At 64.2% G+C, this 109,943-nt stretch carries 116 protein-coding genes and 1 tRNA gene (2 of these 117 cut by a window edge); 63 read left to right on the forward strand and 54 right to left on the reverse strand.

What is annotated here, in order from left to right; all coding sequences use genetic code 11:
* Positions 1-2,048 carry the 5' portion of a PAS domain-containing sensor histidine kinase gene (locus tag IVB50_RS16850; protein WP_085384619.1) on the reverse strand. The gene continues 388 nt to the left of window position 1, outside the view, so the window shows 2,048 of its 2,436 coding nt (coding positions 1-2,048); the start codon lies at positions 2,046-2,048; its stop codon lies off the left edge, out of view.
* A 744-nt stretch (positions 2,049-2,792) separates the two neighbouring features.
* Here IVB50_RS16850 and IVB50_RS16855 point away from each other — a divergent pair.
* The 3 genes from IVB50_RS16855 to IVB50_RS16865 are packed head-to-tail and all read left to right on the forward strand — an operon-like array spanning position 2,793 to position 3,703.
* Entirely contained in the window at positions 2,793-3,161 is a 369-nt protein-coding gene (locus IVB50_RS16855) for a hypothetical protein (protein ID WP_231188449.1), read from the forward strand.
* Positions 3,158-3,346 carry a hypothetical protein gene (locus tag IVB50_RS16860; protein ID WP_039800268.1) on the forward strand — a complete coding sequence of 63 codons (189 nt, stop codon included), beginning with the start codon at positions 3,158-3,160 and terminating at the stop codon, positions 3,344-3,346. The genes IVB50_RS16855 and IVB50_RS16860 overlap by 4 nt, the downstream gene beginning before the upstream one ends.
* Positions 3,347-3,403: 57 nt before the next feature.
* Complete coding sequence (locus IVB50_RS16865; protein WP_018458047.1) at positions 3,404-3,703, forward strand: hypothetical protein; 300 nt, start codon at positions 3,404-3,406, stop codon at positions 3,701-3,703.
* A gap of 91 nt (positions 3,704-3,794) precedes the next feature.
* Here IVB50_RS16865 and IVB50_RS16870 read toward each other — a convergent pair whose 3' ends face one another.
* Positions 3,795-5,984 carry a lytic transglycosylase domain-containing protein gene (locus IVB50_RS16870; RefSeq protein WP_247296607.1) on the reverse strand — a complete coding sequence of 730 codons (2,190 nt, stop codon included), beginning with the start codon at positions 5,982-5,984 and terminating at the stop codon, positions 3,795-3,797.
* Between the two features lie 324 nt (positions 5,985-6,308).
* Here IVB50_RS16870 and IVB50_RS16875 point away from each other — a divergent pair, with 324 nt between their 5' ends.
* From IVB50_RS16875 to IVB50_RS16895, 5 genes are all read left to right on the forward strand, one after another.
* Complete coding sequence (locus IVB50_RS16875) at positions 6,309-8,045, forward strand: adenylate/guanylate cyclase domain-containing protein (RefSeq protein WP_018458045.1); 1,737 nt, start codon at positions 6,309-6,311, stop codon at positions 8,043-8,045.
* A 105-nt stretch (positions 8,046-8,150) separates the two neighbouring features.
* Entirely contained in the window at positions 8,151-8,327 is a 177-nt protein-coding gene (locus tag IVB50_RS16880) for a hypothetical protein (RefSeq protein ID WP_018458044.1), read from the forward strand.
* 149 nt (positions 8,328-8,476) lie between these two features.
* Positions 8,477-8,689, forward strand: a complete 213-nt coding sequence (locus IVB50_RS16885) for a hypothetical protein (RefSeq protein WP_018458043.1) — start codon at positions 8,477-8,479, stop codon at positions 8,687-8,689.
* A 66-nt stretch (positions 8,690-8,755) separates the two neighbouring features.
* Positions 8,756-9,058, forward strand: a complete 303-nt coding sequence (locus IVB50_RS16890) for a hypothetical protein (protein WP_247296609.1) — start codon at positions 8,756-8,758, stop codon at positions 9,056-9,058.
* Between the two features lie 157 nt (positions 9,059-9,215).
* Positions 9,216-9,794, forward strand: coding sequence for a hypothetical protein (locus tag IVB50_RS16895; protein WP_018458041.1), 579 nt, complete (start codon positions 9,216-9,218; stop codon positions 9,792-9,794).
* 26 nt (positions 9,795-9,820) lie between these two features.
* On the opposite strand, the gene IVB50_RS16900 is transcribed toward IVB50_RS16895, so the two are convergent.
* Both IVB50_RS16900 and IVB50_RS16905 read right to left on the reverse strand, forming a co-directional pair.
* Entirely contained in the window at positions 9,821-10,042 is a 222-nt protein-coding gene (locus tag IVB50_RS16900; protein ID WP_018458040.1) for a hypothetical protein, read from the reverse strand.
* A complete protein-coding gene (locus IVB50_RS16905) occupies positions 10,042-10,308 on the reverse strand; it encodes a hypothetical protein (protein WP_204511292.1) in 267 nt (88 codons plus the stop codon). The genes IVB50_RS16900 and IVB50_RS16905 overlap by 1 nt, the downstream gene beginning before the upstream one ends.
* A gap of 693 nt (positions 10,309-11,001) precedes the next feature.
* Here IVB50_RS16905 and ilvD point away from each other — a divergent pair.
* Positions 11,002-12,726, forward strand: a complete 1,725-nt coding sequence (gene ilvD, locus IVB50_RS16910) for a dihydroxy-acid dehydratase (RefSeq protein ID WP_247296611.1) — start codon at positions 11,002-11,004, stop codon at positions 12,724-12,726.
* Positions 12,713-13,534, forward strand: a complete 822-nt coding sequence (locus IVB50_RS16915) for a tetratricopeptide repeat protein (protein WP_026233489.1) — start codon at positions 12,713-12,715, stop codon at positions 13,532-13,534. Before ilvD ends, IVB50_RS16915 begins: the two co-directional genes overlap by 14 nt.
* A gap of 15 nt (positions 13,535-13,549) precedes the next feature.
* On the opposite strand, the gene xth is transcribed toward IVB50_RS16915, so the two are convergent.
* Positions 13,550-14,347 (reverse strand): exodeoxyribonuclease III, encoded by a 798-nt coding sequence (xth, locus tag IVB50_RS16920; RefSeq protein WP_039800265.1) that lies wholly within the window; start codon positions 14,345-14,347, stop codon positions 13,550-13,552.
* Between the two features lie 133 nt (positions 14,348-14,480).
* Here xth and IVB50_RS16925 point away from each other — a divergent pair, with 133 nt between their 5' ends.
* Positions 14,481-16,811: an ATP-binding protein gene (locus IVB50_RS16925; RefSeq protein ID WP_247296613.1), complete on the forward strand. Its 2,331-nt coding sequence runs from the start codon at positions 14,481-14,483 to the stop codon at positions 16,809-16,811.
* Between the two features lie 9 nt (positions 16,812-16,820).
* Here IVB50_RS16925 and erpA read toward each other — a convergent pair whose 3' ends face one another.
* Positions 16,821-17,150 (reverse strand): iron-sulfur cluster insertion protein ErpA, encoded by a 330-nt coding sequence (gene erpA / locus IVB50_RS16930; RefSeq protein ID WP_007610737.1) that lies wholly within the window; start codon positions 17,148-17,150, stop codon positions 16,821-16,823.
* Between the two features lie 132 nt (positions 17,151-17,282).
* Here erpA and IVB50_RS16935 point away from each other — a divergent pair, with 132 nt between their 5' ends.
* From IVB50_RS16935 to surE, 12 genes are all read left to right on the forward strand, one after another.
* Entirely contained in the window at positions 17,283-18,491 is a 1,209-nt protein-coding gene (locus IVB50_RS16935; protein WP_085362127.1) for a deoxyguanosinetriphosphate triphosphohydrolase, read from the forward strand.
* Between the two features lie 9 nt (positions 18,492-18,500).
* On the forward strand, positions 18,501-20,291 hold the full coding sequence (argS, locus tag IVB50_RS16940) for an arginine--tRNA ligase (protein WP_247296615.1): 1,791 nt from the start codon (positions 18,501-18,503) through the stop codon (positions 20,289-20,291).
* Positions 20,292-20,430: 139 nt separating this feature from the next.
* Positions 20,431-22,005 (forward strand): SPOR domain-containing protein, encoded by a 1,575-nt coding sequence (locus IVB50_RS16945; RefSeq protein ID WP_247296838.1) that lies wholly within the window; start codon positions 20,431-20,433, stop codon positions 22,003-22,005.
* A gap of 45 nt (positions 22,006-22,050) precedes the next feature.
* Positions 22,051-23,079: a beta-N-acetylhexosaminidase gene (gene nagZ, locus IVB50_RS16950; RefSeq protein ID WP_247296617.1), complete on the forward strand. Its 1,029-nt coding sequence runs from the start codon at positions 22,051-22,053 to the stop codon at positions 23,077-23,079.
* Positions 23,076-23,915 carry a ScpA family protein gene (locus IVB50_RS16955; RefSeq protein ID WP_007590654.1) on the forward strand — a complete coding sequence of 280 codons (840 nt, stop codon included), beginning with the start codon at positions 23,076-23,078 and terminating at the stop codon, positions 23,913-23,915. Before nagZ ends, IVB50_RS16955 begins: the two co-directional genes overlap by 4 nt.
* Before the next feature lie 21 nt (positions 23,916-23,936).
* Entirely contained in the window at positions 23,937-24,689 is a 753-nt protein-coding gene (gene scpB, locus IVB50_RS16960) for an SMC-Scp complex subunit ScpB (protein WP_018458030.1), read from the forward strand.
* A gap of 166 nt (positions 24,690-24,855) precedes the next feature.
* Positions 24,856-25,092, forward strand: a complete 237-nt coding sequence (locus tag IVB50_RS16965; protein WP_007610722.1) for a twin-arginine translocase TatA/TatE family subunit — start codon at positions 24,856-24,858, stop codon at positions 25,090-25,092.
* A gap of 88 nt (positions 25,093-25,180) precedes the next feature.
* Complete coding sequence (gene tatB / locus IVB50_RS16970; RefSeq protein WP_018458029.1) at positions 25,181-25,735, forward strand: Sec-independent protein translocase protein TatB; 555 nt, start codon at positions 25,181-25,183, stop codon at positions 25,733-25,735.
* Positions 25,732-26,544, forward strand: coding sequence for a twin-arginine translocase subunit TatC (tatC, locus tag IVB50_RS16975; protein ID WP_247296619.1), 813 nt, complete (start codon positions 25,732-25,734; stop codon positions 26,542-26,544). Before tatB ends, tatC begins: the two co-directional genes overlap by 4 nt.
* A 198-nt stretch (positions 26,545-26,742) precedes the next feature.
* Positions 26,743-28,074 (forward strand): serine--tRNA ligase, encoded by a 1,332-nt coding sequence (gene serS / locus IVB50_RS16980; RefSeq protein WP_018458027.1) that lies wholly within the window; start codon positions 26,743-26,745, stop codon positions 28,072-28,074.
* 94 nt (positions 28,075-28,168) lie between these two features.
* Positions 28,169-28,531, forward strand: coding sequence for a hypothetical protein (locus IVB50_RS16985; RefSeq protein ID WP_085353194.1), 363 nt, complete (start codon positions 28,169-28,171; stop codon positions 28,529-28,531).
* Between the two features lie 101 nt (positions 28,532-28,632).
* A complete protein-coding gene (gene surE, locus IVB50_RS16990) occupies positions 28,633-29,400 on the forward strand; it encodes a 5'/3'-nucleotidase SurE (protein ID WP_085353192.1) in 768 nt (255 codons plus the stop codon).
* 35 nt (positions 29,401-29,435) lie between these two features.
* Here surE and IVB50_RS16995 read toward each other — a convergent pair whose 3' ends face one another.
* Positions 29,436-29,807 (reverse strand): response regulator, encoded by a 372-nt coding sequence (locus IVB50_RS16995; RefSeq protein WP_007590670.1) that lies wholly within the window; start codon positions 29,805-29,807, stop codon positions 29,436-29,438.
* A 225-nt stretch (positions 29,808-30,032) separates the two neighbouring features.
* Here IVB50_RS16995 and IVB50_RS17000 point away from each other — a divergent pair, with 225 nt between their 5' ends.
* Positions 30,033-30,683: a protein-L-isoaspartate(D-aspartate) O-methyltransferase gene (locus IVB50_RS17000; RefSeq protein ID WP_026233485.1), complete on the forward strand. Its 651-nt coding sequence runs from the start codon at positions 30,033-30,035 to the stop codon at positions 30,681-30,683.
* Between the two features lie 109 nt (positions 30,684-30,792).
* Positions 30,793-32,178, forward strand: a complete 1,386-nt coding sequence (locus IVB50_RS17005; protein ID WP_204511287.1) for a LysM peptidoglycan-binding domain-containing M23 family metallopeptidase — start codon at positions 30,793-30,795, stop codon at positions 32,176-32,178.
* Positions 32,179-32,335: 157 nt separating this feature from the next.
* On the opposite strand, the gene IVB50_RS17010 is transcribed toward IVB50_RS17005, so the two are convergent.
* A complete protein-coding gene (locus IVB50_RS17010) occupies positions 32,336-33,352 on the reverse strand; it encodes an ATP-binding protein (protein WP_018458021.1) in 1,017 nt (338 codons plus the stop codon).
* Between the two features lie 180 nt (positions 33,353-33,532).
* Here IVB50_RS17010 and yajC point away from each other — a divergent pair, with 180 nt between their 5' ends.
* From yajC to IVB50_RS17040, 6 genes are read left to right on the forward strand one after another with little or no spacing between them, the layout of a single operon-like run.
* A complete protein-coding gene (gene yajC, locus IVB50_RS17015; protein ID WP_007610701.1) occupies positions 33,533-33,898 on the forward strand; it encodes a preprotein translocase subunit YajC in 366 nt (121 codons plus the stop codon).
* Between the two features lie 59 nt (positions 33,899-33,957).
* A complete protein-coding gene (secD, locus tag IVB50_RS17020) occupies positions 33,958-35,562 on the forward strand; it encodes a protein translocase subunit SecD (RefSeq protein ID WP_018458020.1) in 1,605 nt (534 codons plus the stop codon).
* A 10-nt stretch (positions 35,563-35,572) separates the two neighbouring features.
* Positions 35,573-36,592, forward strand: a complete 1,020-nt coding sequence (gene secF / locus IVB50_RS17025; RefSeq protein ID WP_018458019.1) for a protein translocase subunit SecF — start codon at positions 35,573-35,575, stop codon at positions 36,590-36,592.
* Between the two features lie 60 nt (positions 36,593-36,652).
* The gene (locus tag IVB50_RS17030; protein ID WP_247296622.1) at positions 36,653-37,036 is read left to right on the forward strand and encodes an Mth938-like domain-containing protein; all 384 of its coding nucleotides are present in this window, start codon (positions 36,653-36,655) and stop codon (positions 37,034-37,036) included.
* A complete protein-coding gene (locus tag IVB50_RS17035) occupies positions 37,033-37,896 on the forward strand; it encodes a phytoene/squalene synthase family protein (protein ID WP_247296624.1) in 864 nt (287 codons plus the stop codon). The genes IVB50_RS17030 and IVB50_RS17035 overlap by 4 nt, the downstream gene beginning before the upstream one ends.
* A gap of 45 nt (positions 37,897-37,941) precedes the next feature.
* Complete coding sequence (locus tag IVB50_RS17040; protein ID WP_018458016.1) at positions 37,942-39,186, forward strand: threonine ammonia-lyase; 1,245 nt, start codon at positions 37,942-37,944, stop codon at positions 39,184-39,186.
* 16 nt (positions 39,187-39,202) lie between these two features.
* Here the strand turns inward: IVB50_RS17040 and IVB50_RS17045 are convergent, their stop codons facing one another.
* The 5 genes from IVB50_RS17045 to IVB50_RS17065 all read right to left on the reverse strand — a co-directional run bounded on the left by IVB50_RS17045 (position 39,203) and on the right by IVB50_RS17065 (position 43,931).
* Entirely contained in the window at positions 39,203-40,381 is a 1,179-nt protein-coding gene (locus IVB50_RS17045) for an aminotransferase class V-fold PLP-dependent enzyme (RefSeq protein WP_247296626.1), read from the reverse strand.
* Positions 40,382-40,459: 78 nt separating this feature from the next.
* Complete coding sequence (locus tag IVB50_RS17050) at positions 40,460-41,038, reverse strand: CAP domain-containing protein (RefSeq protein ID WP_247296627.1); 579 nt, start codon at positions 41,036-41,038, stop codon at positions 40,460-40,462.
* Positions 41,039-41,122: 84 nt separating this feature from the next.
* The gene (locus tag IVB50_RS17055) at positions 41,123-42,217 is read right to left on the reverse strand and encodes a serine/threonine protein kinase (RefSeq protein ID WP_085384637.1); all 1,095 of its coding nucleotides are present in this window, start codon (positions 42,215-42,217) and stop codon (positions 41,123-41,125) included.
* A 7-nt stretch (positions 42,218-42,224) separates the two neighbouring features.
* Complete coding sequence (gene trmFO, locus IVB50_RS17060; protein ID WP_247296629.1) at positions 42,225-43,652, reverse strand: methylenetetrahydrofolate--tRNA-(uracil(54)-C(5))-methyltransferase (FADH(2)-oxidizing) TrmFO; 1,428 nt, start codon at positions 43,650-43,652, stop codon at positions 42,225-42,227.
* Between the two features lie 126 nt (positions 43,653-43,778).
* A complete protein-coding gene (locus IVB50_RS17065; RefSeq protein WP_018458011.1) occupies positions 43,779-43,931 on the reverse strand; it encodes a DUF1127 domain-containing protein in 153 nt (50 codons plus the stop codon).
* 617 nt (positions 43,932-44,548) lie between these two features.
* On the opposite strand from IVB50_RS17065, the gene IVB50_RS17070 reads away from it, so the two are divergent.
* On the forward strand, positions 44,549-44,875 hold the full coding sequence (locus IVB50_RS17070; RefSeq protein WP_247296631.1) for a hypothetical protein: 327 nt from the start codon (positions 44,549-44,551) through the stop codon (positions 44,873-44,875).
* A 76-nt stretch (positions 44,876-44,951) separates the two neighbouring features.
* Here IVB50_RS17070 and IVB50_RS17075 read toward each other — a convergent pair whose 3' ends face one another.
* On the reverse strand, positions 44,952-45,776 hold the full coding sequence (locus tag IVB50_RS17075) for a lytic murein transglycosylase (protein ID WP_018458009.1): 825 nt from the start codon (positions 45,774-45,776) through the stop codon (positions 44,952-44,954).
* 130 nt (positions 45,777-45,906) lie between these two features.
* A complete protein-coding gene (locus tag IVB50_RS17080; RefSeq protein ID WP_247296633.1) occupies positions 45,907-46,815 on the reverse strand; it encodes a DUF2189 domain-containing protein in 909 nt (302 codons plus the stop codon).
* Positions 46,816-47,149: 334 nt separating this feature from the next.
* On the opposite strand from IVB50_RS17080, the gene IVB50_RS17085 reads away from it, so the two are divergent.
* Entirely contained in the window at positions 47,150-47,533 is a 384-nt protein-coding gene (locus IVB50_RS17085; protein ID WP_026233480.1) for a DUF3597 domain-containing protein, read from the forward strand.
* Between the two features lie 53 nt (positions 47,534-47,586).
* Here the strand turns inward: IVB50_RS17085 and IVB50_RS17090 are convergent, their stop codons facing one another.
* Together IVB50_RS17090 and IVB50_RS17095 are read right to left on the reverse strand one after the other, a co-directional pair.
* Positions 47,587-47,862 (reverse strand): GNAT family N-acetyltransferase, encoded by a 276-nt coding sequence (locus IVB50_RS17090; protein WP_018458006.1) that lies wholly within the window; start codon positions 47,860-47,862, stop codon positions 47,587-47,589.
* A 199-nt stretch (positions 47,863-48,061) separates the two neighbouring features.
* On the reverse strand, positions 48,062-48,418 hold the full coding sequence (locus IVB50_RS17095) for a hypothetical protein (RefSeq protein WP_204511279.1): 357 nt from the start codon (positions 48,416-48,418) through the stop codon (positions 48,062-48,064).
* Between the two features lie 178 nt (positions 48,419-48,596).
* Between IVB50_RS17095 and IVB50_RS17100 the strand changes: the two genes are divergently transcribed.
* Positions 48,597-50,204, forward strand: coding sequence for an acyl-CoA synthetase (locus IVB50_RS17100; protein WP_247296636.1), 1,608 nt, complete (start codon positions 48,597-48,599; stop codon positions 50,202-50,204).
* 9 nt (positions 50,205-50,213) lie between these two features.
* Positions 50,214-51,074, forward strand: coding sequence for a DUF296 domain-containing protein (locus IVB50_RS17105; RefSeq protein WP_247296638.1), 861 nt, complete (start codon positions 50,214-50,216; stop codon positions 51,072-51,074).
* Between the two features lie 16 nt (positions 51,075-51,090).
* On the opposite strand, the gene IVB50_RS17110 is transcribed toward IVB50_RS17105, so the two are convergent.
* Positions 51,091-53,163: a DUF1217 domain-containing protein gene (locus IVB50_RS17110; RefSeq protein WP_247296640.1), complete on the reverse strand. Its 2,073-nt coding sequence runs from the start codon at positions 53,161-53,163 to the stop codon at positions 51,091-51,093.
* A 1,164-nt stretch (positions 53,164-54,327) separates the two neighbouring features.
* On the opposite strand from IVB50_RS17110, the gene IVB50_RS17115 reads away from it, so the two are divergent.
* Together IVB50_RS17115 and IVB50_RS17120 are read left to right on the forward strand one after the other, a co-directional pair.
* Positions 54,328-54,909 (forward strand): SRPBCC family protein, encoded by a 582-nt coding sequence (locus tag IVB50_RS17115; RefSeq protein ID WP_018458001.1) that lies wholly within the window; start codon positions 54,328-54,330, stop codon positions 54,907-54,909.
* A 2-nt stretch (positions 54,910-54,911) separates the two neighbouring features.
* Entirely contained in the window at positions 54,912-55,865 is a 954-nt protein-coding gene (locus IVB50_RS17120) for a cytochrome D1 domain-containing protein (RefSeq protein ID WP_247296642.1), read from the forward strand.
* Positions 55,866-55,913: 48 nt separating this feature from the next.
* Here the strand turns inward: IVB50_RS17120 and IVB50_RS17125 are convergent, their stop codons facing one another.
* The 5 genes from IVB50_RS17125 to IVB50_RS17145 form a co-directional block, all read right to left on the reverse strand.
* The gene (locus tag IVB50_RS17125) at positions 55,914-56,588 is read right to left on the reverse strand and encodes an HAD family hydrolase (RefSeq protein ID WP_018457999.1); all 675 of its coding nucleotides are present in this window, start codon (positions 56,586-56,588) and stop codon (positions 55,914-55,916) included.
* Between the two features lie 18 nt (positions 56,589-56,606).
* Positions 56,607-57,170, reverse strand: coding sequence for a DinB family protein (locus tag IVB50_RS17130; protein ID WP_026233478.1), 564 nt, complete (start codon positions 57,168-57,170; stop codon positions 56,607-56,609).
* Positions 57,171-57,216: 46 nt separating this feature from the next.
* Positions 57,217-60,198 carry an excinuclease ABC subunit UvrA gene (gene uvrA, locus IVB50_RS17135; RefSeq protein ID WP_018457997.1) on the reverse strand — a complete coding sequence of 994 codons (2,982 nt, stop codon included), beginning with the start codon at positions 60,196-60,198 and terminating at the stop codon, positions 57,217-57,219.
* 282 nt (positions 60,199-60,480) lie between these two features.
* Entirely contained in the window at positions 60,481-61,170 is a 690-nt protein-coding gene (locus tag IVB50_RS17140) for an outer membrane protein (RefSeq protein WP_018457996.1), read from the reverse strand.
* Between the two features lie 230 nt (positions 61,171-61,400).
* Positions 61,401-62,183, reverse strand: coding sequence for an outer membrane beta-barrel protein (locus tag IVB50_RS17145; RefSeq protein WP_026233477.1), 783 nt, complete (start codon positions 62,181-62,183; stop codon positions 61,401-61,403).
* A 458-nt stretch (positions 62,184-62,641) separates the two neighbouring features.
* On the opposite strand from IVB50_RS17145, the gene IVB50_RS17150 reads away from it, so the two are divergent.
* Positions 62,642-63,139, forward strand: coding sequence for a single-stranded DNA-binding protein (locus tag IVB50_RS17150; RefSeq protein WP_018457994.1), 498 nt, complete (start codon positions 62,642-62,644; stop codon positions 63,137-63,139).
* 370 nt (positions 63,140-63,509) lie between these two features.
* On the forward strand, positions 63,510-66,254 hold the full coding sequence (gene gyrA, locus IVB50_RS17155) for a DNA gyrase subunit A (RefSeq protein WP_018457993.1): 2,745 nt from the start codon (positions 63,510-63,512) through the stop codon (positions 66,252-66,254).
* A 105-nt stretch (positions 66,255-66,359) separates the two neighbouring features.
* On the opposite strand, the gene IVB50_RS17160 is transcribed toward gyrA, so the two are convergent.
* Positions 66,360-68,213, reverse strand: a complete 1,854-nt coding sequence (locus tag IVB50_RS17160; RefSeq protein ID WP_018457992.1) for a KUP/HAK/KT family potassium transporter — start codon at positions 68,211-68,213, stop codon at positions 66,360-66,362.
* Between the two features lie 206 nt (positions 68,214-68,419).
* A complete protein-coding gene (locus IVB50_RS17165) occupies positions 68,420-68,677 on the reverse strand; it encodes a hypothetical protein (RefSeq protein WP_018457991.1) in 258 nt (85 codons plus the stop codon).
* A 247-nt stretch (positions 68,678-68,924) separates the two neighbouring features.
* Here IVB50_RS17165 and coaD point away from each other — a divergent pair, with 247 nt between their 5' ends.
* The 8 genes from coaD (at position 68,925) to IVB50_RS17205 (ending at position 72,823) form a co-directional block, all read left to right on the forward strand.
* Positions 68,925-69,419, forward strand: a complete 495-nt coding sequence (gene coaD / locus IVB50_RS17170) for a pantetheine-phosphate adenylyltransferase (RefSeq protein WP_018457990.1) — start codon at positions 68,925-68,927, stop codon at positions 69,417-69,419.
* A 41-nt stretch (positions 69,420-69,460) separates the two neighbouring features.
* Positions 69,461-70,024 carry a peptidylprolyl isomerase gene (locus IVB50_RS17175; protein ID WP_018457989.1) on the forward strand — a complete coding sequence of 188 codons (564 nt, stop codon included), beginning with the start codon at positions 69,461-69,463 and terminating at the stop codon, positions 70,022-70,024.
* Positions 70,025-70,032: 8 nt separating this feature from the next.
* A complete protein-coding gene (locus IVB50_RS17180; RefSeq protein WP_018457988.1) occupies positions 70,033-70,458 on the forward strand; it encodes a hypothetical protein in 426 nt (141 codons plus the stop codon).
* Positions 70,455-70,919, forward strand: a complete 465-nt coding sequence (locus IVB50_RS17185) for a peptidylprolyl isomerase (RefSeq protein ID WP_018457987.1) — start codon at positions 70,455-70,457, stop codon at positions 70,917-70,919. The genes IVB50_RS17180 and IVB50_RS17185 overlap by 4 nt, the downstream gene beginning before the upstream one ends.
* Positions 70,920-71,061: 142 nt before the next feature.
* Positions 71,062-72,135: a tRNA preQ1(34) S-adenosylmethionine ribosyltransferase-isomerase QueA gene (gene queA, locus IVB50_RS17190; protein ID WP_018457986.1), complete on the forward strand. Its 1,074-nt coding sequence runs from the start codon at positions 71,062-71,064 to the stop codon at positions 72,133-72,135.
* Between the two features lie 57 nt (positions 72,136-72,192).
* The gene (locus tag IVB50_RS17195; protein ID WP_018457985.1) at positions 72,193-72,435 is read left to right on the forward strand and encodes a type II toxin-antitoxin system VapB family antitoxin; all 243 of its coding nucleotides are present in this window, start codon (positions 72,193-72,195) and stop codon (positions 72,433-72,435) included.
* Positions 72,435-72,596 carry a type II toxin-antitoxin system VapC family toxin gene (locus IVB50_RS17200; protein ID WP_018457984.1) on the forward strand — a complete coding sequence of 54 codons (162 nt, stop codon included), beginning with the start codon at positions 72,435-72,437 and terminating at the stop codon, positions 72,594-72,596. Before IVB50_RS17195 ends, IVB50_RS17200 begins: the two co-directional genes overlap by 1 nt.
* On the forward strand, positions 72,593-72,823 hold the full coding sequence (locus IVB50_RS17205; RefSeq protein ID WP_245288491.1) for a type II toxin-antitoxin system VapC family toxin: 231 nt from the start codon (positions 72,593-72,595) through the stop codon (positions 72,821-72,823). Before IVB50_RS17200 ends, IVB50_RS17205 begins: the two co-directional genes overlap by 4 nt.
* Positions 72,824-72,941: 118 nt before the next feature.
* Here IVB50_RS17205 and IVB50_RS17210 read toward each other — a convergent pair whose 3' ends face one another.
* The 4 genes from IVB50_RS17210 to IVB50_RS17225 all read right to left on the reverse strand — a co-directional run bounded on the left by IVB50_RS17210 (position 72,942) and on the right by IVB50_RS17225 (position 77,113).
* Positions 72,942-73,979 (reverse strand): aspartate-semialdehyde dehydrogenase, encoded by a 1,038-nt coding sequence (locus tag IVB50_RS17210; protein ID WP_018457983.1) that lies wholly within the window; start codon positions 73,977-73,979, stop codon positions 72,942-72,944.
* Between the two features lie 219 nt (positions 73,980-74,198).
* Entirely contained in the window at positions 74,199-74,801 is a 603-nt protein-coding gene (locus IVB50_RS17215) for a PepSY domain-containing protein (protein WP_018457982.1), read from the reverse strand.
* Positions 74,802-75,048: 247 nt separating this feature from the next.
* Complete coding sequence (locus tag IVB50_RS17220; RefSeq protein ID WP_018457980.1) at positions 75,049-75,795, reverse strand: TetR/AcrR family transcriptional regulator; 747 nt, start codon at positions 75,793-75,795, stop codon at positions 75,049-75,051.
* Between the two features lie 133 nt (positions 75,796-75,928).
* Positions 75,929-77,113 (reverse strand): patatin-like phospholipase family protein, encoded by a 1,185-nt coding sequence (locus IVB50_RS17225; protein ID WP_085384037.1) that lies wholly within the window; start codon positions 77,111-77,113, stop codon positions 75,929-75,931.
* A 226-nt stretch (positions 77,114-77,339) separates the two neighbouring features.
* On the opposite strand from IVB50_RS17225, the gene tgt reads away from it, so the two are divergent.
* Positions 77,340-78,488: a tRNA guanosine(34) transglycosylase Tgt gene (gene tgt / locus IVB50_RS17230; RefSeq protein ID WP_247296644.1), complete on the forward strand. Its 1,149-nt coding sequence runs from the start codon at positions 77,340-77,342 to the stop codon at positions 78,486-78,488.
* A 15-nt stretch (positions 78,489-78,503) separates the two neighbouring features.
* Here the strand turns inward: tgt and IVB50_RS17235 are convergent, their stop codons facing one another.
* Positions 78,504-78,722 (reverse strand): hypothetical protein, encoded by a 219-nt coding sequence (locus IVB50_RS17235; RefSeq protein ID WP_026233474.1) that lies wholly within the window; start codon positions 78,720-78,722, stop codon positions 78,504-78,506.
* A 199-nt stretch (positions 78,723-78,921) separates the two neighbouring features.
* Here IVB50_RS17235 and cysK point away from each other — a divergent pair, with 199 nt between their 5' ends.
* Both cysK and IVB50_RS17245 read left to right on the forward strand, forming a co-directional pair.
* Positions 78,922-79,899: a cysteine synthase A gene (cysK, locus tag IVB50_RS17240; protein ID WP_018457976.1), complete on the forward strand. Its 978-nt coding sequence runs from the start codon at positions 78,922-78,924 to the stop codon at positions 79,897-79,899.
* A gap of 3 nt (positions 79,900-79,902) precedes the next feature.
* Positions 79,903-80,145 carry a BrnA antitoxin family protein gene (locus IVB50_RS17245; RefSeq protein ID WP_007610629.1) on the forward strand — a complete coding sequence of 81 codons (243 nt, stop codon included), beginning with the start codon at positions 79,903-79,905 and terminating at the stop codon, positions 80,143-80,145.
* Between the two features lie 75 nt (positions 80,146-80,220).
* Here the strand turns inward: IVB50_RS17245 and IVB50_RS17250 are convergent, their stop codons facing one another.
* Together IVB50_RS17250 and IVB50_RS17255 are read right to left on the reverse strand one after the other, a co-directional pair.
* Complete coding sequence (locus tag IVB50_RS17250) at positions 80,221-81,651, reverse strand: caspase family protein (RefSeq protein ID WP_247296646.1); 1,431 nt, start codon at positions 81,649-81,651, stop codon at positions 80,221-80,223.
* Positions 81,652-81,851: 200 nt separating this feature from the next.
* Positions 81,852-82,727 carry a DMT family transporter gene (locus IVB50_RS17255; protein WP_085353150.1) on the reverse strand — a complete coding sequence of 292 codons (876 nt, stop codon included), beginning with the start codon at positions 82,725-82,727 and terminating at the stop codon, positions 81,852-81,854.
* A 150-nt stretch (positions 82,728-82,877) separates the two neighbouring features.
* On the opposite strand from IVB50_RS17255, the gene IVB50_RS17260 reads away from it, so the two are divergent.
* Positions 82,878-83,276 carry a RidA family protein gene (locus IVB50_RS17260; protein WP_018457972.1) on the forward strand — a complete coding sequence of 133 codons (399 nt, stop codon included), beginning with the start codon at positions 82,878-82,880 and terminating at the stop codon, positions 83,274-83,276.
* Positions 83,277-83,328: 52 nt separating this feature from the next.
* Here IVB50_RS17260 and IVB50_RS17265 read toward each other — a convergent pair whose 3' ends face one another.
* From IVB50_RS17265 to IVB50_RS17275, 3 genes are all read right to left on the reverse strand, one after another.
* The gene (locus IVB50_RS17265; protein ID WP_026233473.1) at positions 83,329-83,874 is read right to left on the reverse strand and encodes a hypothetical protein; all 546 of its coding nucleotides are present in this window, start codon (positions 83,872-83,874) and stop codon (positions 83,329-83,331) included.
* Complete coding sequence (locus tag IVB50_RS17270) at positions 83,819-84,163, reverse strand: hypothetical protein (RefSeq protein WP_247296648.1); 345 nt, start codon at positions 84,161-84,163, stop codon at positions 83,819-83,821. Before IVB50_RS17270 ends, IVB50_RS17265 begins: the two co-directional genes overlap by 56 nt.
* Positions 84,164-84,363: 200 nt before the next feature.
* Positions 84,364-84,951: a formyltransferase family protein gene (locus IVB50_RS17275; RefSeq protein ID WP_018457969.1), complete on the reverse strand. Its 588-nt coding sequence runs from the start codon at positions 84,949-84,951 to the stop codon at positions 84,364-84,366.
* Between the two features lie 187 nt (positions 84,952-85,138).
* Here IVB50_RS17275 and IVB50_RS17280 point away from each other — a divergent pair, with 187 nt between their 5' ends.
* Together IVB50_RS17280 and IVB50_RS17285 are read left to right on the forward strand one after the other, a co-directional pair.
* Entirely contained in the window at positions 85,139-85,426 is a 288-nt protein-coding gene (locus IVB50_RS17280) for a hypothetical protein (RefSeq protein ID WP_247296650.1), read from the forward strand.
* A 337-nt stretch (positions 85,427-85,763) separates the two neighbouring features.
* Positions 85,764-86,000, forward strand: coding sequence for a hypothetical protein (locus tag IVB50_RS17285; protein ID WP_026233472.1), 237 nt, complete (start codon positions 85,764-85,766; stop codon positions 85,998-86,000).
* Positions 86,001-86,003: 3 nt separating this feature from the next.
* Here the strand turns inward: IVB50_RS17285 and IVB50_RS17290 are convergent, their stop codons facing one another.
* From IVB50_RS17290 to IVB50_RS17305, 4 genes are all read right to left on the reverse strand, one after another.
* Entirely contained in the window at positions 86,004-86,306 is a 303-nt protein-coding gene (locus tag IVB50_RS17290) for a hypothetical protein (protein ID WP_085353143.1), read from the reverse strand.
* Between the two features lie 91 nt (positions 86,307-86,397).
* Positions 86,398-88,446: an acetoacetate--CoA ligase gene (locus IVB50_RS17295; RefSeq protein ID WP_247296652.1), complete on the reverse strand. Its 2,049-nt coding sequence runs from the start codon at positions 88,444-88,446 to the stop codon at positions 86,398-86,400.
* A gap of 118 nt (positions 88,447-88,564) precedes the next feature.
* On the reverse strand, positions 88,565-88,792 hold the full coding sequence (locus IVB50_RS17300; protein WP_018457964.1) for a hypothetical protein: 228 nt from the start codon (positions 88,790-88,792) through the stop codon (positions 88,565-88,567).
* A gap of 155 nt (positions 88,793-88,947) precedes the next feature.
* On the reverse strand, positions 88,948-89,169 hold the full coding sequence (locus IVB50_RS17305; protein ID WP_018457963.1) for a hypothetical protein: 222 nt from the start codon (positions 89,167-89,169) through the stop codon (positions 88,948-88,950).
* A 141-nt stretch (positions 89,170-89,310) separates the two neighbouring features.
* Here IVB50_RS17305 and IVB50_RS17310 point away from each other — a divergent pair, with 141 nt between their 5' ends.
* Complete coding sequence (locus tag IVB50_RS17310; RefSeq protein WP_026233470.1) at positions 89,311-90,420, forward strand: AI-2E family transporter; 1,110 nt, start codon at positions 89,311-89,313, stop codon at positions 90,418-90,420.
* A 145-nt stretch (positions 90,421-90,565) separates the two neighbouring features.
* The gene (locus IVB50_RS17315) at positions 90,566-90,952 is read left to right on the forward strand and encodes an NUDIX hydrolase (RefSeq protein ID WP_027518066.1); all 387 of its coding nucleotides are present in this window, start codon (positions 90,566-90,568) and stop codon (positions 90,950-90,952) included.
* 1 nt (position 90,953) lies between these two features.
* On the opposite strand, the gene IVB50_RS17320 is transcribed toward IVB50_RS17315, so the two are convergent.
* The 4 genes from IVB50_RS17320 to IVB50_RS17335 all read right to left on the reverse strand — a co-directional run bounded on the left by IVB50_RS17320 (position 90,954) and on the right by IVB50_RS17335 (position 92,442).
* Entirely contained in the window at positions 90,954-91,244 is a 291-nt protein-coding gene (locus tag IVB50_RS17320) for a Zn-ribbon domain-containing protein (protein WP_247296654.1), read from the reverse strand.
* A 104-nt stretch (positions 91,245-91,348) separates the two neighbouring features.
* Complete coding sequence (locus IVB50_RS17325; RefSeq protein WP_026233468.1) at positions 91,349-91,588, reverse strand: hypothetical protein; 240 nt, start codon at positions 91,586-91,588, stop codon at positions 91,349-91,351.
* Between the two features lie 119 nt (positions 91,589-91,707).
* Positions 91,708-91,950: a hypothetical protein gene (locus IVB50_RS17330; RefSeq protein WP_026233467.1), complete on the reverse strand. Its 243-nt coding sequence runs from the start codon at positions 91,948-91,950 to the stop codon at positions 91,708-91,710.
* 321 nt (positions 91,951-92,271) lie between these two features.
* Positions 92,272-92,442: a hypothetical protein gene (locus IVB50_RS17335; protein WP_247296656.1), complete on the reverse strand. Its 171-nt coding sequence runs from the start codon at positions 92,440-92,442 to the stop codon at positions 92,272-92,274.
* A 488-nt stretch (positions 92,443-92,930) separates the two neighbouring features.
* Here IVB50_RS17335 and IVB50_RS17340 point away from each other — a divergent pair, with 488 nt between their 5' ends.
* Positions 92,931-93,593 (forward strand): hypothetical protein, encoded by a 663-nt coding sequence (locus IVB50_RS17340; RefSeq protein WP_085384044.1) that lies wholly within the window; start codon positions 92,931-92,933, stop codon positions 93,591-93,593.
* Between the two features lie 178 nt (positions 93,594-93,771).
* On the opposite strand, the gene IVB50_RS17345 is transcribed toward IVB50_RS17340, so the two are convergent.
* Positions 93,772-94,131 (reverse strand): hypothetical protein, encoded by a 360-nt coding sequence (locus IVB50_RS17345; RefSeq protein WP_247296658.1) that lies wholly within the window; start codon positions 94,129-94,131, stop codon positions 93,772-93,774.
* Between the two features lie 161 nt (positions 94,132-94,292).
* Here IVB50_RS17345 and IVB50_RS17350 point away from each other — a divergent pair, with 161 nt between their 5' ends.
* Complete coding sequence (locus IVB50_RS17350; protein ID WP_247296660.1) at positions 94,293-94,499, forward strand: hypothetical protein; 207 nt, start codon at positions 94,293-94,295, stop codon at positions 94,497-94,499.
* 335 nt (positions 94,500-94,834) lie between these two features.
* On the opposite strand, the gene IVB50_RS17355 is transcribed toward IVB50_RS17350, so the two are convergent.
* The 4 genes from IVB50_RS17355 to IVB50_RS17365 form a co-directional block, all read right to left on the reverse strand.
* Positions 94,835-95,026 carry a hypothetical protein gene (locus IVB50_RS17355; protein WP_018457953.1) on the reverse strand — a complete coding sequence of 64 codons (192 nt, stop codon included), beginning with the start codon at positions 95,024-95,026 and terminating at the stop codon, positions 94,835-94,837.
* Positions 95,027-95,073: 47 nt separating this feature from the next.
* On the reverse strand, positions 95,074-95,208 hold the full coding sequence (locus tag IVB50_RS42425) for a hypothetical protein (protein WP_256465041.1): 135 nt from the start codon (positions 95,206-95,208) through the stop codon (positions 95,074-95,076).
* Between the two features lie 363 nt (positions 95,209-95,571).
* A complete protein-coding gene (locus IVB50_RS17360; RefSeq protein WP_018457951.1) occupies positions 95,572-95,928 on the reverse strand; it encodes a hypothetical protein in 357 nt (118 codons plus the stop codon).
* Between the two features lie 675 nt (positions 95,929-96,603).
* Positions 96,604-96,679, reverse strand: a tRNA-Lys gene (locus IVB50_RS17365).
* Between the two features lie 2 nt (positions 96,680-96,681).
* On the opposite strand from IVB50_RS17365, the gene IVB50_RS42430 reads away from it, so the two are divergent.
* On the forward strand, positions 96,682-96,816 hold the full coding sequence (locus IVB50_RS42430; RefSeq protein ID WP_256465042.1) for a hypothetical protein: 135 nt from the start codon (positions 96,682-96,684) through the stop codon (positions 96,814-96,816).
* A gap of 178 nt (positions 96,817-96,994) precedes the next feature.
* On the opposite strand, the gene IVB50_RS17370 is transcribed toward IVB50_RS42430, so the two are convergent.
* Both IVB50_RS17370 and IVB50_RS17375 read right to left on the reverse strand, forming a co-directional pair.
* Positions 96,995-99,670 carry a glycosyltransferase gene (locus tag IVB50_RS17370; RefSeq protein WP_085353127.1) on the reverse strand — a complete coding sequence of 892 codons (2,676 nt, stop codon included), beginning with the start codon at positions 99,668-99,670 and terminating at the stop codon, positions 96,995-96,997.
* Positions 99,671-99,884: 214 nt separating this feature from the next.
* A complete protein-coding gene (locus IVB50_RS17375) occupies positions 99,885-100,475 on the reverse strand; it encodes a beta-1-3, beta-1-6-glucan biosynthesis protein (protein WP_085353125.1) in 591 nt (196 codons plus the stop codon).
* A gap of 328 nt (positions 100,476-100,803) precedes the next feature.
* Between IVB50_RS17375 and IVB50_RS17380 the strand changes: the two genes are divergently transcribed.
* Entirely contained in the window at positions 100,804-102,363 is a 1,560-nt protein-coding gene (locus IVB50_RS17380) for a beta-(1-6) glucans synthase (RefSeq protein ID WP_247296662.1), read from the forward strand.
* Here the strand turns inward: IVB50_RS17380 and IVB50_RS17385 are convergent.
* A complete protein-coding gene (locus IVB50_RS17385) occupies positions 102,323-102,703 on the reverse strand; it encodes a hypothetical protein (RefSeq protein ID WP_018457946.1) in 381 nt (126 codons plus the stop codon). The genes IVB50_RS17380 and IVB50_RS17385 overlap by 41 nt on opposite strands.
* A 110-nt stretch (positions 102,704-102,813) precedes the next feature.
* The gene (locus IVB50_RS17390) at positions 102,814-104,202 is read right to left on the reverse strand and encodes a hypothetical protein (protein ID WP_247296663.1); all 1,389 of its coding nucleotides are present in this window, start codon (positions 104,200-104,202) and stop codon (positions 102,814-102,816) included.
* Between the two features lie 174 nt (positions 104,203-104,376).
* On the opposite strand from IVB50_RS17390, the gene glmU reads away from it, so the two are divergent.
* On the forward strand, positions 104,377-105,732 hold the full coding sequence (gene glmU / locus IVB50_RS17395) for a bifunctional UDP-N-acetylglucosamine diphosphorylase/glucosamine-1-phosphate N-acetyltransferase GlmU (RefSeq protein ID WP_247296665.1): 1,356 nt from the start codon (positions 104,377-104,379) through the stop codon (positions 105,730-105,732).
* Between the two features lie 6 nt (positions 105,733-105,738).
* Here the strand turns inward: glmU and IVB50_RS17400 are convergent, their stop codons facing one another.
* Positions 105,739-105,957 (reverse strand): hypothetical protein, encoded by a 219-nt coding sequence (locus tag IVB50_RS17400; protein ID WP_018457943.1) that lies wholly within the window; start codon positions 105,955-105,957, stop codon positions 105,739-105,741.
* A 220-nt stretch (positions 105,958-106,177) separates the two neighbouring features.
* Here IVB50_RS17400 and glmS point away from each other — a divergent pair, with 220 nt between their 5' ends.
* The 3 genes from glmS to IVB50_RS17415 all read left to right on the forward strand — a co-directional run bounded on the left by glmS (position 106,178) and on the right by IVB50_RS17415 (position 109,829).
* Positions 106,178-108,004, forward strand: a complete 1,827-nt coding sequence (gene glmS, locus IVB50_RS17405; protein WP_247296667.1) for a glutamine--fructose-6-phosphate transaminase (isomerizing) — start codon at positions 106,178-106,180, stop codon at positions 108,002-108,004.
* A gap of 89 nt (positions 108,005-108,093) precedes the next feature.
* Positions 108,094-108,867 carry a DUF502 domain-containing protein gene (locus IVB50_RS17410; protein WP_018457941.1) on the forward strand — a complete coding sequence of 258 codons (774 nt, stop codon included), beginning with the start codon at positions 108,094-108,096 and terminating at the stop codon, positions 108,865-108,867.
* A 104-nt stretch (positions 108,868-108,971) separates the two neighbouring features.
* The gene (locus IVB50_RS17415) at positions 108,972-109,829 is read left to right on the forward strand and encodes an NAD(P)-dependent oxidoreductase (protein WP_085353114.1); all 858 of its coding nucleotides are present in this window, start codon (positions 108,972-108,974) and stop codon (positions 109,827-109,829) included.
* A 28-nt stretch (positions 109,830-109,857) separates the two neighbouring features.
* On the opposite strand, the gene IVB50_RS17420 is transcribed toward IVB50_RS17415, so the two are convergent.
* Positions 109,858-109,943, reverse strand: partial view of an adenylate kinase gene (locus IVB50_RS17420; RefSeq protein WP_018457939.1) — the end only. 430 nt of this gene lie beyond the right edge of the window; the window shows 86 of its 516 coding nt (coding positions 431-516); its start codon lies beyond the right edge, outside the window — the gene reads right to left on this strand; it ends in the stop codon at positions 109,858-109,860.

Genomic DNA, 109,943 nt, shown 5'->3' on the forward strand with positions numbered 1-109,943 from the left:
TCCATTCGTACCGACACGGCATGGGTGGCAAGCTCGCGGCGGACGAGCGCCACCGTCTCCCTGACGAGCTGGTTCATGTCGACCGGAGCCATCTCGATCTCGGTCTTCTTCGCAAGCGTTCTGATCCGGCGGATCACCTCGCTGGCGCGATTGGCGTCCTCGACGATCCATTCCACGGAACGGCGTGCGGCATTCAGTTGGGCTGGTTCGCGGCCGAGCCATCCGATACAGGCATCCGCATTGGAGATCACGGCGGCCAAGGGCTGATTGATCTCGTGGGCGATCGAGGCCGTGAGTTCGCCGAGCATCGTGACACGCGTCACGTGAGCTAGTTCGGCTTGCGCCTTGCGCAGCGCTTCTTCGGCCTGCTCGGCGCGGATGGCCGCCGTCACGTCGCTGCTGACGCCACGATAACCGAGAAAGTTGCCGTTCGCGTCGTGCAAGGGCTTGCCGCTGGTGCGCACGTAGATCGGAGATCCGTTGCGATCCTTGCTTCGGTAGACCAGGTCGCGAAACGGAAGGTGGGCATCGAGCGTCGCGCGATGCCGCTCCCACTTCTCGGGCTCGAGCTCGGCATCGGGTGGAATGTCCCAACGGGCGAGGCCGATCACGCCCGTGGGCACGGGACCGGCCGTGTCGGCATGTTCCGAAATCCGTGTGATACGGTGGTCCGGCCCGCTCTCCCAAAACCAGTCCGAGGCGGTTTCGGCATAGTCGCGAAATCGCTGCTCGGACAGCTTGAGCTCGTCAAAGGCTTTTTGCAGCGCTTGTCTGGCGGCAAACTGCTCGGTGACATCGACGTGGGTGCCGATGATTTCCGTGACATCGCCGTCCCCGCCGACGACGGGATGCCCCTCCGTATGGACGTGTCGTACGGAACCGTCCGGACGCAAAATCCGAAAATCAACTTCGAAAGGCTGCTTTTGCCGGATTGCCTGACGTTCCACATCGACGATCCGGCGAAAGTCTTCGGCGAGGATCCGTTGTTGGAAAGCCTGCGCCGACAGATCGATCTGGTCCGGGTTGAATCCGAACAGGCGATAGAGTTCGGCCGATCGGTAGGCAAACTCCTGACTGCGCACGTTCCAGGCCCAGCTGCTCGTGTGGCTGAGGCGCTGGGCTTCGGTCAGATAGGCTTCGCTGCGACGCAGCCGCTGTTCGGTTTCCTTTGCCGTAGTGACGTCAGTGACCGCTCCGACAAACTCGATGTGGCCGGATCCATGTCTCACCACGCGTGCCACGGAATGGAGATATTTGATGGTTCCATCGGGCATCAGCAGGCGATACTCATGGTCGAAATCGCCGACCTCACGGAAGGCCCGATCAAGGGTCTTGCTGACCGCATTGCGATCTTCCGGATGAATGCGCTGGAAAACGAAATCGAGCGTCGGTTTGACCTGCGGGTCACATTGGAAGATGCGAAAGGTCTCCCTGGACCAGACGGCCTCGCGGGTTGCCAGGCTCAGGCCGAAGCTGCCGGTGCGGCTCAACTCCTGCGCTTGGGCAAGGTAGGCCTCGCTCTGCCGCAGCGCATCCTCCGCCTCCTTGCGCTGGGTGATGTTTTCGCAGGCGACCAGCACGATCGGCGTGCCGTCGCCGCGTCGCATGGCCTTGGCGTTCTCACGGACCCAGAGAACCGAGCCGTCCTTCCGGATCTTGCGAATCTCCCAGGTGTGCGACTGGTCCACGGTTTCCAGGCACAGCCCGACACAGCGACGGACGAAATCGCGGTCCTCTTCGAAAAAGACGTTCAGCACAGATTGGCCGGTCAACTCGGCCGCCGTGTAGCCCAGTTGCGCGGCGCCAAATGTATTTACGTTGAGCACCGTTCCGGCCGGATCGACCATGAAATACATGACCGGATTGTGCTCGAACACTTGTCGCCATTGCTTCACGGCGTCGCGCAGGTCGGCATTGTCCTGCCGCCAGCCATCCCCAGTCGCGGGCTCGCCTTTCCCCGCATTGCCGAGAGATCGAAGCGCCGCAAGGCCGCCGAGCAGGAATTGCGCGGCCGAATTCCCTAGTTTTGCGATCTGGCCAGGCATCATCGCAAGCGTCCCGGCCCGCGTGGGGCAGGGAGAGTAGAGCACTTTGCGACAGCAGGGGCAATTCCCTGATCAAAGCAGGATTCCGCATCGAAAGTTCGCGGGCTCCGTGCAGCTTGCCAGCGTTGCGCCGTCTCGTTGCGAGCGGACGAAACTCCGGTAAATCACCGGACAAACCTATGTATAGGTCGCGCAATCCTAGTCATACGCTGCATTTACCTCCGTACAATTGAGCGGCCCGTCACATGGGGACTAGTCTCACCGGCAATCCAGTGGTGTCGATCGCAACGCTTGAACAGTTGAGTAGCGCGGGGTCGTGCACTCAAGAGGCCAGCTTCGCCTCCGCCGGCGCTGACTTGCCGATGATCTGGTCACGATTGAGAAGCCGCATTTCGTTGACGAACGTGATGATTGTGCATCAGCGCCCGTGGGGATCCTCGACCGTCAGAGGCGCCCATCAGAGGCCAGGAGGAGAGGATCATGTGCGATAAGCCCGAACACTCCGAGCGCCCTTCCGCCGCAAAAAGCTGCGCCGTCTGCAGCGGGAAGTTCGGCCTGATCCGGTATTATTCCTGGCGAGCGCCGCTTTGCTCCCGGAAATGTCTCGATCGCTTCAGAGCGCGCCGCGAACGCGATCGCCGATGGCTGTTTCGGTCTCAGGCGGCGTAAGCACCAGTCACCGGATCCGCTGCGTTCGGCAATTCTGTATCGGGAGGCTGCGCGTTGAACCGTTGTTGCAAGCTCCTCTTGGCGATCACGCTGCCGCTTTCGTTGATGACTGGAGCGGAGGCGGACGAGGCTGGACAGGATGGCGCACATCGTCATCCGCCTCGGGATCTGCTCCTCCACGAGCAGTTCTATTCGAGTTGGCACATGCCGGACAATCCGGTGCTGACTTGCTGCAACAACGCCGACTGCTACCCGACCGAGATACGGCGGGTCGAGGGGAGCATCTACGCGCTGCGCCGGGAAGACGGGAAATACATCCTCATTCCGCCTCAGAAGGTCGAGCGAAACAGGGATAATCCCGACGGCCGCAACCATCTTTGCGCGCCGCCGCCGTCCGCCTCTCTCGTCGACACGGTCTACTGCTTTGCGCTCGGAGGTGCCACATGAGGTTCATATTGGTGAACGGCAGGACCCCTTTTCGCAAAACGTCCTGCCTCTGGTGCTGCGAGGAGATCAGCGGCGGCTATCTGCGCGATGCGAAGACGCTGCTGCCCTACTGCGGCTACGAGTGTTACGCGCTTCATGGCGAAGCTGCGCCGCTGATCGAGGGGCGCACACGAGCGGCGTCTTGAGCGGATAGGAGGGCGAAACGGGCGGTGGATTTGCCGTCCGGGCGAGAGGACATCGCGATGAGATTCATGTTCGTCAATCAGGAAGGGCCTCGCCACGGCGGTACCTGCAGCGCGTGCGCGCAGCCGCTGGGCGCGAGTTACGTCCGCCATGTGCCCGCTGAGCGGCGGTACTGCGACTATGATTGCTACCGTCGATATCAGCAGACGGCGGTGGAAATGCTCTGGCCTTACCGCAGTTCGCTCGAAGCGATCACGGTGTCGAGCTGGAACTGGATACTGCAGACGGGCGCGCTCTCGCGCTCGCTGACGGAAGCATTTCTGCGCGCGTACGAACCCTCTGACCACGGAAGGAGGTGACGGCTCGCCAAACGATGCGGACCCGCGCAGAGAGGTCGGTCGCAGTCACTGCATCCAGCTTCACGCCGCGTCCAGCCCCGGCGTCGCGAAGCTAGGGCGCGGCGGCTGCGGCCGATGCCGTCGGCATCGCGCCCCTGTTCGGCGTCGTAACGCGCTGCTCGGACTTCGCCGCGACGACGCTGCTGGCCTCAAACCTCGCACGATAGACCAGCACGTTCTCGATCACGCGCTGGACGTAGTTGCGCGTCTCCGACAGCGGGATGCGCTCGACCCAGTCGACCGGATCGACCTTGGGATCCCTGGGGTCGCCGCGCGCCTGCACCCATTCGCGCACGCGGCCCCGGCCGGCATTGTAGCCGGCGAAGGTCATGATCTGGTTGCCGCGATATTCCGACATGAGCGCACTGAGCTCGGCCGCGCCCATCTGCGTGTTGTAGACGGGATCGGAGACCATCTTGTCCCAGTCATAGGTCAGGCCGAAGCGCTTTGCGGTGTCGCGGCCCGCTTCCGGCGTCACCTGCATCAGCCCGACTGCGTTGGCGGCCGATTTGTCGCGCTGGTCGAACGAGCTTTCGGTGCGCGCCACCGAATAGATCACGCTGGGATCGATCGCGGGCGCCACCTGCTTATGTTCAGGGATGCCGATGGTCGGGAAGGCGTAGTGATCGAGCGCGAGCCCGCGCGCCAGCGCCGACTTACCGACCTCCAGCATCACGCGCGCATCGTTGCGCCGGCCGGCGAGCTCGCCGAGCGCTTCGAGTGCGGCGACGTCGGTGCTCTCCTTGGCAAAATCCTCGGCGAAGTAAAACACCATGTCGCGCTCACCGACGCCGTAGAGCATGTCGGCGGCGCGCACGCGCTCGTCCGCGGGCGGCGCGTCGACTGCTGCCAGCACGGGCGAGGGCGCACGCAGCTCGATGCGGTCGAGACCGAGCCTGGCGCGGGCGAGCTGGCCGTAATAGGCGGTCGGATAGCGCGCCGCCGCCTGATAGCTCAGGCGCGCATCGGCCGGTGCGTTCATTGCCTCGGCCGCGCGGCCGCGCCAATAATGCGCGCGCGACAGCGCGATCGGATTGGCGGAGCCTTCGTCGATCGCGGCGAAATGCGTCATCGCCGCCTTGGGATCATCGAGATAGCGCAGCGCGATCCAGCCGCACATGAAGTGATAGTCGGCGCGATAGACCTCCATCGCGGGCACGGCTGCCGAGCGCACCAAATCATAGGCGGTTTTGAACTTGCCCTGGTCGAGCAGCTTTCGCGCGAGCAGGCGGCGCTCGCGCCACCAGGCGTCGGTGTCTTGCGCCGCCATCGTATCGGGCGCGGCGGCCAGGATCACCTCGGCCGCGTCGTCGATGCGGTCATTCTGGAGATGCCATTGCGCGCGGCACAGCACATAGCCGAGGTCGCGGCGCGCCTCGGCCGAAATATCCTCCAGGTAATCCTTGGCCTTGCTGGCCTTGCCGGTGACTGCGGCGCAGGCCTTGACGATCGCGAGCGCATCCTCGCCGAGCCGCTTGGCTGCGCGCCGCGCTCCCGCATAGTCCTTGGCGCCGAGCCGCTTGTCCATGCGGGCGCGATGATCCTCGGCGGTCAGGAGATCGCGGAACGCTTGGTAGGAATCCTCCTCACTGCGCTCGGACAATTCGTCCGTGCGCCAGGCATCGCGCACGAGACGCGCGGCCCTGTCGCTGTCGCCCTCGGTCATCAGCACGCGGGCGAGCGCGAACTTGCCCTTGGCGCTGGTCGGCCGGTCCATCGTGAATTTGTGCACGGTCGCCGCGTTGGCCTTCTCCTGCCACAGCCGCGCCTCGGCGCGGCGGCGGAGCAGCGCGCTGCTCGGCCAGTCCGGATTGGCGGCGAGGAAGGCGGCGTAGCGCTTGAAATTCGCCGTGCTTTCGGAATGGCGCAGCATAAACCAGTCGGCGAGTTTCTGTCCGGCCGGGTCGGCAATGCGGTCGCGCGCCGCGCTGGCGTCCTCGGTCTTGCCCTTCCGCGCGAGATCGATGGCATCCTTCAGCGCGGCGAGATCGCCAGTCAGCGGCGGGGCTGCCGGCTTGTCCGAGGGCGCGTCGTCCTGCTTCTTCGACTTGCGCTTGGCCTCGGCATGCTTGCCGTGCCGCGCCTTGCCGGCGGAGGCGTGGCGCTGCTTGCCGGTTTTCGCCTCATGCGTCTTCTTCGGCGCGGACGATTTGTGACCGCTCTTCGCTGCCAGCTCTGTAGGGATGAAGGCCAAAGCGGCCACGGCAACGACACACGCGAGCGAGCGTAGGCACTGGTTCATTCCGTGGTCCCCCTGCGAAACCAGTACAAACCAAAGTCCGCGACGAGATGCGGCTCGAGAATCAAAACGGCGTCAAAATGGTGACACGACGTCGTTTCGCATCCTGAAGCTGTTCCAACAATGCGGCGAAATACGGATGGAGCCAGGGAACCTGTGCAACGGCGGGGCGAGCGGGTCTCTTAACCTTCATTAACGAATACGGCTCGCGCGACGGTTGCGGCGGTTCAGGACGCCTCGAAGCGGCCAAATTGCGCGTATTCCCGGCGGCAAATCCGTTGTATTGGGTTCCAAAGCCTTTCCCCTTCAGCCCATTGTCCCGCGCCCATGCCGATTTTCAACCAGTCGATCCGGCGCAAGATCGTCGGGATTGCGCTCGGCCTCATCATCCTGATGGTCGTCACCGCGATCCTGTCGATGGTGATGTCCAGCCGCGTCGGCCATCTTCTGGATGAGCTGACCGCGCGGTATATTCCGGCTTACGGCCACCTGGCGCGGTCCAATGTGCGTTCGCTGGAGCGGGCGCTGGCGATGCGGCGCATGGTGATCGCCAAAATGCAAACGCCGCCGGACGAGGAGGGCTTTGCGGCGCGGCTGAAGATCTTCAGGGAAACGGACGCCCAGGTCGAGCAGGAGGCCGAAGCCGCGCGAAAGCTGATCAACGCGATCATCGACGATGAGAGCACACCGTCGGACAACGCGGCACTCGCCCGGATCGAGACGCGCATCGAGAATGCAGTCAAGGAGCTTCGCCGCGAACTCGACGAGGAGGACGCCAAGCTGCTCCGGCTGCTCGATGCCAAGGACTTTGCGGCCACGCGCGACGTGCTCGTCCATGTGGACGCGCTCCGCGATCTCTTCACCCAGCGGATCGATGCGATCCGCGCCGAGATGCTCTCGCAGGTGTTCGTGAGCACCGCGCAGGTGATCCGCCATCAGCGCCAGGCGATCATCGTCTCGGGCATCGTGACCATCCTCGCGGCGATCGTCGGACTTGCCTTTGCGATCATGGTCTCCACCGGGATCACGCGACCGGTCCGGCTCTTGCTGGCCGGCACCCGCGAAGTCGAGGCGGGCCGCTTCGACAAGACCATCAGTGTCTCGACGCAGGACGAGATTGGCGAACTCGCCTCCGCCTTCAATCGCATGGTCGAGCAATTGCGCCAGAACGAGCGCATCCGCGAGACCTTTGGCCGCTACATCGATCCCAAGGTGGTGCAGGGGCTGATTGACCGGCCGGAGGTCGCCGTCGACGGCCAGCGCCGGGTGATGACCATCATGTTCTGCGACATGAGCGGCTTCACCGCGATGAGCGAGGGCATGACCCCGCGCGGCTTGGTCAAGGTGATGAACCACTATTTTACCGTCATGTCCGGTCCGATCAGGAGCAACCGCGGCATCATCGACAAATATATCGGCGACGCCATCATGGCCTATTGGGGCCCTCCCTTCATCGAGGAGGAAGAGCCGGCGCTGCTCGCAGGCCTTGCTGCGATCGAAATGGCCGATCAGGTGCCCGCGCTGCAGAAGCAATTGCCGGATCTGCTCGGCATCCGCGCCATGCCCGGGCTTTGCGATCTGCGGATCGGCATCGCCACCGGCGAGGTCCTGACCGGCAGCATCGGCTCCGAGCTGATGATGAGCTTCACCGTGATGGGCGACGCCGTGAACCTCGCCTCACGATTGGAGGCCGTCAACAAGACCTATGGCACCCGTATCCTGATCTCGCAGGCGACGGCGGACGCGATCGGCTCGCACCTCGGATTGCGCGAGGTCGACCGTCTTGCGGTCGCCGGCCAGAGCGCGCCGCAAACGATCTTCGAGGTGATGGGCCGGGCAGGCGCACTCACGGCCGCGCATGAGAGCCTGCGTTCTCACTACGCCGAAGGCCTCGCCGCCTATCGCGCCCGCCGCTTCGACGAGGCCCGCGCCGGCTTCAACGCGGCACTTGAAGCCGTCCCAGGCGACGGCCCCTCGCGGGCAATGCTTGCTCGTATCACGCGGTTCGAGGCCCATCCGCCGGACGAGGGCTGGGACGGCGCCTGGCGGTTGGAGCAGAAATAGTCGGCCGCGCGGGAAAAATTGATTCTACTCGATAACGATGTTCGCAGTGACCTATTTCCCGGGCTTAGGTTTGGTGTCCTTGAGGCGTTTGATGGGGACACGCCGATGACAGAACTTGAGAACAGGCTCGAACGGTTCGAGACGCTCACCGCCGAATGCGAGCTGATCGCCAGGCTCGCCACCGACAGCACCAAGCGTGAGTTTTATCTGAAGCTCTCGGAGCGGTATCGCCAGCTGGCGGTGGACATGCGGCAGGCCATAGCGAGCCAAGCTGCGGCCTGACGCCGGCAATCCGTTCTTAACACTTGGCGCGCATCCTCAATGCAGATGCGGGGACGCCTGCGGCGATTTCCCGCTGTGGTAATGCCGGGGCTCGCTGCGGTGCAGCGCGCGTCGCGAGATTGTTTTGTCGTGCCTAGCAGGGCGATCCCATGCGCCTTTTTGCGGTCATCATGTTTGGACTCATGACGGCAGCCTGCAACCAGGAGCAGGAGATCACCGGCTCGACCCCGGTCTGCGCGATGCGGAACTACACTTCCTTCAATCCCCGCGACATGACCCAGTGCGTTGCCGCCTGCAAGGCGTGCGACCACGGCAACACGGTCACCTGCAGCACGTCGTGCACGCTCAAGGGCGCCCGCTGAGCGGCTCCGCCTCCTGGTTCGGGGCCGATGGTGTCTCGACGGTGTTTTGGCACCGGAACGATTCACATGGATCAATCATTGAAGGGATGGCAGGACGCGGAGTCCTTTGGAATGGGTATGCTCGATCCCGGTCGGTTCCTGGTGTCATGCTCTCACTGCGCAGCCTGGCCGATGGCCGCCAATGTAAGACGTTCGAGCTGGTCGGCTTCGCCGAACGAGGTCCGCTTCGTTTGCCCGCGCTGCCGCCGCGAGGAGACCGCGATCATCTCCGCCTCCGGCGAGTTGACGCCGATCCGGCGCGTCGACGTCCCGCCGCGCGACGTCACCGCGGCCTGGGCTCAGGCCCAGCGCCCAAGAGGGCGAGCGTAGCCCGCCGTTTAAGGAGAAGAGGGCCGAGCGCAGCCAGCTGAGGGCAAGAGGGCGCGCGTCACCATCCGTCGGGACCTCTGATGAGGCGGTTGGAACTGCCGCGGGAGGTGATCCAAGCAGGTGCAAATGTGCTAGGATCGTCGGCATGAGTTCATCCATGCCCCGTCCAATCCTGCCGCCCCTCGGCGACCGTTTCCGCCTTAACCCGGTCGCGGCGCGCCTTGCGCCGCTGTTCGGCTTCGCGCTGCTGATCGTGTCATGCGCGCTGGCAAGCTTTGCATTCGCCTGTGCCACGCCGTTTGCGGCTTGCGCGGTTGTCGCCGCCGCCATGCTGCCGCTGCGTCCGGCGCTGCTCGTCGTCACCGGCGCCTGGCTGGTGAACCAGGGCATCGGCTTCGGCGCGCTGCACTATCCGATCGACCCCAGCACTATCGCCTGGGGCTTCGTCATCGGCGCTGCTGCGCTGCTATCGACCGCAGCAGCATCGACGGTCCTCCGTAGGCTGCCGCGAGGCCGCACGCCACTGATGCTTGCGATTGCATTCGTTGCCGCCTACGCGGTCTATGAGTTCGCGCTGCTTGCCGCGACGCCGGTCCTGGGCGGCGAGGGCGCCTTCACCGCCGCCATCGTGACCCGGATCGGGCTGACCAGCGCCATCTGGCTCGCCGGCCTCGTCGCCGTCTGTGAGATCGTCCGTCTGGCCGATCCGTTCGGGCGCGCGATGCGGAACGACTGAGCGCCAACCAAGGCACTGAAGTCCGGTCATGCCGATAACCGGACCTTTGCCCAGCGCTGCAAGGCGACCGCTGTCCAAACCGTCTCGACAAACCCGAACGGCCAGGCGCCCTGGAGAAAGCCATAGACCCCGCTGAACGCGCAGGCTGCCGCGAAGGCCAGCACGAAATGCGGTCCGCGCGGCTCAAGCGCGTAAAACAGCAGCATCGCACTGACCGACAGCACTCCGAAGATTGTGATTGCGTCCATCAGCCGGCCGGAGGCTTCGGCTTCTTGGCGACACCGAGGGTGTGGACGACGGCGGGCCCCATAACCGGCCACAGCGCGGCCGTCGCGGTCAGAACGGTCGCGGCGCACATTGCAGCCAGCACGGACGATCGGATTTTCAAGCCGCGCGTCCGCGATCGACAGACGATCCAGACCCAGGCGCAGACCACGACGGCGATGGACAGTTTCGTCATCAGCCCGTGCGCATGGTCGAGCACCGCGATCAGGCTGCCCACGCTGGCGAGCACGACAGCGGGTACCCTGCGCCCTCTTGGACAAGAGGGTGAAGCGACGAAGCAAAGCTCGGGCGGAATCAGCCGCGAGAACGCGAAGCGTGTCTGCAAGTTGAATCTGCATTGGCGGATGGCGATTGCTGCCCCTTGCTCCGTCATTGCGAGCGCAGCGAAGCGATCCAGAGTCTTTCCGCGGAGGATTCTGGATGCTTCCGCCTTCGCTAAAGCTTCGGCGGACAAGTCGCTCCGCTCGCAAAGACGATGTGGAGAGAGTGTGCACAACACTTCGATCTGTGGCCTGGACGCAGCGCCCTTGCAGCGCGTCCGGACAGGCGGGGAGATGAAGGCGCCGACTCACCTTGGCTGCGCCTCGTGGTCGCGCCGAAGTTGCAACGCAGGCACGCACCGGAAACTTGAAGTGGATTGTCCTCCCGCCGGGGGTATCGCAGTAAGCTCGATCGTGTCCTCACGGCCACGATTGTGCCGTCCGTGCAACACCCGTCACGGATTTAACCATCTTCTCTGTCCGTTCGCATCGACGCCGCTTTTTGGCCACACCCGAACATGAATAAAATCACTCGAATATTTTAGCGGCAGCGGTGATCCTGGAAGACGACGGAAATCCCCAAGGTCGATTCAAAAGGTCGATTAAAGTCTTGGCTCTGATTTTTCGGGTCTGAAAGGGTTGGCCGGGGAAACTGGTTTGCGATGGACGCGAAGAGCAACATCAAGCAGAGGCTGCCGAGCCGTCACGTGACGGAAGGTCCTGCGCGCGCGCCCCATCGCTCCTACCTCTACGCCATGGGTCTGACCACCGACCAGATCCACCAGCCCTTCGTCGGCGTCGCCTCGTGCTGGAACGAGGCCGCGCCCTGCAACATCTCCCTGATGCGCCAGGCGCAGGCGGTGAAGAAGGGCGTCGCAGCCGCCGGCGGCACGCCGCGCGAGTTCTGCACCATCACCGTGACCGACGGCATCGCGATGGGGCATGACGGCATGCGCTCCTCGCTGCCGTCGCGCGAATGCATCGCCGATTCCGTCGAACTGACGATCCGCGGCCACGCCTATGACGCTCTCGTTGGCCTGGCCGGCTGCGACAAGTCGCTGCCGGGCATGATGATGGCGATGGTCCGTCTCAACGTGCCCTCGATCTTCATCTATGGCGGCTCGATCCTGCCCGGCAATTTCCGGGGCCAGCAGGTGACCGTGCAGGACATGTTCGAAGCCGTCGGCAAGCACTCGGTCGGCGCAATGTCGGACGAGGACCTCGACGAGATCGAGCGCGTGGCGTGCCCCTCGGCGGGTGCCTGCGGCGCGCAGTTCACCGCCAACACGATGGCGACCGTCTCCGAGGCGATCGGGCTGGCCTTGCCGTACTCGGCCGGTGCTCCGGCACCCTATGAAATTCGCGACGCCTTCTGCATGACCGCGGGCGAGCAGGTCATGCAGCTGATCGCCCAAAACATCCGGCCACGCGACATCGTCACCCTCAAGGCGCTGGAGAATGCCGCCGCCGTGGTCGCCGCGTCCGGTGGCTCGACTAATGCTGCACTGCACCTGCCGGCAATCGCGCACGAGTGCGGCATCAAGTTCGACCTGTTCGACGTCGCCGAAATCTTCAAAAAGACACCGTACGTCGCGGATTTGAAGCCAGGCGGCCGTTATGTCGCCAAAGACATGTTTGAAGTAGGTGGCATACCGCTTCTGATGAAGACGCTGCTCGACAACGGATTTCTCCACGGTGACTGCATGACCGTCACCGGTCGAACGATCGCCGAAAACCTCAAAAGCGTGAAGTGGAATCCGCACCAGGACGTGGTGCACCCGGCAGACAAGCCCATCACCGTCACCGGCGGTGTGGTCGGTCTGAAGGGCAATCTGGCGCCAGAAGGTGCGATCGTGAAAGTCGCGGGAATGTCCAACCTCAGGTTCACCGGTCCGGCCAGGTGCTTCGACCGTGAGGAGGATGCTTTCGAGGCCGTCCAGAAGCGCACCTACCGCGAAGGCGAAGTCATCGTGATCCGCTACGAGGGGCCGAAGGGCGGTCCCGGCATGCGGGAAATGCTCCAGACCACCGCGGCGCTGACCGGCCAGGGCATGGGCGGCAAGATCGCGCTCATCACCGACGGCCGCTTCTCCGGCGCCACCCGCGGCTTCTGCATCGGCCATGTCGGGCCGGAAGCCGCCATCGGCGGCCCGATCGGGTTGCTGGAGGACGGCGATATCATCGAAATCGACGCGGTCGCCGGTACCCTTAACGTAAAATTGAGCGACCAGGAGCTTGCCCAACGCAAGACCAAATGGACCGCTCGCGCGACTAACCACACGACGGGCGCGCTCTGGAAATATGCTCAGCAGGTTGGACCAGCGGTCGGTGGGGCAGTGACCCATCCGGGCGGCGCGCACGAGAAACAGTGCTATGCGGACATCTAGGCGTACCATCGTTGCGTTTGTGTTGGGGGCTGCCGCGCTGGCCGCGCCGGCTCTCGCCTTTGACGGCGCACCCGTCAGCCAGAAGGATGCGACCATCCCGGTGGTCACGACCTTGCCGGGCGCAGCAGGCAAGGTGCGCAATGTACCGCCAGTCGTGCCCCAGGAAACCTCGCTCAGCGCCCTGCAATATGCCGCGGAGGGTGGCCACCCCATCGCGCAGTGGAAGCTCGGCCGCATGTACGCCAATGGCGACGGCGTCGCCCAGGACGATGTGCGTGCGTTCGAGTATTTCACCCGCATCGCCAACGCGCACGCCGAAGACAGCCCGTCCGCGCCGCAGGCGCAGATCGTCGCCAACGCCTTTGTGGCGCTCGGCCGCTATTATCTCAGCGGCATCCCGAATTCGAAGGTCAAGCCGGACCAGGAGCGGGCGCGGGAGATGTTTTCCTATGCCGCGTCCTATTTCGGCAATGCGGATGCGCAATACGATCTCGCCCGCCTGTACCTGAAGACGCCGGACGCTTCGCGCGAGGATTTCCGCTACGGCGCGCGCTGGCTTGGGCTCGCCGCGCAGAAGGGCCAGCACGAGGCCCAGGCGCTGCTCGGCCAGATGCTGTTCAACGGCGACCGCCTGCCGCGGCAGGCCGCGCGCGGCCTGATGTGGCTGACGCTGGCGCGCGACAGCGCAGGCAGCGACGAGACCTGGATCAAGGAAAACTACAACCGCGCCTTCGCAAAGGCCTCCGACGACGATCGCGCCATGTGCCTGCAGATGCTGGAGCAATGGGTGCAGGGTCGACGGGAGTGATGGGTTGAGGCGGCCTCACGCCGCCTCAAGATCGAGATCCGCCCACACCGGCACGTGGTCCGACGGCTTCTCCCAGCTGCGCACATAGCTGTCGATGCCGACATTGGCGAGCCGGTCGCTGGCCTGTGGCGACAGCAGAAGGTGGTCGATCCGCAGGCCGTGGTTCTTCTGCCAGGCGCCGGCCTGGTAGTCCCAGAACGTGTAGAGCCCGGGCTCGTCGGTGACGGCCCGAAGCGCATCGGTCAGGCCGAGGCCGAGCAGGGACTGAAAACTTTCCCGCGTCTCGGGCTTGAACAGGGCGTCCTCGATCCAGGCGGCGGGATTATGGACGTCCCGGGCATGCGGGATGACGTTGAAGTCGCCTGCGAGGATCAGCGGCTCCTCGGTCTTGAGGCGCTCCTTCGAATACTCAAGAAGCCGCGACATCCATTTGAGCTTGTAGGGATATTTCTCGGTCCCGACCGGGTTGCCATTGGGCAGATAGAGGCAGGCGATGCGCAGCACGCCGGACTTGAGCGTCACCACGCCTTCGAGGAAGCGGGCATGCGCATCCTCGTCGTCGCCGGCCAGCCCCGACTTGGTCTCGTCGAACCGGAGCTTGGAGAGCAGGGCGACACCGTTGAACGTCTTCTGCCCGTGGGTGACCACGTTGTAGCCGAGCGCCTCGATCTCCAGCCGCGGGAAGGCGTCGTCGACGCATTTGATCTCCTGGAGGCAGACGATGTCCGGCTGGCACTCCTTCAGCCAGGTCAGGAGGAGATCGATGCGCTGCCGGACCGAGTTCACGTTCCAGGTGGCTATTCTGATGGGCATCTTGGCGGCTCCGGGCAGGGGCCATGGTTAGAACAAAATGCAAACGCGCCCGTCAAGGACGCTGCGAAATCTCCCACAAAATTAACCCGGCTTAAGTCGGGCCCGGTCCATTGATCGTGAAAAGGTTTTTCGAATGGGACGGCCGAACAAAGCCATGAAGCGAACCGAGCCCCGCGACGGGTTGATCGGCGCGTTCCTGTACTGGCTCGGCGGCTACGAGATCGAGGACGGCCTGACCGCCGGTCTCAGCGAGCGCGAGCTGAGCCGCATCCGTGCCAAGCAGATCGACGCGGTGATACGCCTGATCCCGGTGACGATGGCCGTCACTATGCTCAACGTCGCGGTGGTGCTGATTTTGTTCTGGGGTCGTGGCTGGAACGACTTTCTCGCGATCTGGGGCATGACCCTCGCGACCGCCGCCTCGCTTGCGGTGCGCGCGTGGCGGCGCTCCCACCAAAGCCCGCCTCAGGAAGCCTCACCCCGCGCCGCGCGGCAGATGTTGCGGCAGGCGTTCTTCCTCGCCGCAATCTGGGGCACGCTGCCGGTCGCGCTGTTCAGCCGCATCGAGCCGACCAGTCAGCTCATTCTGGCCTGCCTTATGGTCGGCATGATGTCCGGCGGTGCCTTCACGCTCTCGACCTTCCCGCGTGCGGGCCTTGTCTATCTCGCGACGACGACGATCGCCTGTGCCGGTGCGTTGCTGTTATGCGGCACCGGGCCTTACCTCGTGACCGCCGTGTTCCTGCTGCTGTTCGCGTTCTTCATGGCGCGCAACATCGTCTCGCAAGGCAATCTGTTCCTTGGCAATCTCAAGGCCCAGCTTGAGCTCGAGCGCCAGACCGAGATCATCTCGCTGTTGCTGAAAGATTTTCAGGAGAACGCCAGCGACTGGCTGTGGCAGACCGACGCCGAAGGGCATTTGGTCGACGTGCCCGAGCGCTTCGCCGCGGTCGCACAGCTGCCACTGCCCTTGCTGAAGGGCTCGCATTTCGCCGACGTGCTCGACATGCTGTGCCCCGAAGACAAGAGCGCGGCCTACAATGTCGTCGGCCTGATGGAGCACGCCGAACCGCTGCACGAGATGAATCTCAAGGTCGTCGCCGGCGGCGAGGCGCGGCTGTGGTCGCTCACCGCGAAGCCGGCCTACGACCGCGACGGTCAATTCCTCGGCTATCGCGGCTTCGGCCGCGACGTGACCGAGCGCTGGCGCGCGGAAAAGGCCGAGGCCGAGAGCCGCGCCAAATCGGATTTCCTCGCGGTGATGAGCCACGAGATCCGCACGCCGATGAACGGCGTGCTCGGGCTTGCCAGCATGCTTCTGGAGACAAAACTCGATCCGGAGCAGCACGAGGCCGTCACCACGATCCGCGAGTCCGGCGACAATCTCCAGCGCATCCTCAACGACATCCTGGACCTCTCCAAGCTCGAGGCTGGACGCTTCGCGTTCGAGGTGATCGACTTCGCGCCGCAGGCGCTGGTAGAGACATTGGCGACCGTCGTGCGCGCGAGTGCCAAGAGCAAGGGGCTCGCGGTCAAGGTCAAGCTCGATCCGAACCTGCCGCCGACGCTGCGCGGCGATGTCGCGCGTATCCGCCAGGTCCTGCTCAACCTCGCATCCAACGCGGTGAAGTTCACCGACCAAGGCGAAGTCACGATCGCAGCCGTCTGTCAGGCCCGCCGCGATCTGCTCGCCACCGTCGAATGGAGCGTGACCGACAGCGGTATCGGCATCGCCCCCGAGAAGCTTGGCCAGCTCTTCTCCGACTTCGCGCAGGCCGACGCCTCGATCAGCCGCCGCTTCGGCGGCACCGGGCTTGGGCTTGCGATCTCCCGGCGCATCATCGAACAGATGGGCGGCACCATCGGCGTCACCTCGACGCCGGGCGAGGGCTCGACATTCAGCTTCACGCTGGTGCTGCCCTGGAGCCAGGAGCAGGCATCCGACTACATTGCCGACCGCGACGAAGCCGACGACCTCAAGGCGCGTATCGCGAGTCTCGACCGACCGCTGAGGGTGCTGGTCGCCGAGGACGACGCCGTCAACCGCATGGTCGTGAGCAAGATGTTAGGGGCCTTCGACGTCGAGCTGCGCGTCGTCACCGACGGCGTCGAGGCCGTCGCGGCGGCCTCGGAGGAAGACTACGATCTCGTGCTGATGGACGTGCGGATGCCCGACATGGACGGCCTTGCCGCAACCCGGGCGATCCGTGCGCAAGGTGGCCGATTCGAATCCTTGCCGATCATCGCGCTCACCGCCAATGCCTTCCCCGAGGACGTCAAGATCTGCCGCGAGGCCGGCATGTCGGACTTCCTGGCCAAGCCGCTACGCAAACCCGCGCTGCTGGCGGCGCTGCTGCGCGCGCTCGATGGACATGTGATGGCGGGAGACGCACCACTTCAGCCGGAGCTCATGTCGGTCGACGTGGAGTGGACGGACGAGGAAAGGCAGATGACCGGCGCCTAGCCGGCGACGTCAGATCGAGAAGCTGGTCCCGCAGCCGCAGGACGCCGTGGCGTTCGGATTGTTGACGCGGAACGAGGCGCCGATCAGATCGTCGACGAAATCGACCTGCGACCCCGCCAGGAACGGCTGCGAGGCGGAATCGACCAGCACCACCGCATTGTCCTGCTCGATCACGAGATCGTCGTCAGTGCGGGCACGGTCAATGTCGAACTTGTACTGGAAACCGGAACAGCCTCCGCCCTCGACCGAGATCCGCAGCATCGCGCCAGACCCTTCGCCCTTGAGGATCTCCCCAATCCGGCGTGCGGCCTTGTCACTGATGGTCACGTCAGTCGTCATCGTTCGTCTCCGATAGGCCCGCTCACACCAAGGTCACCTGAAGGTCACGTGCCCTATTCAGTTGGTATCCCGCGTCCGGCATAGTTAAGTGCCACCATACGCAGAATCAAATGGATAGAGACTAAATTCGCCGTGTCCGTCGGAATGGCTGCCCCCCACGCGCCCTATGCCTGCGATCCCGAGCGCAGTCGCGGCCGATTGGTCGCGGAACCGCCAAGCCGGACCCGCAGCCCGTTTCGACGGGATTGCGACCGGGTGATCCATTCCACCGCGTTCCGCCGGCTGAAATACAAGACCCAGGTGTTCGTGTTCCACGAGGGCGACCACTACCGCACCCGGCTGACCCATTCGCTGGAGGTGGCGCAGATCGCCCGCGCGCTGGCCCGGCAGCTCGGGCTGGACGAGGACCTCACGGAAACCCTGGCGCTCGCCCACGATCTCGGCCATCCGCCGTTCGGGCACGCCGGCGAGCGGGCGCTGGACGCCTGCCTGAAGGATTTTGGCGGCTTCGATCACAACGCCCAGACGCTCCGCGTCGTTGCGGCCCTGGAACAGCGCTATCCCGAATTCGACGGGCTCAACCTGACCTGGGAAGCGCTGGAGGGCATCGTCAAGCACAACGGCCCGCTGACCGATCGCAGCGGTGCGCCGGCCGGGCGTTATCGCGAGCGCGGCGTTCCCGTCGGCATCGCCGACTACATCAAGATCTATGATCTCGAATTGTGGAGTTTCGCCTCGCTGGAGGCACAGGTCGCCGCGATCGCGGACGACATCGCCTATGATGCCCACGATATCGACGACGGTCTGCGCGCCGGCCTGTTTCACCTCGACGACCTCAAGGTGATGCCGCTGACCGCGGAGATCATCGCCGAGACTTCTGCGCATTACCCCGATCTCGAAGACGTCAGGCGCGGCGCCGAGCTGGTGCGCGAGCTGATCTCACACTTGATCGGTGCCGTGTTCGCCGAGGCCCAGATAAACCTTACCGCCGTGAAACCGCAATCCGCACAGGACGTGCGCCAGCAGAGCCGGGCATTGATCGCATTCCCCGCCGCGGTCGCCGAGGAGGAGGCCGCCATCAAGCGCTTTCTCTATCAGCACATGTACCGCCACAAGCGGGTCATGCGGGTGATGGGCGAGGCGGAACAGATCCTGTTCGACCTGTTCGCAAAATACCTCACCTCGCCCGGCGAGCTGCCGCCGGAATGGCTGGTCGGGGCGGAGGCGGACAACGAGGGCGACCGGGCCCGCCGGATCGGGAATTTCATTGCCGGAATGACCGACCGTTTCGCCCTGACCGAGCACCAGCGGCTCTTTGACTCGACCCCGGATTTGCGTTAGGCGGCGCCCATGCCCGACACATCCTCAGCACTGCACCTGTTCGCCGACGTGCTCGCACGCGTGCACGCGGTCTGCCGCGCGCTCGCGGCGGAAGCCAACTGGCCCGAGGGCATCGATTTCTCGCGCGTGGTGGTCGAGCCGCCGCGCGATGCTTCCCATGGCGACATGGCGACCAACGCAGCCATGGTGCTTGCGAAAGAGGCAAAGGCAAAGCCGCGCGACCTCGCCGAGCAGATCGCCGAACGGCTGCGCGCGGACCCATTGATCGCCAAGGTCGACGTCGCAGGTCCAGGCTTCATCAACCTGACGCTGGAGCCGGCCGCATGGGCCGAGGCGCTACGGACCGTGCTGCGCGAGGGCGCCGATTACGGCCGCGTCCGCGGCGGCTCCAAGGTCAACGTCGAATATGTCTCCGCCAACCCCACCGGACCGATGCATGTCGGCCATTGCCGCGGCGCCGTGTTCGGCGATGCGCTGGCGAGCCTGCTTGAATTCGCAGGCCGTGACGTCACGCGCGAATATTACATCAACGACGCCGGCGCGCAGGTCGACGTGCTCGCCCGCTCCGCGTTCCTCCGGTATCGCGAGGCGCTCGGCGAAGACATCGGCGCGATGCCGGAAGGCCTTTATCCCGGCGACTATCTGAAGCCGGTCGGGCGGGCGCTGGCGCAGGAGCACGGCGACAAGCTCCTCGCCGTGAGCGAGGGCGCGTGGCTACCGACGGTGCGCGCCAAGGCGATCGCGATGATGATGGACGAGATCAAGGATGATCTCGCCGCGCTCAACATCCGCCACGACGTGTTCTTCTCCGAGCGCTCGCTACAGGACGCCGGCAACAACAAGGTCGCCGAGACCATCGATTTCCTGCGCGCCAAGGGCGACGTCTACCAGGGCCGTCTGCCGCCCCCAAAGGGGGCTCCGGCCGAGGATTGGGAAGATCGCGAGCAGTTGCTGTTCAAGGCGACCGCCTATGGCGACGACGTCGATCGCCCGCTGATCAAGTCGGATAATTCCTACACCTACTTCGCCGCCGACATCGCCTACCACAAGAACAAGTTCGACCGTGGTTTCGCGGAGATGATCGACGTCTGGGGCGCCGACCATGGCGGCTACATCAAGCGCATGCAGGCGGCGGTGAAGGCGACCACCTCCGGCAAGGGGGCGCTCGACGTCAAGATCGTCCAGCTGGTGAAGTTGCTGCGCAACGGCGAGCCGGTGAAAATGTCCAAGCGGAGCGGGGACTTCGTCACCTTGCGTGAGGTGGTGGATGAAGTCGGCCAGGACGCCGTCCGCTTCATGATGCTCTACCGCAAGAACGACGCGGTGCTCGACTTCGACCTCGCCAAGGTCATGGAACAGTCGCGCGACAACCCGGTGTTCTACGTGCAGTACGGCCACGCCCGCGGCCACTCGATCTTCCGCAACGCCCGGGCCGAGGTGTTCCCGGAACTCCCGGAGGAAACGGAAAAGCGCATCGCCTGGCTGGGTGAGTCGGCGGTGGAACGGCTGTCGGACCCGGCTGAACTCGACCTTCTTAAGCGGCTCGCAATATTTCCGCGCATGCTGGAAGCGGCCGCAACCGCCCACGAGCCGCACCGAATTGCCTTCTATCTCTATGATTTAGCCAGCGAATTTCATGCACTTTGGACGAAGGGGCGCGATTTGCCCTATTTACGCTTCATTATCAATAATGATGCAGATCTAACGAAGGCGCGGCTGGCCATGGTCCAGGGCGTCGTCTCTGTCCTGGCATCGGGCCTCGCCATCCTCGGCGTCCATGCTCCGGACGAGATGCGGTAGTTTGGGGCGAACTACTTAAGGGATTTCGGGGGTAACCGGCAGAAGCCGGATCGCTTAGACTTGGTTGAAAGCCTTGTGGGTCGAAAGCCGCGCCTTGGTCGAGGGGCGCGCGGCTTTCCCGAAGGGACGCATCATCACGATGGCCGAACGATATCAGGACAGACCGTTTCCTTCCGATGACTATCGCGGTGGCGATCAGCATGGGAGGGCGGAGAGCGGTGATCCCTTGGCCGAACTTGCCCGCCTGATCGGGCAGACCGATCCGTTCGCAGCGCAAGGGCGGCCGGGCGTGCACCCGCCTGCAGCTCCTGCGCCTGCCCAGAGCTATCAGGACGACGACTATCGCCAGGACGATGGCCAGCAGGACTATGCCGAGCAGGCCCCGCCGCCGCCCGGGCCACCCTCATGGATGCGGCGCGCCAATGTGCAGCCGCAGACGGTGCCAGCTGAGCCTGCCTATCCCGCTTCCGTAAACCCGGTTCATCCACTGCATCGTTATTCAGCCCAGCCGACTGCGCCCGAGCCTGAACCTGATTATCGTCAGCCGCAGGCCTATCCGGATCAGGCCTATCAAGCTCGCACCCATCAGGGGCAGGCCTATCAGGATCAGGCATATCAGCAGCCCGATCAGGCTTACCAGGAGCAAGCCCACCAGCAGCCCGATCCGGCGCGCTACGACGAGGCGCTCTACGGACGGCTGGAGGCGGGCGAGCAGGACTATCAGCGCGATCCCGCCTATCCCGACGATCCTTACGCGTTCCAGAGCGACTATCCCGAGGCCGATCTCGACGAGCCGAAGAAGCAGCGCGGCGGCATGATGACCGTCGCGGCGATCCTGGCCCTTGCAGTGGTCGGGACCGGCGCTGCGTTCGCTTACAAGACCTATGTGGGCTCGCCCCGCAGCGGCGAGCCGCCGATCATCAAGGCCGACAACACGCCGACCAAAATCGTGCCGGCGCCGTCGGACTCCTCGGCCAAGGTACCGGACCGCATGGTCACCGGAGATGGCGCCGAGAAGATCGTGCCGCGCGAGGAGGCGCCTGTCGACGTCAACGCCAAGGCGGGAGGTCCCCGCGTGGTGTTCCCGGCGCTGAACCAGAACGCGAACCCGCCGCCAGTCGCGAGCGTGTCGCCGTCCAGCATTCCGCTGTCGAGTGCGGGCCCGAATCCGAGCAACGGCACGCTGCCGAACAATTCGCCGCGCGCGATCAGGACCGTGGCCGTGAAGGGCGATCAGACCGACGCCACCGCGTCGCAAGCGGCCACGGCCGCGAAGCCGACAGCTCTCCCGAAGCCCGTTGCGGCACCAGCTGCACCACGCACGCCGCCGACCTCGGCCAATGCCAGTGCCAATCAGCCGCTCTCGCTCGCGCCGCAATCGGCGCCGGCCGCGGAGCCACCGCAGCGGATGGCTGCGACCAATCCGACGCAAATTGCGCCCGCGAGCAGCGGTGGCGGCGGCTACGTCGTGCAGGTCTCCTCGCAGCAGACCGAGGATAGCGCCCACGCCTCCTACCGGGTGCTTCAGAGCAAGTACGGCAGCGTGCTTGGCTCCCGCGCACCCGTGGTCAAGCGGGTCGACCTGACCGACAAGGGCAAGGGAATCGTCTACCGCGCCTTCGCTGGGCCGTACGGATCGCTCGAAGAGGCGAACCAGGCCTGCAACAGTTTGAAATCCGCTGGCCTGTCTGCCTGCTTCGTCCAGAGGAATTAACGGCCGTTTCCTTGACCCTCTCGCGGGTCAGGGTTAATCGGCCGTATGAGCACGCGGGCCTTCATTACCGGCGTTTCCGGAACGGAACTAACCGCCGCCGAGCGGGAGTTTATCCGCAGCGAACGCCCGTGGGGCTTCATCCTCTTCAAGCGCAATGTCGAGACGCCGGCTCAAGTTGCTGCACTCGTTGCGGAATTGCGGGCGGTTGCGGGTTTCGCTGATGCCCCTGTCCTGATCGATCAGGAGGGTGGGCGGGTGCAGCGCCTGACGCCGCCGCATTGGCCGGTCTATCCGCCGGGCGCTATTTTCGCAGGCCTCTACGATACTGATTCGGCGCTCGGGCTGACCGCGGCGCGCCTCAGCGCCCGGCTGATCGCGTGCGATCTCGCAGATCTCGGCATTACCGTGGATTGCTTGCCGCTGGCCGACGTGCCGGTGGCTGGCGCCAACGCCGTCATCGGGAACAGGGCTTACGGCACCGAACCGGGAAAGGTCGCCGCGATCGCCCGCGCGGTCACCGAGGGCCTGGAACAGGGTGGCGTGTTGCCGGTGCTCAAGCACATCCCCGGCCATGGCCGAGCTACGGCCGATACCCATTTCAATCTGCCGACGGTCGAGACGTCGCGCGACGAACTGGATCGCACCGACTTCGCGGCATTCAAGCCTTTGGCGGATTTGCCGATGGCCATGACTGCACATGTTGTGTTTAGCGCGGTCGACCCCGCCCATCCGGCGACGACATCTGCGACAATGATCGCTGAGGTGATTCGCGGCGCAATCGGGTTCCAGGGTTTGTTAATGAGTGATGACGTGTCGATGAACGCGCTGTCGGGCAACATCGCCGAACGGACCCGCGCCATTTTTGCGGCCGGCTGCGACATGGCCCTGCATTGCAACGGCAACATCGAGGAAATGCGTGAGGTCGCCGGCCAGACACCCGAACTGGCGGGCAGGGCGCTGGAGCGGGCGAACGCCGCGCTCGCTGCGCGTAAAGGACCGCAACCGTTCGATCGCGCGGCCGCGCGCGCCGAACTGGAGGCATTGATCGCACGGGCAAACACGGCATCGGCATGACCGCAGAAATCCTATCGTTTGAAACCGGGCGGCCCGCAGAGCTCGCCGAGGGTGAGCCGGCGTTGGTGGTGGACGTCGAGGGTTATGAAGGTCCGCTCGACCTGCTGCTCGCACTGGCGCGGCAGCAGAAGGTAGATCTCGCCAAGATCTCGATCCTGGCGCTCGCCGACCAATATCTCCACTTCATCGAAGCCGCGCGAAAGATCCGCCTCGAGCTCGCCGCCGACTATCTCGTGATGGCGGCATGGCTCGCCTTCTTGAAATCGCGTCTGCTGCTGCCGGAGCCGCCGAGTGCGGAAGGCCCGAGCGCGGAGCAGATGGCGACGGCGCTCGCCAACCGCCTGCGCCGGCTGGAGGCGATTCGTGAAGCCGCCAACCGGCTGATGAACCGGCAGCAATTGCTGCGCGACATCTTCCCGCGCGGCGAGCCCGAGCAGATCGCCGAGATCAAGCATCCGAAATACACGGCAACGCTCTATGACCTGCTCACCGCCTATGCCGCGCAGCGCCAGTCGCGCGTGCTGGCGAGCGTGCATCTGGCCAAGCGCACGGTGTGGTCGCTTGCCGAGGCGCGCGCCACGCTGGAGCGGCTCGTCGGAAGCATCAGCGAGCAAGACGATTGGGGCGTTCTCGACGATTTTCTGCTTCAGCATGTCGCCGATCCGACGCAGCGCGCGACGGTGCTCGCCTCGAGTTTCGCGGCTGCGCTCGAGCTGGTGCGCGAAGGTCAGCTCGAGCTGAATCAGAAAGAGGCGTTTGCGCCCATCTATTTCCGGAAGGGGCGCCCCAAGCCGGTCATGGACGCAGCTCCTGCGCCCGATGCGCCGGTCGCTTAAGTGCAACAAGGAGAATCTGCCATGGCAAGCCTGGCTGAAGTGCGGGTAGAAGAGGCCGAGCCGATGGAGAACGAGTCCCAGGCACGTCCCGAAGAATTGCGGCTGCTGGAAGCGCTGCTGTTCGCTTCGAATGAACCGCTGGACACCGCGACGCTGGCCAAGCGCATGCCCGAGGGCGTCGACGTGAAGGCCGCGCTCGAGCAGTTGCAGGCCGACTACTCCCTGCGCGGCGTGAATCTCGTGCGGGTCGCTAACAAATGGACCTTCCGCACCGCGGGCGATCTCGCCTGGCTGATGACCCGCGAGAGCACCGAGACCCGCCGCCTGTCGCGCGCCGCGATCGAGGTGCTGGCGATCATCGCCTATCACCAGCCGGTGACGCGCGCCGAGATCGAGGAGATCCGCGGCGTCGTCACCTCGAAGGGCACGCTGGACGTGCTGCTGGAAACCGGCTGGATCAAGCCGCGCGGTCGTCGCAAGACGCCGGGCCGTCCCTTGACCTTCGGAACCACCGAGGACTTCCTGTCGCAGTTTACTCTGGAACAGCTCGGCGATTTGCCGGGCCTGGAGGAGCTGAAGGGCACGGGCCTGCTGGATTCGCGCCTGCCGACCGGATTCAGCGTGCCGACGCCGTCGGATGACCCGACTTTGCGGGAAGACGAGGATCCGCTGGAGCCGGGCGAGGACCTTGATCTGGCGCTGGCGCCCGCGGTCGAGCCCGAGACGCCGCCGGAAGGCGGCCATGAGGGGGGCGGGGGTGGCAGCGAGGACTGACGTCCCGGCCTTTTACCGGCCGCCTGCGACCAGTTAACACTAGCAAATTTACGTAGCGCCAACAGCGAATTGGCGCTGCCTTGGTCCTTGTTTTTGACACCTGCCAAGCCTAGGTTTCGGTGAAGATCGGCCGGTCCCCGGCCATGCGCGTTTGGAGGGTTGCAGGATGGGTTCACTCAGCATTTGGCACTGGGTCCTGGTGATCGCAGTGGTCCTGCTGCTGTTCGGTCGCGGCAAGATCTCGGATCTGATGGGCGACGTGGCGCAGGGCATCAAGGCGTTCAAGAAGGGCATGCAGGACGACGACAAGGTCGCCGACAAGCCCGAGCCGGCCAAGTCCATCGAGCACAACAATGCCGCGCCGACCGCGGCACGGTCGGACGTCGGCAGCAAGGCCGTCTGAGCCAGAGAGCACGCGAGACGCGGGTAGCGGACCCGATCCTGCGCGCGAGGGATTGGGCCGGCTGCGGCTGGCGTGAACGGAAGACCTCATGTTCGACATCGGGTGGAGTGAACTGGTCCTGATCGGGGTCGTGGCCCTGATCGCCATCGGCCCGAAAGAGCTGCCGGGCGTGCTGCGCATGGTCGGGCAGTGGATGGGCAAGGCGCGCAAGATGGCCGCCGAATTCCAGGGCCAATTCCAGGAAGCGATGCGCGAGGCCGAAATGGCCGACCTCAAGAAGAGCTTCGACGAGGTCAAGGAAGCGGCTTCCGGCTTCGCCGGCAACAATTTGATGACCTCGCTCCAGAAAGACGTCAGCGACGCGCTCCGCGTCGATGCGCTGGACAAGCCCGCCGAGACCTCGATCTCCACCGCTGTCGAACCGTCGGCGACTTCAAGCGAAGCGCTGACGACGCCCACCACGCCGGAAGCGCCGACGCCGGAGACCTTCGTGGAAGCCGAGGCACATGCGGCCGTGAACGAGCCGCTCGCCATCACCCGTGAGGTCGAGCAGGCGCAGGTCGCTCAAGGTTCGGTCACGCAAGATTCGGTCACCCAGGACACTGCGCCGGCCGAGGCGATTAAGGGCGCCAAAGCGTCATGAGCGCCGCCGATATCGAGGCCAGCAAAGCTCCCCTGATGGACCATTTGATCGAGCTGCGTTCGCGGCTGATCAAAGCGCTGCTCGGCTTCGGCATTGCCTTCATCTTCTGCTTCTTCTTCGCCAAGCAGATCTACAACGTGCTGGTCTGGCCGTTCGTGTGGATCGCGGGTCCCGAGAACTCGAAATTCATCTACACCGCGCTGCTGGAATATTTCATCACCCAGCTCAAGCTCGCGCTGTTCGGCGCCGGCTTCATCTCGTTCCCGATCGTCGCGACACAAATCTATAAGTTCGTCGCTCCCGGACTCTACAAGCACGAGAAGCAGGCCTTCCTGCCGTATCTGGTCGCGACCCCGTTCTTCTTCGTGCTGGGCGCAGCACTGGTCTATTTCGTCGTGCTGCCCATGCTGGTCCGCTTCTCGCTCGGCATGCAGCAGGCCGGCAGTGACGAGACCGCGCAGATCCAGCTGCTGCCCAAGGTCGGCGAATATCTGTCGCTGATGATGTCGCTGATCTTCGCCTTCGGCATCGCCTTCCAGCTTCCGGTGATCCTGACGCTGCTGGGGCGCATCGGCATCGTCACGTCTAAAATGCTGCGCGAGAAGCGCCGCTATTTCATCGTCGTTGCCTTCGTCATCGCGGCCGTTCTGACCCCGCCCGATGTGCTCAGCCAGTGCTCGCTCGCGATTCCCTTGCTCGCGCTCTACGAGGGCTCGATCATCGCGGTGGGAATTGTGGAGAAGAAGGCTGCAGCTTCGCAAGCCTCTAGCGGCACCGACGTATCGACGCCGGTTAATCCGGCAGAGTAGGGCGCCCCATACTCCGGTGTCATTCCCCGCGAAAGCGGGGAATCCAGTACGCCGCGGCCTATGGGGAATCAGTGATGTTTCTGGAATACTGGATCGCCCGCTTTCGCGGGCGATGACAGCCGTGCTAGGGGAAGCAGCCATTTGCATAAATGCAAATCCAGGATTTGCAGGGTTGCAACAAGCCCCAGGACCACGGCCATGCACGACATCAAATCGATCCGCGACAACCCGCAAGCCTTCGATGCCGGCCTCGCACGACGCGGCCTGAAGCCGATGTCGGCGTCGCTGCTAGCAATCGACGAGACCCGGCGTGCGGCGATCCTGGCTTCCGAGCAGGCGCAGGCGCGGCGCAATGCGGCCTCAAAGGAAATCGGCGATGCCAAGAAGACGAAGGACGAGGCGCGCGCGGCGAAGCTGATGGCGGAGGTCGCCGAGCTCAAGACCACCATGCCGGAGCTCGAGGCGACCGCGAAGGCTGCCGACGAGGAGCTCGCCAAGGAGCTGGCGGCGATCCCCAATCTGCCGCTCGGCGAGGTGCCCGATGGTGTCGACGAGCACGGCAATGTGCAGCGCCATGTCTTCGGCAACAGGCGCAACTACGCGTTCGTGCCAAAACCCCATGACGATCTCGGCGCCGCGCTCGGTGACATGGATTTCGAGACCGCAGCGAAGCTCTCCGGCGCGCGCTTCGTCGTGTTGAAGAAGGGACTGGCGCGGCTCGAACGCGCGCTCGGCCAGTTCATGCTGAATCTACACGTTGACGAGCACGGCTATACCGAGATCAATCCGCCGCTGCTCGTGCGCAACGAGATCATGTTCGGCACCGGACAATTGCCGAAGTTCGAGGACGACCAGTTCTGGGCGATCAAGGGCGAATTGCTCGCCGCGCCCGACCATGAGCGGCTCCGGACCGAGCGTCTCGGGATCATTCCGACCGCGGAGGTGGCGCTCACCAATCTCGTCCGAGAATCCATCCTCGACGAAAAGCAGCTGCCGATGCGGCTGACTGCGCTGACGCCGTGTTTTCGCGCGGAGGCGGGCGCCGCAGGGCGCGACACCCGCGGCATGATCCGGCAGCACCAGTTCACCAAGGTCGAACTGGTCTCGATCACGACGCCGGAGACGAGCAAGGACGAGCACGAGCGCATGCTCGCCTGTGCCGAGGAAGTGCTGCGACGGCTCGAGCTGCATTACCGCGTGATGACGCTGTGCACCGGGGATATGGGTTTCTCGTCGCAAAAAACCTATGACATCGAGGTCTGGATGCCGGGTCAGGGCGACGGCGGGGCATTCCGCGAGATCTCAAGCTGCTCGGTTTGCGGCGATTTCCAGGCCCGCCGGATGGACGCGCGCTCGCGCGGCCCCGATGGCAAGCCGCGGTTCGTGCACACGCTCAACGGCTCCGGCACAGCGCTAGGCCGCGCGTTGATCGCCGTGATGGAGACCTATCAGCAAGAGGACGGCTCGATTGCGGTCCCCAGCGTGCTCCAGCCCTATATGGGCGGGCTGAAGGTGGTCGCACGCGACTAGGCGTGCCGCCAATCTGAAACGGAGAAACGTTTGGTTGCGAAGATCGGGCGGCCGGTTATCCTGCCGGCCACCCGACAACGCGAACCGATCGTTCATGGCCTTGCACCGCGATATCTTCTGGGTCGGCAGACAATGGGCGGTGACGGGTGCCGGTATCCAGGCCGTCGATCAGCGGCTGCGTGGCGTGCTCGACATCGCGATCACGCGGCTCTGGGACGACGATCTGGTCCAGAGCCGGCGGGCCAAGCCCGGTGTGAATGCAGCCGATTTCGACCAGGCGCTAACGCTGGCACGTGACCGCTTTCCACAGGCGCCGGTGCCGGACCCATTCGTCGCGCAGCTGGAGGCGCTCGGCGTGATTGAGGCGCCGATGGTGAGCCCGGTCGTGCCGGCGATGAGATTGCACGCGGAGGGCCGGCTTGCGCGCTTTCTGCCGCAATGGCGAGTTCGCCGATAACCGCCAAGCCGGCGACCAGGTGCCGCCCGGTCGGCCGGTTTGCCTGATCGGCCCCGGCCGGATAAGACGGCTCAGACCCGCTTCAGGAATCGACCTTTCCCATGCGCATTCTCTGCACCAATGACGACGGCATCCACGCACCCGGCCTCAAGGTCCTGGAGGAGATCGCGCGCGCATTGTCCGATGACGTCTGGGTGGTCGCGCCTGAACTCGACCAGTCCGGCGTGTCGCATTCGCTGTCGCTCAACGATCCGCTGCGCCTGCGCGAGGTCGGTCCGCGGCATTTCGCGGTGCGCGGCACGCCGACCGACTGCGTCATCATGGGCGCGCGCCACATCCTCGGCGCCAAGCTGCCCGATGTCGTGCTGTCCGGCGTCAACAAGGGCCGCAACGTCGCCGAGGACGTGGTCTATTCCGGCACCATCGCCGGTGCGCTGGAGGGCACCATCCTGGGGCTGCCGTCCTTCGCCCTGTCGCAGGAGTTCAGCGTGGAGACCCGCGACCGGCCGCTGTGGGACACGGCCCGCAAATTCGGGCCCGACATCCTGCGCAAGGTGATCGCCGCCGGCATCCCGAAGGACACCGTCATCAACGTCAACTTCCCGGCCTGCGCGCCGGAGGATGTGCTGGGCATCCGCGTGACGCGGCAAGGCAAGCGCAATCTCGGCTTCCTTAGGATCGACGAGCGCAGGGACGGCCGTGGCAATCCGTATTTCTGGATCGGCTTCGAGCGCACCGCGATGATGGATACGCCGGCCGACGGCACCGATCTCGCGGCGCTCCGCGAACGCTACGTCTCCGTCACGCCGCTCAGGCTCGACCGGACCAACGAGGCGTTTTCCGAGGCGCTGAGTGCGACGCTGAAGTAAGTCCGACGCTGAAGTAATCCGACCTGGAATGGGGCCTAGCCGCCGCGAAGCGCGGCTTCGATGGTCTTGCCGAGGGCGTCGAGCTGAAATGGCTTCTGAAGCGCCGGCCGATCGCGGTACTGCTCGGGCAGGCCCGAGGAACCGTATCCGGTGGCGAAGATGAACGGGCAGCCCTTCGCCTTGATGACATCGGCGACCGGCGAGATGACCTTGCCGTTGACGTTGACGTCGAGAATGGCGATGTCGAACTCGGTTGCCTGGGCGAGCCGCATGGCTTCGGTGATGTCGCCCGCCTCGGCTGCGATCTTGTAGCCAAGCTCTTCGAGCATGTCCGCGACCATCATCCTGATCATCACCTCGTCTTCGACGAGGAATACAGAGCGGCCAGTAAGCCCCGTCGCGGTCATGGTCGAGTCCTTGCCCATTGCCAAAAACGTTCGCAGATAACATGAATCGACGCAATGCGCGTTTCGACGAACGGATGCCTGAAAATGGCCATCGCGGCTCGCCCGTTGCAAGCCAATTTATGGTCAACTACGCCATCCGAAGCCTATCATGGGTTCCCTGAGCCGGAACAGGAATCTCGCGCCCAGGTTGGGCGTCCCGGACCGCAAACACAGCACAAGCAGGCAATGACCCCCCATCAGCACCCGCCGGAAAAGATGATGTTTCAGCTCACGCTGAGGCGTCGGGGCATCAGCGACCAGGCGGTCCTGAGGGCCATGGAGGAGGTGCCGCGCGATCAATTCGTCGACGACGCCGATCGGGACGGCGCATATCGCGACAGCGCGCTCCCGATCGCCTGCGGGCAGACCATCAGCCAGCCCTTTGTCGTCGCCTACATGACCGAGCAGCTCCAGCTTCAGAAGAAGCACCGCGTCCTCGAGATCGGCGCCGGCTCGGGCTACCAGGCGGCGGTGCTGTCGCGGCTCGCCGGCCAGGTGTTGACGGTCGAGCGCTACCGCAAGCTTGCGGATGCCGCACGTATCAGGCTTGAAAAACTCAACTATCACAACGTCGAGGTGATGCTGGGCGACGGACTCAATCTGCCCCCCAATATTGGCCCGTTCGATCGCATCATCGTCACGGCCGCGATGGAGCAGCTCCCGGAGAACCTGGTCGAGCGGCTGGAGGTGGGTGGCATCCTGATCGCGCCCGTCGGCCCGCATCAGGGGGTGCAGACGCTGATCCGGCTGAGCCGGACCGAAGCCGGGATCGAGCGCAAGGAACTCGTCGAGGTCCGCTTCGTGCCGGCGCTGCCCGGCGTGGCGCGGGAGCTGTAGAATTCCGGATTGGCTGCGCTGCCAACATCTTATTGGGAGGGTTAAGCCGTTATTTACTCGGCGCGTGTTTACTTAAAACACCAGTTCTGTTGCGTACGAGTGAGTAACCATGTCCGTTGCCGCCGAGTTGCTTTACTCGCGCCGTGTGCCGCAGGTCGCGGTGCTGGCGCTGATCTCCTTCAGCTTCGCAGGGTGCAGCGCCGACATGTCGTCGCGCATGTCCCAGTCGAACTTCTCCAATCCCTTCGCGCAGGAATCGACCGGTTCGGTGCAGCAGGCCCCGCCGCCGCAGCGTGAGTTGCCGCAATATTCGCGGCCGCAGACGCAGTCCGGTTATTATCAGTCGCAGCCTTTGCCGCCGGCGGTATCCACGCCGCAATCCTACCCCGTTGCAGCAGGCGGTGTGTCCGGAGGCGGACGCGGCGTGGGCTCCTACGCACCCCCGGCGCAGCCGCATCTCGAGACCACGGCCACCGTGCCGCCACGCTCGGTTGCAGCCGCCCAGCCGGTCGGCGGAACCAAGATCATCGTCGGCACCAGCGATACGCTCGACCTGCTTGCCAAACGCTATCGCGTCACGCCGCAGGCGATCCTCGCCGCCAACGGCTATAAGGGGCCGCGCGCGCTCTCGCCCGGCCAGCAACTGATCATTCCGCACCAAGCTACGGCGGCTGCGCCCGCGCCGCTCATGGCTCCCGTTGCCGCTGCCCCAGCGCCCGCTGCGAAGCCGGTTGCGGCCGTTGCCGCGCCGTCAAGCACGCACTTCGTGAACCACGGCGACACGCTCGCCAGCATTGCCCGCAAGAACCATATCTCGGCGGCCGAATTGGCCCGCGCCAACGGCCTCGATCCCTCTGCAAAACTCAAGCTCGGCGCCAGGCTGGCCGTGCCCGGGGCCAAGACCGCCGCTGTCGCAGCACCGCTTGCCGCGGCTCCGGTCGGAGCCGCTCCCGTCGCGGGGACGCTGCAGCCGGTTGCTGCCGCGCCTGCGCCCGCCACCAAGATGGCCGCCGTCGCCGCGCCGGTGCAGAGCGCGCGCCTGGCCCAGGCCACCGCCAACGTCGAAGACAAGGCCGCGGACACTCCCGCGAAAGCTGCGGAGACCACCAGCGCGCTGCCGACTTTCCGCTGGCCGGTGCGCGGCAAGGTGGTCACGAGCTACGGCGCCAAGACCAATGGCAAATCCAACGACGGCATCAATCTCGCGGTGCCCGAGGGCACGCCGGTCAAGGCGGCCGAAGACGGTGTCGTTGCCTATTCCGGCAACGAGCTGAAAGGTTACGGCAATCTGGTCCTGGTTCGGCACTCCAACGGCTACGTCACCGCATATGCCCATGCGAGTGAGCTGATGGTGAAGCGCGGCGATACCATCAAGCGCGGCCAGGTCATTGCCAAGTCGGGTCAATCCGGGGAGGTGGCGTCGCCGCAGCTCCACTTCGAGATCCGCAAGGGATCGAGCCCGGTTGATCCGCTTCAATTCCTGAACGGGGCGTGATGAGGCCTACATTGTCTCCCAACTGAAGCTGTCGTCGCCCGGCTTGACCGGGCGACCCAGTACGCCGCGGCCTCTCGATCGATCACAACCGTCTCTGGAATACTGGATCGCCCGCTTTCGCGGGCGATGACAGTTTTGGGTTGGGCTATGACTGTGGCTACGTCGCCGCCAGCTTGACGCCGAGCCGTCCCGCAAGCTCCTGGACGAACTGCCAGGCGACACGGCCCGAGCGCGAGCCGCGCGTCGTCGACCATTCAAGTGCCTCGCGTTCCAGGGCGTCATCGTCGATCTTCACGCCGAAATGGCTGCAATAGCCCCGCACCATGGCGAGATATTCGTCCTGGCTGCACCGGTGGAAGCCGAGCCAGAGACCGAAGCGATCCGACAGCGAGACCTTCTCCTCGACGGCTTCGCCGGGATTGATCGCGGTCGAGCGCTCGTTCTCGATCATCTCGCGCGCCAGCAGATGGCGGCGGTTGGAGGTGGCGTAGAGGATGACGTTCTCCGGCCGCCCCTCGATGCCGCCTTCGAGCACCGCCTTGAGCGATTTGTAGGACGCATCATTGCCGTCGAACGAGAGGTCGTCACAGAACACGATGAAACGGAAGGATGAGGCGCGAAGCTGTTCCATGAGGGCGGGCAGGCTCTCAATGTCCTCGCGATGAATCTCGATCAGCTTCAGTCTGTCGGCCGGTTTGCGCTCCGCGTTGATGCTGGCATGCGCCGCCTTCACCAGCGACGACTTGCCCATGCCGCGCGCGCCCCAGAGCAGCGCGTTGTTGGCGGGCAATCCGTTGGCGAAACGCTCGGTGTTCTCCATCAGGATGTCGCGCATCCGGTCGACGCCCTTGAGCAGGAACATTTCGACGCGGCTGACCCGCGGCACCGCCGCAAGGCGGCCGTCCGGGTGCCAGACGAAAGCATCCGCCTGCTTGAACGACTCGCGTTCGGCGGCGGGCTTGCCTTGCGCGGAGAGGTGCGCCGCAATCGTCTCCAGCGCGCGAACGATGCGCTGCTGGGAGACGTTTTGGTTCGTCTTGGACGTCGTCTTGGAAATCGTCTTGGAAGCCGCCTTGAGGGCCACCTTGGGACGTTTTGCCGCGACGCCGGCTGCCTTCGCGGCAGGGGTGCGAGGGCCTTTGCCGGCCGGGCTTTTGCTTGGTTTTTGGGGCATGTCCGAAGTTCCTGAGAATGCAGCCTTATCGGGCCTGTGCGCGCGCCGCAAGGTGGCTAAAAGGGCGGTCTGGCAGCGTTGCAATTGGGGCAATGGCCGCTATAGTCCGCGCGAATTTGACCGAACCGGTCGCCATTTGGGCCTGACCGGTTTTCCCCCGTTCTCACGAGGATCGTCCGAATGCTGATTACCCCTGCGTATGCCCAGGCTGCGGGCGCCGGCGACACCAGCGGCATGTTGATGTCGCTGCTGCCGTTCGCCCTGATCTTCGTGATCATGTACTTCCTGATTCTGCGTCCGCAGCAGAAGAAGGTCCGTGACCACGCCGACCTGGTGAAGAACATCCGCCGCGGCGACACCGTCGTGACCTCGGGCGGTCTCGTCGGCAAGGTCACCAAGGTCGTCGACGACGACCAGATCGAGTTCGAGATCGCCGATGGCGTGCGCGTGCGGCAGATGCGCTCGATGGTCTCCGGCGTACGCGCCAAGGGCGAGCCGGCCAAGGAATCCAAGGAAAGCGCCAAGGAAGACGCCGCGTCGAAGTGAGTGCTTCCGCGAGTCTCTCAAGTTTTCCTGCAAATCTCCTGATCTGACAGGTCCAGTCGATGTTGTATTTCACGCGGTGGAAGGCGCTCGGGATTATCCTGACGGCGCTGATCGTGTGCCTCTGCGCGGTCCCGAACTTCTTCCCCGAAGCGCAGGTCAAGACCTGGCCCGCCTGGGCGCAGCGTCGGCTCGTGCTCGGCCTCGATCTTCAAGGCGGCTCCTATCTGCTGCTCGAGGTCGACGGCAACTATGTGAAGAAGGAGCGGCTCGACCAGGTCCGCGACGACGTTCGCCGGACGCTGCGCGATGCCAAGATCGGCTTCACCGGCGGCGTCACCGTGCGCAACGACGCGGCCGAGGTTCGGATCACCAAGGAATCCGATCTGCAGCCTGCGCTCGCCAAGCTGCGCGAGCTGTCCCAGCCGCTGGGAGGACTGGTCGGATCCAGCGGTCAGCGCGACCTGGATGTGACTGACGCCGGCGGTGGCGTGATCCGCCTTACGATCCCACAGGCCGCGATGCTCGACCGCATGCGCAAGACGATCGAGCAGTCGATCCAGATCGTCGAACGCCGCGTCAACGAGCTCGGCACCGTCGAGCCTGTCATCCAGCGCCAGGGTAACGACCGCATCCTGGTGCAGGTCCCCGGCCTCCAGGACCCGACTCGTCTGAAGGAATTGCTGGGCAAGACCGCGAAGATGGAATTCCGCATGGTCGATACGTCGGTGCCGCCCGATCAGGCGCAGCAAGGACGTTTGCCGCCGGAATCCGAGCTTCTGATGAGCGCGTCACCGCCGCCCACACCCTATGTGGTCAAGAAGCAGGTGCTGGTCGCCGGCGGCGACCTGACCGATGCCCAAGCGAGCTTCGACCAGCGCACCAGCGAACCCGTCGTGAGTTTCAAGTTCAATACGTCGGGCGCGCGCAAGTTCTCGCAGGCCACGCAAGAGAACGTCGGGCTGCCTTTTGCGATCGTGCTCGACAACAAGGTCATCTCGGCTCCCGTGATCCGCGAGCCCATCACCGGCGGACAAGGCCAGATCTCGGGCAGTTTCACGGTGCAATCGGCCAACGATCTCGCGATCCTGCTGCGCGCCGGCGCGCTGCCGGCACCGCTCACGGTGGTCGAGGAGCGCACCGTCGGTCCGGGCCTCGGCCAGGACTCGATCGAAAAGGGCGAGCTCGCCGCCTATGTCGGCTCGATCTTGGTCATCATCTTCATGCTCTTGACCTACCGGCTGTTCGGCGTGTTCGCCAACATCGCGGTGGCCATCAACGTCGCCATGATCTTCGGCCTGTTGTCGCTTCTCAACGCCACGCTGACGCTGCCCGGCATCGCGGGCATCGTGCTCACCGTCGGTATCGCGGTCGATTCCAACGTGCTGATCTACGAGCGCATCCGCGAGGAGTTGCGTGGCGGCCGCAACGCGATCTCGGCGATCGACGCCGGCTTCAAGCGGGCGCTTGCGACCATCCTCGATTCCAACATCACCACTTTTATTGCCGCCGCGGTGCTGTTCTACATCGGTACCGGTCCGGTGCGCGGCTTCGCCGTGACGCTCGGAATCGGCATCATCACCACGGTGTTCACCGCTTTCACCCTGACCCGGCTGATCGTGGCCTGGTGGGTGCGGTGGAAGCGGCCGCAGAGCGTGCCGATCTAGGAGCCTGATCGTGAATCACACTGTTCTCATCGGGCTCGGCGTCCTCATTGCCATTCTCACCGTGGTTGCGGCATTCGGCTGGCTGCCGTCGCTGCGCATCGTCCCCGACGATACCCATTTCGACTTCACGCGTTTTCGCCGGATCAGCTTCCCGATCTCGGCGGCGTTGTCGATCGTCGCGATCACGCTGTTCTTCACCCATGGACTGAATTTCGGCATCGACTTCCGCGGCGGCACCCTACTGGAGGTGCAGGCCAAGTCCGGCACCGCCGATATTGCGGCGATGCGTACGACGTTGGATGCCCTGCGTCTGGGCGAAGTCCAGTTGCAGCAATTCGGCGGCCCCGCCGATGTCCTGATCCGTGTCGCGGAGCAGCCGGGCGGCGACGCCGCCCAGCAGGAGGCCGTGCAGAAGGTCCGCACCGCGCTTGGCGATTCCGTCGACTATCGCCGCGTCGAGGTGGTGGGACCGCGCGTATCGGGCGAATTGCTCGCCTACGGCATGCTCGGCCTGATGCTGGCGATCGTCTCGATCCTGATCTACCTCTGGTTCCGATTCGAGTGGCAGTTCGCGCTTGGCGCCATGATCGCCAACGTGCACGACATCGTGCTCACGATCGGGTTCATGTCGATCAGTCAGGTCGATTTCGACCTGACCAGCATCGCGGCGCTTCTGACGATTTTGGGCTATTCGCTCAACGACACCGTCGTCATCTACGACCGCATCCGTGAAATGCTGCGGCGCTACAAGAAGATGCCGATGCCGCAGCTCCTCAACGAATCAATCAACTCGACGCTGTCGCGCTCGATCATCACCCATTTCACTGTGACGCTGGCGCTGCTGGCCCTGCTGCTGTTCGGCGGCCATGCCATCCACAGCTTCACCGCGGTCATGATGTTCGGCGTGGTGCTGGTCGGCACCTATACCTCGATCTTCATTGCGGCCCCGATCCTGATCTATCTCGGCGTCGGCGAGCATCGCGAGGATGCGGTCGATAAGGCTACGCCGGCGAAGAAAAGCAAGGCATGATCCGAACCGCATGCCCTCGCAGGAGTTTGGGAGGGCAGTAAGCTCATTCGGACGAAGCTCATGGCCGGCGATCCCAACGCACCGCATTTCCCCCGCTCGGCGCCGATCGAAGCCTATGGCAAGGGCGGCTTTGCCTTTGCCGGCATGTCGCATCGGGGATCGCTGCTTTGCCTGCCCGACGCGATCTGGGCCTGGGACATAACGGACCCTGCAAAGATCGACCGCTATTCGCTGGATCGAGTCTTCAAGTCTGCCAACAGCATCGACACGCTCCTGGTCGGCACCGGAACCGGGGCCTGGCTGCCGCCGCCGGAACTGCGCCAGGCGCTCAAAGCGGCGAGGGTGGTGCTGGATGCGATGCAGACCGGTCCCGCCGTGCGTACCTACAACATCATGATGGGCGAACGGCGGCGCGTCGCGGCCGCGCTGATCGCCGTGCCATGAGTGGCTCCGCGCCGCCGCCGGATTCTGCTGCGTTCTGTGCTGACCTCGTGCGCAGCCACGACTTTCCGCACTATGCCGCGACCCTGTTCGCGCCCGCTGCCGAGCGCCGCGGGCTGCTGGCGCTCTATGCCTTCAATGTCGAGATCGTCCGCGTCCGCGATCAGGTGAGCCAGCCCTTGCCCGGTGAAATCCGCCTGCAATGGTGGACCGACATGCTGTCGGGCCAAGTCCATGGCAGTGCCGAGGGCAATCCGGTGGCGGCGGAGCTGCTCCGCGCAATCCGTGATTTCGACCTGCCGGTCGAGCCGCTGTCGCTGCTCGCCGACGAGCATCAATTCGATCTCTACAACGACCTAATGCTAACAATGGCGGCGCTGGAGGGCTACCTCGCGGCGACCTCATCGGCGCTGTTCGATCTCGCCGCCCGGATCATGGGACCAGCGTCGGCGGCGGCCGAGCATCTCGCCCGCCATGCCGGGCTGGCGCAGGGCATCGTACAGGTCATCGCCAATCTGCCGCGCGATGCGGCGCGCCGGCAATTGTTCCTGCCGCAGCAGGTGCTGGCGAGCCACGATTGCGACGTGGAAGACGTGTTCGCCGGAAAGGAGACGCCAAACTTGCGCGCCGCGCTGGGCCAACTCTCGGGCGAGGCGCAGCAACATTTGACGACGGCCTTGTCGCTGCTGGTGGAGGTGCCGGCATCAGTGCGTCCAGCGTTCCTTCCGCTCGGACAAGCGCGGGCCGACCTCAAGCGCCTGTCGCAACCCGGGCGCAATCCATTTACGCCGCAACCGTCATCGCGGCTGCGTACGCTGTGGACGCTGTGGCGGGCTTCACGTTCGCGGGAATTTACCAAATAGCGGTTGGCTTATCGCCGGAGCCGCGCAAATGCTCTATGCTGTCCTATGGCTGAGTTGTCCCAAACCATATCTTCCGATCTGGGCGGCCTTCCGGTCGTACCGGCCGACATCCATGCCGCCGCCGAGACGATCCGCGGCGCCGTCGTCGAGACGCCCTGTAGCTACAGCCGCACGCTGAGCAATATCTGCGGCTGCGACATCTGGCTGAAATTCGAGAACCTCCAGTTCACGTCCTCGTTCAAGGAGCGCGGCGCGCTCAACCGCCTCAAGGCGCTGACGCCGGAGGAGCGCGCGCGGGGCGTCGTCGCGATGTCGGCGGGTAACCACGCGCAGGGCGTCGCCTATCACGCCAAGCGGCTCGGCATTCCCGCCACTATCGTCATGCCGGTCGGCACGCCCATGGTGAAGGTCGAGAACACCAGGCATCACGGCGCCGAGGTGGTGGTGACGGGCGCCACGCTGGAGGAGGCGGCCGCGTATGCGCGCAGCCACGGCGAAGTCCATGGCATGATCTTCGTCCATCCCTATGACGATCCGCTTGTCATCGCAGGGCAGGGCACGGTCGGGCTGGAAATACTCGAGGCCGTGCCGGAGCTCGATACGCTGGTCGTCCCGATCGGCGGCGGTGGCCTGATCAGCGGGATCGCCATTGCCGCGAAATCGATCAAGCCGTCGCTGCGGATCCTCGGCGTCGAGGCCTGGCTCTACCCCTCGATGTACAATGCCATCCATGACGGCAATTTGCCGGCACGTGGCGACACACTCGCGGAAGGCATCGCGGTGAAGTCGCCCGGCAAGATCACGACCGAAATCGTCCGCCGCCTTGTCGACGACATTGCGCTCGTCAACGAAGCCGAGCTCGAGCGCGCGGTGGCGACCCTGATCTCGATCGAGAAGACGGTCGTGGAAGGCGCCGGTGCCGCTGGCCTCGCCGCGCTGATGTCCGACCCGTCCCGTTTCGCCGGTCAGAAGGTCGGGCTGGTGCTGAGCGGCGGCAATATTGACACACGTCTGATCGCATCGGTCCTGACCCGCGAGTTGGCGCGCGAGGGGCGGCTCACCCAATTGTCGCTCGACATTCCCGACAGGCCCGGCCAATTGGCTGCGGTCGCGGCACTGCTGGCCGAGGCCGGCGCCAACATCATCGAGGTCTCGCACCAGCGCACGTTCTCGGATCTTCCGGCCAAGGCGACGTTGCTGCAATTGGTGATTGAAACCCGCGACAGCGCCCATCTCGACGAGGTCATGGCGAAGCTTGGCGCATCCGGATTGAGTGCGCGCTGTACCTGAGCGTGCATGATCGCCGCTATCGCCGCGTCAAACCCGCCAAATGGGCGATCAGCCGATCGATCTCCGCGTCCGTATTGTAGTAGTGCGGGGAGGCGCGCACCACCGGCGGCAGCGAGCGGATTTCGGCATCGATGCGCGTGCTCGACGGATCTGAGGCACCGATCGTGATGCCGGCTGCGGCCGCGTCGCTGACGACCGCTTCCGCCTCGTACCCTTCCACCGTGAAGCTGACGATGGCTCCCGGAGCGCGTCCGAGGTCGCGAACTCTGATGCCGCGAATGGATGCAAGGCCGCCCCGGAGGCGGTCCGCCAGCATGCGGCAACGCCGCTCGATCGGGCCGATCCCGATATCGAGGGCATAATCGACAGCCGCGCCGAGCCCAAGCCGGGCTGCGTAGTTGTTCTCCCAGGTCTCAAAACGGCGCGCATCGTCACGCAGCCGAAAAGCGTCCCGGGAGACCCAGGGTGCGGCGAAGTGATCGATCATTGGCGGTTCGAGCCGCTGCAGCATTTTTCGGCCGACGTAGAGAAAGCCGGTGCCGCGCGGGCCGCGGAGGAATTTACGCCCGGTCCCCGACAACATGTCACAGCCGATGGCCTCGACGTCGACCACCATCTGTCCGACTGCCTGGCAGGCGTCGAGCAGATAGGGGATGCCGTGCGCCCGCGCTATCTTGCCGACGGCTGCAGCCGGATTGACCAGCCCGCCATTGGTCGGAACCCAGGTGATCGCAATCAGCTTCACGCGCTCATCGATCATGCGTTCGAGCGCGTCGACGTCGAGCTCGCCGCTGGCATCGCTCGGCACGACGTCGATCGCGACGCCTGTTCGGTTGGCGACCTGAAGAAAGGCGACATAGTTGGCCGCGTACTCCGCCTCGGCGGTCAGGATCCGGTCGCCCTTGCTGAATGGAAGCGCGTAAAAAGCCATCTGCCAGGCAACCGTCGCGTTCTCCATGAGGGCGATCTCATCGGGCGCGGCGTTCAGGAGGCGGGCGACCGAGCCGTAAACGGATTCAAGTCGGCGCGCCTCGCGGTCGGCGGCGGCATAGCCTCCGATCTCGCTCTCCAGATCGATGTGTTCCTTCATCGCCGCAACAACCGACGCCGGCATCAGCGCTGCGCCCGCGTTGTGGAGATAGGCGAGCCGAGAGGCAGCCGGCGTGTCGCGACGAATTCGGTCGATATCCATCATCCATGCCTCCGCGTCTCGCGATCCTCGTGCATGGATTAAACGCGTCGAGGGATGCGAACAAGATGGCCAAGCTTGGTCTCAGATGCAAAGGCCGAGCAGCTTGATGTGGCAGCCGCTGGATTTTGGCTTGCTGGCGGGCGCAGCCTCGCGCTTCACCGCAACCAGCGGCTCCCCGTCTTTCTTGCCTTTGCCTTTGCCCTTCGGCTCGTAGTCGCCGGCGATCACCACTGCCCAATAGGTGCGCTTGCCGCTAGCGTTTTTCGCGCTCGCGATCCCGACGCGGGAAGCGTTATGCAGCAGCAGATTCTTGCGGTGTCCCGACGAGTCGATCCACTGTCCGAGGGTCTTCTCGAAATTGTCGTAGCCGTAGGCGATGTTCTCGGCGGCGCGGCCTGCGCCGGCCGGTGCGACCCGGCGGTTGAACGGGCCGAGGGCGTCGTGACTGAGGTCGTCCTTCGTCGCCATCGCGCGCGCCTGGTCCATGGCGATGCGGTCGAGGGTCGAATCGCGGACGACGCGGACCTCACCATGCTTGAGGCGGAAGCTCGAGATCAGCTCGGCGGGGGACTCGGCCATTGCGGACGTGGTGGCGAGCAGCAGAAGGCTAGCGATCAGGCCGCCAACCACACGATGCATCATGTACCCCCGAGTGCCCATGACCCCGCCAAGTCCCCCCGCCAAGTTCGAATTATCGGATCGCTTCTCTATCGCCAATGTGGACGCTTCAAGGCGTGATCCACGTTAGCTCGCCGGCAGGTCGGCCTCGAAATTGAAGCGGTCGCGCAGGTTCTTGCGCTGCTCCAGGATGTCCTTGAGGAAAGCACGGTCCTGGTCGTTCTTCATCATCGGCTCGATCAGGTCGAGCTGGTTCATGGCGACCAGTTGCAGGATCTCCGTGCGCGGCTTGCCGTCCGGATTGCGTGGCAGTGCGTGCACGACCTGGATGTGTTCCGGCGGCTTTGGCCCCTTGGCAGCGGTGAGCTCGTTGCGCAATTGGCCTTCGAGCGCGGCCTGATCGGCTTCGACGAAGGCATAGAGGCCGACACCGGAGCGGCGATCGGCAAAGGCGACGATGGCGGTGTCGCGCACGGCGGGGTTCTTGCGGATCAATTCTGCCAGCACCGGCGCGTCGTTGACGAGCCTTCGGCCGCCGCCTTCACGGTCGGTGAAGTTGAACAGGCCGCGGGTGATTGCCCGATAGACCTTCTTGCCGGTGGCGAGCCAGAGGCTGGCGGCGAACGACTTCTTCGCCAGGATCTTGCGCTCGCGCGGCGTCAGCGCCTCGGGCGCGTAGGATCGCTTGTGCTTGAGCAGATGCCGGAGATCTTCATAGGCCAGAATCCGGTAAAGCCGGCCGCGACGGTCGAAGCAGGCGGCGAGCTGGAAGTCGGTCACATAGGCGCGACCGTCGCGGCCGACCAGCCAGTTCTGTTCCTTGGCAAGATCGTTGTGACAGATTCCGGCGCGGCGCAGCCGTCGCAGCGCGGCCTTCGCCGAGCGAAAATAGGCGAGGTCGCCATGCGGTTTCGCCAGATGCAGTGCGACACCATCGACGAAGCTGCGCACCAGCGCGCGGCGTCCGGCCCACAGCAGCTCCGGGCCGACATCGAGTCCCTTAGCGAGTGCCAGCGCATGCTTCTCGCGGGCGAACAGGTGGCGCGCCAAAAGGAATGACCACCACGGCACCTCGTCAAGGCGGCGCAGCACCGCGTCGACCTCGCCGTCATCGTCGCGGAATCGGCCGCGCTCGACGGTCGAGAACACGTCGCGCTTGAGCAGCACGCCCTCGGTCCAGCGCGCCGAGAGTGTTGCGGCGTCGTCTTTGGGAAGGTTCATCGAAAACTCACGCCGCGGCGGCAATGCGCAGGTGATCGGCGATCCAGCGATCGAGATCGGCGAGCGCCAGCGCGCTCATCGCCTGCTTTTTGGCCACCGTCTTCTCGTTCCCGCGCAGCCGGCTTCCGTCGGGTTTCTTCGTCGGTGCGCTGGCGAGCGGCGGGAACAGGCCGAAATTGATGTTCATCGGCTGGAACGAGCGCGTGCCGGGCTCGATGGTCTCGATATGGCCGCCGGTGATGTGGCCGAGCAGGGATCCGAGCGCAGTCGTGACCGGCGGACTCGCAAGCGTCTCGCCGCGCACCTCCGCTGCCGCATAGAGACCGGCAATCAGGCCGACGCTGGCGGATTCCACATAGCCCTCGCAGCCCGTCATCTGGCCGGCAAAGCGCAGCCGCGGCTGCGCGCGCAGGCGCAATTGGCCGTCGAGCAGCTTTGGCGAGTTGAGAAAGGTGTTGCGATGCAGGCCGCCGAGGCGAGCAAATTCGGCCTTCTCCAGCCCCGGAATGGTGCGGAAGATGCGCTGCTGCTCGCCGTATTTCAGTTTCGTCTGGAAGCCGACGATGTTGTAGAGCGTGCCGAGCTTGTTGTCCTGGCGCAGCTGCACGATCGCGTAGGCCTTGGTGGTGGGATCGTGCGGATTGGTGAGGCCGACCGGCTTCATCGGTCCATGGCGGAGAGTCTCGGGGCCGCGTTCCGCCATGACCTCGATTGGCAGACAGCCGTCGAAATAGGGCGTGTTGGTCTCCCATTCCTTGAACTCGGTCTTCTCGCCGGCGACCAGCGCTGCGACGAAGCCGTCATACTGCTCCTTTGTCATCGGGCAGTTGATGTAGTCGGCGCCGGTGCCGCCGGGACCGACCTTGTCGTAGCGTGACTGAAACCAGGCCACCGACATGTCGATGGATTCGCGGTGCACGATCGGCGCGATCGCGTCGAAGAAGGCGAGGGCGTTCTCGTCGGTCAACTCGCGGATCGCATCGGCCAGCGGCGCCGAAGTGAGGGGGCCGGTCGCAACGATGACGTTGCTCCACTCGGCCGGCGGCAGGCCTGCGACCTCACCGCGGGCGATCTCGATCAGCGGATGATCGTTCAGCGCCTTGGTGACGGCCGCCGAGAAGCCGTCGCGGTCCACCGCCAGCGCGCCGCCGGCGGGTACCTGGTTGGCGTCGGCTGCGCGCATGATCAGCGAATCGAAGCGGCGCATCTCGGCATGCAGCAGGCCGACGGCGTTGTTGGCGGCATCGTCCGAGCGGAACGAATTGGAGCAGACGAGCTCGGCAAGCCCATCGGTGCGGTGTGCCTCGGTCATGCGGGTCGGCCGCATCTCATGCAGCACCACGGGCACGCCGGATTTGGCCACCTGCCAGGCGGCTTCGGAGCCGGCAAGGCCTGCGCCGATCACATGCACGGTATTTGATTGGGGTCCTGTCATGGGGCGGACAGGTAGCGCTTTTCGGCGATCAGTGGAATCGCCGAGATCGAGTTTTCTGCCTCCGGATGCGACAACGCCCGCACGAGGCGGGCGCTATCGGTCCTTCCGGTTCAGGGCTGAACGATATCAGCCCTGATACTGACCGGCGGCAACGCGCGGGATGTCGGAGCGATCGAGGCCGATATCGGAAAGCTCGCGATCGCTGAGCTGGGACAGCTCGGCAACATTGCGCTGATAGTCCCGGAAAGCTTGGATCATGCGGATGAGCGAGAGCAGCATTGGTAATCTCCTGTAGTTCGATTCAGCTCTTGCCCGAGCCTCATCGTTGAAATGAATATAGGTGAGAGTGGTGCAGTGCGAAAGTTCCGATGCTGCGATGCAGCTAAGCGCTGAGTGCATGGCGCTGGTAACGGACGATTAACCCGAAAGCACTCCCGCCCAAAGGGTAGGCGGAACAGGGAGCACAGGTCTGAAGTCCCGTGAATTCACGGATTTGCTATGGGCTAGTCGGTTCCGTTCGGAGCGAAATAAGTCGCTTTGCTCTTGTCCGCAAGCGGATCGACTAGCTTCTATAACCAAGTCTCACATGCGAGAATCGCATGATTCTAATGAACTGATACTCATTACTTGGCGCGTGCGTACACTTTTGCCAACTCTCGCCAGCGATTCGCCTGGTTGCAGCGGATCCACATGACGAAGGGCGGCGAGTCAGGACTATCCCGCTTGGTTAGCCACAACCGTCCCCGCTCGCAGTGCACACACGCTGAACGTGTGGCGTTGATTACAAGCGCGTAATGAAAATCAGAAATTTTGCATGCAGCTCTGCGCGCCGCGCAACATCACGCAATTCTCGCAGGGAATTCATTGCGTCAAGTTGCCGCGCCCGGAGGAAGGTGATGTCGCAGATTCCGGCAATGTCGCTGGCTCTGGCCCAAGAACAAGAGAAGGAAGGTAACGTCATGACGAAGTTACTCGGGGTTGTCGCAATTGCCGCCGTTGCGTTCGCCCTCACGCCGGCCCAGGCCGCCAAGCACGCCGCCGGCGGCTGCAGCTCGGCCAATTTGGAGAAGACAGAGACCGCGATCGAAAACATGGCCGATGGTGACGGCAAGTTCGTCGCGCAGAAGGAGATCGCGGCCGCGCAGGACTCGCTGCTCAACGGCAAAATGGGTGCGTGCGGCGCGCATCTGAACAAAGCGATGCACGCCACCATGGGCAAATAGGAACTTCAGGAACGCATTAGGAGAGGGCCGGTCGCCGAGCGATCGGCCCTACGCTTTTGTCCTGCAAGCATCTCATCTAAGGGGCGCGCGCGAGCTGGGTGGCGAAATAGGCGACGGTCTTCGAGTAGACCTCGCTCTTGTTCCACTGCTGCAGCACCGCGAAATTCGGACTGCCCGGCTGCCAATCCTTACCCTTCTGCCAGCCATAACCAGCAAGATAGTTCGCGGTGGAGGCGAGCACGTCAGGGGCGTTGTGCAGGAGATCGCGCTTACCATTGCCGTCGAAATCGACGGCGTATTTCATCCATGACGACGGCATGAACTGGGTCTGTCCGAGCTCGCCGGCCCAGGCGCCCTTCATGTCGGCCGGTGCGAGGTCGCCGCGCTGGACAATGCGGAGCGCATCCAACAGCTCGGCGCGAAACTGCTCGGAGCGCCGGCAGTCATAGGCCAGCGTCGCCAGTGAGCGGATGGTCGCGAACTTGCCGGTATTGACGCCGAAATCGGTCTCGAGACCCCAGATCGCGACCAGCACCTCGCCAGGCACGCCGTAGGTCTGCTCGATACGCGACAGCACCGAGCCGTATTGCTTCATCATGTTGGAGCCGCGCGTCAGGCGCGGCGGCACCATGCGGCCGGAAAACTCCTCGAAGGTCTGGCTGAAGACCTTCTGCGAGCGGTCGCGGTTGAGCACGTTCTGATCGAGCGTCACACCGGCGAGCCCGGCAGAAATGGCCTGTTGCGAGACGCCCTTGGCCGCGGCGTCCGTTTTGAAGTCTGCAAGCCACGCGTCGAAATTGCCTGAACCGCAGGCAACAGCGGCGAGCGCTGGCTGAGCGGATAGGATGGACGCGGTGATGGCTAAGGCTGCGAGGGCGAGACGAGAAATCGTCGGGGTCATTCGAGCAAATAAATTCCGTGAAGTGATCTGAACGGCGCGCGCAATCTCGATGGAAACCGCGGCCAAAGCAAGGCGTATGACAGTGCGCGATCCTGCCCGCACCGGGGCAGGATCGCATGTCACGATATCGTCAGGCGTCGGTCCGATTGCGCCAGGGGAAGAGGTTGGCGGGGAAGTCGGCGGCCGGCTTGCGTGCACGATGCGGCGGAGGCGGCACCGGACGCGCGCCCGGATCGGCCGAGATCACCTTGCGGTAGAGATGCCAGGTGGCATGGCCGAGCACGGGGACCACCACGGCAAGGCCGAGGAAGGCCGGAATGGTGCCCAGCGCCAGCAGGACGGCCACGATCAGGCCCCAGGCCGCCATCGGCACCGGGTTCTTCGCGACGACGCGCAGTGACGTCACCATGGCCTCGAACGCGCCGGCATGGCGGTCAAGCATCAGCGGGAACGACACGGCGCTGATGCACAGCGCGGCAAGGGCGAACAGGAAGCCGGTGCCGCAGCCGACCACGATCAGCCACCAGCCTTGCCGGCTCGTGAGCACGCGCGTCAGAAAATCCGAGATCCCGGATGCGCCTTCATAGCCGAAAGCGGCGACATAAATTGCCTGCGCGGTCGCAACCCAGGTCACGAACAGGGCTAGCAGCAGCGCCCCGAGACCGAGCATGGCGCCGAACGAGGGCGAACGCAGCACCTCCATGGCATCCCAGGCGCTGGCCTCCTCATGGCGCTCGCGCCGGCTGGAGAGCTCGTAGAGACCGAGAGCGGCGAACGGGCCGATTAGCGCGAAGCCTGCGGCCAGCGGGAACAACAACGGCAACACTGAATAGCCCATCACCACGCGGGCGAGCACGAGGCCCAGCACAGGATAGATCACGCAGAGGATGATGGCGTGGCTCGGCACCGCCTTGAAATCGTCCCAGCCGCGCTTGAGCGCATCCTGCAGATCGGAGAGTTGGATGGTTCGGATCACCGGTCCAGCCGCTTCGGCGGTCTGGGCCATGGACGGGACATTGCCCGGGTAGAGTGTGGCCATGGTCGCTAGCTCCCTTGCCATGCGGCCGCATCTGGCGCCAGCAACGGCGCAAGCGGCCGCTATTCTGAGTTTCGCGATCCCCAACCAGACGCGAATTCCGGATGGCATCGCGAACTGAACGTCAACCGTACGCCCATTTGCGAGTCCTGTCCCTCACGCTTGGGTGAGATTCGATGCCGCGGTGCAATCTCTACAGTGTCATTCGGTCGTTATTTCGCCGCAGATAAGCTGATGCTGCGTGCTTGTTCGCGGAACTTTGGCGGGCGCAACGACGCAACTTGGTCTATAAGTGCCACTCAAGGCCCTTCCAGCGGGTCCTTTTCGGGGAGCAGACATGAGCATTTTCGGGAAAATTATGGGCGCGATCTTCGGTAGCCAGCCAGCTTCCGCCGCGCCCGCAGGCAGCGCACCGTCGGGCAGCGCGCCCGCAGGGGCCGCGCCGAGCGGATCCGCGGCGACGGTGGACGTTGCCGCGATCGTCGACGCGGCGGCCGCTGCGCACAAGGGCGAAAAGCTGGAATGGCGCACCTCGATCGTCGATCTGATGAAGGCGCTCGACATCGATTCCAGCCTCGCTGCGCGCAAGGACCTCGCCAAGGAGCTCGGCTACAGCGGCGACACTAACGATTCCGCGACCATGAACGTCTGGCTGCACAAGCAGGTGATGTCCAAGCTCGCCGCCAATGGCGGCAAGCTGCCGCCGGAGATCAAGCACTGACCGATCGCCCGGTCGCAATCCAAGGGCCCGCGATCGCGCGGGCCCTTTTGCATTCAGGCGACGAGATCCGCATCTTCCGGATGCCTGTCGAGATAATCGACGACGAAACCGCAACCGGCAATCACCTTCCTGCCGTCGCGCCGGATCAATTCCAGCGCGCCCTTGACCAGCTCGGAGCCGATGCCGCGGCCGCGCAGCGCGCGCGGCGTCTCGGTGTGGGTGATGATCACCGCCGACGGCGTCAGCCGGTAATTGGCGAAGGCGATTTCGCTGCCGACATCGAGCTCGAAGCGGCTTCTGTCCTTGTTATCCCGTACCGACGGCGCCATGCAAAAATCCTTCCGACATGCTGCTTGCCTCTGATCTAGGCGCCTCAACCGGTCCTTGCCAAGGTGCGAGCAAGAGTGGTTGCCGCAGGGGAGATATCCGGAAACTGCGTCGTTATGGAAGCTCGGGGCGTTGTAGCCCCCCGCCGCTTCTCGCAACGCCCGCGTTGGATCTCTTCCTAGGCCTGATCGCCCGGATGCTTCAATCGGTCGCCTTGGCGAGCCTGGAATCCTCCGGCTGCGCCTGCGGGCGCAGGCATCCCTGGCAGATGACGAGGGAACGGTTGACCCTGGCGTCCCGTTCCTCCTCGATGCCATCCTTCGCCTGCCACCATTCCTTTGAATAGGGCTGAAGCGCGGCTTGCGACCTGTTGCGCTCGGATCGGGCCGCGCGCGCTGGTTCTGAAGCAGCGCGCGGGTGATTGGGATTTTCGCCGGCGCCGTCCCAGGCATAGCGCGCGGGCTTGAAGGCGGGATCGGAGGCGAGGTGCGCTTGTGGGCCCACGGCACATCCGGCAAGCGCCAGCGATAACATGAGGAGGGCGGGCGCTTTGACCATGATGCGGCACTCTTTACGCGAGAACTGAACGAGGTTGCGCCGATCATGTTTAAAATTTCCTGAACGGTTGGATGGGCTGCGCTGCGCCCGGCAACCTTGCAGGGGTCCTGGCGATGGCGATAAATGGGCGTAATGAGCGGGCGGCTCGCGTGCCGTCCGCCGCCGAAGAGGAAGCCCGATGCAGCCCCTGCGCATGTCCCGCCGCGTCATGAATCTCGCTCACATGCTGACCCAGAACGCGCGGCGGCATGGGGCGCGTCCCGGTTTCGTCTGGGGCGACAGATCCTGGACATGGCGCGAGATCGACGCGCAGGTCTCGGCGCTGGCAGCCGCTCTCGCGGCGCGGGGCATCGCGAAGGGCGACCGCATCCTCGTCCATTCCAAGAACGGCGACGAGATGTTCTTTTCGATGTTCGCCGCGTTTCGGCTTGGCGCGGTCTGGGTACCCACCAATTTCCGCCTGATGCCGGACGAGGTCGCCTATCTCGCGCAGGCCTCCGGCGCGAAGGCGTTTCTGTGCCATGTCGATTTTCCCGAGCACGCCGCGGCCGTAAGCGGTGGCGCGCTGGAATTCACCTGGAGCATCGACGGTCGGGCGCCGTTTGCCGAGACGTCGGTTGCGGATGCCGTCGCGTCGCGCGCCGGCACGGTGGTCGAGAACGTCGCAGTCGAGCACGACGATCCCTGCTGGTTCTTCTTTACATCGGGCACCACCGGCCGCTCCAAGGCTGCGGTGCTCACCCACGGTCAGATGGGTTTTGTCGTCACCAACCATCTCGCCGATCTTACGCCCGGCGTCACCGAAGCAGATGCCTCGCTGGTGGTGGCGCCGCTGTCGCATGGCGCCGGCGTGCATCAGCTGGTGCAGACCGCGCGCGGCGTGTGCACCGTGCTGCTGCCGACGGAGAAATTCGACATTGACGAGGCGTTCCGCCTGATCGAGGCGCATCGCGTCAGCAATCTCTTCGTGGTGCCGACCATTCTGAAGATGATGGTCGAGCATCCCGCCGCCGACAAATACGATCATTCCTCGCTGCGCCATGTGATCTATGCGGGTGCGCCGATGTATCGCGAGGACCAGAAGGCTGCGCTGAGGAAGCTCGGCAAGGTGATCGTGCAGTATTTCGGCCTCGGCGAGGTGACCGGCAACATCACCGTGCTGCCGGCTGCGCTGCATGACCCCGAGGACGGGCCGCACGCGAAGATCGGCACCTGTGGCTTCGAGCGTACCGGCATGCAGGTCTCGATCCAGGACGACGAGGGCCGTGAACTCGGCGCCAACCAGAGCGGCGAGATCTGCGTAATCGGCCCCGCGGTGCTGGCCGGCTACTATGACAATCCCGAAGCCAATGCGAAGGCTTTCCGCAACGGCTGGTTCCGCACTGGCGATCTCGGCCACATGGACGAGGAGGGGTTCGTCTACATCACGGGACGAGCCTCCGACATGTACATCTCCGGCGGCTCCAACATCTATCCGCGCGAAATCGAGGAGAAGATTCTGACCCATCCTTGCGTCGGCGAGGTCGCGGTGCTCGGCGTATCCGATGCGACCTGGGGCGAGGTCGGCGTTGCCGTCTGCGTCGCCCGCGAAGGCGCGAAGCCGGTGAGCGAAGCGGAGATGGCGGCATTCCTCGGCCCCAAGGTCCCCCGCTACAAGATGCCGAAGCGGTTCTTCTTTTGGGAGGCCTTGCCGAAATCCGGCTACGGCAAGGTTCCCAAACGGATGGTTCGCGACGAGCTCGAGGCGCGCGGGCTGCTCGATCTCGACAAGACACGGGCGGGCTGAGCGAAGGTCATGCGCAGCATCAAGCAGCCCGGCGCGCCGGTCGCCGAGCGCATCCAATGGGCGGAGGCGAGGGGACGCGCTTTCTCCTTCACGCTTCAAGCAGGTCTGCCGCTGCTGGAGGCGGCGCGCCGCGGTTTCGCCGCGGAGGGATTCGCCGGCGGCGTGCTCAGCTTCGGGCGCGGCGCGCTCGGGCCGTTCGGCTATGTCATGCCGGCGCTGTCGAAGACCAGCGAGAACGCCGCGTTTTATAGCGACACATTCCGGCCAAGCGGCGTGACGCGCACCAGGCTCGGCAGCATGACGCTGGGCATGCGCGATGGCGCCCCGTTCTTTCATTGCCATGGGCTGTGGACGGAGGCTGATGGCCGCGCCGGTGGTGGCCACATGCTGCCGGACGTGACCGATGTCGCCGAGCCGTTCGAGGTCGAGGCCTTCGGCATCGATGGTGCGATGTTCGCCGCAGAGCCAGATCCCGAGACCAATTTCAAGCTGTTCGGGCCCGTGGCGGCTGCGAGCACCGGCGCACGCACGACCAGCCGCGCTTTCGCGCTGCGGCTGCGCCCCAATCAGGATTTCGCGGGCTGTCTCGAAGACTTCTGCCGCGCGCACGGCATCGCGCGCGCGAGGATCCATGGCGGTGTCGGCTCGACCATTGGGGCGCGCTTCACCCATGGCGGCGTGACCGAGCCCTTCGCGACCGAGCTTGCGGTAACCGGCGGCGCGATTGCGGCCGGCTCCTCCGGCGCCCTCGAAGCCGCACTCGATGTCGCCCTGATCGACTACACTGGCGGCATAGCGGAGGGCCGTCTGATTCGTGGCGACAATCCCGTGCTGATGACCATGGAGCTGGTGCTCGAGGTGTTGGGCTAGTATCGGCGAGCGATCATCAGCGGGTGCGCAGCTTGGCGATGGCCAAGTATGTGGAGTCACTGATCCCCGAACTGGATCCCTGAAACAGGTTGAGCAGGGGGGATTGACCCTGGCCGGTGCTCTGGCTGTTTCTGATGTCATACATGGCGGAGAAACGGCTCAACAGCTTTGTCACCTTCGCGGGATCGGACAGATCCTTGATCTTCATGAATCTGTCTACGAACTTGGCCTGCTGATCGATCGGCATCGCCGCCATCGAGTCAGGCAAATCGAAAGTGGTCCTGAACACCTCCGAAAGAGCCTTGTCGGCAAGGATGTCGTATGCGGACGTGATGTCCCCCGCCTTTCGCTGGAAATAGAGCGCAAGGCGCACGCCGGGATTGGCATCGCCCTGCTGCTGCTCCAGGCTTTGCTCGACATAGTTCGCTTGTGTTTCCCGAAACTGATCCCGCTTTTGCGGACCCATCATCGGAAGACGCGCGACGTTGCCTTTACTGTCGAAATTGAACGACGCCACGATTTCGGCAAAGCGAGGATCGCTCTCGGTGTTCGCGAAGCTCTTTGGATCGTTCAGGTCGGAGCTGAAGATCTTCTTGAGAAATTCGGTGCTGACCTTCCTGGGATCCAGACCCTTGGCCAAGAGAATGAAATCGACCATCGGCCTGTTTGCGAGAAGATCGGAAACACTGCCGATGCCGGCGATGGCCTGCTGATATTCCGACGCATCCTTCGTGGCCTGTGCCCGAACTGCGGCCTGCTGCTGGGGAGTCGCCGTGCTGGCGCTCTTCACCGCTCCAATGACGTAGTCCTTGGCGATCTGGAGGACTTCAGCCGAGTCCTGAGCCACCAAGGGGGTGGTCAGATTGCCTTTTGCGTCGAAGTTGAAGGCGCGTGCCAGCTCCAAATATCGATTGTCCTTGAGGGTATAGACGTAGCTTTTGGGGTCGTTGATGTCGCTTTCGAGCACGGCCTTGACAGTCGCCGGCGAGACGTTCGCGGGCTCGAGGCCGACAGCTCCCAGCGCAAATTCATACACGCCCGGTGTCGATACGAACGCCTGGACTGAATTGATCTTGAGGATGGCAGTTCTAAATTGCCTGATTGCAAAAGCTTCGTTCAACGGGCTCGCCGCCGAATAGACGGCGGACTTGCTGTCGTCGAACTTCTGTTTCGTGATCGTGACATTTGCAGCAGTCTGCGCCGACACACCTGACGGAAGCGACCCGTCGGAGGAAAACTCGAACGCACCGGCCAGGTCGACGAACCCGCCAATCGTCCCTATCTGCTCGCTAAGGCTGGAAATGCTGCTCGCATATGACTCCAAATGATGCTTTTCGACCAGAATCTGGACGTTCAACTGGGCCACGTTCGCGCCCGGTTGCGATAGTTGGGCGGTGTAGTCGGCGATCCTTGAATTGGCCGCGGTGACATCCGATCGGGCCTGAGCAAGGTCGGCGTTGAGGCCACTTAGCTGAGAAGCGAAAGTGGTGTTGACGTAGCTGTTGGGATCGGATGGATCGCTGCGCAAGACCTGGCTTATGGTGTCACGCGACCACTTGCTTTGATCGATCCCGTACGCCGAATAGACATAGTTGCGAAGACGGTCGTTGTTCAGGAGCTGGTCTGCACTGCTGATGTTACCGATTTCGGCGCTGTAGTAATTCGAATCGCCGGCAAGTGCATCGACCTGGCTTTTCCTGGTCGCCGTGTACAGACCAATCATCTCGTCGGTCTGGTTCTCCGATTGCGCCACCGGCGTGGCACTGCCATTGAAGGAAAACGCGGCGGCGAACTCACGGTAACGCTTGTCGACCAGCTTGTTGACAAAGCTGTTTGCGTCGGAGAGGTCGCTCTCCAGCACCTTTTTCATGAAGGCCTTGGCGTAGGCCATGTCTTCCAGGCCATACGCCTTCGTTGCATAATGATAAAGGCGATAGTCTTTCATGAAGTCGTCGACGGACTTCACGTTGCCGATGTGGGCTTTGTAATAGGCGGCCTCTCGCGCTACGTCCTGTTGCTGTTCGACCCGCGTCAGGGACTGCTTGAGATTGCGCGTGATGTAGCTGTAACTGAAATACGTTGATACCATCGCGCACTCCTACGGTCCCGGACGTCCGTCAATCATTGCGGGGTCGCGAGGTGGGGCTGGCCTCATGCCGGCAAACTGTCTCAGAGCCAGGTTCTCCAAGGCCATTTTCGGACCGCGATCCCAGATTCAAGTTTGCCCTCGCGAGGCATATCGGGTTTTGTTGCTGCATGTTTCTCAGATACAGCTTTCGTGAGGGTTGCGTTCCGGATATGTCCCGATCAAGAGATCGATCGGAATGGCTCTCGTCCCGAACGCGACGCAGCGCCATAGCGCGTCGAAGACGCGCGTAAACGCGCTTACGGCGGTGTGGCGTTGAGCCGGGATCCAGAAGCCGTGCATTCTGCCGCAGGATGGGTCACGGCTCTGCGGCGCCTCGCCGAAGGGGCGCTGCGCCGCGTCCGGGGCACGAGAGCCCGAAGTCATCTGGCATTGCTATTCGCGTGATACGCGCGGTTTCGCATTCTCGCGGCCTGTGCGGCCCGAGCTTTGCGGCATTCTTTGCCCCCAAAATGCCGAGGGCGCAGGGAAGGCCGGGTGCCGGCTGGCACCCACGGTCCACTGTGCGAAGGTTGCGCTACGAGAGGCTGCACAGCGGCATACAGGTGAAGCCCAACACACGGCCTTCCCTGCGCAGTGGTTTTACGGCTTATGTCGTGATCTCCCCGGGGAGCGATGCACTATTGCCCCCGTCGCCTTGCGGATGGCTGACGCTGCGGCCCGGTCGGCCCGCACGCATCACCGCAAGACTTGGCGCACAGACCCCGGGCGCCAGGACCACACGATTTTGCCGTACGCAGGCTGCACCGGTCGTGTGCGCGACACTTTCGCTCACGGTTGCCCGCCCTGCGAAGCCTTCGCGCCGGTGTGGCCCACGTCCACCACGTCCCATCCCGCGTTCGTGACGATCGCGATCCGCCCCTCGGCCGGGTTGGGATGGCTCTTTATGTGATAATCCGAAATGCGGATAAAGAGAAATATTTTTTAAGCGCCGTGATTGACCCGCTTATTGGTGTTTTGCCCGCCGGGGCGGCAAGGGGTTGTGGGGCGCGCGAGCCCCGCCGCAACGCGGCCACGAACGGGTCTCCCCGCGGCCGCAAAATGCGCTACCATGATTCCAGCGCGCTTCAAGTCGCGCATGATCACCGACACGTATGAGGAAACGAGATGAGGGTGACGATTGGACGGCGCACGGTCCTGGCCGCGGTGCTGATTGCCGCGGGCGCGGTGGCTTTGACGGCGGCGTTTGGCCCGGTTTCGACATCGGCCTGGGCCCACGGGCCGACCCGTCAGAAGGTGCGCGAATCCATCGAGATCAACGCCGCCCCGGCCAAGGTGTGGGCCGCAATGGGCAATTTCCAGGACATGAGCTGGCTGCCACCTGTCACCAAGACCGAGGGCGAGAAGGGCAACGAGATCGGCGCGACGCGCAAGCTGACGCTGACGGGAGGCGCGACCGTCGACGAGGAGCTCTACAAGTTTGACGCCGCCGCGATGAGCTATTCCTACCGGATCACCAATGTGGACGTGAAGGTGCTGCCGGTCACCAATTATTCCTCGACATTGACGGTGACGCCGAGCGCTGACGGCAAGGGCTCGACGCTGGAATGGGCCGGCGCGTTCTATCGTGGCTTTCCCAACAACGAGCCGCCGCCGGAGCTGAGTGACGAGGCCGCGGTCAAGGCGGTGAAGGGGCTGTACCAGGCGGGCCTCGAGGCACTCAAGAAGAAGATCGAGAGCGGAAGCTGACGGTGCGGGCGCTGGTCCTGGCGGCGCTCGCCGCCAGCTTTTGCCTGGCCGGCATCGCGCATGTGTTCGCCGAAGAGGCATTCGTCACCAACCAGCTCAGCGACGATCTGATGGTCGTGGACCTCGCCACGGCGCGCAGCGTCGCGACCATCCCGATCGGCGGCAAGCCGGCCGGCGTCGCCTTCAGCGCGGACGGACGTTTTGCCTATGTCACGAGCCCGGATGCCAAAGCCGTGACGGTGGTGGACGCAGCAACGCGGCAGGTTGCGGCGCGGATCGAGGTCGGCGGCGGGCCGCTCGGCATTGCCGTCGCGCCGGATGGCCGCACCGTCTATGTCGCGGACTGGTATGCGGCGGCGGTGCGGGTGATCGACGCGGCCTCGCGCAGCGTCACGGCCAGCATTGCGGTCGGCGCCTCGCCATCGGGGCTCGCGGTAACGCCGGATGGCAAGCTGCTGCTCTCGGCCGACCGCGACGACGACAGTGTGTCGGTGGTCGACACCGCGACGCGCCAGCGCACGACGACCATCAAGGTCGGCACCCGTCCGTTCGGCGTCACCATCGATGCCGAGGGCAAGCGCGCCTACACCGCCAATGTCGGCTCCAACGACGTCTCCGTGATCGACATCGCCACTGGGGCCGAGACCGGCCGCGTGCAGGTCGGGATGCGCCCTTATGCGGTGGCGTTGGCGCAGGGCCGCGGCTTCGTCACCGATCAGTATGGCGGCACTGTCAGCGTGTTCGATCTGGCGACCTTGAAGCCGCTCAAGCGCATCAATGTCGGCGATTATCCCGAAGGCATTGCCGCGACTGCCGACGGCAAGCGCATTATCGTCGCCTGCTGGGAAAGCAACACGCTCGATATCATCGATGCGGTCGAGCTGAAGCTGATCGGCGAGGTCAATACCGGCGACGGCCCGCGCGCGTTTGGGGCATTCTTGCGCAGGACGGAGTAGGGGCGTGTAGCCCGCGTGAGCGGAGCGACATGCGGGACGGGGCTCTCCTCATCCACCGGCGTTCCCGGATATCGCTTCGCTCATCCGGGCTACGGCACCGGGGCACAGCGTCCATACAATCTCATCCATCTGATCAAACATGTGATCCGGCACCATCGCCCGCAGCGCCGCCGGCGCCGCATAACCCCAGCCCACCGCTCCGCAGGCAATTCCCACTGTCCGCGCCGCCTCGATGTCGCGCACTTCGTCGCCGATCGAGATGACCTTGCCCGGCTCCACGCCGGCGCGGCGGATGACCCGTCGGAACTTCGCGGGCTTGCCGAAAAGCGAGGCCGCGCAATCGAAATGGGCGAACAGCGTCGCGCAATCGCCGAGCTTCTCGCGCGCATTGGCTTCGCTGTCCGACGTCACCATCGCGAGCTGCACGCCACTCTCCGCCAGCGTCCGCAGCATTGTCTCGACCCCCGCAAACAGCGAAATCTCCGCTGCAGCCTCCGCCTTCAGTCGCCGCGCATGCCGCGCGATCGCCGGCAGCTTCCACAGCGGCACCTCGAGCCGGCTCAGAATCTCCCGCGAAGAAGCATGCCGCAGCCCCTCGATATCCTCGTCCGCGACGCGGCGGAAGCCGAAGCGATCGGCGACGTCGTTGATGGTGCGCAGGAACCACGGAAAGCTGTCGGCCAGCGTGCCGTCGAGATCAAAGATGGCGAGGGAGTAGGGCATGGAGACGAAGCTACACCGCTAGGCTTTCCACACGGTTTCCTCGGTCCATCCGAGTTGGTCGAATTCGGTGGCCCTGAGCGGCGCCTCTCCCTCGGCGAAGAACTCGTCAAGCTGAGGCGGCGCGACGCTCGTTTCGGACAGCATGGCGTGCGCTTGTCCGCGGTGATGAATTTGATGCTGGAACAGATGCATGAGCAGTCGGTCGCGGCGTTCGGCCTGGACCCGCGTGTCGCGGTTGATCCGCACAATGCCGTTGAGAATCTCGGGCGTCAGTGCATCGCACATGGCGATCAAGCGCTTGTCGATCGCGGCTTGCGCAGGCTTCAGCGCAGCAAGGGAAAGGTGCGGCACGTCGTTCTTCCAAGCTGCCGGTCCCAACCATCCGCCCTCCAGTGCATCGACATAGAAGAGGTCGATGACATGGATGTGGTTCAGCGTGCGTTGCAGGCTCGGAAAGAAGCCGGTCCGCTCGGCTTCGAAGTCGGCCTGAGACAGCGCCGCGCAAGCGGTGAGCAGCCGGTGGTTTGCCCAAGCATTATTGTGGGCGAACGCACGATAGGTTTGCACAAGTCCGGCAGGCAAACTCAGTCTCCCTCAGACAATGTGTCGGCCGCTCCCGCGGCGTAACCTACTCGGCCGCCTCGCTCGCCGCGCGTCTCCGCTTCGGCTTCCGAGCCTTCGCCAGCACCGGCGCCAGGAACTTCCCCGTATAGCTCCGCGGCGCTTTTGCGATGTCCTCTGGCGGGCCCCAGGCGACGATCTCGCCGCCGCCATCGCCGCCTTCGGGGCCGAGGTCGATGACCCAGTCGGCGGTCTTGATCACTTCGAGATTGTGCTCGATGACGACGACCGTGTTGCCCTGCGCGACCAGCTCGTGCAGCACCTCCAACAGCTTCTTGACGTCGTGGAAATGCAACCCGGTGGTCGGCTCGTCCAGGATGTAGAGCGTGCGGCCGGTGGCGCGCTTTGACAGCTCTTTTGCGAGCTTGACGCGCTGGGCTTCGCCGCCCGAGAGCGTCGTGGCCTGCTGGCCGACATGGATGTAGTCGAGGCCGACGCGATGCAGCGTCTGGAACGTCTCGCGTACACGTGGGACCGCCTTGAAGAACTCGGCCGCTTCCTCGACGGTCATGTCGAGCACGTCGGCGATGCTCTTGCCCTTGAATAGGACCTCCAGCGTCTCGCGGTTGTAGCGCTTGCCCTTGCAGACGTCGCAGGTGACGTAGACGTCGGGCAAGAAGTGCATCTCGATCTTGATGACGCCGTCGCCCTGGCAGGCCTCGCAGCGGCCGCCCTTGACGTTGAAGGAGAACCGGCCGGGCTCGTAGCCGCGCGCTTTCGACTCGGGCAGGCCGGCGAACCATTCGCGGATCGGCGTGAAGGCACCGGTATAGGTCGCAGGGTTGGAGCGCGGCGTGCGACCGATCGGCGACTGGTCGATGTCGATGATCTTGTCGATGTGCTCGAGGCCCTCGATGCGGTCGTGCGGCGCGGCGCCTTCGCTGGCATTGTTCAGCTTGCGGGCGATCGCCTTGTAGAGCGTGTCGATCAGCAGCGTCGACTTGCCGCCGCCGGAGACGCCGGTGACGCAGGTGAACAGGCCGAGCGGAATTTCGGCCGTAACGTTCTTGAGGTTATTGCCGCGCGCGTTGACCACCTTGATGGTGCGGCGATGGTTCGGCGGGCGCCGCTCGGGCACCTCGACCTCGAGCTCGCCGGTGAGATATTTGCCCGTCAGCGAGTTGGGGTTGCGCATGATCTCGGCGGGCGTGCCTTCGGCGATGATGTTGCCGCCATGCATGCCGGCGCCGGGGCCGATGTCGAGCACGTGGTCGGCGAGCAGGATCGCGTCCTCGTCGTGCTCGACCACGATCACGGTGTTGCCGAGGTCACGAAGTCTCTTGAGCGTGTCGAGCAGGCGCGCGTTGTCGCGCTGGTGCAAGCCGATCGAGGGCTCGTCGAGCACGTAGAGCACGCCTGTTAGCCCCGAGCCGATCTGCGAAGCCAGCCGGATGCGCTGGCTTTCGCCGCCGGAGAGCGTGCCGGAGGAGCGGGAGAGCGTGAGGTAGTTGAGGCCGACGTCGAGCAGGAAGGTGAGGCGCTCGCGGATCTCCTTGAGGATGCGGCCGGCGATCTCGTTCTGCTGGGTGTTCAGCGCCTCCGGCACGGTCTCGAACCACGCGCCGGCGCCCTTCACCGACATCTCGGAGATGTCGCCGATATGCTTGCCGCCGATCTTGACGCAAAGCGCCTCGGGCTTCAGCCGAAAGCCGTGGCACGCCTCGCAGGGCACGTCGTGGAAGTACTTCGCCAGCTCCTCACGCGCCCACTCGCTCTCGGTCTCGCGATAGCGGCGGTTGATGTTGGTGATGACGCCCTCGAACGGCTTCTTGGTGTCGTAGGAGCGGACGCCGTCCTCGTAGGAGAACTTGATCTCGTCCTCGCCGGAGCCATGGAGGATCGCGTTCTGCGTCTTCTTGGGCAGATCCTTCCATTTGGTGGTCAGCGTGAACTTGTAGTGCTTGCCGAGCGCAGTCAGCGTCTGAATGTAATAGGGCGACGAGGATTTGGCCCAGGGCGCGATTGCGCCCTTGCCAATGGCGAGCTCCTTGTCGGGAATGACGAGGTCTTCGTCGACATGCTGCTCGACGCCGAGGCCGCCGCACGCAGGACAGGCGCCATAGGGGTTGTTGAACGAGAACAGCCGGGGCTCGATCTCGGGGATGGTGAAGCCGGACACCGGGCAGGCGAACTTTTCCGAGAACAGCATGCGCTCGGGTCCGCTCTTGTCGTGGATCTTTGCGGTCTTCTTCTTCTCTTCCGCGGGTGCTGCCGCAGCCGGCGCATCCGCGAATTCGATGACGGCGAGGCCCTCGGCAAGTTTCAGCGCGGTCTCGAAACTTTCGGCGAGGCGCTGGCCGATGTCGGGGCGCACCACGATGCGATCGACGACGACGTCGATGTCGTGCGGGAATTTCTTGTCGAGAACAGGGGCTTCGGCGAGCTCGTGGAAGGCGCCGTCGATCTTGACGCGCTGAAAGCCCTTCTTGAGCCATTCGGCAAGCTCTTTGCGGTACTCGCCCTTGCGGCCGCGCACGACCGGCGCGAGCAGATAGAGGCGCGAGCCCTCGGGCAGCGCCAGCACGCGATCGACCATCTGCGAGACGATCTGGCTCTCGATCGGCAGGCCGGTGGCGGGCGAATAGGGCACGCCGACGCGCGCCCACAGCAGGCGCATGTAGTCGTAGATTTCGGTCACCGTGCCGACGGTGGAGCGCGGGTTCTTCGACGTCGTCTTCTGCTCGATCGAGATCGCCGGCGACAGGCCGTCGATCTGGTCGACGTCGGGCTTCTGCATCATCTCCAGGAACTGGCGGGCGTAGGCAGACAGCGATTCGACGTAGCGGCGCTGGCCTTCGGCGTAGATGGTGTCGAACGCGAGCGAGGATTTGCCGGAGCCCGACAGCCCCGTGAACACCACCAGCTTGTCGCGGGGAATCTCGACATCGACGTTCTTGAGATTGTGCTCGCGCGCGCCACGGATGGTAATTGCGCGCAGGTTTGATCCCACGTTCTGCTGTTGGCGCTTCGCCTTGATCACTTCATCCATCCGGGTTGCCCTCAAGGAATCCCAAAGGCGCGCGATCGCGCCAACAAAAAAGGCGCGCTTCGCCCGGAACCGGGATCGGCGCCGATGGGGTTGTCAGCGAACGTAGGAAGAACGGAGACGGATTTCCAGTGGGACTTGCGAATCGTCAACGGATTGTTGGCGCACTGGCGGCATCTGGCAGGAGCAGGGTGGAACTGCGCGGCAACGTGCCCGACAAAACAAAAAGGCCGGCACAAGGCCGGCCTTTCGTAACGCGGATGGCGTTGGGGCTAAGTACTGAACTCAGTACTTGGCGACCACCGGGCCCCCGAAGTGATAGTTCACGCCGACCTGCACGGTGTGAAACTCGAGCGTGCCGGAGGGCAGGGCGCCCGAGAAGTAGGTCTCGCCGCCGAGGCTGCGAAAGAGGTACTCGCCCTTGACCGACCACTGCGGAGCGAAGAACGCTTCGACGCCCGCACCGACGGTCCAGCCGGAGTGCCACTTGCTGTCGGAAACGGTCACGCCGAGCGCGCTGACGCTGAGCTTGTTGTCGATCCAGGCGTAACCACCGGTGCCGTAGAACAGGACGTTGTTGACGGCGTAGCCGATGCGGCCGCGCACGGTTCCCATCGCATCGGTTTTGGAGCTGAGGGTGGTGCTGACGAGGCCGAAGCCGGGGACGGCAACGGGGCCGGTGACCGACGCGCTGACATCAGCCCAGGAACCATCGGCCTCGACGCCGAGCACGACATTGCCGGTCTGCCAGTTGTAGCCGGCAGTACCGCCGACGAAGCCGCCCTTCATCTTCGGGTCGGTCGAGGAATTTTCCCAAGCGCCGCCACCGACGATACCGAGGTAGAAGCCGGTCCAGTTGTAGACCGAAGCCATGGCCACCGGGGCCTTGGTGTAGGGGCGCGCCGCGAGATCAGCGGCCGAAGCCGGGGCGGCGAGAGCGAACAAACAGGCCGAAGCCAACAAAACCTTTTTCATTTTCAACTAATCCCAGTCCCAGTTTCTGATTGTGCCTTCCACGATAGGGAGGGCATCGGACTCACTTGCCCAACTGATGCCGTACTTACACCAGTGAAGCCGCAAGTTGTGTCACTCAAAAGCAACAACGGTCGGAAAACGGAACGGTTATTGACCGATTAATATTGGAGAACTGCACAGCAAAAGGCCGGCGCAAGGCCGGCCTTCGAAGTGCGATATGTCCAGCGCGATCAGTACCTTGCGATGGCCGGACCGCCCCAGCGATAGTTCAAGCGCACCAGGCCCATGTCTACGTCCTGGCGAATCCGGTCGCTGCCGAATACCGCACCCGCGGGCGTTGTGAAGCCGATCGTGCGATCGCCAAGGAAGATGTGGTCGTACTCAAAGCCCAGCGACCAGTTCGGGGCGAAGCCGAATTCCAGACCGGCCCCGACCGTGCCACCCCAGCGAGTCTCCCGGGCCGAAGCCAGCAGCGCGCCCGCGCCGGGCGTACCCGCAGCAGCGTAGATGTCGTACTTGTCACCGACGACGGCGGCGCCGCCCTTCACGTAAAGCAGCACGTTGTTCCAGGCGTAACCGACCTGACCGGTGATGAGACCGAAAGCGTCGATGCGGGAACGGTTGCGATCACCCGTCACCAAAGCGGTACCAGGGAAGAGGGTGCTCACGTTGTCGCCCCGGAAGTCAGCCCAGTTGCCCTGGCCTTCCAGACCGAACACCCAATTGGCGGACTGCCAGCGATAGCCGATCTGGCCGCCGACGGTGCCCCCTGTTGCATTGTGACAGCCTTCGCCGACGAGAACGCCGGTCGCGGGCGTGACGAAGTCCCAGCACTTGTGGCTGGAGCCACCGCCGCCGTTGATGCCGATGTAGAAGCCGCTCCAGTCGTAGATGGCGGCAACCGCCGGCGGCGGGGCTTTGGTGTAGGGACGCGCGGCCATGTCCGCCGCGCTTGCGGGAGCCGACAAGCCCATCGCCACTGCACCGATTGCACAAATAAGAAGCTTATTCATTGCCAGTCTCCCCAGGTTTCGTCCGCTTCTTATGTCCCCGAAGCGGCTGATCAGGCGCGAGGGCCCATATGAACTAAGTCCGAGGCAACCGTAGCTCTACGGAGCGGCAGAGTCCGTCTCCCAAATGCAACAAGACCGGGGCAGTGCGAGTACCCATAACTTGCTGAATGTTAAGTTCTTTCTTCCATTTTTGGGAACCTACAAAGGTTCCAATCGACGTGTCCTTTCCGCAACACATGTGGCCGATCGATCCCACGCCTTCAGATCTGTCTTCGCCAAGAACAAATCTGGAACGAACCGGAGGTCGATGCTATATGTGGGGATAACCGGAAGGGTGACGGCCTGATCGTCGTCCGCAAGTGTTCGGCGAGCGTATAGGGTCGCCTCAACAGGCACGGCGGAACGCGGGAGCGGACCGGCCTTCTTGAATTCAGTGGCATTCGGAGCGGAGAGCGGAGATGGCGGGAAGCGTCAACAAGGTCATTCTGGTTGGAAATCTCGGCAAGGATCCTGAAATCCGCCGCACCCAGGACGGGCGGCCGATCGCCAATCTGAGCGTCGCGACTTCGGAGACGTGGCGCGACAAGGCGACTGGCGAGCGCAAGGAAAAGACCGAGTGGCACCGCGTCGTGATCTTCAATGAAGGGCTCTGCAAGGTCGCCGAACAGTATCTGAAGAAGGGCGCCAAGATTTACGTCGAGGGTGCGCTCCAGACCCGCAAATGGACCGACCAGAGCGGTGTCGAAAAGTACTCGACCGAAGTCGTGCTGCAGGGGTTCAACTCGACCTTGACGATGCTGGACGGTCGTAGCGGCGGTGGCGGAGGCGGCAGCTTCGGCGACGAGCCGGGCGGCGATTTCGGCTCCTCCGGTCCGGTCAGCAGCACGCCGCGGCGCCCTGTTGCCGCCGGCGGCGGTGGCCGCAACAGCGACATGGACGACGATATCCCGTTCTGAGCGATTCCGCTCCAAGAACGCGGCGCCTGATGCGGACGCCCGGCCGGATGGGCGGCGCTTCTCATCTCATGTCAGAACATCCCACTAATCGACAGGACGGGCTCGGCATTTCCGGGCCCGCTTCATGTTTGGGGTGAGCTCGGATTGCGGCTTGGCAAACGCGCCGACGCGGCAAGCTCACCGCGCGGTTTTCCACGCGTGAGCGGCGATTTTGCAAGGCCGATGCGAGTGCTGTCCGAGACACCGCTCGCAAGGGCTTAAGTTGTTGGAAAAATAGGCGGAAAAAGCGCTTCCCAGAACGCCGCGAGGGTGGTTATCAGAGGCTCGATGCGCTATATGATTCCCAGATAAAACCTCACCGGATTTCCCCTTGGCTGACGACGACGACAAGCCCGGCGACCAGCCGGCGCAACCCTCGGATATTCGCCCCGTCTCCATCTTCGAGGAGATGAAGAAGTCCTATCTCGACTACGCCATGAGCGTGATCGTGGCGCGGGCGCTGCCTGACGCCCGCGATGGCCTGAAGCCGGTGCATCGCCGCATCCTGTACTCGATGAACGAGCAGGGGCACACGCCGGACAAGAAGTACGTCAAGTCCGCCCGCGTGGTCGGTGACGTCATCGGTAAATATCATCCGCATGGCGACCAGTCGATCTACGACGCCATGGTCCGGATGGCGCAGGACTTCTCCATGCGCGTGCCGCTGATCGACGGCCAGGGCAATTTCGGCTCGGTCGACGGCGATCCCCCGGCTGCCTATCGTTATACCGAAGCCCGATTGACGAAGGCGGCGCTGGCTCTGCTGGCCGACATCGACAAGGACACGGTCGACTTCCAGCCGAACTACGACAACAACGAGACCGAACCGTCGGTCTTGCCAGCCAAGTTCCCGAACCTTCTCGTCAACGGCGCCGGCGGCATCGCGGTCGGCATGGCGACCAACATCCCGCCGCACAATCTCGGCGAGGTCATCGACGCCTGCGTCGCGCTGATCGACAACCCCGCGCTCACCATCGACGAGCTCATCAACATCGTGCCGGGACCGGACTTCCCGACCGGCGGCGTCATCCTCGGACGGCAGGGCATCCGCGCCGCCTATCACCTCGGCCGCGGCTCGGTCATGATGCGCGGCAAGGTCGCGATCGAGACCATCCGCAAGGAGCGCGAGGCGATCATCATCACCGAGATTCCCTACCAGGTGAACAAGGCGACGATGGTCGAGCGCATCGCCGAGCTGGTCAAGGAAAAGAAGATCGAAGGCATCGGCGACCTGCGCGATGAATCCGATCGCGACGGCTACCGCGTCGTCATCGAATTGAAGCGCGACGCCGTGCCGGATGTGGTGCTCAATCAGCTCTACAGGTTCACGCCGCTGCAGACGAGCTTCGGCGTCAACATGGTGGCGCTCGACAGCGGCCGTCCACGGGTCATGCACCTGAAGGACCTGCTGGCGATCTTCGTCGACTTCCGCGAGCGGGTCGTCACGCGGCGCACCAAGTTCCTGCTCGCCAAGGCCCGAGATCGCGCCCATGTTTTGGTCGGTCTCGCCATCGCAGTCGCCAATATCGACGAGATGATCCGCGTCATCCGGACCTCGCCCGACCCGACCACCGCCCGCGACACCCTGATGTCGCGCGACTGGCCGGCCCGGGACGTCGAGGACATGCTGACGCTGATCGACGATCCGCGCCACCGCATCAGCGAGAACGGCACGATCCGGCTGTCGATGGAGCAGGCGAGGGCCATTCTCGATCTGCGCCTGCAACGCCTCACCGCACTCGGCCGCGACGAAATCCGCGAGGAGCTCGACAAGCTCGCCGGCGAGATCGCCGACTATCTCGACATCCTGCGCTCGCGCGACCGCGTGCTGGGCATCATCAAGTCCGAGCTCGCCGAAGTGAAGGCCGAGTTCGCAACCCCGCGCCGCACCGTCATCATCGAGCAGGAAGGTGAGGTCGAGGACGAGGACCTGATCCAGCGCGAGGACATGGTCGTCACCGTCTCGCACGCCGGCTACGTCAAGCGCGTGCCGCTGTCGGCCTACCGGGCCCAGCGCCGCGGCGGCAAGGGCCGCGCCGGCATGCAGACCCGCGATGAGGATTTTGTCAGCCGGCTGTTCGTGGCGTCCACGCATACTCCGATGCTGTTCTTCTCCTCGCGCGGACAGGTCTACAAGATCAAAGTCTGGCGCCTGCCGATGGCCGCGCCGAATGCGCGCGGCAAGGCGCTGATCAACATCCTGCCGCTGGAGCAGGGCGAGCGCATCACCACCATCATGCCGCTGCCGGAGGACGAGTCCACCTGGGGCAATCTCGACGTGATGTTTGCCACGACAGGCGGCAACGTCCGGCGCAACAAGCTGTCCGACTTCGTGGATGTCCGCCGCTCCGGCATCATCGCGATGAAGCTCGACGACAATGAAGCGATCGTCGACGTGCAGATCTGCACTGAGCACGACGACGTGCTTTTGACCGGCGCCGGCGGCCAGTGCATCCGCTTCCCCGTGACCGACGTGCGGGTGTTCACCGGCCGCACCTCGATGGGCGTGCGCGGCATTGCGCTTGCCGAGGGCGACAAGGTGATCTCGCTGGCGATCCTGCGCCACGTCGAGACGACGTCCGACGAGCGCTCGGCGTACCTGAAGATGCGTCGTGCGGTCGCCGGCGAAGCTGCGGCCGAGGAGCCGGCGGCGGACGCCGAGACCGAGGAGACCTCCGGCAGCTTCCAACTCGCCCAGGAGCGTTACGTCGAGATGTCAGCGCAGGAGCAGGTCGTGCTGACCGTGTCCGTCAACGGTTACGGCAAGCGGACGTCGTCCTACGAGTACCGCACCACGGGCCGCGGCGGCAAAGGCATCGTCGCCATGAGCGTCAACAACCGCAACGGCAACCTCGTAGCGTCGTTCCCCGTGGAGGATGCTGATCAAATCATGCTGGTTACCGACAAGGGTCAGCTGATCCGCTGCCCGGTCGAAGGCATCCGCGTCGCCGGCCGCTCGACCCAGGGCGTGATCGTGTTCGACACCGCGGAGGACGAACACGTCGTCTCGGTCGAGCACATCACGGAAGAGGCCGAGAGCGGAAACGGGGCGAATGGGGAGTCGAACGGGGAGTGATGCGTCACCCCGTAGCCCGGATGGAGCGCAAGCGAAATCCGGGTTCTTCATTCGGACGGCTGTCCCGGATTGAGTTGTGCTCGATCCGGATACTGCACTGACCAGCTAAATCTCCAGCTCCGTGCCGAATTCCACCACCTGCTTGGTAGGTACGCCGAAGAACGCGGCGGAGCGTTCGGCGTTGCGTTGCAGGAAGGCGAACACGGTTTCGCGCCAGACCCACATGCCCGGCACGTCCTCGCGCGGGATGATTGTCTCGCGGCCGACGTAATAGGTGATGTCGGAGAGGTCGATGCCGGGCAGCTTGCCGTGGCGGCAGGCGAAGGTCAGCCCTTCGTAAATCGTCGGGTTCTGCATGAAGCCGTAATGCAGAACGACGCGGGTAATGCCGGGAATGATCTCGATCACCTCGATGCGGTCTTCGTCGGCGATGTGAGGAAGCTCCTCGATCAGCACGGTGACCAGGACGATGCGCTCGTGCAGCACGTGGTTGTGCTTGACGAACTGGGTCAGTGCCAGCGGCACGCCGCGCGGCGCCGAGGCCAGGAACACGGCGGTGCCGGGGAGTCTGGCGCTGCACTGGTTGACCGCGGTCTCGATCAGATCCTCCTCGGGCTGGCGCAGCTTCGCGCGTGCGGCTTCGACGAGCTTCACGCCGCTGCGCCAGGTCAGCATCAGGAAGGCGACGAAGCCCGCCAGCATCAGCGGAAACCAGCCGCCCTCGAACAGCTTGATCGAATTGGCCGAGAAGAAGATCAAATCGATCACGAAGAAGAAGCCGTTCACGGCAACCACGAGCCACGGTGAATAGCCCCACTGGATCGCGACCAGGGCGGCGAGCAGCGTGGTGATCGCCATCAATAGCGACACCGCGATGCCGTAGGCGCCGGCCAGCGCCTCCGAGCTGCCGAAACTCAGCACGGCGCCGAGCGTTGCGGCGGCGAGCAGCCAGTTCACCAACGGCACGTAGATCTGGCCGATCGCGTCGCTCGTGGTGTGACGGATCTGCATGCGCGGCAGGAAGCCGAGCTGGATCGACTGCTGCGTCAACGAGAACACGCCGGAGATGATGGCTTGCGAGGCGATCACGGTCGCGACCGCCGAGAACGCGACCAGCGGATAATGCAGGGCGTCAGGGCAGAGCTGGAAGAACGGATTTTCGATCATGGTGGGATCGGTGATCAGCAGCGCGGCCTGGCCGAAATAGTTCAGCACGAGCGCAGGCAGGCAGATCGCGAACCAGGCCAGCCGGATCGGCAGGCGGCCGAAATGCCCCATGTCGGCGTACATGGCTTCGCCGCCGGTCACCGCGAGGAAGGCGGCCCCCAGGATCGCGAAGGAGACATGAAAATCCTGATGGATCAGGAAGTCGAACGCATAGAGCGGGCTGAGCGCCGCCAGCACCGCCGGCGCCTTGACGATGCCGTGGATGCCGAGCGCTGCCAGCACGAAGAACCAGGCCAGCATCACCGGTCCGAAGATGCGGCCGATGAAGCCGGTGCCCTGCTTCTGCATCATGAACAGTCCGATCAGGATGACGACGGTCACGGGCACAACCGCCGGCGCGAGCGAGGGTGCGTCGACCTTCAGACCTTCGATGGCTGAGAGCACGGAGATGGCCGGCGTGATCGCGCCGTCCCCGTACAGTAGCGCGGCGCCGATGAGGCCGACGACCAGCAAATGCGCGCGCCAGGTACCGGGTTGAGCGTTGCGGGCATGCAGCAAGGCCAGCAGCGCGACGATGCCGCCTTCGCCGCGGTTATCCGCACGCAGAATCAACAGCGCATATTTCAGTGAGATGATCAGCAACAGCGCCCAGAGGATCAGCGAGGCGACGCCCAGAACGGCATCGTTCGTCAAAGTGCCGCCATGGGCGGCGGCCTTGGCGGCTTCCTTCAGGGCGTAGAGGGGGCTGGTGCCGATATCGCCATAGACCACCCCGAGGGCGCCCATGGTCATGGCAATCGGCAGTGGATCAGGTTGATGGCCGGAGGCGACTGCAGGCGTGCTGGACAATGGCGACCCCCCGATGGGATCGCGCCCGACGGGTCATTCCGACGGGCGCGAGCATCAGGCAGTGTGCGACGGGACGTCGCAAATATCCATGGGGTATATCTTTGGGGTTTATCTTGAGAGTTAGCTGACGCGAAACTGACAGACCCCCACTACGGAGTACGGTTGGCAGTCACAAGGCGAGCCTCGCGGATGTTGGCTTTGGTGCCGGCCTGGCGGAGGCAGGACGCTTCGAAATTCGGCCAGGCCTGCTGCGAGCAGTCCTTGCCGACGGTACGGATATCGAGCCGGTCGCTCTTGGCAAGCGGCTGCGGCACGCTCGCCTCGACGGTGGGGGCGAAGCCGGGCAGGAGCGTGAGGGTGGCAGCAACACACGCAGAAATGGCGATCGCCGAAAGAGCCTTGATCATGACAGTCCCCTGTGATGCGGCCGCTACGCCCAGTGTGCGGCCCGTCGTTCGTTGGCTGGATTAGTAACCATGGCCAGTTTCCGGACGTCTTCGCGAACGCGGGAAATGGTTTCGTTCGCGCTCCGTTTTGTGTCGTGGCCGCCCTCAGGACGAAACAATTCGGCGCATTCCGACACGCTTCTGCGGAAAAACCGCCAGGGAACCTGACCGGCTTGCCGGGCCGGGCAGGGCGCGGTAGGACGTGGCCATGCCGCGCATTGCCTTCTATCCAGGTTCCTTCGACCCCATCACCAACGGCCATCTGGACGTGGTCCGGCACAGCGTGTCGCTGTGCGACAGGCTTGTTGTCGCGATCGGGGTGCACCCCGGCAAGAAGCCTCTGTTCTCGACCGAGGAGCGGCTGAAGATGCTCCATGACGTCTGCGGGCCGGTGGCCGCCCAGGCCGGCTGCGTGCTCGAGGCCGTGACGTTTGACGATCTGTCGGTGACCTCGGCGCGCAAGCACGGTGCCACGATCATGATTCGGGGCCTGCGCGACGGCACCGACCTCGACTACGAGATGCAGCTCGCCGGCATGAACGAGGCCATGGCGCCCGAGGTGCATACGATCTTCCTGCCGGCCTCTCCCATGGTCCGCCCGATCACCGCCACTTTGGTGCGCCAGATCGCTGCCATGGGCGGGGATGTCTCGGCCTTCGTCCCGCCGCTGGTTGCGGCCCAGCTCAAGGCAAAATTCGCCTGATAACGGCGCGTTTCCTTTCTCATCTCTGATCCGGAGTTGTCATGATCCGAATTCTCGCAGTTCTTGCCGCGGTTCTGTTCGCGGTGCCGGCCTTCGCGCAAGCCTTGCCGGCCGGCCTCGACAAGGCCAACGCCATCGTCATCGACTCCACCAAGGGCCGCATCGTCATCAAGCTCCGGCCGGACCTTGCGCCCCAGCACGCCGAGCGAATCAAGCAGCTCGCGCGCGAGGGTTTTTACAACAACGTGCCGTTCCACCGCGTCATGGATGGCTTCATGGCGCAGACCGGCGACGGTCAGAACTTCAATGGCACCGGCGGCTCGAAATATCCGAACCTGAAGCAGGAATTCTCGAAGGTGCATTTTGCGCGCGGCATCGTCGGCATGGCCCGGCGCGGCGACAGCGTCGACACCGCCAATTCGCAGTTCTTCATCATGTTTGCCGACGGCGGCAGCCTCGACAACCAGTACACCGTGATCGGCGAGGTCGTGCAGGGCATGGACGTCGTCGACAAGCTGAAGAAGGCGCCTCCCGGATCGAGCGGCGGCACCGTCACCGACCCCGACAAGATGGTGAAGGTGCAGGTCGCTTCCGACATCAAATAGGAGCGGCGATGGCGCGCTGCGGTGGCAAGCTCCTGCTGGTTGCCGCGGTGCTGCTGCTCGGCGTCCCAGGCGCGGTCGCCGAGGACGCACAGGTCAACACCATTCAGGACATCTTCCGGCATTTGCGCACCTGCTGGAAGCCGCCGCCCGCCGCCAGGGCCCGCCCGATCGACATCACCGTCGTGGTGAGCTTCAACCGGGCTGGAAACATTCTGGGCCATCCGAGGATTACCTATGAATCCGCGGAGGCTTCCGACAATGACCGGCTGCAATACCGGGTCGCGGTGATGGAGGCATTGCAACGCTGCACGCCGATGCCATTTACCGATGCGATGGCCGGCGCCGCTGCGGGGCGTCCGTTCGCGATCCAGTTTCGCAACCGCAAATCTTCACCTGACAGGACTTCACCCCCAACCCAAGAGAGACGAGCATGAGCGCCACCGAAAACACACTGATCCTCGAGACCACGCAGGGCCCCGTCACCATCGAGATGCGGCCTGATCTGGCGCCCGGCCACGTCGCACGCATCAAGGAACTCGTGCGCGAAGGCTTCTACGACGGCATCGTATTCCATCGCGTGATCGACGGCTTCATGGCGCAGACCGGCTGCCCCCAGGGCACCGGCACCGGCGGCTCCGGCCAGAAGCTGAAGGCCGAGTTCAACAAGGAGCCGCATGTGCGCGGCACCACCTCGATGGCGCGCGCCGCCAGCCCGGATTCCGGCGATAGCCAGTTCTTCATCTGCTTCGACGATGCCCGCTTCCTCGACAACCAGTACACGGTGTGGGGCAAGGTCACCGAGGGCATGGAGAACGTCGACAAGATCAAGCGTGGCGAGCCCGTGCAGAACCCCGACAAGATCGTCAAGGCGCGGATGGCGGCTGACGCGGCGTAGGCGTTCAACCCTCATGGTGAGGAGGCGCGTGGCGCCGTCTCGAACCATGAAGGCCGAGCTGCAGCAGCGGGGCCTTCATCCGTCGAGACGCGCGTTCCGCACCCCTCAGGATGAGGAGTGACTGTGCGGCCCTGAGACCGAGATGCGCACCGACTTCTTCGATTTCGACCTGCCCGCCGAGCGCATCGCATTGCGCCCGGCGAGCCCGCGCGACTCCGCGAAGATGCTGGTCGTCGATCGCGGCACGCTGCGCGACCAAATCATCACCGACCTGCCGCAATGGCTGAAGCCGGGCGACCAGCTCGTCGTCAACGACACCAAGGTGATCGCGGCGCAATTAAAAGGCCGTCGCATCGGCCGCGAGACCGAGCCGAAGATCGAGGCAACGCTGATCAAGCGCCTCGACGGCTCGCGCTGGCAGGCGTTGGTGAAGCCTGCCAAGAAACTCATCGCCGGCGACCGCATCCGCTTCGGCAATGAGGGCAAGGTCTGCCTGCTCGGCCATCTCGACGCCGAGGTCGAGGCGAAGGGCGGGGAAGGCGAGGTGACGCTGTCATTTTCGTTTCACGGCCCGACGCTGGATCAAGCCATCGCCGATCTCGGCAGCCCGCCGCTGCCGCCCTACATCGCCTCGAAACGCACGCCTGATGATCAGGATCTCGCCGACTACCAGACCATGTTCGCTGTGAACGAAGGCGCCGTTGCCGCGCCGACAGCAGGCCTGCATTTCACCCCGGCGCTGGAGCAGGCGATGCACGCGCGCGGCGTCGGCATCAATCGCGTCACGCTGCATGTCGGGGCAGGGACCTTCCTGCCGGTGAAGGTGGACGACACCGAAGGCCACAAGATGCATGCCGAGTGGGGTACGCTGTCGTCCGAGACGGCGGAGCGGCTCAACACGGCGCACAAGAACGGCGGCCGTATCATCGCGGTTGGCACCACGTCGTTGCGCCTGATCGAAAGCGCAGCCAGCGAGGACGGCACCATTGAGCCGTTCGCCGCCGAGACGTCGATCTTCATCACCCCCGGCTATCGCTTCCGCGCCGTTGATATTCTGCTGACCAATTTCCATTTGCCGAAGTCGACACTGTTCATGCTGGTGTCGGCGTTCTCCGGGCTGGAGGCGATGCAGCAAGCCTATGCACACGCGATCGCAACCGGCTATCGGTTCTATTCGTACGGGGATGCCTGTTTGCTGTTTCCGGCGCGGGAGTGACGCGGGCGGCGTTCTCGTGCTATACTGCTCATACGTTTTGCATGGATCGAGTGGCCGATGAACATCCGTTCCGCGAAAGTCGATGAGCTTGCCCAGCGCCTCGCCCGCTTGACGGGGGAAGATATCGAGACGGCGCTCGAACGCGCCATCGAGGAGCGCTTGTCTCGCGTGGCATCGCCGGCGGTCGATAGGAGGGCCGCCCTGACGTCGTTCCTCGAGCGAACCGCTGGCTTGCCCGTTCTCGATTCTCGGCCTGCAGACGAAATCCTCGGCTATGACCGTTTCGGGCTGCCGTCCTGATGGTGCTGGATACGTCTGCGATCGTCGCGACCGTCACCAACGAGCCAGATGGGCAGCGCTATCGGAAAGCCATGCTGGATGCTGCCAGCCTGTCGATGTCAGCAGTAGCAATCCTGGAAACAAGATCGTTCTCTCTGCTCGCCTCGGAGCATCGGCCGTGAAGTTCTTCGACGAATTGCTGGAGACTGCCGGGATTGTCGTAGTGCCGTTCGACGCAGACATGGCGAAAGGCGCGTTCGAGGCATTTCAACGCTTCGGCAAGGGCGGGGGGCATCCGGCGCAGCTCAACATCGTCGATTGTGCGGTCTACGCTTGGCGAAAGCGCGTTCGCAACCGCTGCTCTTCAAGGGAGCCGACTTTGCTAAGACAGACATTCTCCCCGCGTTGACCTGACCGCGCTATTTGCCATTGTAGGGTGGGCAAAGCGAAGCGTGCCGACCAACTTTCTTGATGCGAAGTGGTGGGCACGGCGCTTGCGCGCCTTTGCCCACCTTACGCATCTTCCGTTACGCCATCACCCGCTGTGGCAGGAGCTCCGCGATCTGCACCGCGTTGAGCGCAGCGCCCTTGAGCAGCTGGTCCGCCGCCACGAACATCGAGATCGAATGCCCGGAGGGGTCGCTGAAGTCCTTGCGGATGCGGCCGACCAGGACGTCGTCCTGGCCCGAGGCGTCGATCGGCATCGGGAAGTAGTTCCTGGCACGGTCGTCGACGACCTTGACGCCGCGCGCTCGTGCCATGATGGCGCGGACCTGGTCCTCGCTGATCGGCTTCTCGCATTCGAAGGTGATGGCCTCGCAATGAGCCCGCAGCACCGGCACACGCACGCAGGTGACGCCGATCGCGATCTTGTCGTCCTCAAAGATCTTGCGGGTTTCGTTGATGACCTTGGTCTCTTCGTCGTTGTAGCCGGTGTCAGGGTCGATCGCCGTGTTGTGGTTGAAGAGGTTGAACGCGTAGGGATGCGGCATCACCTTCGGCGTATAAACCTGCCCGTTGAGGTTGGCGCGGGTGGACTCGACCAGCTCCTCCATCGCGGCAGCGCCGGCGCCGGAGGCCGCCTGGTAGGTCGAGATGATCACCCGCTTGATGCGGTTGCTCTGGTGGATCGGCCACAGCGGCACCAGCGCCGTGATGGCGGCGCAGTTCGGGTTGGCGATGATGCCCTTGTGGTCGCGGATGCGATTCGCGTTGATCTCGGGGATCACCAGCGGCACGTTCGGGTCCATGCGGAAGGCGGAGGAGTTGTCGACGACGACGGCGCCCGCCTTGACTGCGATCGGCGCGAACTTCTTGGAGATGCTGCCGCCGGCGGAGAACAGGGCGATGTCGACGCCTTCGAAGGCGCGTTCGGTCAGCTCCTCGATGACGACGTCTTGCCCACGGAACGACACCGTCTTGCCGGCCGAGCGGGCGCTGGCCAGCGCCTTGAGCTTGCCGACGCGAAAGCCGCGCTTGTCCATGGTGGCGATGAATTCGGCGCCCACCGCACCGGTGACGCCGACAATCGCGACGACGGGATCGTTACTCACTTTGTCCTCCATTGAATTGCGATCTAAACAACAAAAAAGCCCCGGACCATCATGGGCGGGGCTTCGGTAGAGTGGATTGCGTTCTAGTCGACGACTACACGCGCACGCCTCCCCGGGCCCCGAAGGCCGTGGTGGTTTTAGTCGTGCGTTTGGTGGTCGCGAACATGGCGGGAGCTTATGCGGGAGAGTCCTGCCCCCGTCAATGGCTTTTCGGCGGGATTGGGGCTGCCGCTATTTGGTCCGGGCGCCCGGCGGTTCGAGGATGACCTCCTTGAGGTTGTCGCCACTGATGACGACGATCGCGAAATTCAGCCGGCCGCGTTCGCGCACCAGTCCGCCGCTGATGGCTTTGCCGGAGGCCGCGCGTTCGGCGACGTGGACGGCATCCGCAAGTCGGTGCTTGATGGCACCGAGCGCTGCGAGATTGCTGCGATCGTCGAGGTCGAGCTCGGCGAGAGGGAGGGCGGCTTCCCCGCCGACGAGCTCGCCGGTCGCGGCATTGATGGTGTGGCGCCAGATCCGGTCGTTGTGCAGGGTCTTCACCCGGTAGACCGGCACGCCTGAGGCTCCGTCGAAACTCACATCCGCCGTGGTGGCACCGACGTGGCGGGCTTCCGCAATCGCCATGGCCTGGTTGATCGAGATCGACGAGCTGCGGAAGCGCTCGATCTCGCGGCTGACCGCTTGGCGGTCGGCCTCGGCGTCACCATCTGTGTCGTTGTGAAGGGTGGTCGGCGTGCCCGTGCTCACGATCGCCCGCGCCGGCGCTGCGAGGAGGAGTGCGGACAGGGCGATCGCGAGCAGTCCCGAGATCCGTCGTTTGGCCGTCGTCATGCTCGAACCCTCGGCCAGCGAGTATGCCGGATGATCGTCAAGAATTTGCGGCCGACCTTGGGCATCGGTCGGCCGCTGAGCGTCGCGACGGGCTGTACCGCCGGGACGATCGAAGCGGTGCGGACCTCTTGGGGCTGGTGAAAAAGCGATCCGCATCGCCCTATAATTAAACCATACCGTATCGTTTTGTTTCGGTCAACGGCGCGGCCACGAGATCTCCCGGAAAGTTCGCAACCTCACGGAATTGTCAGCGCGACGGGCGGCGTCGCTGAGTGCCCTTGGCGGCACTCTGGCTGCCGTCCGCTGATCCCAGCGCGCCTGCCAGGAACAGCTTGATCGCAGCGCGCATGCGCTTTTCCGCGGCCTTCATCTCCGGCGGCGTTCCAAACGTCGCCAGACGATGGTTATGACCGACGACGACGTCGAGGAACACTTCCGCCGCGATGGTGGTGTCGTCGACGTCGAGCGCGCCTTGCGCCACCAGATGGTCGAAGAAGCGTGCCGTGGTGGCGACGGCCTTGAGCCAGCCTTCCTCCTTGCCGAGCTTGGCGATGTCGGGAAAGTTGATGGCCTGCGACGTCATCATGCGGCTGAAGGCGACGGCATCGGGTCCGCAGGTGAATGTCAGCATCTCGCGCCCGATCTCGACGAGCCGTTGCTCGACCGAGATATCCGAGGCGCTGCCGAGCTGCGTCTCGGCGGCCGCGGACAGCGGTGCCAGCCATCGCGCGATCTCGCGTCTCAGCACGGCTGCAAACAGGCCGCGCTTGTCGCCGTAACGGGCATAGACGGTGGGCTTGCTCACTCGCGCGGCTTCCGCGACCGCATCGAGCGAGGTCGCATCAAAGCCGCGATCCAGGAACAGGCGGGTGGCGACCTCGATCAGCCGCTGATCGCGCTCGATCGCGGCGCTTTTCGTCGGCCGGCCGCCGCGCGATTTCGGCACCTCGCGCCGCGGCGCCGCCGGTCTTGTCCTGGTCGCAGTCAATCCCATGCCCAATGATTCCTGCGCGGTCGTGACATCAGTCATTGCTCTATAACGCGCGGCAACGAGTGCGTCATGGCTAATCTGGCCGAATGACCGCATCGTCAACCGTCTCGGCACGGCCCCGTTCCTCACCGAGCGCTCACGGAAGCGTCGAAGTCCAGGCCTCGCCCGAAGCCGCCTTCTCATATCCGTACTGATACAGCGCCCGCATATAAGCGGTGTCGAACCCTTCCGAGGGGGCGGCCGGATAATCGCGCGCGATATAGGAGAGATGGAAGCCCAGGCGGTTGCGCTTCGCAAAATCATAAGTCGAGAAGATGATCGAGCGGGTCTGCGACTGGGTGATCGACGACAGGCTGCGGGAGGCAACGTCGATGGTGCTGTTGGAGACGAGCTCGAAATTGCGTTCGATCTTCTTGTTGACGAGGATGTAGATGTCCAGCTTCGCAGGGCCGGGAAGGCGACTGCCCTGGAAAAGCAAGGCTTCCGGCAGCGTCAGCACCGGGGCCGTCACACCGCCGTCGACATGCATCTCCTGAAATCTGCGGCCCTCGCCTTCGGCGTCGATCATGATCGGCGGAAACACCAGCGGGATGCTGGCGGAGGCCGCCATCACGTCGCGAAACAGCTTGAGCGCCTCGGACGTGCCGACCGCGGCGATCTTGCCCATGTCCCAGATCGCGGTGCGCTGGGTGTCGAGATCGGTCGTCACCACCAGCAGCCTTCGGCCCTTGGCGTTTTCACGAGCGACTTGCGCCATGATTTCGGGGCCGACATAGCGGGCGACGAGCTCGCGCAGCCGCGTGTTGCCGAACAGGCCGGACCCGAACAGCACGCGCATGATGCTGGGATCACTCAACAGGCTCTCCGCGACACCGCTGGTGTAGACCTCCTTCAACGTGTCGTCATATCGCGAGCCGAGAAACGCAAAGGGCGCAATCAGGCCGCCGGTGCTCACGCCCGAGACCACCGAGAAGGTGGGACGGGTTTTGGCCGCGGTCCAGCCGTTGAGCACACCGACGCCGTAGGCGCCATCTGCGCCGCCGCCTGAGAGCGCCAGGTAGGACTTCGTCGCGGTGCTGGTGTCCTTCTCGAAATTGAATTTCGTGATGGGTTCGTCGGCGTAGCGCCGCAGGCCATCAATATCGAGCACGCGCGATGTGCTGGCTTCGGTGGCCGTATAGGGCGTGCGGGGCAGGGAGGTGCAGGCGCCGAGCGCCAAGCTGCACGTCAGGACCAGCAATCCGAACAGGCGGGCGCCGGTCCACCTCGTCCAGCCATGCGAACGGCCGGCTGGGTCAGTCGAACTTGAAGGGAGGGGCATTGCGGTGGCTGGCGATCACGCATCTACCGCCGCCGGCAACATCGCCGCGGCATCTCGTCCAACCCAAGGTAAAACTACACTGTATCGTTTTGTTTAACAAGCGTCGCAGGCGCACAATTCCGTGTCCCCAATATTTGCACCCATTGTCCCAGTCTGATGCATAAGCCGGCCGAGGCATCGCCCGAGCGGGTTGATCGGCCTGCTCCGACACGCAATAAGCACCGTCATGAATCGTCCTGACACCGGTCTGCCCAATCATTTCGAACTGCTCGCCACCGATGGCGCCGCGCGCACCGGGCGCCTGACCACGCCGCACGGCGTGGTGCGCACGCCCGCCTTCATGCCGGTCGGTACCGCCGGCGCGATGAAGGGCATGCACTGGCGCGAGGTGCGTGAGGCCGGTGCCGACATCGTGCTCGGCAACACCTATCATCTGATGCTGCGTCCCGGCGCCGAGCGGATCGCGGCGCTTGGCGGCTTGCAGACATTCACCGGCTGGAACGGGCCGATGCTGACGGATTCCGGCGGCTTCCAGGTGATGTCGCTGGCGGATCTGCGCAAGGTCAGCGAGCAGGCCGTGACCTTCCGTTCGCATATCGACGGCGCCAAGGTCGAGCTGTCGCCGGAGCGCTCGATCGAGGTGCAGCGTTTGCTCGGCTCCGATATCGCCATGCAGATGGACGAATGCGTGCGACTGCCCGCCGAGCGCGCCGACATCGACCGCGCGATGCAATTGTCGCTGCGCTGGGCCGAGCGAAGCAAGCGCGCCTTCGAGAGCGCGCCCGACGGCTACATGCTGTTCGGCATCGTGCAGGGCGGCGACATACCCCAGCTTCGCCATGCCAGCGCGCAAGGCCTCATCGAGATCGGTTTCCATGGTTATGCCATTGGCGGCCTCGCCGTCGGTGAGCCGCAGGCGGTGATGCTGGCGATGATCGACGAGACAGCGCCGCTGCTGCCGAGAGAGCGGCCGCGCTACCTGATGGGCGTCGGCACACCCGACGACATCCTCGAGGCGGTCAAGCGCGGCATCGACATGTTCGACTGCGTGATGCCGACGCGCAATGGCCGGCATGGCGTTGCCTTCACACGCTTCGGCCAGGTGAATTTGCGCAACGCGCGCCACGCCGACGATCCCCGTCCGCTCGACGAAGAGAGCTCCTGGCCGTCGGCGCGCAGCTACGCGCGCGCCTATTTGCACCATCTCGTCAAGGCGGGCGAGACGCTGGGTGCGATGCTGCTGTCCGAGATCAATATCGCTTATTACCAGTTCCTGATGCAGGGCATCAGGGACGCGATCGCACAGGGAACGTTCGAGGAGTTCTATCGGCGTACGCGCGAAGACTGGGGGAGGGGCGACATCGCCCCGCGCTAGGTCAAGTGCAAAACGTCAGTTGCAGACGAGGCGCTGCTTGACGGAGTGCTTGGTCACGAAGCCGTAGCCGCAATTGTCGCAGGTCCAGAGATAGCTGATCACGTGTTCCGACAAATACGCAGAACCTTCGGCGGCGATCATGGAGTCGGCGCAGACGGGACAGGCCGGCAACTCACTGCAACGCGGAGCGCGGTTCGGTGCGACGGTCGACAACACTTCAGCGACTGCTGACATCGTGGTGACCTCCCAGCTTGAGACCTAAGTCTAACATAAGCAGAATCAGTTGACGAGGTCGCAACACAAATGCGTTGGTTTTCTGATAATTATTGCTCACGCGATTTTGCGATGCAGCGTATTTAACATGTAACGCAATCTCGCTTGCGTGTCGCCGCAGGCTGTCTAGAAGCACAATCGTCGCCACAGGGAGTTCATCATGGACGCATCGTCCACCACGGGTGCAGCGCACCAACCCGGCCGCGGCCGGATCTATGACTCGATCGTCGATGCTTTTGGCGACACGCCGATCGTGCGCTTGCGCCGGCTGCCGGGCATGCATGGCGTGAACGCGACCATTTTGGCAAAGCTTGAATATTTCAATCCCGCCGCAAGCGTGAAGGATCGCATCGGCGCGGCCATGATCATCGCCATGGAGAAGGCCGGAATCGTCAAGCCCGACACCGTGCTGATCGAACCGACCTCCGGCAATACCGGCATCGCGCTGGCCTTCGTCGCGGCGTCGCGCGGCTATAGGCTCAAGCTGGTCATGCCGGAGTCGATGTCGATCGAACGCCGCAAGATGCTGGCCTTTCTGGGCGCGGAGCTGGTGCTGACACCGGCCGCGCAAGGCATGAAGGGCGCGATCGCGACGGCCGAAGAGCTGTTGAAGACGACGCCGAATTCGGTGATGCCGCAGCAGTTCAAGAATCTCGCCAATCCCGAGGTGCACCGCCGCACCACCGCGGAGGAGATCTGGAATGACACCGCCGGCAACATCGACTTCTTCGTCGCCGGCGTCGGCACCGGGGGCACCATCACCGGCGTCGGCCAAGTGCTGAAGCCGCGCAAGCCCTCGCTGCGCGTGGTTGCGGTCGAGCCGGAGGAGAGCCCGGTGCTGTCGGGTGGCCAGCACACGCCGCACAAGATCCAGGGCATCGGTGCGGGCTTCGTCCCTGACATTCTCGATCGCTCGGTGATCGACGAGATCGTCAAGGTCAACTCGACGACGGCGATCGAGACCTCGCGGGCACTGGCGCGGCATGAGGGCATTCCGGGCGGCATCTCCTCGGGCGCCGCGATTGCCGCGGCCGTCGAGATCGGCAAGCGACCCGAAGCTGCGGGAAAGACCATCCTGGCTATAGTGCCGTCCTTCTCCGAGCGGTATCTTTCGACGGCTCTGTTTGAGGGAATCTAGGACATGGCGGATCAACCACCGAGGCGGCCGCGGACGTTGGGCGACGCCAGGACGGAGGCCGAGGCGGCGTTCAAGAAGGTGACGGCGAAGGTCGCTGCGGCGCCGCCAAAGCAGAACGTGGCGCCGGGGGTCAAGGAGCAGGTCACGCTGCGGATCGACCAGGACGTGCTGGAGCATTTCCAGTCCGGCGGGCCCGGCTGGCAGGACCGCATCAACGAGGCGCTGCGAAAGGCCGCCGGGAAGTAGACGCCAAAGCTTTGGTTATTCGTAACGAAAAAGCCCGGCGCGAGCCGGGCTTTTGTATCTGCGATTGGCCTCGCCTCAGCGGCGGAACATGCCGCCCATCATGCCGCCGACGACACCGCCGACGAAGGCTGCGCCGGCAGGATCGCCGCCGCTGCTGCGATGGGGAGCAGGTGCGGGCGCGCTGCTGGCCGCGGGGGCGGCGGCCCGGCGGGCTGCCTTCTGGCTGTTGTCGCTCGCGGTCGGCGGGCCGGCCACGACTTCCGAAAGCAGAGCCTTGTGCTGGAGCTTGTTCAGGTAGCCAGACGCGGGATAGCCGCGCGCCGCCTGCCAGCGCTTGAGCACCGACCGGGTCTCGTCGCCGAAGACGCCTGTCTGTTTGTTGTCGAAGCCGAGCCCGCCCAGGCGACGCTGAACGTCGCGGCGCTGGTTCTTGTCGAGGCCGATTTGGTCCTCGGTAAGCTGGGTGGCCTCTTCGGTGAAGGTCGCGGGATCGACGCCAGCGGTGAGGGTGCGCGTCGCGGTCGAGGGGCCGCTCTTGATGGCCGCGAGGCGTGCCAGCGCAAGCGCCTTGAACTGACCGTTCGGGTAGGCGGAGAGGTAAGCGTTGAGCTCTTCCGACTTATTGCTCTCCTTGACCGAACGCCAGTATTCGAGCTCGACACCGTCCGAGCTGCCGCCCGCCGCCATTGGCACGCTGCCAGCAGCCGTCGGTGCCGCATTGGCGACCTGCGTCGTCGGAGCCTGGTTGAGATAGACCGCGCCGGTCAAATTGGTGTGGCCCCAGGGCAGCTGCCCCTTGTGGGTCTCCTCGTTGACCTGGGCGCGGACCGACGTCATCGCCTGCTGGATCTCGACACCAGGCTTGGTGATGTTGTCGATGAGCGCACGGGTGAACGGGCTGTTGTTGCCCTCTTGGCCGTCGAGCGCGGTCTGGCCCGGGCCGGTGGCGAACGCGATCAGCGTGCCTTCGCCGGATTTCATCTCGGCAAGACCGCTCTGCACGTTGACGCTGCGGGTCGCGGAGTTCGATTTGATCTTGGCGGCAAACGGATTGTCGCGGCAGGCGTCAAGGAACACCAGCTTGACCTTGGCGTCGCCCATGGTCTGCTCGAGCGTCAGATCGATGTTGATGGCGGCACCGAGCTTGACGTCCATCTCCGACTTGATGTCGGCGTCGACAGGCAGAAGATAATTGGAGCCGCCGACCGCGATGCCGTGACCGGCATAATAGAACACTGCGACGTCGGAGCCCTGCGCCTTGCGGCCGAAGTCCAGCAGCTTCTCCGTCATCTGGTCGCGCGAGAGGTTCGAACCTTCGATCACCTCGAAGCCGACATTGCGCAGCGTTGCCGCCATCGCCTTGGCGTCGATCGGCGGGTTCGGCAATTGTGCGACGTTCTTGTAGGTGCCGTTGCCGACGACGAAAGCAACGCGGCGGTCGGCCTTCGCGGCACTGACCGACAGTGCCATGCACATCAGCGACGCGAGGAGGGTGAGAGTGCGCATCTGGAATCCCCAACAGAATCGAAATTGCAGGCAGCAACGAATTGGCACGAACTTACATGAAGTGCCCGCCTCGGCGCCACCAAAACGGCAGTTCGTCGCGTTCCCGCTGCTGTGTGGCAGAATGTGCACGATGGAATACCCTTCCAACGTGATCCAAATCACACGGCCACTTGGTTTTGTCGCGCGAGGCGGCGCGAGGTTCAGCGCGCGGGAGCAGGATCTGCCGGAGCTGGCTTTAGATTCAGGAGATTGCCGAACAGGATCAGCGCGGCGCCGACCACCGTCCAGGTGTCAAGCCGCTCCGAATACAGCAGCCAGCCAGCGGTCGCGGTCAATGGAACTCGCAGGAAGTCCATGGGAACAACGATGGTCGCATCCGCATAGCGCATCGCGCTGGCGAGGCAGTAGTGCGAAAACGTGCCGCAGACGCCGATCACGCCGACCCACGCCCAGACGTAGGCGGAGGGCCACGTCCAGACGAACAGCGTCGGAATGAAGCCTGCGACCGATTGCACCACCAGCATCCAGAACAGGATCGACAGCGCGCTTTCGGTGCGGGTCAGCGATTTGACGAGCACCATGGACACGCCAAAGCCCATGGCGGCGCCGAGTGCGATGAGTTGACCGGGATTGATCTCGCCGGTGGCGGGTCGGACGATGACGATCACACCGAAAAGGCCAAGCGCGATGGCGGCGATCTTCCACGGCGTCATGCGCTCGGAGAGAAGGCTCGCTGCGAGCAGCGCCGTCCAGATTGGCATGGTGAACTCGATTGCCACCACCTGGCCGATCGGGATCAGCGTCAGCGCGAAGAACCAGCCGAGCTGCGCAACATAGTGCACCAAATTGCGCCCGATGTGCTGCGGCAGGCGCGACGTCCTGAGCACTTTGAAGCCGCCGGCCCGATAGATGAACGGCGAAAGCAACAGGAATCCTAGCAGCGAACGCACTTCCATGATCTGAAATACATTCAGCTCGCGCGTGGTCTCGCGTCCGGCGACCGCCATGACCAGCATCAGCGACAGCCAGCCGGCCATCCACAGGGCAGCCATCGTTTTGGACGGTGTCGTGTTCATCGGCGCGGGTGTGAGAGGCGAGGTCTTGAGGGAAGGCCGGTATCGGCGACATCCTCGCCGTTTGCAACGGTCAAATCTGCCGGTGCAGCGATGCAGGGCGCCGTGCTAAGGCATCAGTGAACAACGAGAACAATCGGGAGATCTTCGCTCATGCACATCTTGCAGCCGGCCGAGTGGAAAAAACCGCGCGGCTTTTCCCATGGTGTCGTGGTCGAGGGGCCGGGCCGCTGGGTGGTGCTGGCCGGGCAGACGGGCGGCGACGAGACCGGCAATTACGCGCCTGACATGGCAGCGCAGGTCGGGACCGCGCTGAAGCGGATCATCAAGCTCCTGGGCGAGGCCGGCGCCAGCCCCGAGCATATCGTCCGCCTGACCTGGTACCTGACCAGCCGCAGCGAATATGAGGCAGCCGGGGCCGGCATCGGCGCGGCCTGGAAGGAAACGCTGGGGCGCAATTTCCCGCCCTCGACCTTGCTCTACATCGGCGGCCTCGTGGATGACCGGGCCAAGGTCGAGATCGAGGTCACGGCGTTCGTGCCGGGCACATAAAAAATCGACCCGGCGAGATCGCCGGGTCGATTGTCAATCTACTCGTATCGGCTTAGCGCGACAGCGAGATGTTGGCGCCGCGGAACTGGCTGTCGGCGCGCATCGTGACGTTCTGCTTGTTGCCGGACGTCTTCAGCGAAATGTTGGCGTTGAAGCCGGCAGTGGAGGCGAGCAGCTCATAGTTTCCGCCGGCCCCGCGACCCGAAAGGGAGCCGCTGATATTACGGCTGGCCTCGGACCAGCTGCCCGCGATGGCGCTGCCTTCAGCCTTGACGTTGGCGCCGAGGTTGAACTTGTAGGCGTCGCTGGCGCAGGTCAGAGACAACTCCATGGTCGGTCCGATCGGAGCGTATTTCGCCCGGCAGCGGATCCGTTCGGTCGAGCCGTCATCCAGGGTGACCGTGCCTGAGCCGCTCCAGCTGCCGGCCAGCGGGGCGAACGGGCCGGACTGGGCCTTGCTCTCGGAGTTTGCAATTCCGGCGGCAAACATAACGGCGGCCGCGATCAGCAGCCGCCGGCCCACACCGCTCGTCACGATTTTTCTATTGGCGCGATGCTTCCCACCGCCCGCTGCACGGTATGCCTGCAGATGCTCCATTCCACTTCCCCGATCCGGCGTTGCCGCTGAGTTGACCGTTGGCATATGCACCATTGATCGAAACTTTCACAAGTCCCCCGCTGCCGATGGTGCCGGAAACGTTAGCGCCGGGCGCGGTGATCTTGCCGTCGGCAACCGTCAGCAAGGAGCTCGCGGTCGGCTCGCAGGTGCCGCTCTTGGTGACGATGGTGACGTGCCAGTTGCCGTCATAGGGGGTCTGGGCAAAGCCGGGCGCGGCGAGGGTGGTAACTGAGGCGGCACAGAACGCCGCAATGCGAGCAAAACGCATAAAATCCGTCCTTGAATTTGTCTGATATGCTGACCCTTATTCGGGCCAAATGTGACGGAAATTTGGTGCAGTGCCAAATCGAAAATTGTTCCTGTGGGAACAATGGTTTATTTGGGTTTCAAGCTGGGATTCTTGAAGCAAAATCAATGCCCCGTCACGTTAAGAGTAAACGTCAGGAGATCGACTCAGGATAAAGGGCCTCAGGAAAGACTTGGCGCTGAAGTCGCGAACTGCTCGTCTTGAGTCTTGGACGGCAGCGCCTTGTGGACCTTGGCATAGTCGATCACGTCGGCCAGCAATTTGAGCCCGAGCGGGGCGAGCGCGCGCTCCCACAGTTCCCGCGCCGTCTCGCCCTTCTTGACGAAGCACCACTCCTGGGCCGCAATGGCGCCAGCGTCCATGCGGTCGGCGAGGTGATAGATCGTGCCGCCGGCGATCGGATCGCCTTCCTTGATGGTCCATTCCACGGCCGCCTTGCCGCGGTGACGCGGCAGCAGCGAGGGATGATAGCCGATCCCGCCCAGCTTCGCTGCCTCAAGCGCGTCCTTGCCGATCCGGGCGTGGCTGTGCGCGGTGACGATCAGATCGGTGTCGGGGGCGATCTCGGAGGCCACCACCAGTTTGGGATTGGCCTGGACCACGACGTCGATGCCCGCCGCCTTGGCTGTTGCGGCGAGACGATCCTCGGCGTCGGCCACCACGACGCGCACGATCGAGACACCATGCTCCCGGAGCATGTTCAGGGTGGTCACGCCGAAATGGCGGGAGCCGACAAGAGTAATGCGCATGGGTGTCCGATCCGTCTCGCAACTGCGTCATCTCCCGATAACACGTCCGGACGTCCTGTCACCACCCGCGCTGGGTTTGCGCCGGTTATCAACAACGCGCCGGGCGAGGCTGCGCGATGAATTCCGCGATTGCGGTGTCGGCCGGTCCGGTGCTTCCATGCGCATGGCATCGGCTCGGAGTGAACGCATGCGGAGCGCGTGGTTTGTCCTTCTCGCGGCCTTGGTTGCAACCACTTCGGCGCGCGCTGGCGGACCGCCCTATCCCGTGGTTCCGCCCGAGGTCGGGGTGGCGCCCTTCATCGGCCCGACCTGGGACACCTATCGCTGCGCGGAAGGGCCGGTCACCAATTTTTATCACGGCGCCTATTACGGCCAGGAGCCGCCGGCGCTCTATCGCGGCTACGCGTACCGGCCGCATTACCGCTACAGCGCCTACCGCAGGCTGCCGCGCAAATATTTCTGCGTCACAGACTAGCGTTGCCGCGCCGCCACGGTGGTGCGGCGAGTGCCGACGGCCGGTTCCTGTGTTTCGTTTTTAACAGAGAGACCCAGGATTTGCCGTTAGAACGTGGACCGACCGGGGCTGGCGACATTTCAACCCGCATCCGTTTTCGAACCCGGATTTGGCCGCTGGCGTGATCGCCAGCGGCTTTTTCATGCTCGGCCATCACGAAATCATCTGACGGTAACGTGATCTCAACCAGCTTGGCGTATCGACGAATCCGTCGCGGATTTGTATTGCGTACCGCGACACCGAGATTGTCGCGCCGGCGCGGGTGCGCCGTGCGGGCTTTTTCGCCGGGACCTATTTCATGCCGAGCGCGATTGAGCAGATCGTCGACGTCTATGTCCGGCTGAAGAACCGGCGCGGCCTCGACGAGCTGATGATGCACAGGCAACGGCTTGCAGTCGATCTGAAGAGCAGGTCCGGCTACGACTTCAGCCTGCCGATCGGCCAGATCGACGAGGAGATCGCGATCATCGAAGCCGGCCTCAGCCGGCTCAAGTCGGGCGATATCGCCGCGACGGACGACGGCCGGCCAGTTTGACGTTCAGTCGCGCCGGCCACCGTCGATGACGGTGAACAACGGCCGCGCCTGGGTCGGCTCGACCAGCAATTCCTCCACCAGCGCGGTCGCCGCATCGACATATTTGCGCGTCGGCTTGTCGAGGGGACGCGTGGCCTCGTCGTCGAGCGCGACTTTGGCGGCCTCGACCAGCTTGCGCATTCGCGCCGCGTGGTCATCGCCCGCCGTCAGCGTCGCGCGGGCCAGCGAGCGCAGCACGAACAGCTCGCCCTCGAGGCGGAGCAGACGGTCGTTCAGCCTGGAGAGGACGGCGTTGAGGTCGGCCATGGCGCGCGTTCGTTGCGGAAGATGCATCCTGCTCTAGCGGCGATCGGTGAACGGAGTCCAAACGGCATCGGCGCAATTGCGGCGATCTCCCTCAAGTCTCGCTCCGCGCCAGATAGTCGCGTGCGAAGGCGAGATACCAGTCGAGGCAGGCGGGATTGGCCATCGCCTCCCGGTTGATGACCTTCTCGACGGGTTGGCCGAGCAGCAGCTTCTTGATCGGCAGCTCCTGCTTCTTGCCCGAGAGCGTGCGGGGAATGTCGGCGACCGCAAAAATCTCGTTGGGCAGGAATCGGCGCGAGAGGCCGGCCTCGATCGCCTTGTTGATCTTCGCCTGCATCGCGCCGTCGAAGGCGACGCCTTCGCGCAGCACCACGAACAGGGGCATGTAGCTGTCACGGCCGAGATATTCGAGATCGACGACGAGGGAATCCAGCACCTCCGGCAAGGCCTCGATCGCGGAATAGAGTTCGCTCGTGCCCATGCGCAGGCCATGCCGGTTGATGGTGGCATCGCTGCGGCCATAGATGATGCAGGAGCCGTCCGGGTCGACCTTGAGCCAGTCGCCATGCCGCCACACCGGCCCACGGCCGGTGCCGTCGAAATTGTCCGGATAGGTCTCGAAATAGCTCGCGCGATAGCGCGCACCGCCCTTGTCGTTCCAGAAATAGAGCGGCATCGACGGCATCGGCTCGGTGCAGACGAGCTCGCCGACCTCGCCGATGACGGCGCGGCCCTGTTCGTCAAAGGCTTCCACGGCAGCACCCAGCAGACGGCACTGCATCGCGCCCGGCGTCTGCGGCAGTTCGCGATTGCCGCCAATGAACGCGCCGGCGAAATCGGTGCCGCCGGAGATGTTGGCCCACCAGATATCGGCCTGCGCCTTGCTGCCGTTGGTCTTCGACAGGCCAGCGAAGTGGTTGTTGAACCAGGCTTGGGTGTCGGCGCTCAGCGGAGAGCCGGTCGAGCCGAGACATCGAAGCTGTGAGAGATCACCGGCGGCGGCGAGGTCGACCTCGGCCTTGGCGCAGTTGGCGAAGAACGCGGCGCCCGCGCCGAAGAAGGTCGCTTTCGACTGCGCGACGAAGCGCCACAGCGTGGTCCAGTCTGGCTTGTCCCTGGCGCCGCCGGGGCTGCCGTCGAAGATGCAGCAGGTAGTGCCGCTGAGCAGGCCGCCGACCTGGCTGTTCCACATGATCCAGCCCGTCGAAGAGTACCAGTGATAGCGCTCGCCGAACGAGTTCTCGTGGTAGGAGCAGCCGAGATCGTTGTGCAGTCCGAGCAGCGCCAGCACCACGATGACGATGCCGCCATGGCCGTGCACGATCGGCTTCGGCAGGCCGGTGGTACCGCTGGAATAGACGATCCAGAGCGGATGATCGAACGGCAGCCAGGCCGGCTCGAACGCGTCGATCTCCGCGCCGGTTGTTGCGATAATTTCGGAGAGCAGGGCGTCGGCCGCTGCGGGCGCGGCGGCCTCGCTGTGCAGGATGACGTGCTCGACCGTCGGCAGCGACCGCCGCAGCTCGGCGAGGACGTCTTTGCGATCGTGCCGGCGGCCGGCATAGGTGACGGCGTCGCAGGCAATCAGTACTTTCGGTTCGATCTGCTTGAAGCGGTCGATCACGGCGGGCGCGGCCATGTCGGGCGCGCACAGGCTCCAGATCGCGCCGATGCTGGCGCTCGCCAGGAATGCGATGATGGTCTCGGGGATGTTGGGCAGATAGGCGGCGACGCGGTCGCCGGGCTTGATGCCTTTTTCTTTCAGATGCAGCGCGAGCGCAGCCGCCTTGCGCCGCAGCTCCGGCCAGCTCGTCTCGCAAAGCCTACCGTCCTCGCCACAGCTGACGATTGCGGGCAGGCCGGCGGCGTCAGCCGCGTCCACGTGGCGGAACACCTGCCGGGCATAGTTGACCTGCGCGCCGGGAAACCAGACCGCGCCGGGCATCCTGCGCTCGGTGATCACGGCGGCAAACGGCGTCGGCGATTGCAGATCGTAATAGTCCCAGATGGCGTGCCAGAACCCGTCGAGATCGCGCACCGACCATTGCCGCATCTCCTCGTAGCTGTCGAAGTTGAGGCCGCGCTTCTCGGCGAGCCAGGTGCGGTAAAGGGCGATCTGGGGAACGAAGGGTGAGGTCATTGCGTGTCGGCTTCAGTTGCGGGGCGGAGAGTTTAACCGTTGCCGCAGAGTAGCAGAAGCCGCAGTTCGGGCAGGGGGCGTTGACGGGAGTAGCTGGTCTGGGTCCGGTGGAAGCAGTCTACCCGCCGGCTCCGGCCCAACGCCTTCCGAACACGGGTGGCTTGGTTTTCACCGCTTCCCAGCCGAAGAAATGATGTTTGCCGGACCATGTGTGCACCACGCCGCTGCAGATGCTGCACTTGAAGGTGCCGGAATGCGCTTCGGCGTGCTCCTCCCTTGTCGCCGTGTAGTTCATGCTGCAACCCGCGCAGGTGAATTCTTCGATCGTCCAGATGGTATTGGCCATTGCACCGAAGTGGTTTGAGGGACCTCGATGGAAGCGTAGGTGCACGCCTTTGCATCGACGTAAACCGGTCGGCCGAAATCCGGTTAATCACCGTTAGCCAAGCCGGCATCACGTCGCGCACCTTGCCGGCGCTCGCCCACGGCGCCGCCGCAAGATCAATCGCCGGTCCGGATGCTTCGCATGTCCCGGTCGATGCACATCTGCACGCGCCTGATGGCGAGCAACGGCAGCCTGCCTTGCACGCGCCCGGTGCGGGCCCTGTCGCCGACGGCATAGGCGTAGCGCCAATAGCCCGGTGCGCCGTTTGGCTTCAGCGAAAAGCGGATGCCGCGGTGAATTCCCGCGTGTGCGACGGGCTCTCTGGGGCGGCGTGCCATCGTCTCGGAATGCAGAATGGCCCGATGCGTTCCTAATCGCCGGCTCGTGCCGGCCCGGTCGTCTTGACGCCGGGTGCGCGGCTGGCAATAACGCGGGGCCGCGCAAGTGCCGGAACCCGCGTCAATGCCGCAAGGAAAGCCGTGCCCGTGAAAAGTCTGCGTCAGCTCCTGACGGGCGAGGACATCATCCAGCTCGTGATCCGCGTCGGCCTGCTCGGCCTGCTGATCATCTGGACCTTGCTGATCATCCGCCCCTTCGTGCCGATCCTTGCCTGGAGCGGCGTGCTCGCGGTCGCGTTCTACCCGGCCTTCAGCTGGGTCGCCAAGATCCTCGGCGGCCGGCCCAAGACCGCAGCGGCGATCCTGACCCTGATCACGCTCGGCATCGTCATCGGTCCTGCGACCTGGCTCGGTATCAGCGCAGTGGACGGAGTGCGCGAGCTGGCGCACCAGCTCGGCACCGGCGACCTCGCGCTTCAATCGGCGCCGGAGCAGCTCAAGTCGTGGCCGGTCGTTGGCCCCTGGTTATTCGACCTCTGGGAGCAGGCCTACAACAACATCCGCGCAGTGCTCCGCGAGGTGGCGCCGTATCTCCAGCCGCTGGCGGGACCGCTCTTGTCGCTCGCGGGCGATGCCGGCGTCGGCACGCTCCAGTTCCTGGTCTCGGTGTTCGTGGCCGGCTTCCTGTTTCCGCACGGGCCGCGGCTGGTTGCGGCCGGCCGCGGTTTCCTGTTTCGCATCGTGCCCGAACAGAGCGAGCATTTCCTGGGGCTCGCGGGCGCGACCATCCGCGCCGTGGCGCAAGGCGTGATCGGCGTCGCGATCGTGCAGGCATTGCTCGCCGGCATCGGCTTCAAGCTTGCCGCGGTGCCGAGCGCCGGCCTGCTCGCCTTCATTGTGCTGCTGCTCTCGATCGTGCAGATCGGCGCCTTCCTGGTGCTGCTGCCGGTGATCATCTGGATCTGGACCGCCAAGGACGTCACCACCGCGCTGCTGCTCACCGTGTTTCTCGTCCTCGTCGGTTTCCTCGACACCATGTTGAAGCCGCTGGTGATGGGGCGCGGCCTGACCACGCCGACCATCGTCATCTTCGTCGGCGTGATCGGTGGCACGCTCGCCCACGGCATCGTCGGCCTGTTCATCGGCCCGATCATCCTGTCGGTGGCCTGGGAGATGATGATGGCCTGGATCAGGACGGAGGACCGGGCAGAGGCGGGGGCAAGGGCGGGCACAGCGGCGGGCGAGGGCTGATCTGGCGCCTCGAACGGCGGGATCGGCCTGCCGGGTTTAATCAGATCTGACGGCCTTGGCCCGGGTGATCAAGATCCATCCGGAACTTGTCTATCCGACTAGACAAGTTACCATGGGCTCGATTCTATTTTCGATTACGGCGGACATGGCGAAGTCTTCCAAACTGGTTGCCGCCAAGCGCGGCAAGGTATTGTTGGTCAGACGCCGGTCGGACGGCCTGTGGATGTTCCCGGGCGGCCGCAAGCGCGCGCGCGAGTCCGACAAGGACTGCCTGCGGCGGGAGATCAAGGAAGAGCTGCCCAAGCTGAAGCTCGGCCGGATCAGCCTCTGGAAGGAAGTGACGGCCAGGAACAAGCGCTCCGGCCGCAAGATGAGCGATGCGATCTTCATTGCCAAGGGCGCCAAGGGCAGGCTCGCGATCGGGGACAAGAACGAGATCGACCGCGCCGTCTGGCAGAAGCCGCGCGGCATCCGCCTGACGCCGACCTCGCGCTACATCCGCGACCGCCTGTTTCCGCGGAAGCGCGGGTGAGCTAGTCCTCCTCGTCCTCCGACGAGTGCTGTATCCGTCCGGTCTGGGTCCGCGAAAAATTGCCGCGCACTTGCGGCGCGGACATTCTGGCCATTTCGGTTTCGCGCTGCTCCTTGCGAGCCTGGCGCGCGCGCTTCATGGCCTGCTTGACCTGAGGGTTCGGTGAATCCTCCGCGAAGAACAGCACCACCTCGCAGCTCGGACATTGCCTGGAATAGCCGTCCTGCAACCGTCCCGCGCGGTCGCGGAATACGGTCTTGCAGCGCGTGCACTGAATCTGGACGAAACTCATGCGCGGTCGATCGACAATGACTGATGAAAATGGATCGTCAGGTGATCCCAAATGTCTGAAGAAAGCTTGAACGCGTCGGCGACTTCAAGCCGCTCGATCAGGCGCTATTGCTTGGCCGCCATCGTGTCCAGGCAATGGTTGAGATAGACGGTGCGATCCCTGGGCAGCACCTTCTCGAGATCCGCCTTCAGCGCGCATTCGCGCTGCCGCATCTGCTCGGCCCGCCGCTTCTCGGCCGCCTCGCGATATTCGGGAGCAACCTTGTTGGGATCGACGAGAGCCTGCGAGCGGGCGGGAGCCGTCACGGCGAGTGCAATGGCGGTGATGATCATGAACTGTTTCAAATGAGCCTCCGTAAAAGGCTCATCCTAGCGCTCGGGCGGCGAGGGCTCAACGGCAAGTTCGCCGAGACGCCCGGCAGCCCAGTTGATTCAACTACCTGAAGTTGGGACTCGTGAGTCCATCACTTCGGGACGTGGTCGATCTTGTGGCTGAGATGCCCGGTGTCGTGATCGCGCCGCAACTGGCTGAGCGATGTCTCGTTCAGCTGATGCAAGACCTCGCTGAGTTCAGTCGTATCCGGATAACCGGCAGCAAAACCCTTGCCGTAGATCTTGCGCAACGTACCGACCAGCGTGTTGCCGTGCTTCTTGCTGATCGCGCCATCCTTGTCGCGGTGGCGATGATCCAGGCCCGTGTCCTTCATGGCTTTCTCCCTGAGCGGCGTCTGCGCGCCTGGAGAGAGCGTGCTCCCAAACGAGTTGATTGGCAACGGCACGGCGCGCGGCAGGTGAGCCTCGTCAAGATGTGGAAAGATCGAAGGCCGTGTGAAGCAGTTCACAAGCGATGGTCGAGATCGCTGCTACGAAGGCCTCATTGCTTGACCGATTGATATTTTGAAAACGCCCCAGCGCTCCACCAGGCGCTGGGGTTTTCACGTCGATCACCGCCACGGCCAGAGCGCGCGGCGCGCGATCGGTCGGGTGCTTTTCGAATGATGCCGAAGGCTGGTGCCGAAGGCGGGCGACTACGCGGCTTGCTCCTCGAACGAGGTGTAGACCTGGCCACCTGGAGCGATCACCTGAACGCCCCAGCACCCGTCGGCGATGAGCTCCTTGGCCTTCTTGAGGGCGGCGGCGAGTGACAGCCGCTTGAGGCTGACGATTCCTGCCGTGTCGAAACCGCTGATGTCAAACATGCCGCTCCTCCCTGTTTTGTCGAATCCTACACTTTTTGAGCGGGTTGTCTCGCGGCTTTTGGGACAGGGGCCCGGCGCACGAGCAGGCGGTGGCCAAAATCGCGAAAACAACCCCATGCACAGTAGCTAAGTCCCGCTGGCGCAACGCTTTCTTTTTGGCACATGGCGGTCCTGCATCCGGCGGAGACGCCGGGTTGACGCGTCGGGCAAAACAGGGGTAGTCTGCCAACTTCGGAAAATCCGCTTCGGACCAGGGCGGCTTCCCGGGATCGGGAGGAGCTCGCGCACCGGCCTGCCTGTCATGACCCTCGCACGACCCCTAGTCGGCCGGGGGTGGCGGGGTCTGCAGCAGGCCGCGGCCGCTAACGTGGAATTAAGCAAAAAAGCCCACAATTTTAGACAGTTGTAGATGGGTGCTGCGTAAGGGAGCTGTCGCGAGGACGTTCCGGCGACGGCTTCCTGTTGCTCGCTCATTTGGGGTCAATGCCATGACCGCGACTTTCGAAACGCAAGGCCTTGTCGAACAGCTCGACCCTGCAGCACTGGCTGCGGCCATCGCCGCCGGCGAACCCGCAAGTTTGGACGCTCCGGAACCAATCAAGCGATCCAGCCGGACGTCCGTCATGGCGCTGTCGGTGTGTGCCCTGGCCATCAACGGCGCCGCGGCGATCTACACATGGCCGTCCGGCCTGCCATCGCTGAATCTGAGCAGCCTGGCTGATCTGCTCCCGCGCCAAGAGGCTTCAGCGCCAAAGCCGGATCCGGTTGTCGCGGCCTTGAAGGATATTCAGTCGACCCAGCAGCAACACACGGCTTCGCTGCAGGAGAGCAATCAGGCCTTGCAACAAAACGCGGCTGTGCTGCAGGCGGATTCGATGGTGCTGCTTTCGCTGCGGCAGAGCATCACGGACGAACGGGTGGATGTGAAGAAGGTATCTTCGCAGCTGTCCACGCTGATTGCGAAGATCGACTCGCTGCAAAATGCCATGATGTCGGACGTCACGTCCTCGGTTCGAAGAGCGCATGCGCGCTATGGACTGTCCGCAGCGATGCGCAAGCGGATGGTTCGGCAGTCGAAATCTGCAGGTCCCGTTTCAGTTGGAGGAGCGCCGTTGAGCGTGCCTGCCACAGTTTCGGGCCCGGAGAGCTGAAGATAGGGTCAGGCAGGTGATCTGAGACTTTGTCCGCGCTCACTTGGCGGGCTCACGTGAGCGCGGCTTTTTACCCGACTTGGAACTACGGAATGCTGGTGACAGTGCTCTCCGGCACTGTCACCGCGAATCCTAAGAAGCGATGATCAGGGGCCCGCCGGTTTGCCCTGAGGGTCTTTCAATAGTAGCGGCGCCTCGGACGGCGCTCGTAATAATCATCGCCGTAATAGCCTTGCCGGCCCTGTTGAAACTGCGGCGGAACCGTTCCGGTCGGGTAACACTGGCCGTCGCGGGTATCGATATCGGCACCGTTTCCGCAAGGAACGGGAGAATGGCCATAGCCTCTACCGCCACCATAGTACTGCCGTGCGGCCTGTTCTTGCGGCGGCAAGTAGCCGTTGGGGTAGCACATGCCGTCGCGGGCGCTGACGTCCCAGCCGTGGCCGCACGGCGGTGGGTGCACAGGGACACGGTATTGAACCTGATGAACCTCACCGAGCTGTAGAGCCAGCAAGGTTGCGACAACTGCACCGATCATCGGACTTCTCCCAATCGCACTATGCCTACGCCTGAGCGGCTGAATGATCGCTGAACGGGTTCACGCCGGCGATCTTAACCTCACTTTAGGAAATCGTTGTTCGGCGGCCTGCCGTTGGATATAAAGGGAGCCGCCGTTAGCGTCAGTTGCGTCCGTGAGTCATGATTACCTATAAGCAGTACCATATCCAGCAAGTCGAGCACGGCCCCAAGCGCTGGGTTGCTCGCATCACGCGGACAGACGGCCAAAACATCCGCACGATTCTGCCAGCGACCGAGCTACCCTACCTCGACACGAAGCCGACAACGTCCCCCGAGGAAGCCGAGGCGCTTGCCAAGGAAGGCATCGACTTCGGCGGCGTGGTGTAGGCCGTCGTCGGGGTCGACTGACATTCGTTTGCGAACTCGCCGGTGGCTTCATCCGCCTCCGCAGCCGGCTTTTCACCCAAAAACTATTGTGGCTCGGTTGGCTTGTCTCGCTCATGGCTCTCGGCTTCGGCGGCCGCGCACGCATCCATGCCATGACATTTGCTCAGATAGTACCGAGCGCCTGCGAAGATCGAGCAAACAATCACCACGGAAACCAGCAGCAAGATCATCCACCGTCGGTTCAACATTCCCATGACCTTCTGCACCCTCCATCCGACGCAGCCCGTTCGCCTGACCGGCCCAGCCAGGCGAGGCCAAGGGTCGATAAGCTCAAATCAGACCTTGCGCTTCGGATTCAGTCTAGCCTCACGCTCCAGCCGCTCGGACTTCAGGCGTTTGAGGTTTTCCTGAAACTCCGGAGTGGCTTGGCTGTCCGCTATTGTCTGTCTCGATCCTATCGGATTGAGGGTCCTTCGATCGGCTTCGTCCGCGACTTGTTGCGCGGCCGACCGTTTGGGTTTGATCATTTGCTTTTTGCCTTCAGGCGAGATTGACCAAGCGGGCGCCGGTCAATTCATTTTCGATTTGGCCGGTCGCGTCGAACATTCTGGAATTCCTCGGGTCCCTTGACGAGCCGCCGCTTGCGGCTGGCCTGGTCATCCGGGCTCGCTTTGTTGTCTTTGAGCTTGTCGATCGCATTACCCGCCATTTCCCGAGCCCGCTCGGACGAAGGCCTTGGCTGCAGACGTAACCGCGAGGGCGGAGGCGGGTTTGCCCAAGCCAATATCGACCAGCCGACGGATGGATTCAGAGCGAGCCGGAGTGTCTTTCTGCCCCGACGCCCATGCGTCGATCTGAGCGACAGTCGCCTCCGGCCAGCGCGTGCCGATCTGGACGCCTTGACCAGTAGCGGGGCGGCCGCGATGCTTTTTGGCACGAATCTTTTTTGCTGGTTTCATTTTATTTGGTACCAAAAAATCATGCCGAAGGGAAGCGCGAACTTCCGACGGCTGTGCCTGTTTAGTGCACTGGCACCGCAATCCCCACGCAACATCACGATCACAGATTGAACTCAGGCGGCCCCCCGTAGAGGAAGCGCCAGTTGTACAGCAAAAGGTCGGGAAGCATTTGCTTGGACGAAGGCCTGCAAGGCCGGCGTGATCTCGCTACTCGTGACACGCTCGGCAAGCTCATCTGCGATCTCGCTGGTGGCATCGCGAGACCAGCCCTCGATGGCGTTGAAGGCGACGATACGGACGGGATACGCGTACTGCCCGGAGAGTAGGTCGCGGATGATGGTCTCGACGTCGGTATCCTGCTCGTCGGCCTCGCGCCAGGAGCAGCCGGCGCGCGCGCCGAAGTCTTCCAGTACCAGGTAAATCTCCCGGTCGAGCCGATCCAGCGGCACAATCGACGGCGCATGACGCATGACGCAACTCCTACTCAAGAGGAGCAATCGTTCGACTGTCCGTTCGTTCCGCCCGGAACTCAGGCCGATAGGCAAATGAAAGAGGCGGACGTTTGAGAAGCGGCCTTACTTCTTTGGCAGAAGTCCCAAGACGAACCATTGAGCCGGAAACAGTGGAAACAGCAGCGCTCCCCAGATGAACCAAATGCGCCTAGACCGGCCTCTCTGTGCCGCGAAATTGGCGGTCACGCGCCCACACCACATCATCAGGGTGACAATGACCAAGCCAAACATGATTGAGGCAAGCATGGAGTGGCTCCTGCCGATGGTCCGTTGGCTATCATATAGGATTGGCGTGTCGCCGGGGAGAGAGCCCAAATCAAGATTGCGCGCTTAAGGCGGGGACGACCGGCGCCGCCTTACTTTACTTGTTCTCTGGCTCCGGTGACGAGGCGGAGCCCGGCGTGCGGGACGTCGGCACCGTCTGAGAGAGCGGCAACTGAGGCGGCCTATTTGGGGCGGAATGGCTTTGGGCACACCAGTTTTCCGGAAGAGTCTCGTCGGCAAGCGCCGACATCAAAGCGCCGCTCATTTGCGGCGGCAGGACGCGTCGGCAGCGGCAATTCCAGCTGCCGACACAGTGCCGACATGGAGCTTTCTGTCGAAGTTGCGTTTGGGATTACTGCTTCATTGTGTTGGTGAGCGCGCTGGGGCTCGAACCCAGGACCCCGTGATTAAAAGTCACGTGCTCTACCGGCTGAGCTACGCGCTCCCATGGCCGCTGATGGCTTCAAAGAAATCGCCATCGTCTTCGGTCATTTGGAAAAGCATGTCTTGCCGCCACATCGACGCAAGCGTTGCGGAAAAACCGGCTGTTTCCGGATCATGCTTTCGGCCCGCGCTGTGTAGGGGGATGGGGCGCGGAGGTCAATAGCTCGGGTGGTTGCCGAACTTGAAGGCAACAGCGGGAATTCGCTCGCCGTTTCCAATGCTTGAGCCGGGATTTTCAACCCGAATGGCGGCCGTCATCCACGCCGAAGAAGCCGCGACGTCCGCCCACGGGACGGATGCCACGTTCGGAGCCCCGTCAGTTCGCTTCCCGCCGGACCTCGCTCGGCACCGGCACTTGCTGCGGCGTGCCGGCGGGGGTGGGTAGCGCGACCGGGCGCAAGCCGATCAGCTCGGCGGTGCGGATCGCGCTGTCGCGCCAGAACTGGAACGAGTTGATGCGGCTGAGCTCGAGGATGGCGATGGCGACCGCGGCCAGGAACGGCAGGCTCTGCAGCACCAGCACGCCGGCGAAGATGTAGATCTCGGTGATCTGGCGGTAGCTGTTGGAGGCCACCAGCACACCGGCGCCGATCAGGAGCAGGGCGCCGATCACGGCCTCCCAGAACGCCTGGAACTCGATCGACATCCTGGACAGGCCGCCCTTGGAGGTGCGCGCGAACGCAATGTGCTCGGTGATCAGTCCCTGCGCCACCGCGCGCGACACCGTCCACTGCACGCTCATCGCCGCGATCATCGCGCCCAGCATCTGGCCGGGCTTGATCGCGACCCGCGCGCGGTACATCGACAAGAAGTGTACGAGCGAGACGATGAAGGCGCCGATGATCGGCAGCGTCAGGATCTTGTCGGGGATGGCGATGTCGGCGAAGGCGACGATCGGCACCCAGACGAGGTTGAGCAGCGCCACGACGACGCCGAGGCTTTCGGCACCCAGCCAGTTCAGCCAGCCGAGGCCATATTCGCGTTTCTGGTCGGGCGTCAGCCGGCTCCGTCCGGGCAGGAAGTTCCGCCAGTGCTTCTTGACGATCTGGAGGCCGCCATAGGCCCAGCGGTGACGCTGCTTCTTGAAGGCCTCGTAGGTGTCGGGGAGCAGGCCCTGGCCGTAGCGGTGGTTGGTGTAGTGCGTGGTCCAGCCGAGCTGCTGGATCGAAAGGCCGAGATCGGAGTCCTCGCAGATCGTGTCGGACGACCAGCCGCCGGCCATGTCCATCGCGGCGCGGCGGATCAGGCACATCGTGCCGTGCACGATGATGGCGTTGGTCTCGTTGCGCTGGACCATGCCGATGTCGAAGAACCCGGCATATTCGCCGTTCATGATGTAGTGCATGATCGACAGGTCGCCGTCGCGATGTTCCTGCGGCGCCTGCACCAGGCCGACGCTGGGATCGGCGAACGCCGGCACGAGGTCCTTCAGCCAGTCGGGATCGACGACGTAATCGGCATCGAGGATGCCGATGATCTCGGCGTCGACGGCGGTGCGGTCCATCGCGATGCGCAGCGCACCGGCCTTGAAGCCCTGCACCTTCTCGGCGTTGATGAACTTGAAGCGTTCACCGAGCGCGCGGCAATGATCCTGGATCGGCTGCCAGAAGGCAGGGTCCGGCGTGTTGTTGATGATGACGACGCATTCGTAGTTCGGATAGTTCAGCCGCGACAGCGCATCGAGCGTCTGCTTGAGCATCTCGACCGGTTCGAAATAGGCGGGGATGTGGATCGAGACCTTCGGGCAATAATTCTCGGGCACGTCCTCGACCGGCTTACCTTTCGTGAGCAGCCGCTGCGGCGGCCGGCCGAATGCGACGGCCGCGATCTCGTCGATGCGCGCCATCGCGATCAGCACGAGGGGAACAAGCAGGATCATGCCGAGCGTGAGCGCGAAGGCCGAGCCGAAGATGAAATAGTGCCCGTTCCAGAACGCGAACACGGTGGCAGCCCAGGCGCCGACGCCGTTGGCGGTGGCCGACAGCAGGAACGCCTGCTTCGCCGTCGGCTGCTGCAGCCGCAGGATCGGCAGCGACAGCAGGATACCGACGAGGAGCGCCACACCCATCAGCTTCCAATAATCGGGATTTTGCACCGGGCCGGTCCAGGCAAATTTCGGCTCGCGGCTGGCGTTGAGGATGCCCCAGTACGGACCGACGCCGCCTTCGAAGTATTTCCAGGGCTGATCGATGGCCTCGACGATGTTGTATTCCATGCCGATGGCGTCGGCGCGGCTGACGAAGTTGCGCAAGGTGAGTGCTTGCTGGAACGGACCGGGGTCGGCGTTGCGTAAATTGTAACCCGCGCTCGGCCAGCCGAATTCGGCGATCACGATGCGCTTGCCGGGGAACAGGTTGCGTAACAGATTGTAGCGGTCGACGGCCTGGTCGACCGCCTGATCCGAGCGGAAGTTTTCCCAATAAGGCAGCACGTGGGCGGCGATGAAGTCGACGTTGGAGCCGAGGTCGGGATTGTCGCGCCAGATGTTCCAGATCTCACCGGTCGTGACGGGTACGCGGACCGAGCCCTTGACCTTCTTGATCATCTCGATGAGGTCTTCGACCTTCTGCTCGCCGCGGTAGATCACCTCGTTGCCGACGACGACGCCGTTGACGTTGCTGTTCTTGCGCGCGAGCTCGATGGCGGCCTTGATCTCGCGCTCGTTGCGATCCTTGTCCTTGTCGATCCACGCGCCGACGGTGACCTTGAGGCCGAACTCCGCCGCGATCGGCGGCACCAGTTCCACGCCGCCCGTGGACGAATAAAGGCGGATCGCGCGCGTCATCGTCGACAGCGTCTTCAGGTCGGCGCGGATTTTCTCCACCGTCGGAATGTTGTCGATATCAGGATGAGCCGAGCCCTCGAACGGGGCGTAGGAGACGCTGGGCAGCAGGCCCTTGAAGTCGGGCGCGGGTTCCTTGTCGCGCGAGACTCCCCAGAGGCCGGCGTGGAGCGCGGACACAAGCAACAGAACGGCGGCGACAACCCGCATCGCGGCTAAACCAAAAGGGGCTGAGGGGGCAGGGAAGCGGATCCGACCCCGAGATCCGACCAAGTCCGCGGCAAATGGAGCATACCTCTGCCGCGCGGTTTCACAACTGTCATCGCCTCATGACCGAATGAGGGCATGCACATTTCGAAATTCGCAGCAGTGCCAATTGCTTCTATCGCCGATCGTTCCTGAACGGAGGCTGAAACAATCGCGGCTATTTCGGGGGCGCCGGTGACGGGCTTGCCGCCGGCGAGGGGCTCGCGGCCGGCTGCGGCTGCGCATTGCCCGATGCGGGCGCGGCCGGCTGCGAGGCCGCGGCCGCCGCCTGCTGTGGCTGCGACGCCGGGTTGATCCAGCAAGCGTGCACACGGCTGTCCAGGGTCTCGGCGACCTTGGGATCGATCTGGCCGCCGAAGCGGGTCAGGCAGCGGAAGGCGGCCTGGATGTGGCCGCCGGGGCAGCCGAAACGGTCATAGAGATCGAGATGGCGGAATGCGGTATCGAGGTCGTCCCGCCACATCAGCCGCACCACGCGGCGGCCGAGCCAGACGCATTCGGGGTTGCCGGCCGGGCCGCTGATGACCTGGGCTGCTTCGGCGAATTCGTCGGTGCGGCGCTGATTCTGAGCGGCATCCTTGGCCGTGTCGGCGGGCTGGGCGGCTGCCTTGCTCTGGTCGGGGGCGGGCGTGCCGCTCTGGGCGGAGGCCGCGCCGATACCCATCAGGATGACAAGGGAAGAAACGGCCAAGGTGGCGGCGAACTGCCGCAGGACCGCATTTCGTAACTCGAACACCCGTTGCCGCATGAATTCCCCAATATATCACTGACCGTCCGCGTCAGGACCTTCGCGGACGCGCCGGTGATGGCGTCCAAATGGGTCTCCAATGCGGCGGAAAAGTCCTCCCGAGTCCATGGCCTGAATCTGGAATTTTGTCCAGCAAAGTCACGATCCTAGGCCTCGGTCGAACGGCCGCAGGTAAATTCCTCAGGGGAGGGATGGATCCATAACGGAGTCACCCCCTTGGCAGACGGCGTGCTAGCAGGTAATCGACGGCCCTTCGCGGAGGACGGAACCGATTTCTCTTCGTACGCCACTGGCGCTTCTGCTCGTTTCATTGGGTGCGATCGCTGCCGTGTGGTGGTGGCTTGCCACGCCGATCTCGCTCGCGCGCGCCCCGATCGATCCCGCCGACAAGGTCCAATGCGTCTCCTACGCGCCGTTCCGCGGCGAGCAGTCGCCGCTGAACGCATGGACTCATATCGAGGCCGATCAGATCGAGCAGGACCTGCGCCAGCTCAAGGAGATCACCGACTGCGTCCGCACCTATTCGATGGAGAACGGGCTCGACCAGGTGCCGGCGATCGCGGCCCGGATCGGCGGGCTGAAGGTGCTCCAGGGCATCTGGCTCTCCAGCAACCGCACCAAGAATTTCGAGCAGGCCGCGCTCGCCATTCGCCTTTCCAAGGATTTCCCCGGGATCATCACCAGCATCATCGTCGGCAACGAAGTGCTGCTGCGCGGCGAGATGACGACCGCGGACCTCGTCTCCATCATCCGCTCGGTGAAGGCGCAGGTCAGCGTGCCCGTCACCTATGCCGATGTCTGGGAGTTCTGGCTCAGGAATCGCGAGATCTATGACGCCGTCGACTTCGTCACGATCCACATCCTGCCCTATTGGGAAGACAATCCGGTGCGGGCCGAGTTCGCCGCCTCCCATGTCGAACAGATCCGCGAGCGCATGGCGGTCGCATTTCCCGGCAAGGAGATTTTGATCGGCGAAACCGGCTGGCCGAGCGAAGGGCGCATGCGAGATGGCGCGCTGCCGTCGCGCACCAACCAGGCGCGCGTGGTCTCGGAGATCCTGAGTCTGGCGAAAGCGCAGAAATTCCGCGTCAATCTGATCGAGTCCTACGACCAGCCGTGGAAGCGCAAACTGGAAGGCACCGTCGGCGGCTATTGGGGCCTCTATGACTCGGTGCGCCGGAGCCTGAAATATCCGCCGGGCGAGCCGATCAGCAATTTCCCGTACTGGAAATGGTACATGGCCGCCGGCATGGGCCTCTCCGTGCTGGTGTTCGCGGTCGCGGGCCTGACGTTGCGGCGCAGACCCTGGACGCCGCGCTTCTCGTCCTGGCTCGGCGTGGCGATCTCGGCAACCTCGGCCGGCATTCTGCTCGGGATCGGCGCCGACAAGATGTACTACGAGAGCTACGGCATCGGCGGCTGGCTGCTGTGGGGCGCGCTGCTCGCGGCTGGCATCCTGTCGCCGATCTTCTGCGCGCAGGCGATGGTGATCGGCCGCAGCCTTCCGACCTTCCTCGATCTGCTTGGTCCGCGCGAGGGCCGGAAATGGTCGAAGCTCACCGCCGTGCTCGGCTTGACGCTGGCAGTGACGGCGGTCATCGCGGCGCAGACCGCGCTCGGATTCGTGTTCGACCCGCGCTACAAGGATTTCCCTTACGCCGCGCTGACGATGGCGGTTGTGCCGTTTGCGCTGTTGATGCTGAACCGGCCGCAGATCGGCCAGCGTCCGATCGCGGAATCGGTCTTCGCCGGCGTGCTGACGCTGTCGGCGGCCTATGTGCTGTTCAACGAGGGCCGCGACAATTGGCAGTCGCTGTGGACCTGCGCGATCTATCTCTTGTTCGCGCTCACGCTGTGGCGGGCGCGGGCCGAGCAAATCCAAGAATGAGCAGGCCGATCGCCAGGCCCGACAGCACGACATTGTAGAGCACGATGCCAAGGCCCGCGGCGATGATGCCGGCGGTGAGCAGCACGATGGACGGCCGCATCAGGTTCAGCGTTGCCACCACCAGCGCGACGATGCCGAACACCGAATTCTTGAACAGCACGGTCGAGACCGAGCGCGCCTTGCAGACCAGGGTCTGAAGCCCGGCGTCGCAGGCGAGACCGACCTGCGAGTTTTCGATTCCGAGATAGCGCAGATAGAGCGCATAGCCGACGCTGGCGAAGCCGACGACGATTAGGAACTGCACCTGGTAGGGCGTGAGGCGGAAGGGCTTTTTTGTCATGGCGGCAATATGGTCGGGATGGTGGAACGGGGCAACAGGGGAGGCGCAAGTTTCTCGCGACCTGCGTGAGATCCTTCACCCATTACGCTGATGAATTGCCGCGAGGTAAGCTACCTTCTGAAGAACGACGACAGCGTTGATCCCGCCGACGCCGTCTCGGGCTTCGGCTGTGCGGCCGGCTGCGCCGCAGGAGCAGGCGCGGGCTCCTCGCGCTTCGATGAGCGTTTTGAGGAATAGCTGCGGCGACGCTTGTCGGGCTTGGCGGCCGGCGCGGGCGCTGGGGCGGTCTCGGCTTGCGGCACCGAGTCCTGGGGCTTGTCGGAGTCCTTCTCCTGAACCCTGTCTTGGGTCTTGTCTTGGGTCTTGTCTTGGGTCTTGTCTTGGGTCTTGTCCTGCTTCTTCTCTTGGCCGCCGCGCATTGACAGCCGCTGGCCGTCGAACACGGTGGTCTCGCAGTGGCGGTCGTTCTCGGCGAGGCCGGCGCAGAGTTTTGCTGCAGCCGCTGCATTGATCAGCGGACCGGCGCCGAGGCGGATCTGCATGCCAAGGCCGGTGTTGCCTTCCTTGATCATGATGATCGGCCGCAGCGCTGCGATTTCGGGATTGGATTTGGTGACCCCGCGCCACAGCGCGCGCAGGCCATCGAGCGAGTTGGCGCCACCGAGATCAATCGCAAAGCGCGTCTGCTGGACCGCGATCGCGGGAGCCTCGCTTTCGGCGGCCTCCGGCGGCTTGGCAGGTGCCGCGGCGACTTCGATCGGAGCGGGCGCCGGTTCTGGCTTCGTCTCGGCAGCCTTCTCGGTCGCCTTCTCTGCGGCCTCGGGCTGAACCAGTTTCGGGGCGGCCGGATCGGGCGGCGCCATGATCGATTTGGATGGGACCAACGGAAGCATCGGCAGTGCCGAATTCGTCGCCGGCGACTGCGCGACCAGCGAGGCCGCGGCCGCGCTCTGCGGCGGCGGACTCCACGGCTCCTTTGCGGCCTCGGCGCGCGGCTTGTCGTTGGCCGGAGCCGGTGTCGAGGCGACCTGCGCGATGCCGGGCGCCGGCGGGCCGATCAAGGCCGGCGCGTCCTGCGGCTTCGCAACGGACGCCTGCGGCGGCGTTGTCGTCTGCTTGGCGATGGCGCCGGTCACGGAATCGAGCCCTTGCTCCAGCACGGTGACGCGCGAATAGAGCCGGTCGCGATCGGTGTTCAGCGTCTCGATGGCGGAGGCGAGCCGGCGGGCCTCGTTCTGGCTCTCCTTGGTCAGGATCTGGAGCCGGTCGGCCTGGCGCGCGAGATCGGCGGATGCGACCTGGTCGCGCCGCCAGCCGAGTTGGGCCTGGTTGGCGAACACGGCAAGCACCACGGCGGCGACGGCCGCCACGCCCCATGAGCCCAGCCGCCACATCATGCCGCGATCGAACGAACTCTCCTCGGCCACAAGTCCGGAGAACAGCCCGCCGGTCTCCTTGGCGCCGAAGGCATCCGCCAGTGGGTCGGAATCCTTTGCCATGAACGTTAAGTGCCCAACCCCTGTCCGGCTTCCCCGAATCAATCAGGGAACATTAACAGGAAAAGCGTGTCGCACTTGAACTCCGGGCGTTTGCGGGGGTAGCAAGGCGATAGCTGATGAGGGCGGCCCGTCGCCCGCTGGCGCCGATTGATTCGGCCGATTGACAGGATTGCGATGACCGCCCGTTCCAGCCTCACGATCGTGCTCGCCGCCGGCGAAGGCACGCGTATGCGCTCACACCTGCCGAAAGTGCTGCATCCTGTCGCGCACCAGAGCCTGCTCGCCCACGTGCTCGCCGCGGCGCCCAAGGGAACCGGCACCTCGCTCGCGGTCGTGATCGGACCCGATCATCAGGCGGTGGCGGACGAAGCAAGGCGCATCCGTCCCGACGCGCTCACCTTCATGCAACAGGAACGGCTCGGCACCGCACATGCGGTGCTGGCGGCGCGTGATGCCATTGCGCGGGGCGTGGATGATCTGCTGATTGCGTTCGGCGACACGCCGCTGATCTCGGCCGAGACCTTTGCGCGGCTGCGCGCGCCGCTGGCCAAAGGCGCCGCAATTGCCGCACTCGGCTTCCGCGCCGCCGATCCCACCGGCTATGGCCGCTTCATCGTCGAGGGCGACCGCCTGGTCGCGATCCGCGAGCAGGCCGATGCCAGCGCCGAGGAGCGCAAGATCGACCTGTGCAATGCCGGGGTTATGGCGATCGACGGCCGCCGCGCGCTCGCGATCCTCGACAAGATCGGCAATGCGAATTCCAAGGGCGAGTATTATCTGACCGACGCGGTCGGCATTATCAGCGAACAGGGATGGGATGCCGTGGTGATCGAAACCAGCGAGGACGAAGTGCGCGGCATCAACACCAAGGCGCAGCTCGCCGAGGCTGAAGGCGTGATGCAGGCGCGGTTGCGGAAAGTGGCGATGGAGTCCGGCGTCACGCTGATCGCGCCCGAAACCGTCTATCTCGCCGCGGATACCGTATTCGGCAAGGACGTGACGATCGAGCCCTTCGTGGTGATCGGCCCCGGCGTTTCGATCGGCGACGGCACGGTGGTCCATTCCTTCTCGCATATCGTCGAGACCAAGCTCGGCAAGAAGGTCTCCATCGGCCCCTATGCGCGGCTGCGGCCCGGCACCTCGCTCGGCGACGGCGCGCGCATCGGCAATTTTGTGGAGACCAAGGCCGCGACGCTGGAGGCCGGCGTCAAGGTCAACCATCTCTCCTACATCGGCGATGCCACCATCGGCGCCAATTCCAACATCGGCGCCGGCACCATCACCTGCAACTACGATGGGTTCAAGAAGCACAAGACGATCATCGGGCAGGGCGCCTTCGTCGGCACCAACTCCTCGCTGGTCGCACCGGTGACAATCGGCAACGGCGCCTATATCGGCTCGGGCTCCGTGATCACGCGCGACGTGCCTGATGACGCCATGGCGCTGGAGCGGAGCCCGCAGACCATCCGCGAAGGTGGGGCGGTGCGCTATCGCGAGCTGAAGACGGGTGGCAAGAAGCCGGAGAAATGAACGCCGCTATTCGTCGTCGGCGAATTCGGAGAAGATCGCGCGCGTCAGGCGCCAGCCGCGCGGCTTGGCACGCTTCGCCGGCTCGCCCGCGACATGCTTGATGAAGACGGGCTTGCTTTCCTTGCCGCGCTGGGGCGGCGGCCAATGCGCGAGGTGCGTGCCGGTGGTCTCGCTGGCGCGCACCGCCATCGATGACAGGCCTTTGCGGTTGGATGAGCCTTTCATGGCCTCTCTCCTTGGTACGCAAGGGTTGGCCAAATTTGTTGACAACAAGTTAACGCGCGCGGTTTAAGGCCCAGCCAGTTCGACGCAGGCGAGGCTCGGTCGCCGTCGGTGCTGTCTCAATCAGCAATAATTATTGAGTATCTGGTTCCTTAGGAACTTCGCTAAAAACCGAGCTGGTCGTTTAGGCGATTTTTCGACGATTTGGGGGATATTGATCGGCATGTGCGGGATTGTCGGCATTCTCGGGCGCCAGCCGGTTGCAGAGCAATTGGTGGATTCGCTCAAACGTCTTGAATATCGCGGCTATGATTCCGCGGGCGTCGCCACGCTCGAGGGCAAGCATCTCGAGCGCCGCCGCGCCGAGGGCAAGCTGAAGAATCTGGAGAAGCGGCTGGAGGCCGAGCCGCTCAAGGGCACGACCGGAATCGGTCACACCCGCTGGGCCACCCACGGAAAGCCGACCGTGAACAATGCGCACCCGCACGCGACCGAGCGTGTCGCCGTCGTTCACAACGGCATCATCGAGAATTTCCGCGAGCTGCGCGAGGAGCTCGAAAAGAAAGGCACGGTGTTCCACACCCAGACCGACACCGAGATCGTGCTGCATCTCGTCGACGACCTGCTCACGCGCGGCAACAAGCCGGTGGAAGCGGTGAAATTGACGCTGGCGCGGCTGCGCGGCGCGTTCGCACTCGGCTTCATCTTCGCGGGCGAGGACGATTTGATGATCGGCGCGCGCAACGGTCCGCCGCTCGCGATCGGCTATGGTGACGGCGAGATGTATCTCGGCTCCGACGCCATCGCGCTCGGGCCGTTCACCGACACGATCAGCTATCTCGAGGACGGCGACTGGGTCGTGCTGACCCATACAAGCGCTTCGATCTTCGACAAGGACGGCCATGCCGTCCAGCGCGAGAAGACCAAGCACGCGGCCTCGACCTCGCTGGTCGACAAGGCCAATTACCGCCACTTCATGGCCAAGGAGATCCACGAGCAGCCGGAAGTGGTCGGCCACACGCTGGCACGCTATGTCGACATGGCGACCGAGCGGGTCTCGCTGCCGGTCAAGCTGCCGTTCGACTTCAAGAACATCCAGCGCATCAACATCACGGCTTGCGGCACTGCGAGCTACGCCGGCTTCGTCGCAAAATACTGGTTCGAGCGTTTCGCGCGCGTGCCGGTCGAGGTCGATGTCGCCTCCGAATTCCGCTACCGCGAGGCGCCCTTGCGCAAGGGTGATCTCGCCATCTTCATCTCGCAGTCGGGCGAGACCGCCGACACCTTGGCCGCGCTGCGCTACGCCAAGGCCCAAGGCGTGCACACGGTGGCCGTCGTCAACGTGCCGACCTCGACGATCGCGCGCGAAAGCGAGACCGTGCTGCAAACGCTGGCCGGCCCAGAGATCGGCGTCGCCTCGACCAAGGCGTTCACCTGCCAGCTCATGGTGCTGGCAAATCTTGCGATCGCGGCCGGCAAGGCCCGCGGCGAACTGACCGACGAGGACGAGACCAAGCTCGTTCACGGGCTCGTCGAAATCCCGCGTTTGATGTCGGATGCGCTCACCACCGAGCTCCAGATCGAGAAGCTCGCGCGCGAGATCGCGAAATCTCGCGACGTGCTCTATCTCGGTCGCGGCACCAGCTTCCCGCTCGCCCTCGAAGGGGCGTTGAAGCTGAAGGAGATCTCCTACATCCACGCCGAGGGCTATGCCGCCGGCGAGCTCAAGCACGGCCCGATCGCGCTGATCGACGAGACCATGCCTGTCGTCGTCATCGCGCCCTACGACCGGGTGTTCGAAAAGACCGTCTCCAACATGCAGGAGGTCGCCGCTCGCGGCGGCAAGATCATCCTGATGACCGACGCCAAAGGCGCGCAGGAGGCAACCGTCGAGTCCCTCGTCACCATCGTCATGCCCGATATGGCGGCGGCGTTCACGCCGATGGTCTATGCGGTCCCGGTTCAGCTGCTCGCCTATCATACGGCGGTCATCATGGGGACCGATGTCGACCAGCCGCGCAATCTCGCGAAATCCGTGACGGTGGAATAGGCAGAGGGGTCGAGTGCGGGACGCTTCGTGGTCTTCCAAAACCTGCTAGAAGACCCTAGCTTGGACGAAGCGACTGACTTGGAACCCGAATGAACCCCCGTGACGACGCGCCTGCGCCTCTTGATGCCGTGCCCGAGCCGCATACCGGCCTGATCGGCCGCTTCCGTAACTATTTCCTCACCGGCCTCATCGTGACGGGGCCGATTGCGATCACGCTGTATCTGGTCTGGTGGTTCGTCACCTGGGTCGATGGCGTGGTGCGGCCGTTCGTGCCGCTGGCCTATCGGCCCGAGACTTATCTGCCCTATGTCATTCCCGGCTGGGGGCTGATCGTCGCATTCTTCACGTTGACGCTGGTCGGCTTCCTTGCGGCCAATTTGATCGGCCGGACACTGGTCGATGTCGGCGAGACCTTCCTCGGCCGCATCCCGGCGGTACGCGCCATCTACCGCGGCCTGAAGCAGGTGTTCGAGACGCTGTTCTCGGGCAAGGGCTCGAGCTTCCGCAAAGTCGGCCTGGTTGAGTTTCCTTCGCCGGGCATGTGGTCGATCGTGCTGATCTCGCAAGCGCCGAACGAGGACGTCTCCCGCAGCCTGCCGGGTCAGGAGGAGCACGTCTCGGTGTTCCTGCCGTGCTCGCCGAACCCGACGACCGGCTTCTTCTTCTATGTGCCCAAGAGCAAGATCGTCGAGGTCGACATGAGCACCGAGGATGCCGCGACGCTGATCATGTCGGCCGGCGTCGTGCAGCCGGGCTCAGCGCCCGATTCGAAGAAGGCAGCGGCGCTGGCGGGCATGGCGAATGCCGCGCGTATTGCCAACGCCTCGGCGGCGGTGCAGCCCCAGCCTGCGAAGGTGGAGTAGGGCCATTCCCCTGCGGGATGGCCGCCGTTCACGCGGGCGTCTCGTCCTCTGCTAGTCTCCGATTGAACTGAGCGCGTTGCTCGGGCTTCGATCTGGAGTGCACGATGTCCAAAACTATTGCGATCCTCGCGCCCGGTGCCATGGGCAGTGCCGTGGCCCGCCGTCTCGGCGAGCACGGTGCGCGTGTGCTGACGTCGTTGAGAGGGCGGAGCGAAGCGACGCGCAAACGCGCCACGGATGCCGGCATGATCGGCGCCGAGGACGACGCGATCGCGGACGCCGACATCATCCTGTCGATCGTGCCGCCGGGCGAAGCCGTGGCGCTCGCCGAGCGGCTGGCCGGGCTGATCGTCCGGCGCGAGAAGAAGCCGGTCGTGGTCGATTGCAATGCCGTCAACGTCGATACCGTGATGAGGATCGAGGAGATCATCGGCTCGGCACAGGCGCCGTTCGTCGATGCCGGCATCATCGGGTTCCCGCCCCAGCCCGGTGGCAAGAGCCCGGCCTTCTACATGTCGGGCGAGCACGCCAAGGATGTCGCCGTGCTGAAGGATTTCGGGCTCGACGTGCGGATCGTCGAAGGGCCGGTCGGTGCCGCGTCCGCGCTGAAAATGTCCTATGCCGGGATCGTCAAGGGCCTCGCCGGGATCGGCGCGGCGATGGTGGTCGCGGCAACGAAAGCGGGGGCTGCGGATGCGCTGCGCGACGAACTCGCACTCAGCCAGCCCGCGGTTCTGGCCCGGCTCGAAGTCGCGTTGCCGGACATGATTCCGAAAGCCTATCGCTGGGTCGCGGAGATGCGGGAGATTTCCGGCTTCCTCGGCCCCGATCATCCGGCGAGCCAGGTTTACGAAGGCTTTGCGCGCTGGTTCGACCACCTCGCCGAGGATGCGAAAGGCGAGGCGGCGGATACCGACCTGATGAAGGCATTCGCCGCGCGCATCGCGCAGAAGAAATCCTGATCGTCCGGTCTCACGTCACCGCCATCCATCATGTGCCGTGCAGCGAATCCAGAAACCCCTGGATGTCTCGATCGCGTCTCAAGCGCACGACCGGAACGTCAGCGCCATACTGCA

Origin of the sequence: Bradyrhizobium sp. 87 (genome assembly GCF_023073015.1) — a bacterium.
GTDB lineage: Bacteria > Pseudomonadota > Alphaproteobacteria > Rhizobiales > Xanthobacteraceae > Bradyrhizobium > Bradyrhizobium canariense_D.

Excerpts from the sequence above, each read along its gene's own strand:
- IVB50_RS16860 (WP_039800268.1), top strand. The coding sequence starts at position 3,158 with ATGAGGTTCATATTGGTGAACGGCAGGACCCCTTTTCGCAAAACGTCC.
- IVB50_RS16865 (WP_018458047.1), top strand. The coding sequence starts at position 3,404 with ATGAGATTCATGTTCGTCAATCAGGAAGGGCCTCGCCACGGCGGTACC.
- IVB50_RS16870 (WP_247296607.1), bottom strand. The coding sequence starts at position 5,984 with ATGAACCAGTGCCTACGCTCGCTCGCGTGTGTCGTTGCCGTGGCCGCT.
- IVB50_RS16875 (WP_018458045.1), top strand. The coding sequence starts at position 6,309 with ATGCCGATTTTCAACCAGTCGATCCGGCGCAAGATCGTCGGGATTGCG.
- IVB50_RS16880 (WP_018458044.1), top strand. The coding sequence starts at position 8,151 with ATGACAGAACTTGAGAACAGGCTCGAACGGTTCGAGACGCTCACCGCC.
- IVB50_RS16885 (WP_018458043.1), top strand. The coding sequence starts at position 8,477 with ATGCGCCTTTTTGCGGTCATCATGTTTGGACTCATGACGGCAGCCTGC.
- IVB50_RS16890 (WP_247296609.1), top strand. The coding sequence starts at position 8,756 with ATGGATCAATCATTGAAGGGATGGCAGGACGCGGAGTCCTTTGGAATG.
- IVB50_RS16895 (WP_018458041.1), top strand. The coding sequence starts at position 9,216 with ATGCCCCGTCCAATCCTGCCGCCCCTCGGCGACCGTTTCCGCCTTAAC.
- IVB50_RS16900 (WP_018458040.1), bottom strand. The coding sequence starts at position 10,042 with ATGGACGCAATCACAATCTTCGGAGTGCTGTCGGTCAGTGCGATGCTG.
- ilvD (WP_247296611.1), top strand. The coding sequence starts at position 11,002 with ATGGACGCGAAGAGCAACATCAAGCAGAGGCTGCCGAGCCGTCACGTG.
- IVB50_RS16915 (WP_026233489.1), top strand. The coding sequence starts at position 12,713 with ATGCGGACATCTAGGCGTACCATCGTTGCGTTTGTGTTGGGGGCTGCC.
- xth (WP_039800265.1), bottom strand. The coding sequence starts at position 14,347 with ATGCCCATCAGAATAGCCACCTGGAACGTGAACTCGGTCCGGCAGCGC.
- IVB50_RS16925 (WP_247296613.1), top strand. The coding sequence starts at position 14,481 with ATGGGACGGCCGAACAAAGCCATGAAGCGAACCGAGCCCCGCGACGGG.
- erpA (WP_007610737.1), bottom strand. The coding sequence starts at position 17,150 with ATGACGACTGACGTGACCATCAGTGACAAGGCCGCACGCCGGATTGGG.
- argS (WP_247296615.1), top strand. The coding sequence starts at position 18,501 with ATGCCCGACACATCCTCAGCACTGCACCTGTTCGCCGACGTGCTCGCA.
- IVB50_RS16945 (WP_247296838.1), top strand. The coding sequence starts at position 20,431 with ATGGCCGAACGATATCAGGACAGACCGTTTCCTTCCGATGACTATCGC.
- nagZ (WP_247296617.1), top strand. The coding sequence starts at position 22,051 with ATGAGCACGCGGGCCTTCATTACCGGCGTTTCCGGAACGGAACTAACC.
- IVB50_RS16955 (WP_007590654.1), top strand. The coding sequence starts at position 23,076 with ATGACCGCAGAAATCCTATCGTTTGAAACCGGGCGGCCCGCAGAGCTC.
- scpB (WP_018458030.1), top strand. The coding sequence starts at position 23,937 with ATGGCAAGCCTGGCTGAAGTGCGGGTAGAAGAGGCCGAGCCGATGGAG.
- IVB50_RS16965 (WP_007610722.1), top strand. The coding sequence starts at position 24,856 with ATGGGTTCACTCAGCATTTGGCACTGGGTCCTGGTGATCGCAGTGGTC.
- tatB (WP_018458029.1), top strand. The coding sequence starts at position 25,181 with ATGTTCGACATCGGGTGGAGTGAACTGGTCCTGATCGGGGTCGTGGCC.
- tatC (WP_247296619.1), top strand. The coding sequence starts at position 25,732 with ATGAGCGCCGCCGATATCGAGGCCAGCAAAGCTCCCCTGATGGACCAT.
- serS (WP_018458027.1), top strand. The coding sequence starts at position 26,743 with ATGCACGACATCAAATCGATCCGCGACAACCCGCAAGCCTTCGATGCC.
- IVB50_RS16985 (WP_085353194.1), top strand. The coding sequence starts at position 28,169 with ATGGCCTTGCACCGCGATATCTTCTGGGTCGGCAGACAATGGGCGGTG.
- surE (WP_085353192.1), top strand. The coding sequence starts at position 28,633 with ATGCGCATTCTCTGCACCAATGACGACGGCATCCACGCACCCGGCCTC.
- IVB50_RS16995 (WP_007590670.1), bottom strand. The coding sequence starts at position 29,807 with ATGACCGCGACGGGGCTTACTGGCCGCTCTGTATTCCTCGTCGAAGAC.
- IVB50_RS17000 (WP_026233485.1), top strand. The coding sequence starts at position 30,033 with ATGACCCCCCATCAGCACCCGCCGGAAAAGATGATGTTTCAGCTCACG.
- IVB50_RS17005 (WP_204511287.1), top strand. The coding sequence starts at position 30,793 with ATGTCCGTTGCCGCCGAGTTGCTTTACTCGCGCCGTGTGCCGCAGGTC.
- IVB50_RS17010 (WP_018458021.1), bottom strand. The coding sequence starts at position 33,352 with ATGCCCCAAAAACCAAGCAAAAGCCCGGCCGGCAAAGGCCCTCGCACC.
- yajC (WP_007610701.1), top strand. The coding sequence starts at position 33,533 with ATGCTGATTACCCCTGCGTATGCCCAGGCTGCGGGCGCCGGCGACACC.
- secD (WP_018458020.1), top strand. The coding sequence starts at position 33,958 with ATGTTGTATTTCACGCGGTGGAAGGCGCTCGGGATTATCCTGACGGCG.
- IVB50_RS17030 (WP_247296622.1), top strand. The coding sequence starts at position 36,653 with ATGGCCGGCGATCCCAACGCACCGCATTTCCCCCGCTCGGCGCCGATC.
- IVB50_RS17035 (WP_247296624.1), top strand. The coding sequence starts at position 37,033 with ATGAGTGGCTCCGCGCCGCCGCCGGATTCTGCTGCGTTCTGTGCTGAC.
- IVB50_RS17040 (WP_018458016.1), top strand. The coding sequence starts at position 37,942 with ATGGCTGAGTTGTCCCAAACCATATCTTCCGATCTGGGCGGCCTTCCG.
- IVB50_RS17045 (WP_247296626.1), bottom strand. The coding sequence starts at position 40,381 with ATGATGGATATCGACCGAATTCGTCGCGACACGCCGGCTGCCTCTCGG.
- IVB50_RS17050 (WP_247296627.1), bottom strand. The coding sequence starts at position 41,038 with ATGGGCACTCGGGGGTACATGATGCATCGTGTGGTTGGCGGCCTGATC.
- IVB50_RS17055 (WP_085384637.1), bottom strand. The coding sequence starts at position 42,217 with ATGAACCTTCCCAAAGACGACGCCGCAACACTCTCGGCGCGCTGGACC.
- trmFO (WP_247296629.1), bottom strand. The coding sequence starts at position 43,652 with ATGACAGGACCCCAATCAAATACCGTGCATGTGATCGGCGCAGGCCTT.
- IVB50_RS17065 (WP_018458011.1), bottom strand. The coding sequence starts at position 43,931 with ATGCTGCTCTCGCTCATCCGCATGATCCAAGCTTTCCGGGACTATCAG.
- IVB50_RS17070 (WP_247296631.1), top strand. The coding sequence starts at position 44,549 with ATGTCGCAGATTCCGGCAATGTCGCTGGCTCTGGCCCAAGAACAAGAG.
- IVB50_RS17075 (WP_018458009.1), bottom strand. The coding sequence starts at position 45,776 with ATGACCCCGACGATTTCTCGTCTCGCCCTCGCAGCCTTAGCCATCACC.
- IVB50_RS17080 (WP_247296633.1), bottom strand. The coding sequence starts at position 46,815 with ATGGCCACACTCTACCCGGGCAATGTCCCGTCCATGGCCCAGACCGCC.
- IVB50_RS17085 (WP_026233480.1), top strand. The coding sequence starts at position 47,150 with ATGAGCATTTTCGGGAAAATTATGGGCGCGATCTTCGGTAGCCAGCCA.
- IVB50_RS17090 (WP_018458006.1), bottom strand. The coding sequence starts at position 47,862 with ATGGCGCCGTCGGTACGGGATAACAAGGACAGAAGCCGCTTCGAGCTC.
- IVB50_RS17095 (WP_204511279.1), bottom strand. The coding sequence starts at position 48,418 with ATGGTCAAAGCGCCCGCCCTCCTCATGTTATCGCTGGCGCTTGCCGGA.
- IVB50_RS17100 (WP_247296636.1), top strand. The coding sequence starts at position 48,597 with ATGCAGCCCCTGCGCATGTCCCGCCGCGTCATGAATCTCGCTCACATG.
- IVB50_RS17105 (WP_247296638.1), top strand. The coding sequence starts at position 50,214 with ATGCGCAGCATCAAGCAGCCCGGCGCGCCGGTCGCCGAGCGCATCCAA.
- IVB50_RS17110 (WP_247296640.1), bottom strand. The coding sequence starts at position 53,163 with ATGGTATCAACGTATTTCAGTTACAGCTACATCACGCGCAATCTCAAG.
- IVB50_RS17115 (WP_018458001.1), top strand. The coding sequence starts at position 54,328 with ATGAGGGTGACGATTGGACGGCGCACGGTCCTGGCCGCGGTGCTGATT.
- IVB50_RS17125 (WP_018457999.1), bottom strand. The coding sequence starts at position 56,588 with ATGCCCTACTCCCTCGCCATCTTTGATCTCGACGGCACGCTGGCCGAC.
- uvrA (WP_018457997.1), bottom strand. The coding sequence starts at position 60,198 with ATGGATGAAGTGATCAAGGCGAAGCGCCAACAGCAGAACGTGGGATCA.
- IVB50_RS17140 (WP_018457996.1), bottom strand. The coding sequence starts at position 61,170 with ATGAAAAAGGTTTTGTTGGCTTCGGCCTGTTTGTTCGCTCTCGCCGCC.
- IVB50_RS17145 (WP_026233477.1), bottom strand. The coding sequence starts at position 62,183 with ATGAATAAGCTTCTTATTTGTGCAATCGGTGCAGTGGCGATGGGCTTG.
- IVB50_RS17150 (WP_018457994.1), top strand. The coding sequence starts at position 62,642 with ATGGCGGGAAGCGTCAACAAGGTCATTCTGGTTGGAAATCTCGGCAAG.
- IVB50_RS17160 (WP_018457992.1), bottom strand. The coding sequence starts at position 68,213 with ATGACCATGGGCGCCCTCGGGGTGGTCTATGGCGATATCGGCACCAGC.
- IVB50_RS17165 (WP_018457991.1), bottom strand. The coding sequence starts at position 68,677 with ATGATCAAGGCTCTTTCGGCGATCGCCATTTCTGCGTGTGTTGCTGCC.
- coaD (WP_018457990.1), top strand. The coding sequence starts at position 68,925 with ATGCCGCGCATTGCCTTCTATCCAGGTTCCTTCGACCCCATCACCAAC.
- IVB50_RS17175 (WP_018457989.1), top strand. The coding sequence starts at position 69,461 with ATGATCCGAATTCTCGCAGTTCTTGCCGCGGTTCTGTTCGCGGTGCCG.
- IVB50_RS17180 (WP_018457988.1), top strand. The coding sequence starts at position 70,033 with ATGGCGCGCTGCGGTGGCAAGCTCCTGCTGGTTGCCGCGGTGCTGCTG.
- IVB50_RS17185 (WP_018457987.1), top strand. The coding sequence starts at position 70,455 with ATGAGCGCCACCGAAAACACACTGATCCTCGAGACCACGCAGGGCCCC.
- queA (WP_018457986.1), top strand. The coding sequence starts at position 71,062 with ATGCGCACCGACTTCTTCGATTTCGACCTGCCCGCCGAGCGCATCGCA.
- IVB50_RS17195 (WP_018457985.1), top strand. The coding sequence starts at position 72,193 with ATGAACATCCGTTCCGCGAAAGTCGATGAGCTTGCCCAGCGCCTCGCC.
- IVB50_RS17200 (WP_018457984.1), top strand. The coding sequence starts at position 72,435 with ATGGTGCTGGATACGTCTGCGATCGTCGCGACCGTCACCAACGAGCCA.
- IVB50_RS17210 (WP_018457983.1), bottom strand. The coding sequence starts at position 73,979 with ATGGAGGACAAAGTGAGTAACGATCCCGTCGTCGCGATTGTCGGCGTC.
- IVB50_RS17215 (WP_018457982.1), bottom strand. The coding sequence starts at position 74,801 with ATGACGACGGCCAAACGACGGATCTCGGGACTGCTCGCGATCGCCCTG.
- IVB50_RS17220 (WP_018457980.1), bottom strand. The coding sequence starts at position 75,795 with ATGGGATTGACTGCGACCAGGACAAGACCGGCGGCGCCGCGGCGCGAG.
- IVB50_RS17225 (WP_085384037.1), bottom strand. The coding sequence starts at position 77,113 with ATGCCCCTCCCTTCAAGTTCGACTGACCCAGCCGGCCGTTCGCATGGC.
- tgt (WP_247296644.1), top strand. The coding sequence starts at position 77,340 with ATGAATCGTCCTGACACCGGTCTGCCCAATCATTTCGAACTGCTCGCC.
- IVB50_RS17235 (WP_026233474.1), bottom strand. The coding sequence starts at position 78,722 with ATGTCAGCAGTCGCTGAAGTGTTGTCGACCGTCGCACCGAACCGCGCT.
- cysK (WP_018457976.1), top strand. The coding sequence starts at position 78,922 with ATGGACGCATCGTCCACCACGGGTGCAGCGCACCAACCCGGCCGCGGC.
- IVB50_RS17245 (WP_007610629.1), top strand. The coding sequence starts at position 79,903 with ATGGCGGATCAACCACCGAGGCGGCCGCGGACGTTGGGCGACGCCAGG.
- IVB50_RS17250 (WP_247296646.1), bottom strand. The coding sequence starts at position 81,651 with ATGCGCACTCTCACCCTCCTCGCGTCGCTGATGTGCATGGCACTGTCG.
- IVB50_RS17255 (WP_085353150.1), bottom strand. The coding sequence starts at position 82,727 with ATGAACACGACACCGTCCAAAACGATGGCTGCCCTGTGGATGGCCGGC.
- IVB50_RS17260 (WP_018457972.1), top strand. The coding sequence starts at position 82,878 with ATGCACATCTTGCAGCCGGCCGAGTGGAAAAAACCGCGCGGCTTTTCC.
- IVB50_RS17265 (WP_026233473.1), bottom strand. The coding sequence starts at position 83,874 with ATGGAGCATCTGCAGGCATACCGTGCAGCGGGCGGTGGGAAGCATCGC.
- IVB50_RS17270 (WP_247296648.1), bottom strand. The coding sequence starts at position 84,163 with ATGCGTTTTGCTCGCATTGCGGCGTTCTGTGCCGCCTCAGTTACCACC.
- IVB50_RS17275 (WP_018457969.1), bottom strand. The coding sequence starts at position 84,951 with ATGCGCATTACTCTTGTCGGCTCCCGCCATTTCGGCGTGACCACCCTG.
- IVB50_RS17280 (WP_247296650.1), top strand. The coding sequence starts at position 85,139 with ATGCGGAGCGCGTGGTTTGTCCTTCTCGCGGCCTTGGTTGCAACCACT.
- IVB50_RS17285 (WP_026233472.1), top strand. The coding sequence starts at position 85,764 with ATGCCGAGCGCGATTGAGCAGATCGTCGACGTCTATGTCCGGCTGAAG.
- IVB50_RS17290 (WP_085353143.1), bottom strand. The coding sequence starts at position 86,306 with ATGGCCGACCTCAACGCCGTCCTCTCCAGGCTGAACGACCGTCTGCTC.
- IVB50_RS17295 (WP_247296652.1), bottom strand. The coding sequence starts at position 88,446 with ATGACCTCACCCTTCGTTCCCCAGATCGCCCTTTACCGCACCTGGCTC.
- IVB50_RS17300 (WP_018457964.1), bottom strand. The coding sequence starts at position 88,792 with ATGGCCAATACCATCTGGACGATCGAAGAATTCACCTGCGCGGGTTGC.
- IVB50_RS17305 (WP_018457963.1), bottom strand. The coding sequence starts at position 89,169 with ATGGCACGCCGCCCCAGAGAGCCCGTCGCACACGCGGGAATTCACCGC.
- IVB50_RS17315 (WP_027518066.1), top strand. The coding sequence starts at position 90,566 with ATGGCGAAGTCTTCCAAACTGGTTGCCGCCAAGCGCGGCAAGGTATTG.
- IVB50_RS17320 (WP_247296654.1), bottom strand. The coding sequence starts at position 91,244 with ATGAGTTTCGTCCAGATTCAGTGCACGCGCTGCAAGACCGTATTCCGC.
- IVB50_RS17330 (WP_026233467.1), bottom strand. The coding sequence starts at position 91,950 with ATGAAGGACACGGGCCTGGATCATCGCCACCGCGACAAGGATGGCGCG.
- IVB50_RS17335 (WP_247296656.1), bottom strand. The coding sequence starts at position 92,442 with ATGTTTGACATCAGCGGTTTCGACACGGCAGGAATCGTCAGCCTCAAG.
- IVB50_RS17340 (WP_085384044.1), top strand. The coding sequence starts at position 92,931 with ATGACCGCGACTTTCGAAACGCAAGGCCTTGTCGAACAGCTCGACCCT.
- IVB50_RS17345 (WP_247296658.1), bottom strand. The coding sequence starts at position 94,131 with ATGATCGGTGCAGTTGTCGCAACCTTGCTGGCTCTACAGCTCGGTGAG.
- IVB50_RS17350 (WP_247296660.1), top strand. The coding sequence starts at position 94,293 with ATGATTACCTATAAGCAGTACCATATCCAGCAAGTCGAGCACGGCCCC.
- IVB50_RS17355 (WP_018457953.1), bottom strand. The coding sequence starts at position 95,026 with ATGATCAAACCCAAACGGTCGGCCGCGCAACAAGTCGCGGACGAAGCC.
- IVB50_RS42425 (WP_256465041.1), bottom strand. The coding sequence starts at position 95,208 with ATGGCGGGTAATGCGATCGACAAGCTCAAAGACAACAAAGCGAGCCCG.
- IVB50_RS17360 (WP_018457951.1), bottom strand. The coding sequence starts at position 95,928 with ATGCGTCATGCGCCGTCGATTGTGCCGCTGGATCGGCTCGACCGGGAG.
- IVB50_RS42430 (WP_256465042.1), top strand. The coding sequence starts at position 96,682 with ATGGCCGCTGATGGCTTCAAAGAAATCGCCATCGTCTTCGGTCATTTG.
- IVB50_RS17370 (WP_085353127.1), bottom strand. The coding sequence starts at position 99,670 with ATGCGGGTTGTCGCCGCCGTTCTGTTGCTTGTGTCCGCGCTCCACGCC.
- IVB50_RS17375 (WP_085353125.1), bottom strand. The coding sequence starts at position 100,475 with ATGCGGCAACGGGTGTTCGAGTTACGAAATGCGGTCCTGCGGCAGTTC.
- IVB50_RS17385 (WP_018457946.1), bottom strand. The coding sequence starts at position 102,703 with ATGACAAAAAAGCCCTTCCGCCTCACGCCCTACCAGGTGCAGTTCCTA.
- IVB50_RS17390 (WP_247296663.1), bottom strand. The coding sequence starts at position 104,202 with ATGGCAAAGGATTCCGACCCACTGGCGGATGCCTTCGGCGCCAAGGAG.
- glmU (WP_247296665.1), top strand. The coding sequence starts at position 104,377 with ATGACCGCCCGTTCCAGCCTCACGATCGTGCTCGCCGCCGGCGAAGGC.
- IVB50_RS17400 (WP_018457943.1), bottom strand. The coding sequence starts at position 105,957 with ATGAAAGGCTCATCCAACCGCAAAGGCCTGTCATCGATGGCGGTGCGC.
- glmS (WP_247296667.1), top strand. The coding sequence starts at position 106,178 with ATGTGCGGGATTGTCGGCATTCTCGGGCGCCAGCCGGTTGCAGAGCAA.
- IVB50_RS17410 (WP_018457941.1), top strand. The coding sequence starts at position 108,094 with ATGAACCCCCGTGACGACGCGCCTGCGCCTCTTGATGCCGTGCCCGAG.
- IVB50_RS17415 (WP_085353114.1), top strand. The coding sequence starts at position 108,972 with ATGTCCAAAACTATTGCGATCCTCGCGCCCGGTGCCATGGGCAGTGCC.